We start from the raw sequence: 109,093 nt of genomic DNA, 5'->3' as shown, positions 1-109,093 counted from the left end.
TGTGCGGAATGGGTCTGCACCATCACAAACGCAGAGGGCGACGCAAAGGGCAGGCCCTTGACGCGGTCCAGCTCGCGCAGCACCACGTCACTGCCTACCATGCGGCCCAGCAGCACATGGAAGTGCGCGTTCAGCTCCACATAACGGCCAAAGCCCTCGTCATCCAGCGTAGGCGGGGACAGCGTGGCGTCGATATCCGCCAGACAGCAGTGCGCCTCTGCCATCACATCGGCGGGCACGCCCCGCTCGGCGGCCAGGCGGGCCGCCAGACCTTCCAGCGTGCCGCGCAGGGCAATGGCGTCGGACACATCGGTCTCGGAAAACGTCCGCACGGCGTAACCACCGCCGGCCAGGCGCTGCAGCAGCCCTTCTTGCTCCAACCGCTGGAGCGCCGCACGGATAGGCGTGCGTGACACCCCCAGCCGCTCGACCAGGGCCAGCTCGGCAATGCGCAGGCCGCCCGCCAGCTCGCCCGCCAGGATCATTTCGCGCAGCCGCAGCTGGGCCCGCACGGACTGCAGGGCGCCTGCCGCACCGTCATGGACGTCCGCTGCCGGAGCGTCGGCTGCCAGAGAAGAAGGGAAAGAAGGGGAAGAAGCACTCATACGCGAATGTATACAACAATAAATCTCAAAAGCCGCTGAATTGAATAAAAACAAGGGGTTACGAGGTATGCCAGAGTGAAATATCTGGTGTTCACACGTCACATGTATACATACTGAAGGTTCTTTCGCACAATCACGCCATAACCAGCGCTGGCCGCACGGCCCCCGACCCTGCACCCAGCTCCCACCACCCCACGGAGAGAGACAAGCACCATGTATCCCAAGAACGCCTGGTACGTCGCCTGCACCCCCAACGAGATCGCCGACAAACCGCTGGGCCGCACCATCTGCGGCGAGAAGATCGTCTTCTACCGCCCCGCGCCCGACCAGGTCGCCGCGCTGGATGACTTCTGTCCGCACCGGGGCGCGCCGCTGTCGCTGGGCACGGTGTGTGAAGGCCACCTGCAGTGCGGCTACCACGGCCTGCGCGTGGAGTGCACGGGCAAGTCGGTCTCCATGCCAGGCCAGCGGGTGCAAGGATTCCCCAAGACGCGCAGCTTTCCGGTGGTGGAGCGCTACGGCTTCATCTGGGTGTGGCCTGGCGATGCCGACAAGGCCGACCCCGCCACCATCCACCACCTGCCCTGGGCCGACAACCCCGAATGGGCCTACGGCGGCGGGCTGTACCACATTGCCTGCGACTACCGCCTGATGATCGACAACCTGATGGACCTGACGCACGAGACCTACGTGCACTCCACCAGCATCGGCCAGAAGGAAATCGACGAAGTGCCCTGCAAGACCCGCGTGGAGGGCGACGAAGTCATCACCAGCCGCTTCATGGAAGGCATTGAAGCCCCGCCCTTCTGGAAGATGGCGCTGCGCATGAACGGCCTGCCAGACGACCAGCCCGTGGACCGCTGGCAGATCTGCCACTTCACACCACCCAGCCATGTGCTGATCGAAGTGGGCGTGGCGCTGGCGGGCCATGGGGGCTACAACGCCCCCGCGGACAAGAAGGCATCGAGCATCGTGGTGGATTTCATCACGCCCGAGACGGAGACGTCCATCCACTACTTCTGGGGCATGGCGCGCAACTTCAAGCCGCAAGACCCGTCGCTCACCACGCAGATCCGAGAGGGCCAGGGCAACATCTTTGCCGAAGACCAGGACATGCTGGAACAGCAGCAGCAGAACCTGCTGCGCTACCCCGACCGCAAGCTGCTGATGCTGAACATCGACGCAGGTGGCGTGCAGTCGCGCAAGATCCTGGACCGCATCATCGCGGCCGAGCAAGCCGCAGCCGCTACGCCGGCCGCACCCCAGGCGGTGGCCGCATGACCGCGCAGGAGACGCTGCAGGTCCGCGTCGCCAAGAAGCAGGCCGAGGCCGAAGGTATCACCAGCTTTGAGCTGGCGCGTGTGGACGGTGCAGCGCTGCCGCCTTTCAGCGCGGGCTCGCACATCGACGTGCACCTGCCGGGGGGCCTGGTGCGCCAGTATTCGCTGTGCAATGCATCGCACGAATCGCACCGCTACCGCATCGCCGTGCTGCGCGACGCCGCCTCGCGCGGTGGCTCGGTGGCCATGCACGACAGCGTGCACGAGGGCGACGTGATCACCATCAGCACGCCGCGCAACCACTTTGCGCTGCACCCCGCGCAGCGCACCGTGCTGCTGGCGGGCGGCATTGGCGTGACGCCCCTGTTGTGCATGGCCGACCGGCTGGCCCGCACGGGTGCCGACTTTGCGATGCACTACTGCACGCGTTCGGTGGAGCGCACAGCGTTTGCTGCCGAGATCGCCGCGTCGGCCATGGCGCCGCACGTGCACTTCCACTTTGATGCGGGTGCGCCCGAGCAGAGGCTCAACCTGGCTGCCGTGCTGGCAGCGCCGGGCGCGGACAAGCGCCTGTACGTGTGTGGCCCGGCCGGCTTCATCGACCATGTGGTGACCACCGCCAAGGCCATGGGCTGGGCACAGGACCACATTCACCTGGAATACTTTGCCGCGCCGGCGCAGGACACCTCGGGCGACCAGGGCTTTGAAGTGCGCATTGCGAGCACCGGCAAGGTCTACCCGATTGCGGCCGACGTGTCGGTGGTGGAAGCGCTGCGTAAAGAGGGCATCGACATCCTCACATCCTGCGAGCAGGGCGTGTGCGGCACCTGCCTGACGCGTGTGCTGGAGGGCGAGGTGGACCACCGCGACATGTACCTGACCGATGAGGAAAAGGCGAGCAACGAGCAGTTCATGCCCTGCTGCTCACGCGCGCGCAGCCCTTTGCTGGTGCTGGATTTGTAGAGCCGTCCGGCGCGTCGACTGCTCTCTGAAGTGCATCCTCGCGGTGGATCCGACGAATGCGTCAATTACTCACAAATTGATAGCTGCCAGCGCTTATCCATCAAGCGCTAGCGGCTTATTTCATCAAAATTTTATTCCGCTGCGGCAGCGCGGATGGTGTCGCGGCCGTTGCGGTCCTTCACGCGGCCCAGGTCGGTGTCCAGCGCACGGGCGAGTTTTTCGGCTGCGCCGATGAAGGCATTGGCCATCTTGTCGGCCTCATCCGTCACCGTCACGGGCTGGCGCCCGGTCACCCGCGCTTCAATGCGGCAGCGCTTGTCCTTGGCGCCTGACTTGCCCGCGTCCAGGTCGCTCAAGAACACCTCCAGCCGCGTGACCTGGTCCTGAAAACGCGAGAGGCGGCTCTTGCTCTCTTCTGTGATCCATTGCGCGAGCGACTCGCCGCCGTGGATGTGGTCGTCGGTGTTGACTTGGACTTGCATGGGAGAGGTTCCTTCCTGGTGAAGTTGCGAGGCCCACCATGATGCCACCGGTGGTCATCTCCCCGGTAAATACATGTCAAAGGATGTGCAAAAGTCCTGCGAACCTACAGCTTGTCCAGCGCAACGGCCGGCTGCCACGGCGCGTCGGCTGACAGTGCTCGCGCCTCGGCCACGCGATCCAGCAGGCGGATGGCAGCCATGTCCCCCGGCATCCGCTGCAAAACGGCGTGCAGCTGCAACTGCGCCGTCGCCCAGTCGCGCGCATGAAAGGCCGCCAGCGCCGCATGGCTGGCCTCCCGCACGTCCGCGTCGTCGCACGGCGTGAACACGCGCACGGGCTCGGTCTTGCCTTTGACGATGACATCGTCCAGCGGACGCAGCCCCATGGAGGGCGGAAGCTGCGCGGCCGTGGCGGACGACAGCAGGATGCCAGTGCCAAAGGCCTTGTTGGCCCCCTCCAGCCGAGCGGCAAGATTCACCGCGTCGCCAATGGCGGTGTACGAGAACCGCTGCTCCGACCCCACGTTGCCCACCACCACCCGCCCTGTGTGCAGCCCGATGCGCATGTGGATCGGCGGCAGCCCGCGCGCTTGCAGGTCGGCCACCAGCGCCTGCATGGCCTGCTGCATGGCGATGGCCGCCGCCACCGCGTGCTCGGCATGCTGCGCATCGGGCACGGGCGCACCCCAGAAGGCCATCACCGCATCGCCGATGAACTTGTCCACCGTGCCGCCGGTGGCGTGGATGATGGGTGTCATCGCGTTGAAATAACCGGTGAGCACCTCCACCGTCTGCTCGGCGCTCAGCTGCTCGGACAGCGTGGTGAAGTTGGCGAGATCGGTGAACATGAGCGTGACCTCGCGCGCCTCGCCGCCCAGGCGCATCAGCTCAGGCTGGGCCACCAAGCGTGCCACCACGGCGGGCGGCACGTACTGCGCGAACATGGCGCGCGTCTGCCGCGCACGGCGGCGCAGCGCGGCGTAGCCCACGAGCGCAGCCGTGGCATACAGCGCCACCGTGCACGCTGCAGGCAGCAGCGGAGGCCACCACAGGCGGTGCTGCGCAAACAGCCACGCCGCCGCGCCAACAATGGCTACAAGCACCCCGCCCGCCAATGCTGCGGCACCCGCCGGATGCAGCCGCCGCTGTGCCCACAACAGCGTGGGCAACAACGCCAGCACCAGTGCCCAAGCCCAGGCGTCTGACACGCTGCGCAGGCCGCTGCCGGTGAGCAGGTTGTCCACCAGCGTGGCCTGCAGCTCCACGCCCGGGAACAGCCGGTCGCCCCCCGTGGCGCCAAACGGCGCATTGAACATGTCGGCCTGCGCACGCTCCAGCTCCGCCGCCGTGCGCGCCGCGCGGCCCACCAGCACGATCTTGTCTTGGAAGAACCCCTCGGGCAGCAGTCCCGGTTCCAGCGCCTGGTAGTACGAGCGGGTGTCGAACGTGCTGCGCGGGCCGCGGTAGCCGATCCATTCGGCGTACTGCAGCCCTGCGACGGGCGCGGCCCGGCCCCGCGCCTCGGCCGCGCGCTGGGCCAGGCGCTGCGCAAAAGTGTTGTGGCCACTGGGCGGCGCGCGGCGCACCACGAAGTCTTCATCGGGCGTCACCCCCGCATCGCCGGCCTCGGCGCCCGCATCCAGAAAGCGCTGCAGCGGCAGCACCTCGGTCCACAAGTCGGCGTTGGCGCTGCGGACCTGCTCGCGCAGCGAGGCCAGCACCACCGGCGGCCCGCTGTCGGCGATGGCCTGGGCCAGCGCCCCGTCCTCGGGCTCGGTGCTGGGCTCGGCAAACACCACGTCCAGCCCCACGGCGGTCGCGCCTTCCGCGTGCAGGCGGCGCAGCAGCTGTGCATGCACACTGCGCGGAAACGGCCAAGCCTGCTGCAGTTCCTGGAAGGTGGGCTCGTCAATCGCCAGGATCACCACCGGCAGCGGGCTGCGGTGTGGCGCCGTCCAGGCCGTCAGCACGTCAAAGGTCTTGAACTCCAGCGCATGCCAGGGCCGGGTGAAGGTGGCCGCCCCCACCAGCAGCAGCGCGAGCAGGCAGGCTGCCAGGGCCAGCAGACGCTCTCGCAGGCGGGACTGCCGGCGCCGTTCGGGCCTGCGTGGGGGGGATGGAGGCGCCACGGGGGTCAGAAGCGGTAGCGCGCGTCGAGCACGTAGCGGGGTTTGCGGCGGTCGGACTTGGGCGCCCACAGATTCAGCGCCGCCGCGCCGATCACCCAGTGCTTGTCCCGCGATTCCCAAAAACCCATCAGGTCCACGCCCCAGCCGGGTGCGATGCGCGTGAAGTTCTCCTTGTCTTCGAAACGCTCCGAGCGGTACACCGCACGGCCGCTGACGTAAAAGCGCTGCTCGCCGGCCCAGGTGGCCCCCACCACCGCCGTGTGGCGGGGGATGTACGGGATGCGGCCCACGGGTACGCCCGCATCGAAGCTACGGCTTTCGCTGCCCTGGTACAGGTACTTGGCGTAACCCGACCAGCTGCGACTGAACATGTGGTTGACGCCACCGGCCAGCGCCTTGAGCGTACCGGTGTCAAAGCTTGGCGTGTCTTCGAGCAGGTCGGTGGTGGACAGGTTCACCAGTTGTGCGTTGCGCATTTCTTCCAGGAACGGAAGGCTGGGGGTGCGCATGTCCACCCCCACGGTGCCTGGGTTGCGCACACGCAGATGGTCGGCGCGCAGGCTGAGGAAGGTGTTCTGTCCCAGCTCCAGTCCCACCTGCGCCACCAGTCGCTTGTGGCGCCCGCCCGCCTCCAGCAGACGGTCTTCCACCGGAATACCCGCCGTCTCCACACTGGTGAGGGTGGAGACGCTCAGCGGCCGCATCCAGTCCTGGTAGGCCATGCGCACCGTGGTGCCCTGCGCGGGCTGCCACACCAGGCCCACGCGCGGCGTGACCATGCGCTCGGTGTCCGCACGCGTGGCCTGCTCTTCGCTGAATTGTTCCAGGTTCACCAAGTAGCTCTGTGTCACGCCATCCACGCGGTGGCGAATCTGCTGCAGGCCCAGGGCGGCGTCCAGCGTCAAACCGGGGTCCAGCCGCTGCGTGGTGGCGAGGGTGAAGCCGGTGTAGCGCCGGTCCACGTTGTTGTAGCCCCCTACCACCAGGTAGTCGCGGTAGGTGCCGAGGAAGGGGATTTCGGCCTCCACGATGGCATCGCCACCGATCAGGTTGTTCTGCTGCTCGCGCACATGCTCCAGCGCCACGCTCCATCGGCTGCCCGGCGCAGTATCCAGCGTGTGGCGCAGCTGCACGTCGCTGAAGTGCTTCTTGGGCTCGCTGCCAACGCCCATCAGGCTTACAAACGGCGGGTCGATGTACAGCGTGGGGTAGCGCAGCAGCAAGGTGTTTTCCACACTGCGGCCCAGCTTCAGCCAGGTCTGCTCCGTCGGCCCCCAACGGTATGACATGCCGAGCGCGCCCTGGGTGCTTTTGTTGTCCAGCGAGGTCTCGAAAAGGTTGTCACTGCGCAGGCGCATGTCGAACTGGTTGAGGTAGGCAAACAGATTGATGCGTTCCGTCGCCTGCATGCCCAGCCCCACTGTCACCGCATTGGCGCGCACATCGCCAAAACCGGCGCGCACGGCCGGTGCATTGTTCACTTGCAGGTCAAAAGGAAAATTGGTGGCGCGGGCTGGCTGGAGCTTGACGAACCACGACACGGGCACGTGCGTGTTATTCATGCCGTTGAGCGTGACGGCGGGCGCCCGCATGCGATAGACGTCGCGGTCCACCGTCACCCCCACTGCGCCATGCACTCCCGGCGCCTGCAGCAGCGACGAATACCGCTGGCTGGCCCCAAACGCCATGGGGTCGGTGAGAAAGCCCTGGAACAGCGCCGAGTTCTTGTTGAACTCGCCCGCGTAGCGGTCGGCCAGGAACAAGTGGCTGCCGCCCCAGTACGGATAGAAGCTCTGCTGCGCCAGCTCCAGCGCCCAGTCCTCCATGCCAAAGAAGGCGAGCGATGCGCCCAGGTTGGCGCTGCCCTTCTGATCGTTGGCCACCTGGTTCAGTGACTTGAGATAGGGCATGCGCTGCACAGCGGCGCGGGCGGCCTCCACCGCGTCGCCGGGCTGGAAGAGGTCGGTGTGGATCTGCGCCAACAGCATGTGCGGCACCGGGTCCTTGTCGTCGAGCAGGATGGCCTGGCGCAGCGTGGCGAGCGCGTCGGCATGGCGGCCGATCTGGTAGTACGCCACCGCGGTCCAGGTCTTGGCGCGCGCGTAGCGCGGCTCCATGACCCCGGCGCGCAGGAAGGCGTCGAGCGCCGCATCGGGCCGGCCCTGCTTGAGGTGCAGCAGACCCTGGCCGGTCAGGGCCACATAGTCGGCCGGGTTGTCCCCCAGGGCCGTGGCAAAGGCTGCGCCGGCTTCGGTGAACTGGTTCACAAAGGTTTCGACCGTACCCAGCTCGCCATGGGCGCCAGGGGCCTGCGGGTCCAGCGCAACGGCGCGCTGCAGGGCGGCGCGGGCGGGGCGCGGGTCTTCGCGTTCGGTGTGGGCGCTGCCCAGGCCTTGCCAGGCGCGTGCGTCCTGCGGCGCCAGCGTGGTGGCCTGGGTGTAGGCGGCCAGCGTGGCTGGCGCATCGCCTCGGCGGCGGGCCAGCTCGGCGCGCACCAGGGAAAGCCCGGCGTGGGCCTGGCCGTCGGCCGGTGCCAGGGTGGCGGCCGCTTCATCGGCCCGGTCAGTCAGCATCTGCACCCGGGCCAGCTGGGCCAGCAGCGAGGGATGGGCGGGCCAGCGCTGCAGGGCGCCCCGCAGCGTCTGCACTGCGGCGGGACCCTCGCCGTCCATGAGCTGCACGTCGGACTGCATGAGCCACGCGGGCAGTGGCGCGGCGCCAGGATCAGTGGCGCTGGCCCGCATCGACTGCGCGAGCAGCTCGCGCGCAGCCAGCCACTCGCCCGCCTGCAGCGCGATGGCCGAATCCATCATGTCCGCCCAGGGTCCAGGAACTCCTTGCGCACGCGCCGCGGCCAGCGCCGTGCGGGCCGCAGCCAAGTTGCGCGCGCGCAAGGCGGCATGCGCGGGCGCCAGGGCCTCAGGGAGAGGGTCGGACTCCAGGTGGGGCAAGGGGTCGGCGCGCAGCGCGTTCACCCACTGGATGCGGTCGCGCGGCTGGCTCAGAACCAGCTTGATCGGGGCCTTGCCCACTTCGGCGTAGGCAGCCTCGTTGGCGCCCACCAGCACCTGGCCTTGGGCATTGCCGAACTCCACCGTGCCCGACAACACGGTGATCAGCGTGCGGCCGTCGCCCTCCACGCTGATGTCCCAGTCGGTGCCGCGGATGGCGGCCACGGCGGCGGGGGTTTCCAGGTTCAGGCGCGTGCCGTCGGGGCGGCGGGTCTGGGTCCAGGCCCGGCCGGCATTCAGCATCAGCGTGGTCACCGGCTGCGCGGGGGTGGCCACCCCCTTGACCTGCAGCACCGTGTTCTGGTGCAGACGCAGCTGCGTGTTGTCCGCAAACAGCAGCGCCATCTTGGCGGCTTCGCGGGTGCGCACAAAGTCGCCGGTGGCCAGGGCTTGTGCGGGTCGGGCGGGCTGCCAGTCGGCCGCCGCGGCCGCGCGCTGGTCGCCCCCGCCCTGCAGGCTGACGATCTCGGCCGCCGCGCCCGCAGGCACCACGGCGTGCGACAGCAGCGGCCACGCAAGGGCGACGGCAAGCGCGCAAGCACGAACAGCGGGCATGGGAACGGTGTGGCGGGGCATGGCGGGACTTTCGCTGTGGGGTTGGAGGCCGTCTATAAGCGCACAGACTGGCGCGCCTCCCTCGCACCGCCCGGCAGCCAAAAATTATCGCGAGGCCCGGCCTTGGCTGGCCCACCGCGAGCAGGTAGGCGGACTGCATTTCATGCAGAAAGCCACATTTTGTTGCTCCGCGTGACGTACCCCCGTGCTGTGGAGGGGCGCACGGCGCTTTCCTACAGCGCTCGAGAGTGTGGGGTGATACAACTGACAGCCTCTCATTCGCATTGCCCGGCCACCGGCCCGCGGGGGCCGGCCAGCCTGACTGGAAAGACGCTGCCCATGCCCGACAACCGCCGCCTGAAGATTGGCCTGTCCGCCTGTTTTCAACATGCCGACCCCACTCGGCCCCTGTTCACCAACAAGACACTGCAGTACGTGGAGCAGTCCATCGCCCACTGGATCATGTCTGCCGGTGCCATCGTGGTGATGGTGCCCTGCCCCACGGGCGAGACCGCGCGCGGCGACGTGACGCTGCAGCACTATGCCGAGTGGCTGGACGGCGTGGTCATGCACGGCGGCGCCGACGTGTGGCCCGGCAACTATGGCGAGGAGCCGTTGCGCGAGGAATGGGTCGGCGACCGCGTGCGCGACATCTATGACCTGGCCCTGGTCAAGGCGTTTGCCGAGGTGGGCAAGCCCATCTTCGGCGTGTGCCGGGGCCTGCAGCTCATCAATGTGGCTTTTGGGGGTGCGCTGTACCAGGACATCGAGACCCAACACCCCGGCGCGCTGCAGCACCGCAACGCCACGGCCTACGATCAACATTTCCACGACATCCAGATCGTGGAGGGCTCGCACCTGGCCAAGCTGTACCCCGACACGCCCCGGGCCCGGGTGAACAGCATCCACCACCAGGGCATCAAGCGCGTGGCGCCCGACTTTGTGGTGGAAGCCCTGAGCGAGCCAGATGGCGTGCCCGAAGCCATCCGCCTGCAACCCGGCCCGGGACGCGGCTACATCGCGGCCACGCAGTGGCACCCGGAGTTTCACAAGGTTGGCTCAGACACCTTTGACGACACCGCCATCCTGCAAGACTTTCTGGCCGCATGCGCCCAGGCCAAGGAACACCCCGTGCGCCACAACCAGCCCTCTGGCCTGCGCGACCGCGCCACGCGTCTGCTGCGGGGTGCGCTGCGCAGGAACCGGGCCCGCGACGAGGGGCAACCTGCTTAGTGGATCAACAATCCCCAGCGCAACTCTCGCCTGCCCGGTGCTTGCAGAGGGCGGACGGCACCACCGCCTCCAGCGCGCTCCGCAGCCACCGGTGCGCCGCATCCTGCTGATACCGCGCGTGCCAGATCAGATACATCGGCATGGCCGGACACACCACCGGTACGGGCGCGCTGGCCAGGCCTGACAGGGCTGTGCGGGCGAGCAATGAAGGCGCGGTGGTGAGCAGCGCCGTGCCGCGCACAAAGGCCGGTAGCGCCGCAAAGCCTGGTACGCGCACCGCAAAGCGGCGGCGAACGCCGCGCGCCAGCAGCTGTTGGTCCAGGTCAAGCCCCCGGTGCGCTTCGTAAGCCACGGTGGCATGGTCTGCCGCGAGGTAGTCGGCTTCGTAGGCCGGGGCGCTGCGCGCGCTGGCGTCGTAGAACACGCGGTACTGGTCTTCAAACAAGCGTTTTTGCACGATGTCCGTGCCATCGGGCGGGCGGGGGCTGATGACGAGCTGGCACGCGTCAGACCGCAGCAGCTCCGCGCTGGGCGCGCCGCTGGCCACGATGCGCAGCGTGATGCCCGGCGCGGCGTTGCGCAGGCGGGCTGCCAGTGCGGGCAACAGCAAATCACGCTGGAAATCGTTGGCCGCAATGGTCAACTCGGTCTGCCAGGCGGCAGGGTCAAACGCGGCCCCTTGGGCAAAGCGCTGCATCTGGCGCAGCAGCTCGCGCGCGGGCGGGGCCAGCGCCTCGGCCCGCGCGGTGGGCACGATGCCGCGCCCGCGTTTGACGAACAGCGGGTCGCCGGTGATGGCGCGCAGCTTGTCGAGCAGGTGGCTCACGGCCGACTGGGTGACGCCCAGGCGCTCGGCCGCTGCGGTGATGCTGCCGGTTTCCAACACGGCCAGCAGCAGCTTCAGCAGGTGGCCGTCCAGCGCTGATCCATCGAAATTGCTCATGCATTCGATGATGTTTTCAGGCTTCATCTTTGGCAATGGCGTCACGACACTCTGGGCTGACTTACATCAAGCCCCGGAGACTTCCATGCCTTCCAAACTGCCCCCGATCCCCGGCACCACGCCGTTCGACGGTGACCAGGCCCGCAAGGGCTATGCGCTGAACAAGATGTGCTTCTCGTTCAACGACGAGGCCAACCGCAAGGCCTTTCTGGCGGACGAAGAGGCGTACATGCGCAAGTACGGCCTGAACGAGCAGCAAGCTGCCGCCATCCGCGCCAAGAACGTGCTGCAGCTGATTGCCGCAGGCGGCAACGCCTACTACCTGGCCAAGTTCGCGGGCATCTTCAAGCTGGACATGCAGGACATCGGCGCGCAGCAAACGGGCATGACCAAAGACGAATTCAAGACCATGCTGGTCGCAGCAGGCAAATAGGGAGACACCCATGGCACAACTCATCGGCGGCCTCGGCACTTCGCACATTCCGGCCATTGGCAACGCCATCCACAAGGGCCTGCAAAACGACCCGTACTGGAAACCTTTCTTCGACGGCTTTCCCCCCATAAGCCAGTGGCTGGGCGAGAAGAAGCCCGACGTGGTGGTGATGTTCTACAACGACCACGGGCTGAACTTTTTCCTCGACAAGATGCCGACCTTCGCCGTGGGCGCAGCGGCCGAGTACCGCAATGCCGACGAAGGCTGGGGCATCCCCACATTGCCGCCGTTCCAAGGCGAGGTGGACTTGTCGTGGCACCTCATCAACACGCTGATCGAGCAGGAGTTTGACGTGACCACCTGCCAGGAGATGCTGGTGGACCATGCCTGCACGCTGCCGCTCAAGCTCTTCTGGCCTGAGGGCGATTGCCCGGTGTCGGTGGTGCCGGTGTGCATCAACACCGTGCAGTTTCCGCTGCCCTCGGCCAAGCGCTGCTACGCGCTGGGCAAGGCCGTGGGCCAGGCCATCCAGAGCTGGGACAGCGACAAGAAGGTGGCGGTGATCGCTTCTGGCGGCCTGTCGCACCAGCTCGACGGCGAGCGCGCAGGCTTCATCAACAAGGCGTTTGACCTGCAGTTCATCGAGAGCCTCGCCACCAACCCCGAATGGGCCACGCAGTTCAGCGTGCACGAACTGGTGGAAAAGACCGGCACCCAGGGCGTGGAGCTGCTGATGTGGCTGGCCATGCGCGGGGCGCTGGCCACCGCCAGCGCGGGCGTGCGGCGGGTGCACAGCAACTACCACATCCCCATCTCGAACACGGCCACGGCGGTGATGGCTCTAGAGGCCGTGTGACCTCGGCAATTTCAAGCGTTTTGGCCTCTAGCGCTTGTCCAGCAATCGCAGCAAGCTATCAAAACCGGAGTAGATCGGGTTAGCCCGGAGGGCGTAACCCGACGTGTTCCCGCGCAGGAGGCGATGTCGGGTTACGCTTCGCTAACCCGACCTACATCCAAGTCTTTTTCGGCTCTAGCGCTTAACCAGCAAGCGCTAAAAGCTATCAACCTAATAGCAAAGCCTCGCGCATGCGGACCACCACGCCTAGTCGAATTTCACGTTGTGCTCCCGCACCGTGGCGCCGAAGGCGTCGTACTGGGTGCGGAAGAACTCGGCGAACTTCGCGGGGCTCATGCCGTAGCCCTCAAAGCCCTGCTGTACCAGCTGGGCATGTACCTCAGGCCGCTTCAGGGTGTTCTGCAGTTCCTGCGACAGCTTGTCGGTGATGGCCTTGGGCAGCCCCGGCGGCCCGAAGAACCCCGCCCAGGGCGTGATGGTGAGCTTGCCCAGCCCCAGCTCGCTGCCGGTGGGCACATCCGGCAGCAATGCGCTGCGCTGGGGCTGCAGCGTGACCAGCGCCCGGATGCGCCCCTCTTTCACGAAGTTGGGGGCCAGGGTGCCGGTGGTGAACATCATGTGGATCTGCCCGCCCAGCAAATCGGTCATGGCCTGCATGTCGCCCTTGTAGCGCGCGTTGACCACCTTGCGCTGCTCGCCCAGCAGTTGCAGCATCGCCAACTCCGACGCGCTGTTGCTGGAGGCCGAGTTGTAGTCCCCGGGCTTGGCCGCGACCAGCGCCAGAAGTTCGTTCACGCTCTTGGCCGGCAGGCTGGACGGAACCACCAGGAACATCGAGAACTGGCCCGCCGAGCTGATGGGCGTGAAGGCCTTGAAGGGATCGTAGGGAGGCTTGGGCCGGAGGGTCGGTGCGGCCACCATCGCGGTGTTCGTGCCCATCAACAGGGTGTAGCCGTCCGGGTTGGCGGCCGATACCGCCTGCGCGGCCAGCACGCCGTCGGCGCCCGGGCGGTTTTCCACCACCACCTGCTGCCCCAGCTGTTTCGACAGGCCCTCCGCGATGATGCGGGTGAGCGCGTCCGCGCCGCCGCCGGGCGCAAAGCCCACGATCAGCCGCAACGGCTTGGAGGGAAAGGTGTCTGCGCTCCAGGCCGAGGTGCAGGGCGCCAGTGCCAGCGCCGCGCCCGCCACCAGGGCTGCCAGTTTTCTGCGTTGCATGGTTGCTCCTTTACTCAGAACGTGTGCCGCACACCCAGCTCCCAGCCCGACGAGCTGTGCCCGCCGACCGGTGCCGACCCGCCGCTGACGGTGTAGCGCGCCTCGCCGCGATTGGAGATGCGCGCATAGGTGCCATAGAGCGCCGTGCGCTTGGACAGGTTGTGCACATACCCCACGCCGAACTGGCGTGCATCGTCGCCGCTGCGTGGCTGGCCTCCCGCGGTGCGCAGTGCGCTGTCGCTGCTGTCGTCGAGGTAGGCATAGCTGAGCCGGATGCGCCCGACGTCGAAGACGGGAATGTGCGCGCCGACCTCGGCCGTGTTCTTGCGCACCGAGCCGGCGGCCAGCTTCACCGTGACACGGTTGTAGAGGGCAAAGAACTTGGCGAAGCCAGCGTCCCAGCTGCCACCGATGTTGGCGTGCGTGTAGTTGCCGATGGTGGCGGTGGAGCTGAACTGCGACCGCGTGACCGCCGCCGCGACATCGAATGCACCGGACGCATACCCCAGGCGTGCGCCAGCGAAGTTGCCGTCGTCGCTGTTGGCTGCATTGGAAAGGTTCTCGCCCGTGCCGGCCATGGCCATGCCATACACGCCGCCCAGTTGGCGCGGCAGCCAATAGCTCACCGTATTGCTGCCGGTAATGCCGGTCGGCAGGGGCGCCGTGCCCACACCTGAGAAGGTGAGGTTGCCAGCGCGCGCCACGCCGTTGGCGTTGAACGGGTCGAAGTAGATGCTGTTGTAGTGGGTGGGGATGAAGTCCCGTCCGAGCCGGACCTCGCCCCACTGCGTGTGCGAGAGGCTCACGAACGACATGCGGTCAAACACCAGCGGCCCGGCGGTGGTGGCGCCGCTGGGCTGGTTGTTGGTGTTGGTGGCGCGGCCCGTGCCGGAGTCCGGGTTCAGACTGCCCTCCAGCCAGAAGCCCGCGCGCAGGCCGCCGCCCAGGTCCTCGGTGCCGCGAAAGCCGATGCGGCTCGTCGAGAGTCCGCCATTGCCCAGCGCCGTGACCGAGCCCACGCCGCCCGCGCGGGTGTGCAGCACGCCCACGTCCACCACGCCAAACAGGGTGACGCTGGACTGCGCGTGCGCCGCCCCACACGCCAGGCCCAAGGCCGACCACATCCACAAGGTTCTCTGCTTCATGCTCTTTGTCTCCTGCTTTTTTCTCTGGTTGAAGAATCAAAAAAATTCGCGCGCAGGGCTCCGCCCACCGGGGCGGATCTGCGTCCGCTCCCGGAGGTGAAAGCCAGGAAATGAAGGGGATCAGCCCGCGGGTTCGGGTCGCTCGGTACGCACCAGCACCGCGCCCTTGGACAACGGGCTCACGTTGCGCCGGTACTGCTGCAGCCAGCCGGTATCGAACTGCGCCGCAGGGGCCTGCCAGCTGGCGCGGCGCTCTGCCAGCTCCGCACCGGTGAGGTCCACATCCAGGCGGCGCGCGTCCAGGTCGATGGTGATCACGTCGCCGTCGCGCACCAGGCCCAGCGGTCCGCCCAAGGCGGCCTCGGGCGACACTTCGGCCACCACCAGCCCCTTGCAGACCAGGCCCGAGAGGTGCCCGTCGGTCAGGATGGCCACCTGATCGCCCAGCCCCGCGCCGTCCACCGCAAAGACCACGCGCGACGCGCCGCCGCCCATGGCCGGGCCGCCGCAGGCACCGGCTCCGCGCATCACGATGACCTGCCCCGGCACGATGGCGCCGTTCTTGAGCGCGGCGATGGCCGCATCGGAGGTCCAGAAGCACACGGCCGGGCCGGTGAAGCGACGGACCTTGCGCTCCACAATCCCGGTCTTGATGAGGCCGGACTCGGGCGCCAGGTTGCCGCGCAACAGCACGATGGCCGGCAGCGGTGCGACCGGGCGGTCCAGCGGACGGATCACCTCGGCATCCTGCACCTGCACACCGCGCAGGTTGTCGGCCACGGTGCCGCCCGTCACGGTGAGCGCACCGGTATCCAGCAGCGGGGCCAGTTGCCGCATGAGCGCGCGCGCACCGCCTGCCGCTTCGAATTCCTCGATGGAATGACTCCCGATGGGCCGCACGCCCGCCAGCACCGGCGTGGTGGGTCCCAGGCTTTCGAACAGGCCGTAGACATCGACGCCTGTCTCACCCTCGGTGGCCACGGCCTGCAGGTGCTTGGCCGTGTTGAGCGAGCCGCCAATGGACAGCACCGCGCGCACCGCGTTGGCAAAGGCGCCGGGCGAGAGGATGTCGCGCGGCTTGAGGTCGTCGAGCACCATCTGCACGATGCGCGCACCGGCGGCGCGCACGTCCGCCATCATCTTGGGGCTGAGTGCCGCCACCGGCGCGCTGCCGGGCAGCGCCAGGCCCAGCGCTTCGCACACGATGTGCATGGAGTTGGCCGTGCCAAGGCCCGAGCACACGCCGGGGCCGCGGATGGCCTCGCGGCTCATGCCCACCAGCTCTTCCACAGGCAGGCCGCCCGTCACCGCGTGCATGGCGCCAATGAACACGTCCTCGATGTCCGTGTGCCGGCCCCGGTATTCGCCGCTGGGCTGGTAGCCGCAGGGCACGAGCAGCGTGGGGATGTTCAGCCGCGCCGCCGCCATGAGCTGGCCCGGCACGGTCTTGTCGCACGACGTGAGGCAGACCATGCCGTCGAGCTGCGCGCCTTCCACGGCCACCTCGATGTCGTTGGTCACCAGGTCGCGCGCACCCAGCATGTAGGCGCCGCGCGCCCCGGCGCCGGTGATGAAGTCGCTGGGCGCGGCGGTGCGGATCTCGAAGGGCACGCCACCTGCCGCGCGGATGGCGGCCTTGATCTCGGCAGCCACCTGGTCCAGGTGGCTGAAGCAGGCCGCCAGCTCCGAGGAGCTGTTGACGATGGCGATCTTGGGCTTCTCGCAATCCTCTTCGGGGATGCCCAGGGCACGCCAGTGTGCGTTGCGCACCGACCAGAGGTAGGAGCCGCGCGGAAAGTTGCTGCGCAGGGGGCGGGTCATGGGCGGTCTCCGAGGGTGGTTTTTTTCTTGGTGATCTCGACCACGCCACGGTCGGCGTCCACACGGACCCAGTCGCCCGTTTCGATGCAATCGAGCGGGTCGCGGTCAAAGCCGGTCATCGCGGGGGAATGCGTGACCACGGCCCCGAGCGCCATCTTGGTCGTCATTTCGTTGAACAGGAAGGCAGCGGGTGCCACGTTCATGAGCCGCGTCATGTGAAACATAGCAGACCAGCCCGAAGAGCCCTTGGCCCCCGGGAACACCAGCACCTTGCCCGCAAAGCTTTGGCCGCGCAGTTCGTGCCGGGTTTCGACGACGGTGCCGGTGCGCGGGTCGATACCGCCCCAGCCCGAGATGCGGTCGCGCGTGACCAGGGCTTCGCCCTCGGCTACACCGCCCACCACCTTGCGCCCGCGGATCACCAGGGTGCGTTCCATCACGATGCTGCTCATGCCTGGCCTCCGTTCCAGCGGCCGGTGCAGGCGGCGTCGATGCATTCCGCCGTGCTGCCGAACCAGGCCTGCACGCCCAGGATGGCGGGCAGGTAGTGCGCCTGCTTGGCCGAGTCCAGCGCCACGGTCTTTGTGCCCTTGGGCACAGCCCGGCTCATGGCCGAGCAGCTGTCCGTCATGAGGATGCCGCCCGCGTCCTCGATGATCCTGGTGTAGCCATTGCGGTCGGCCAGCGACTTGATGGCGCGCGGCGTGAAGATCCACAGCGCGCAGTCGGGGTGCACCTTGCGGCCTTCGAGGAGCTGCGCGGCCTCCCAGATCTGCTCGATGGTGTAGTGGGGGCAGCCGAGCATCACGTACTGCACCTCGGCGTCCTTGCCGGTGGCGTTGATCTTTTCGTAGGTGGCGCGGCGCTCGGCCTCGCCATAGCGCAGCACCTGCACGGGCTTGCGGCCGCCCAGGGCCTGCTCCAGCGTCAAGGCCTCGGGCGTGACGCCAGCGATGTGGTACATCTCCACACCGCCCGAGGACGACGCCGCCGCCCCGAAGTGCTTGAGCCGCGGCAGATTGGGCACGCGGCCGATGCCGCCCTTGCGGTACACCACCGGCACGCGCTCCTGCACGTGCTCGCCGATGTAGTAGCCGAGCAGGCCCCAGTCCTGTACCGATTCCACGTCGATGTCCAGCTCCACCACATGGGTGGCGTGGCGGTTCTCGTCCAGGTGGTAGCCCCAATACGGGATGCGGCCCGTGAGCATGGCGGCGCCGGTGCTCTCGCGGCCTTCGGTGTTGGTGCGTGCGCCCAGCACCGAATTGCAATACACCACCGCCGAGGACTCCATCCACGCGCAGTGCTCGCCGCGCGTGGGAATGTTGCCCACCTGGTAAGGCGTGCAGGTGTTCATGATCTGCGCGCCCAAGCCGGCCGCATGGCGCTCGCTCTGGTGGTAGAAGTTCACGATCTCCTCGGTCACGCCCATGCGCTCGGGCTGGCCGGGGTCGAAGCCCAGCTGCAGGTGGCTGGTGAAGACCTTGAACTTGGGGATCTTCACCGTCTCCTGGCTGTCCAGGCTGAATTCGGAGAACACGGCGTCCATGCCGCCACCCCGCGAAAACGCAAAGTCGCGCTGGAACGGCGTGGTGGAGGTGATGCTGGCGCAGACGTTGCGTGTCTCCACCAGGCGCTCGGCGCCCAGGGCTTCGCCGTAGCGCACCAGCAGGTCCATGGCCTTGTGCACGGCCGGCCCGTCGCGGCCGTCCAGCATGGCTTTTTCTTCATCGCTCAGGTACATGGCCTGTTGTCTCCGTTCTTTCTTCCGTTTCGGGGGGTGAACCCCGCCGAGCGCTAGCCCGGCGAGGGCGTCGGCACATGGCCGCCAATGTCGCGCGCAATGGATCGCGCGATGTGCTGCAGGCGCGGGGCCAGTTCGTTGCGCAGGCGCTCTTCGGTGAACACGAAGGCGGCGCCGCCGCCGTTCAAGGCCATCACCTCGCCATCGGGTCCGATCAGGGGCACCGACACCGAATTGATCTCGCGGTGGAACTCGCCCAGCGACAGGCAATAGCCCAGCCGGTGGGATTCGCCGATGGCGCGGAGCATGTTGGGCGCTATGGCATCCCATTCGGGGCCGCGCAGCAGGCGCATGGAATCGATGAGCTGGTTGCGCTGCGCCTCGGGCAATGCCGACAGGTAGGCGCGGCCCAGGGCCGAGTTGGCCAGGGGAGCACGCGAGCCCACGTCCAGCCGCGCGGACAGCATCGACGAGCGCGGCCGGCAGGCCTCGATCAGCACCATCTCCATGCCGTCGCGGATCGCCAGGTACACCGAGGCGCCGACTTCTTCGGCCATCGCCTGCATGCTGGGGCGCGCGGCCGCGCGCACGTCCAGGCTGCCCAGGAACACGCGCGACAGCGACACCACGCCCGGGCCGAGCATGAAGCGGTCGGCCACCTGCGCGGCCTTGAGCATGCCCAGGGAGAGCAGTGTGGCGACCAGCCGGTTCACCGTGGGCCGGGGGATGCCGGTCATGCGGGCGATGTCGGCATGGCCGAGCACCGGGCGGTCTTCGCTGAAGCAGCGCAGCACCGAAATGCCGCGCTCCAGCGCGCTCACGGTATCGGACCGGTCGCCGCGCGCGTCGGTAGCGTCGGCGGAGGACAGGGATGCGTCGTTCTTTTCAGTGGACATGGATGAACCCTTTGCAAGACCCTGCAATGTAGAGGCTTGCGAAAGAGTGCTGTGCAGGGACATCGTGGTTCCGCCGCCCGTTACGCCACAGCCTGCGCAGCGGCTGGCTCCACCGCCTTTCGGGCCGCGCCGGGGCGCAGGTACACGCCCTGTGCCAGCAAGGCGGACTGCAGCGCGGCCACGTCCACCGCGCGCGGCTGAATGCCGCCTTGCGAGGCCAGCGCCGCCGCCACCCCCGCCGCCTGGCCGGTGATCCAGCACTGCGGAATCTCGCGCATGAAGCCGTGCGAGTTGCGGTCGCACGAGATGTGGCGCCCGCAGGCGAGTAGGCCGTCCAGCTGCTGGGGCACCAGTGCGCCGTAGGGGATGGAGATGTTGGGGAACTTGGGCGACACGGCGGGCGTCACGCCAATCTCGTCGGACAGGGGCACACCGTCGGGCCACTGGCTGCGCAGCACGGCGCCCACGCCGGTCAGGCGCCGCGCATGGCGCACCCCGATCTGGGGGGCGCTGAGCATGAGGAAGGCGTCTTCGAAGCCCGGTGCATGCGCGCGGAAGTAGTCCAGGTGCGCGGCCATGGCGCGGTGCGAGCGCACCTCCACGGCGGTCAGGTCGTCCACGTCCAGCGCCGAGTAGCCCGACTGGCGGGGCCCCATGAAGAGCGCCACATCGTTGCGCCAGGAGACGAAGGGCCGCTCGAACAGGCCCAGCTCCTCGCGGCCCCGTGCCATGAAGGCCGAGAACGCCTCGGGATGGCCCGCCTTGAATTCGATCCAGCGGTTCATGTCCACGCCGCCGAACAGCCAGGAGGTGTTCATGCAGTGGTGCACGTCGGCCTCCTCAATGTCGTTCACGAACGCTGCGCCGGCCCGTGCGAACAGGTCGCCGTCGCCGGTGGCGTCCACCACCACGTCGGCCATGATGGCCATGCGGCCTTCCTTGCTCTCGAACACCACGCCCTTGACGGCGCCGTCCTGCACGACGGGGATGGCGGCCCACGAGTGGTAGATGAGCTTCACGTTGCGCTCGAGCACGATTTCCTGGCTCAGCAGCTTGAGCCGCTCGGGGTCCACCGTGGGCGACCAGGTGACCACGCCGTGGTAGGCGGCCGTGCGGTGCGACCAGTGGGCCGCCTTGTCCGTGTCTTGCGAGCCCCAGTCCTCCCGCGCCGGGCCGGCGATGGCATCGGCGGGCAGGCGGTCGAACAGCTCTTCGGCAAAGCCCCGGATCACGAGCTGGCCTTGCCAGTCGGTCATGCGGTCGATCCAGATCACCAGGCCACCCGTGGAAAGCCCCCCCAGGTGGTTGTAGCGCTCCAGCAGCGCCACGTCGGCACCCGCCCGCGCAGCGGCGGCGGCCGCCGCCGTGCCAGAGGGGCCGCCCCCCACCACCAGCACGCCGCAGCGGTGGTACACGGGAATGTTCTTGCCAGGCTCTGCCCAACTGCCGTGGTCGGGCCGCTTGGCGCGGCTGTCGCGGTCGAAGATGTCGGAGGTCAGGATGCGCTCGTCGGTGCGGACGACTGATTTCATGAAGCGGTCTCAGGAAGTTGTTGGTTGAATTATGATTTCAATGTCCATTTTGTCAATTCAATATCGCATAAATCACGGGTTTACCCGAAGTTGTATGGACTTTTTATGGATTGAAAGTTCAAAATAAGCAAAACAACCGCAAGGAGACAAGGATGAAAGATTTTTCCGGCACGCGCCGGGCGCTGGGCTTGGCGCTCGGCGCCGCTGCGTTGTGGGGCACCGCGCCTTCACTGGTTCAGGCGCAGGACTTTCCCGTTCGCGGCAAGTCCATCCGCATCGTGGTGGGGTTTACCGCCGGGGGTGGCACGGATGCGCAGGCGCGCATCGTGGCGCAGAAGCTGGGCGAGGTGCTGGGCACCAGCGTGATCGTGGACAACAAGCCGGGTGCCAGCACCATGATGGCGGCCTCCGAAGTCTCGCGCGCCCAGCCTGACGGATACACCATGCTGTATGCACCGTCCTCCACGATGGCGCAAAACCCGCACACCTTCAGCCAGGTGCCGTATGACCCGTTCAAGGATTTCACGCCCATCTCGATGGGCGGGCGCGGGCCGCTGGTGCTGTCGGTGAGCACCACGGTGCCCGCGAACAATGTGAAGGAACTGGTGGCCTTCGTGAAGGCGAATGCGGGCAAGGTCAGCTACGCATCGTTTGGCGCGGGCACCTCTTCGCATATCTATGGCGAAGCGTTCGTCAAGAAGACCGGCACCGATGCTGTGCACATCCCCTACAAGGGCGGCTCCGATGCGGCCAAGGACCTGATCGCCGGACGCGTGCAGTACATGTTCGATTCGGCCTCTTCGGCCATCATCACGGCCGGCACGGGTAAGGTGAAAGTGCTGGCCGTGGCGGCCCAGGCGCGCATCCCAGCGCTGCCAGACGTGCCCACTTTTGCCGAGCAGGGCTTCGACGGGCTGGACCTGCCCAGCTGGCTGGGCTTCTACGGGCCCGCCAACATGCCTGCCCCCGTGGTCGAGAAGCTGAACACCGCGCTGGCCAAGGTGCTGGCGATGCCCCAGGTCCAGGAGTTCTACCGCAACGGCGGCTACGAGGCGGGCAGCACCACGCCACAGGAGTTCACCAAGATCACCCGCACCACCTATGACCAATGGGGCGCGATGGTGCAGCAAGTGGGGCTGGCCAAGCAATGACCGACCAGACCGTCTTCACGCTGCCCCGCCGCCGGTTCAATGCGGGGCTGGCCCTGGCCGCTCTGGGCTCTGCGCTCACGCCATTGGGTGCGCGGGCCGCCGCGCCGTTTCCCGAGAAGGGCCGCACCATCCGCATCGTGCTGGGCCTGGCCGCTGGCGGCGCATCGGACGCGCAGGCGCGCTTCGTGGCCACCAAGCTCGGCGATGTGTTGCAGACGCCGGTGATCGTGGAAAACCGCCCGGGCGCCAGCTTCATCCTGGCCACGGAAGAGGTGATCCGCGCCGCGCCCGATGGGTACACCATCATGTACGCGCCCTCCTCCGTGGTGGCGCAGAACCCGCAGACGCTCGCCAATGTGCGCTACGACCCGTTCAAGGATCTCACGCCGCTGTCGCTGGGCGCGCGCGGGCCCCTGGTGCTGACGGTGCACACCAGCGTGCCAGCCCGCACCGTGCAGGAACTGGTCGCCTACATCAAGGCGAACCCGGGCAAGACGGGCTATGCGTCGTTTGGCACGGGCACTTCGTCGCACATTTACGGCGAAGCCTTTGTGCGCCAGGCCGGGCTGGACGCGGTGCATGTTCCCTACAAGGGCGGCGCCGACGCCGCCAAGGACTTCCTGGCCGGGCGCGTGCAGTTCTACTTTGACGCGGCGCCCAACGCCATCCAGAACACGGCCACGGGCAAAGTCCGCATGCTGGCCGTGGCCGCGCCGCAGCGAAGCCCGATGCTGCCCGACGTGCCCACCATGGGCGAGCAGGGCGTGAGCGGCATCGACATGCCCAGTTGGCTGGGTTTCTATGGCCCTGCCAACATGCCCGCTCCGGTGGTCGAAAAGCTCAACGCCGCGCTGGTGCAGGTGCTGGCCATGCCGGCCACGCGCGACTTCTTCCGGCAAGGGGCCTACGAGGCCGAATCCTCCAGCCCCGCCGCGCTGGCAGCGCTGACACGCTCCACCTATGAGCAGTGGGGCAGCACCATCCGCAAGCTCGGCCTCACGAAGCAGTAGCCCGCCTCGCTGGCCATAACCCCACGCCCCGGTCGGGTCCTGGGGATACTGTAAATTCATCCAGTGAATTTACAGTCCAAACTCGCCATCCTGGCCGACGCCGCCAAGTACGACGCCTCCTGCGCGTCCAGCGGCGCCGCGCCGCGCGATTCGGTGGGCGGGCGGGGCATGGGCTCGACCGAAGGCATGGGCATCTGCCACAGCTACGCGCCGGACGGGCGGTGCATCTCGCTGCTCAAGGTGTTGCTCACCAACTTTTGCCAGTACGACTGCCTGTACTGCGTGAACCGCGTGACCAGCAACGTGCCCCGCGCGCGCTTCACGGTGGATGAGGTGGTGCAGCTCACGCTCGATTTCTACCGCCGCAATTGCATTGAAGGGCTGTTCCTCTCCAGCGGCATCATCCAGAGCCCCGACTACACCATGGAGCAGGTGGTGGAGGTGGCCCGCGCGCTGCGCGAAGAGCACGACTTTCGCGGCTACATCCACCTCAAAACCATCCCCGACGCATCGCCCGAGCTGATGCAGCGCGCCGGCCGCTATGCCGACCGGCTGTCCATCAACATCGAACTGCCCACGGCCGAGGGCCTCACCGCCCTGGCGCCTGAGAAGGACAGCGCCGCCATCGACCGATCGATGGCCCGCATGGCCGTGCACATCGGCGAATCACGCGCCGCCCGCAAGGAGCAGGCAGCGCAGGCCATCGTGTCCATGCCGCAAGCGCGCACCACGCGCCGGGCCAGCGCGCCGCTGTTTGCGCCCGGCGGGCAGAGCACGCAGATGATTGTGGGAGCCGATGCGACGGACGACCGCACCATCCTCGCCACCAGCGCGCGGCTGTATGGCACGCACCGGCTGCGGCGGGTGTACTACTCGGCTTTCAGCCCCATTCCCGATGCGGCGCGCGCCCTGCCGCTGGCCTCGCCGCCCACCGTGCGCGAGCACCGGCTCTACCAGGCCGACTGGCTGATGCGCTTTTACGGATTTACCCACGACGAGATCGTGCCGCCCAGCCAAGGCAACCCAGGCAGCCAGGCCGGCATGCTGGCACTCGATGTGGACCCCAAGCTGGCCTGGGCGCTGGCGCACCGCGAGCGCTTCCCCGTCAACCTCAACACCGCCCCGCGCGAGCTGCTGCTGCGCGTGCCCGGCTTTGGCGTGCAGACGGTGGACCGCCTGCTGGCCGCCCGCCGCGTGCGCCGCCTGCGGCATGCGGACCTGGCGCGGCTGCATGTGCCTTTGAAAAAAGTGCTGCCCTTTGTGGAGGCGGCCGACTACCGGCCGGGCCGCGCGCTGGAGGCGGCGGACCTGGCTGCACAGCTGGCGCCGCCGCCGGTGCAGCGCAGTTTGTTTTGAAGCCATGCAGCGCCACACGGTCACGCTGGCCCATCCCACCGACTGGCATGGCTTTCGCACCGCCGCACGCGCCTTGGTGCAAGCCCATGTGCCGCCGCACGCCGTGGACTGGCGCTGCCAAGTGGATGCCGCTGAAGACCTGTTTGCACCCGAGCCTGCAGCCAGCAACACCCTGCCGCCGCCTGCCCCCGGTGCGCCTACGCTGCGCGTGCCGCCCGACTTTGTGCGCCTGTGCGAGCAGCAACTCATCCTGCACCGCGACCCGGCCCGCTTCGCGCTGATGTACCGCCTGCTCTGGCGCATGGCGCAGGGGGGCTCTGAAGCCGAAGCCGCGCGGCACGACCCACTGGACGCCGACCGCATGTTGGCCCACCACATGGCTCGCGCCGTGGCGCGCGACATGCACAAGATGCACGCCTTTGTGCGTTTTCGCCCGGTGGTCGAGCCCGATGGGCAAACCGTCCACATGGCCTGGTTCGAGCCCGACCACTACATCACCTTGGCCAACGCGGGCTTCTTCATCCGCCGCTTCACGCAGATGCACTGGGCCATCCTCACCCCCGACGCCAGCGTGCGCTGGGACGGCCAGCAGCTGCACACCGGGCCCGGCGCGCAGCGCAGCGATGCCCCGCCGCCCGACGCGGGCGAGGCGCTGTGGCTCACCTACTACCGCCACATCTTCAACCCCGCGCGGCTCAAGATGGGCATGATGAAAAAGGAGATGCCCACGCGCTACTGGCACAACCTGCCCGAGGCCGCGCTCATCACCGAGCTGGCCCAGACCGCGCACGAGCGCAGCGCGCAAATGGTGGCGGCCGGGCCCACCACGCCGCGCAAGGCGATTGCGCCGCTGCGCCCAGACCGGTCCAGGGATCGAGGTTGAGCCGGGCGCGAATGGGCCTGTACTGGCATACCCGGTCGGGCTGAGCCTGTCGAAGCCTTGCGTGGCGCTGCGGCAAGCCCCGCATGAGCGGTTCAAGCGGGCGGGTGCCGCCCCTCCACTCCCGCCGCCTGCCGCATCGCACTGAACTGCGGCGCAGGCTGCGCAGCCGTCCACCGCCAGGGCAGCGCCTGGGCGCGCCACACGCCAGAGAGCACCTGCAGCCGCAGCACACGCTGTGCGCCGGGCCAGGGCGCGCGGTCGGCCTCGTCCCAGAGCAGCTCTGCGCGCGCGGCCACGTGCAGCAAGCCGCCGTGGTCATAGTCCACCCACAGCAGCCCCGCCAGCGGGTGCAGCGCGAGGTTGCCCAGGGTGTTGAAGAACAGGTTGCCCGGGTAGTCGGGCAGCGACAGCACCAGGCCCTCCCGCGTGTGCTCCACACGCACAAAGCCGGGCTCGCCGCCCCGGTGCGACACGTCCACCCCATCGCTGCGCTCGGCGCCCGGGCGCGGCGCCGAGGCGCTGGCAATGAACAGGGTGTCGCTGCGCGCCACCAGCGCCAGCGCCGCCGCATCCAGCTGCGGACCCAGAACCTGCGCGGGGGCGGGCGGTGCCACCACGGCGTGCAGCCCGGGCTCGCGCGCCTGGATGTACTTGGGGCAGTTGCCAAAGCTTTGCACCACGTCCACCTCCAGCCCCGTCGCGCCGAACGCGGCCACGCGCCCGTTCATGCGGTTGCGGCGGCGGGTGTGCGGCTCCAGGCCCAGCACGCCCACCGGGGCGCCGGTGCCCTGCGCCGCCAGCGCGGCCAGCGCCGGGTCGGCCACCATGCACGCCCCGGGAGCCCCGGGTGCCACGGCAATCCGCATGCGACGGGCATCGGGCGTGTGCACAAAGCCGGGGGGCCCGGCCACCATGGTGGCCCAGGGCTGGCCGTGGGCGTCGAGCGCGCCCAGCAGCAGCGTGGGCAGCTTCTCGAACAGCTCGCGGTGCTGGTCGGGCATGTGGTCGCGCAGCACCTGGGGGCCGATGGCGGCCATGCGTTCGCGCACGCCCAGGCGCTCTTGCAGCGCCTGCTCGCCCGCGTGGAAAGCCAGGGCGGCCGTCGTCATGCGGCCTCCTGCGCGGGCGGCGCCAGCGTGTCGGCCAGCGGCACGTAGCCCGGCAGCGCCTGCAGCCGAGCCACCCAGGCGCCAATGCGCGGGTACTCCGCCATGGGCAGGCCCGCGATGTGGGCCTGCGAGGTGTAGCTGACCATGGCAATGTCGGCCAGGGTGGGCTCGGCGCCGCCCAGCAGCCAGGAGCGGCCCTGCAATTCGCCTTCCATGTAGTCGAGCAGGCGCTTGCCGGTGGCCAGGGCACCCTCGCGGTCGGGCACGGGCCGGCCGGCCAGCGTGGCATAGCGCGGTGTGGCCACGCCGGGCACCAGCAGGCCCGCGGCCAGGCTGAACCAGCGCTGCAGCCGGGCCTGGCCCACGGGGTCCTGCGGCATCCAGGCGCTGCCGGGGGCGTAGCGCTGCACCAGGTACACCAGGATGCCGTTGCTGTCGCTCAGCACCGTGTCACCATCCACCAGCACCGGCACCTGGCCCAGCGGGTTCAACGCCAGGAACGAGGGAGTGCGGTGCTCGCCCTTGCGCAGGTCCAGGTTGACCAGTTCGCAAGGCAGGCCCAGCAGGGACAGCATCAGTTCCACCCGATGGCAGTGGCCGGAAACGGGCATGCGGTACAGCGTGAAGGCGTGGGCAGGTGTGGGCATGGAAGGCTTTCTGCAAAAGAAGTGGACAGTGCCGCGACCTTATCTATTGCGCACCACGGCGTTAATAGCCATAGTCCGCCTTTCAAAATTGCACGGATTGCAACAATGGACCACCTGGACAACCTCCGCAGCTTTGTGGCCGTGGCCGACGCGGGCGGCTTTGCGGCGGCGGCGCGGCGCCTGGGCTGCTCGGCGGCGGCCGTGACGCGCGCCATTGCAGCGCTGGAGGCGCGCCTGGGTGTGCTGCTGTTCCAGCGCAGCACGCGCCTGGTGCGGCTGACCGAAGCGGGCGAGCGCTTTCTGGCCGACTGCCGCCGCATCCTGAACGACCTGGCCGAGGCCGAGCTGGCCGCCGGCGGCGCGCAGGCCGAGGCGCAGGGCCTGCTCTCCATCACCGCGCCACAGATGTTCGGCACCGTGCACGTGGCACCCATCGTGCAGGGCTTTGTGCAGGCCCAGCCGCGCGTGCAGGTGCGCACCCTCTTCGTCAACCGGCTGGTGCACCTGCTGGACGAGGGCATGGACGTGGCGATCCGCATCGCGCCACTGCCGGACTCGGGCCTCACTGCCGTGCAGGTGGGGGCGCTGCGGCGGCTGGTGGTGGCCTCGCCAGCGTACCTGGCGCAGCATGGCGAGCCCCGCCACCCTGGCGAGCTGACCGGACACCGCGCCATCGGCTTCGCGTTTGACGCGCGTGCGCCCTCGCCCTGGAAGTTCAAGGACGGGGCGCTGGGCCAGCCGCAGTTTGCATGGATCAGCAACAGCAACGAGGTCGACATCGCCGCCGCCGAAGCGGGCGTGGGCCTCACGCGCTGCCTGGCCTACCAGGCCGCCGCCAGCCTGCGCGCCGGGCGCCTGCGCGTGGTGCTGGCCGAGTACGAACTGCCGCCCGTGCCCGTGCACATCGTCTACCCGGCAGGGCGGCGTGCGCCCGCCAAGGTGCGGGCGTTTGTGGAGTTTGCGCGCGAGCGGCTGGGCGCCGAGCCGGTGCTGCGCGGGCGCGGGCTGGGCCGGGGCGGGGCGCGCTGACCTGGGACGAAGGACGCTCCCATCCAGAGCGCAAACCGACCCAAGGTGCCCGGCGGCCCGACCAGCGGCGGAGGGCCATCTTGCGGGTTCTGGAATACTTGCGCCCTGTTCAACCAGGAAAGTGCCGGCGCCCGCCAAACGCCCCTTCACAAGCATCAAGGCAGCACGTATGAGTATTTTTGACCGGCTTCTGGGCAGCGTTCGCAAGGTCACAGAACGCCCCGAAGCCACCCCGGCGCAGCCGACCGGCCCCGTGGAGCGCCGCCAGCGCAAGCGCGTGAACGCGCGCAAGGGCACGACCGTCCTGATCATCGACGACTCACCCACCGTGGTCACCGTGCTGCGCAAGGTGCTGCGCTCGGCGGGCTACGACACCCGCGAGGCGGGAGATGCCGAACAGGGCTTGGCGTTAATCGAACAGGACCCGCCCGAGCTGATCTTTCTGGACATCATCCTGCCGGGCATGAACGGCTTCAATGCCCTGCGCACCATCCGCAAGATGCCGGCGTCGCAGAACATTCCGGTGATCATGATCAGCGGCAACGAGCACGCCACCGAGCAGTTCTATGCCAACCGCATCGGCGCGGACGACTTCATGAAAAAACCGTTCTCGCGCCACGAAATTTTTGCGCGCATCGAGGCGCTGCTCGACGACGAGTTCATCCCTCGCCGCCGAGGGGACGCTGCCGCGGCAGCGGCGCCTGAGGCTTAAAGCCGCCGCCCCGGCCGCGACCAGGCCACATCAGCCCGCGTTGCCCGCGTTGCCCGCGTGCACCCGCAGGGCCGCCGCCGTGGCCTGCAGGATTTCGTCGGAGAGTGCGGGGTCGTCCACCGCGCGGGCCAGCACCATGGCGCCCACCAAGCTGGCGTAGTCGGCCAACGCGCGCTGGCGCCGGGCGGCCTTGGGGCGGCCGGGCACCAGGGCTGCCAACCCTTCCACCTGCGCGCGCACCCCTTCTGTCACGGCCTGGCGCACGGCGGGCCCCTGGCGCGCTGCGTCGCTGCCCAGCGCCGCCAACAGGCAGCCGTGGCCGGGCGCATCGCGGTGGCGGGGCGAGAGGTAGGCCGCCTCCAGCGTGGCCAGCGGATCCCGGCCTGCATCTTCGGCTTCCTGAGCCATCGCGGCCCACGCAGCCCGCAGGCGCTGCAGTGCGCGTTCCGTGGCTTGCGCCATGAGGTCGTCCTTGGACGCAAAGTGGCCGTAGAAGCCACCGTGCGTGAGGCCCGCGCTCTTCATCAGGTCGGCCACGCCGATGCCGTCAAACCCCTTTTCGCGGAACAACTGCGCGGCCACATCCAGGATGCGCTCGCGGTTTTCCGCCATCTGTTCCTTGCTGACTTTCATTGCAGGCCCTTGTGCGTGGTGTGCTCTGAGAATGTGTGCTTGACATTTTAAATGATGATCGTCATATAATTTAATCGCGACGACCATCATCTAAACCATCTCGCTTTTTCTTTCAGGAGCTGTCCATGATCCACACCCCCGCACCCGTCGCTTCCCGTCCCTCGCTGGGGGCCGCCCTTATCACCGGCGCCTCGTCCGGCATTGGCGCCGTGTATGCCGACCGGCTGGCGCGCCGCGGCTACGACCTGGTGCTGGTGGCGCGCGACGGCGCGCGCCTGGCGGCCCTGGCCGAGCGGCTGCAGCGCCATACCGGCGTGCAGGCCGAGGTGCTGCAGGCCGATCTGACCGTGCGCGCCGACCTGGCCCGGGTGGAGCAGCGCCTGCAGACCGACGCGCGCATTGCGCTGCTGGTAAACAACGCGGGCATGGCCGTGAGCGGCACGCTGGCCACGGCTGACCTGGAGGCAGTGGAGCAGATGATTGCCCTCAATGTGCTGGCGCCCACGCGCCTGGCCGCCGCTGCCGCCAAGGCGTTTGCGGCGCGCAAGGGAGGCACGCTGATCAACATCGCCTCGGTGCTGGCGCTGGTGCCCGAGATGTTCAGCGGCACCTACAGCGGCACCAAGGCCTATGTGCTGAACCTGACCAAGTCACTGCAACAAGAGTTGGGCCCGCTGGGCGTGCGGGTGCAGGCCGTGTTGCCCGGCGCCACCCGCACCGAGATCTGGGACCGCGCGGGCACGCCCATCCAACACCTGCCGGCGGACATGCTGATGGAAGTGGACGCGATGGTGGATGCGGCTCTGGCCGGGCTGGATCAGGGCGAAGCCGTGACGATTCCCTCGCTGGAAGCCGTGCACGAATGGAACGCGCTGGAGGATGCGCGCCGGGCACTGGGCCCTTACCTGTCGCTGCGCCAGCCGGCGACGCGCTACACCGCAGAAGCGGCGTGACGCAGCACGGTCGCTCCGGGGCGATGCAGGATCACGCCCCGCGCGGTGGCACGCTCAATGGTGGTGGCCGTGGGCACCATGCACATGGCGGTGCGCAATCTCTTCGGCGCTGGCGGCGCGCACGCCCGTGACCTTGCAGCTGAAGACCAGCGCCTGGCCGGCCAGCGGGTGGTTGCCGTCCAGGTGCACTTCGGGACCTTTGATCTTGACCACGTTGAAGACGGCAGGCTGGCCATCGTTGCCCACACCCTGCAACTGGCCGCCCACCTTCACGCCGGGCGGAAACTCGCTCTTGGGGATGGTGCGCACCAGGCTTTCGTCGCGCGCGCCGAAGGCGTCTTCCACTGCCAGCTGCAGCGTGGTGCTGTAGCCCGCGCCCTGGCCTTCCAGTGCGGCCTCGACCTTGGGAAAGATGTTTTCATATCCGCCGTGCAGGTAGGCCAGGGTGCCGGAATCCAGTGGCTTGCCCTGGGGCGTGGTGACCTTGTAGGTGAGGGTGACGGCGGTGTCTTTGGTGATGTTCATGGTGATTCGATCGGACGACGCAGGTCGGGACCGGCGATTGTCCACGACCCGCGTGCTCCGGGCGCGCTCGGGTTAAGCGGCAGCCTTGGCCGCATCTTCGGGCCGGTCTTCCTCGGCCTGGCCGGGGTAGCGTGCAAACCGGCGCGGCTCCGCGCCGTGCACCGGGTCCTGCTGGTCCCACGGCCAGCCGCCGAACTGGGTGCGGCGGTAGTCGTTCATGGCCTGCATGATCTCGGCCTGCGTGTTCATGACGAACGGGCCGTACTGCGCCACGGGCTCGGCAATGGGCCGGCCTTGCAGCATCAGGCATTCCACGGCGGTGGCTCCGGTGTTGGCCAATGTCCAGTCTTGCCCGGCCACCAACTCCAGTGCCGCATGCTGACCCACCTCCTGCGGACCGACGCGCAGGCGGTCGCCCACAAAGAAGTACAGCATGCGGCGCGTGCCCGCGCCCTGGGCCGCGGGCAGCGTCCACTCTGCGCCAGGGTCCATCCGCAAGGTCCAGATGGCGACATCGCCCTCGGGCTGCGAAGCCCAGGATTCGGGTGGCGGCGCCAGCGGTGCGGACGCACCGGGCAGCGCGCCGGCCACCACGGTCACAGTGGTGGCGCGGCCTGCGGCGTCGTGGTGCACCAAGCGGGGGATGCGCTCATTCCACAGCATGGTGAAGTGCGGCTCCACCATCTTGCTCTTCGCGGGCAGATTCAGCCAGATCTGGAAGAGTTCCAGCGGGTTGGGCTCGGTCGCGTTGAGCAGAGGGAACATCTCGGAATGCACGATGCCCTTGCCCGCAGTCACCCACTGCACGTCGCCACCTCCAAAACGCGCGGCAGCGCCCAGCGAGTCGGAATGGTCGATGAGCCCCTTGCGCACCAGCGTCACGGTTTCAAAGCCGCGGTGCGGGTGGCCCGGAAAGCCGGGCACGGTGTCGCCGTGGTACATGCTCCAGCCGTCCTTGCGGCTGAAGTCGCTGCCGATCTGGCGGTCGTCGACGGGAACGGCCGGGGCGAACGCGCCATTGCCGGCAGGGTAGGCGTCGTCGTGGTGGGCACAGAACAGGAAGGGGTCCATCGTGGGCCACAGCGGGCCCAGGGCCTGGGCTTGGACAATGGGCTGCGCGGCGGCGGGGGTGGTCGGTGTCGGCATCCAGGGGCTCCTTGTCTTTTAAGGCGCCGCCAGCCATCGGGCGGCGCACCTGTCAAAGATAAGGGCTGTGGCGCCGTGCAGAAGTGCGCTGGGCAGGACAGTGCGGTGCACTGCACAGGACGATGGAAAGTGCGCCGCACCCGCGCCGCTCCAAAATTTCAAGCCAAATCGGGCTCTAGCGCTTATCCATGAAGCGCTGACAGCTATCTAAACAGTAGCAGCTCACACGTCCAGGCGACCTAACCAGCCGTCTTCCTGCGGTAGGTGGCCTGCATGAACTGGTTCCAGCTGCCATCGGGCTGCTGGCCGAACGAAGTCAGCGTGCGCTCGTTCGGACCCACGATGGTGATCACGTCGCGGTAGCGCGCCATCTTGCCGTCGTTCTGGAAGCTGGGGCCTTCGGTTTCGAGCGTGAGCACTTTTTGGTCGGCGTCCAGCGTGCCGCGGTAGATCCACATGTGGGTCATCATCGATCCGATCCACGTGCCCAGAAACTCCTTTTTGTCGGGGTCGTAGCCCAGGGTCATCTGCATGCGGGCCTCGCCGCCGCCGGGCATGGTGCCCGTGCCTTCCAGGATCACCCACAGGTCGCCCAAGGCGCGGCCGTGCTCGGCGCCCAGGGACTGTTCGGCCGGCTGGCCGGGCGGCGCGTCGCATCCGGAGGTGCTGGTCCAGTCGCCCAGCAGTTGCTGCAGCCAGCGGTGCATGGCATGGGGTTCGGCATTCATCATGGGAGTCTCCTTGTAACGGAAGTGTTGAGGCGTTCGCCGTAACGTGTTAGTCGCGGTCGGGCGCGCCGAGGGGAAAGTAATGGCGATAGGGCCGGCCGCCCTCTACCGCGCGGGCAAACGACGGGCGGGCCAGCAACCGTGCGCGGTAGGCACGCAGCTGTGGGTAGTTGGCGGCGATGGGGTGCGTCCAGTCGGCATAGAACAGCGCGGGCGCAGCGGCACAGTCGGCCATCGTGAAAGCGTCGCCCGTGGCCCAGGTACGGCCGGTCAGCTCGCCTTCGAGCCAGGCGTAGGCGGCGTCCAGCTTCTCGGCTGCCCAGGCACCGGCCTCGGCCCGCTTGGTGGGGTCGCCCGTCAACGCGCCGTTGACGGCGTGCTGCATGGGCGCCATCACGTGCAGGTCGAAGAAGCGGTCCATGAACCGCACGGGCAGCGCGGCCACCGGGTCTGCCGGGATCAGCGGCACCGGCCCCGGGTGCGCGAGCTGCAGATGCTCGATCACGATGCTGCTTTCCACCACCGTGTGCTCGCCATCCACGAGCACCGGGAACTTGGCGAGCGGCCAGTGCCGCCGCCACTCGGCCGCATGGTGGGCGGGCTCGGCAGGGTCCAGGCTGCGCAGCTCGTACGGCGTGCCGTTTTCGTGCAGCGCTGTCAGCACCTTTTGCGTGTACGACGAGAAGGGGTGGCCATAGAGGGCGAGCACGGGTTTCACTCCGGTCCCACCACCATCCAGGGCACGCCAAAGCGGTCGGCCACCATGCCAAAGGCCTGCGAGAAGAAGGTCTTGGCCAGCGGCATCTGCACTTGGCCGCCCTCAGCCAGTGCGTCGAACAGGCGGCGCGCCTCGTCGGCGCTGTCCGGGCTGAGCGCGAGCGAGATGCCATCGAACTTTGCCTTGCCCGATCCCATCCCGTCCGAGGCCATCAGCGTGGTGCTGCCCACGGCGAACTCGGCGTGCATCACCATCTCGGGCATGGGTCCGGGGCCGCTGCCATCGGCGCAGCCGGGGGCGCCGGCAGGGTCAGGGTTGTCCTTGTAGCGCATGACCACCTTCACCTCGGCGCCGACGGCGCGGCGGTAGAAGTCCAGCGCTTCTTCGCAGCGGCCTTCGAACATCAGGTAGGGCTCGACTTTCATGGGTACTCCTCGAAAAGGTTGGCAAATCAGTTCGTCGGCGCTCATTGTGAACACCGTCCACAAACCTTAGCAGAGATAATGAACAGTGTCCACATCGAAGCCAAAATGAGCGTAACCACCCGCAACGCCCCCGAACCGGCCCGCGCCACAGTCCGCAGCACCTACCGCCACGGCGACCTGCGGCGCGCTCTGCTGGACGCCGGCATTGAGCTGGCCCGCCAGGGCGGGCCCGACGCCGTGGTGCTGCGCGAGGCCACGCGCCGCGCGGGCGTAGCGCCCAACGCGGCCTACCGCCACTTCGCCAACCGCGACGACCTGCTGGGCGCCGTGCGCGCCGCCGCCGTCGCCGAGGCGGCGCACTTCATGGAAGCTGAACTGGCCCGTGCCCCTGCCACCGGCAGCGCCGTCCAGCAGGCGCATGCCAGGGTGCGCGCCGTGGGCGCGGGCTACCTGCGGTATGCGCAGGCGGAGACAGGGCTGTTCCGTACAGCCTTCGGCGGACGCTTCGCCGTGCAGCAGAACCCCGACCCGGCCATGGGCGGCGCCACCGGGCTCAACCCCTTCCAGCACCTGAGCGCCGCGCTGGACGACCTGGTGGCCGCAGGCGCGCTGCCGGCCGAGCGCCGCGCAGGCGCCGAATACCTGGCCTGGTCCACGGTGCACGGCATGGCCATGCTGGCCATCGACGGCCCGCTGCGCGGCACGCCTGAGGCGTTGCTGGAAGGCTTGGGACAACGGTTGCTGGACATGGTGGAACGGGGCCTGTGAGCCTTTCTCCCGCCGTCGGCCTTCTGCTCTGGAGGCGGCCGTGGCGCAATGCCCGCGCGTTTATCACCAATCCAACGAGCCCGTTGTAAAGGGTGCGTCCACCCTGCGAATGCACGGGTTGTCGCCTTCGGCCTACACCGCATGGTTGCGGAGTGACTAACAATTCACATTTTGGAACATGAAGTAACTGAGGCCCTGCCGTTAGTTACTGACGCCCCAAATCTGAATACCCATTCCTCACTGCAGGTGTCTCTTACTGCACCTGCTCAGCCATTCCCGGACCCATGGACTTTCACCATAAAACCGTCACGCAAAAACTGACGATGGCCTTCTCTTTGCTCATCGCGATACTGATGGGCGTCTCCCTCCTGTCGCTGCGCAGCCTGGGCGACGCCCGGGACGACTTCCAGGGCTTTGTCGCCAATGAATTGCACCGGGGCAGCTTGGCGCGCGACATTCAGGCAGCCGCCAACGCCCGGGCGATCTCGGCGCGCAACCTGATCCTGCTCACCAGCCCGGCCGACATCCAGGCCGAGACCACCGCCGTGCGGGCCGCCCACGAGCGGGTGCAAAGCCGCATGGCAGAGCTGCAGCGCGCGCTGGCAGCGGCCACCCATGCAATACCGCAAGAGCGCGCCCTGTTGCAAAAACTCGAATCGATCGAGCGCCAATACGGCCCTGTGGCATTGGGCATTGTGGAGTTGGCCCTGGCCGGCAAAAAGGACGAAGCCATCGCCAAGATGAACGCCGAATGCCAGCCCCTGCTGCAGCAGCTGATCGGCACCACGGCGGAATACACGCAAGCCATCGCCACCTCTACCGAAAGCGAAATCAGCAGCGCGGCGGAGAAGTTCAACACCAAGCGCATCACGCTGATCGCAGCGGCGGTGGTGTCCATCCTGGTGGCCGTCGGACTGGCCACGCTGATCAACCGCAGCCTCATGCGATCGCTGGGCGCGGACCCGGTGCATCTGAGCGCCGCCGCGCGCCGCGTGGCCTCGGGCGACCTGGGCACCGTGCCGGGCAGCGCCACCGCGCCAGCCAACAGCGTTTTGGCCTCGCTGGGCGAAATGCAGGTGGCGCTGGCCGGCATTGTGGGCCGCGTGCGCTCGTCCGCCACGGCCATTGAATCGGGCTCGCACGAAATCGCCACAGGCAACACCGACCTTTCGCACCGTACCGAACGGCAATCCGCCAGCCTGCAGCAGAGCGCCGCGTCGATGGAGCAGATGACCGCCACCGTGCAGCAAAACTCCGACACCGCCCAGCAGGCCAGCCAGCTCGCATCGGCGGCACGCGCTGCGGCCGAACACGGCGGCGCTGTGGTGTCCCAGGTGGTCAGCACCATGGGGGACATCACCACCAGCTCGCGCCGCATCGGCGACATCATCAGCGTCATCGACGGCATCGCGTTCCAGACCAACATCCTGGCGCTCAACGCGGCCGTGGAAGCCGCCCGTGCAGGCGAGCAAGGCCGCGGTTTTGCCGTGGTGGCGAGCGAGGTGCGCAGCCTCGCCCAGCGCTCGGCCACCGCCGCCAAGGAGATCAAGGCGCTGATCGAGGCCAGCGTGGAAAAGGTGGAGACCGGCTCTGCCCTGGTGCACAGCGCGGGCTCGGCCATGACGGAAATCGTGGGCGAGGTCAATCGCGTGGCGGACCTGATCGGCGAGATCAGCGCCGCGACCCGCGAGCAAAGTGCGGGCATCGGGCAAATCGGTGGCGCTGTGGCGCAGCTGGACCACTCCACCCAGCAGAACGCCGCCCTGGTGGAGCAGATGGCCGCCGCCGCGCAAACCCTGAACCAGCAGGCCCACCAGCTGGTGGACTCGGTGGCCGTGTTCCGCGTCGAGGGCGGTCTGGCCCTGGCACACGGTGCCTGAGTGCAACATCCGGCCCCGCGCGGCACAGGCGGACCGGATGGTTTTCAAGTCAAATCGGCCTCCAGCGCTTTATAGACAAGCGCCACCAGCTATCTATTTGATAGCACGCCAAGCCCATACAGCGCGGCAGTGGCCTGCAGCCGCTGCATCAGCGCACGGCGCAGTGCCGCCGGTCGCAGCACCTCCACCTGGGGCGACAGCCGCATGAGCTGGCCGCAAGCGTGCTTTACGGACTCGATGGGAATGCGCACAGCCACGCGCCCGTCCTGGCGCCGCGACGGCGGCGCGGCGGCCACCGCGCGCGCCACGGCGCTGCCGAGCGCGCGCAGGCCCTTGAGGCCCGCTGCAGTGGCCAACACGGTGGCCTCGCCGGTGAAGATTTCGGACTCGAACCGCGCGATGGACGCGGCCCAGTAGCGCGGCAGGTCGAACCGCGCGGGGCGGCGCGCAGGCGTGGGCAGGACCTGCGAAGCGCGGATATTCGCCACGCGGTAGGTGCGCGGCCCGGCCGTTGCAGCGCCCGCGGCGGTTCTGCTGTGCTTGCTGTGTTGTGCCGTCTCGGCAGATTGGGCCACCAGGTACCACGCCCCGGCCTTGAGCACCAGTCCCAGCGGGATCACGGTGCGCTCCACCGTGCCGGTCCAGCTTTCATATTGCATGCGGATCTGGTGCCCGCTCCACACGGCGGCTGCCACAGTGGCGAGGTGGGGCGTGGGCTCGCTCTCGCGGTACCAGTCCACAGGGTCCAGGTGCAGACGGGCACTCACGCGCTGGGCATCGTCGCGCCAGGCGGCGGGCAGCGCCGCCAGCAGCTTGAGCTGCGCGCCCTCCACATCGCCACCCAGGCCCAGGTCGCGCGCGGGGCCGGGCAGGCCGGCCAGAAACACCGCCTGCGCCTCGCCGGGCGTGAGGCCGGTGAGCGTGGTCTTCCAGCCCGGCAGCAGCGCAAAGCCGCCGTTGCGACCGCGCTCCGCGTAGATGGGCACACCGGCTGCGCTCAATTGGTCCACATCTCTGTACAGGGTGCGCACCGAAACTTCCAGCGCCTCGGACAGCGCCTGCGCGCTCATGCGGCCGCGGGTCTCCAGCAACATCTGTAGTGAAAGCAGGCGGCTGGCGCGCATGGGTCGAAAGAAACAGGGATGGCAGCAGAGATCGCCAAAGATAGCGCAAATACCTGCCATGGGTTGGCAGGATTAGGTTTGCACACTGCGGGCTGTTCATTCCATCACCTAGAGGATCCCGCATGTCTGCACATCCAACCGACCCCAGCCCCATCGTCGAACTCCGCCAGTACACGCTGCACCCCGGCCAGCGGGACGTGCTCATCGACTTGTTCGACCGCGAATTTGTGGAGACGCAAGAGGCGCACGGCATGCGCGTGCTGGGCCAGTTCCGCGACCTCGACCAGCCCGACCACTTTGTGTGGCTGCGCGGCTTTGACGACATGGTTGCACGGCACCGCGCGCTCACAGGCTTTTATGGCGGCCGGGTGTGGGCAGCACACCGTGACGCGGCCAACGCCACCATGGTGGACTCCGACAACGTGCTGTTGCTGCGCCTCGCCTGGCCCGGCGCCACGGCCGCGCTGCCGCAGCGCGCCCGCCCGGCAGCCGGCGCAGCCGCTGCACAGCAGCCCGCTGCCGGTGTGGTGTGCGCCACCGTGTTCTACCTTCGCGAGCCCGCGACCCCGGCCCTGCTGGACTTCTGCCGCCACCGTATGGCGCCCGTGCTGCTGCGCGGCGGCGCGCTGCAGCAGGCCTGGTACTGCACGGAGGACAGCCCCAACACCTTTGCGCGCCTGCCCGTGCGCGAGGGCGCGCCTGTGCTGCTGGGCTTGGCCCTGTTCCACGACGCTGCGGCTGTGCGGGCGTTTTCGGACAGCGGGGCCTGGGCCCGGCAGGCGGCCGCAGACCTTGCGCCCTGGCTGTCGCCGCGCGCGCCCGACGTGCTGCGGCTGCAGCCCACTGGCCGCTCGGCGCTGCATGCGTGACTACGCCTCAACCACCTCTCCCTCACCCATTACTCTCCCACGGAGCTTCCATGCCCACACCCCACCTCATCACCATCCCCTCGCCCGCAGCGGCCACCGGCCCTGCGCATGACTTCGACTTCCTTATGGGCCCCTGGCACATCCGCAACACCCGCCTTGTACGGCGGCTGGCGGGCTGCAACGACTGGGAAGTGTTTGACGCCACCGGCTGCGCGCGCCCCCTGCCCGGCGGCATCGGCAACTGCGACGACTTCACGCCGCTGGCATGGAATGCAGGTTTTGTAGGCACGTCACTGCGCATCTACAGCCCTGCCACGCAGCGCTGGAGCATCTACTGGCTCGACAACGCCACCGGCGGCCTGGACGCCACGGGCTGCCTTCTGCCACCTGTGGTGGGCGGCTTTGCCGACGGCGTGGGCCGGTTCGAGGGCGAAGAGCTGTTTGAAGGCCGGCCCGTGCGCGTGCGTTTTGAATGGACGGGCATGCACACATCCACACCACGATGGCAGCAGGCGTTTTCGGACGATGCCGGCGCCACCTGGGAGGTCAACTGGGTGATGGAATTCACGCGGCCCTTGCGCGCCCCTTGACCCTTGCGGCTGCCAGGCGCACGCGGCGCTGTCCGACAGTCAGCGCAACGCGGGCATTCGAACAATGAACCCACAGCGCATCGGGTTCCGCCGGGCCTGCCGATCCCCACCCGGCCGCACGCGGCCCCCGGAGTGCCCATGATTCCAGACCCCGACGCCTTGCCAGCCCCGGCAGCAGCACCGCCCGCCATGCAGCGGCTCGCCATCCACCTGACCGTCAATGGCGCCGAGCACACGCTGCACATCGAGCCCTGGGTGAGCCTGCTGGACCTGCTGCGCGAACACCTGCACCTCACCGGTACCAAGAAAGGCTGCGACCATGGCCAGTGTGGCGCGTGCACCGTGCTGGTGGACGGCGAGCGCGTGCTCTCGTGCCTCACGCTGGGGGTGATGCGCGCGGGCTGTGCGGTCACCACGGTAGAGGGGCTGGCCGCCCTCGCGCCGCCAGCCGACAGTACGCCGCCGGCGCCAGGCACGCTTGCGCTGCACCCCATCCAGGCCGCCTTTGTGCAGCACGATGCGCTGCAGTGTGGATACTGCACGCCCGGCCAGCTGTGCTCTGCCGTGGGCTTGATGAACGAAGGCCAGGCCCGCTCTGCCGACGACGTGCGCGAGCTGATGAGCGGCAACCTGTGCCGCTGCGGCGCTTACCCGCAGATCGCCGCGGCCGTGTGCCAGGTGGCGTTGGGTGTTTCACCCACGCCCGCTCCCACACGGCCAGCCGCCACTGCGCGAACGGCGGCCGCATGAACCCGTTCCACTACGCCCCGGCCGACACGGTGGCCACGGCCCTGGCCGCCCTGCAGCAGCACCCCACCGCTGTGCCAATCGCCGGCGGCACGAATGTGCTGGACCTCATGAAGGAAAACGTCGCCCGGCCCCGCATGCTGGTGGACATCAACCGCCTGGACCTCTCGGCCATCGAGCCCACGCCCCAGGGCGGGCTGCGGCTGGGCGCGCTGGCGCGTAACGCCGCCACCGCCTATCACCCGCTGGTGCGCACGCACTACCCGCTGTTGTCGGCCGCCATCCTGGCTGGCGCATCGCCGCAGATCCGCAACATGGCCAGCAACGGCGGCAACCTGCTGCAGCGCACGCGCTGCGTGTACTTCTACGACACCGCCACCCCTTGCAACAAGCGCGAGCCGGGAGCAGGATGCTCGGCCGTGGGCCAGCTCGCGCGCCAGCACGCCATCCTTGGCGCCAGCGCGCACTGCATTGCCGTGCACCCCTCGGACATGTGCGTGGCCCTTGCGGCGCTGGAGGCCACAGTGCATGTGGAAGGGCCCGGCGGCCCGCGCGCCATTGCGTTCGCCGACTTCCACCGCCTGCCCGGTGACCGGCCCGACCAGGACACCGTGCTGCAGCCCGGCGAGCTCATCCTGTGCATCGAGCTTCCGCCGCCCAGCGGGTTCTTCGCGCATTCGGCCTATCTCAAGCTGCGCGAGCGGACCTCGTACGCGTTTGCGCTGGCGTCGGTGGCCGCAGCGCTCAAGTTCAACTCCGAAGGCCGCATTGCCCGCGCGCGCATTGCGCTGGGCGGTGTGGCGCACAAGCCCTGGCGCCGCACCGAAGCCGAAGACGTGCTGGTGGGCCAGGCGCCCGACCCGGCCGTCTTTGACCAAGCCGCCAGCGTGTTGCTGGAGGGCGCACAGCCGCAGGGCACGGGCCTGGGGCACAACGGTTTCAAGATTCCGCTCGCGCGCCGCGCCATCGTGCGTGCCCTGGCGCTGGCCACCGCCGGCACGCCCGGGCCCGAGCGCCCCAACGCCACCACACCAGGAATTCCGGCATGACCCAGACCGCGCCACACCATCCCACGGCGGGCCACGGCGCCCCCCCCCACGCCGTACACCAGCCCATAGCCCCTGCCGGCACGGGGGTGGTCGCGCTGGGCAGCAGCGTGCCGCGCATCGATGCCATGGCCAAGGTGACGGGCCTGGCGCGCTACGCTGCCGAATACGCGGCGCCCCACCTGGTGTGGGGCGTGGTGGTGAACAGCACCGTGGCGCGCGGCCGCATTGCGCAGATGGACCTGCGGGCTGCACTGGACGTGCCGGGCGTGCTGGACATCCTTACGCACGAAAACCGGCCGCGCATGCGGCGGCTTGACCTGTTCTACAAGGACATGACGGCGCCTGCCGGGTCGCCGTTCAAGCCGCTGGCAGGCGACGAGGTGCACTACAGCGGCCAGCCCGTGGCTCTGGTGCTGGCCGAGAGCTTTGAGGCGGCCCGGCATGCCGCCAGCCTGGTGGCCGTGCACTACACCCCCGTGCCGCACCAGACCGACCTGCTGGAGCACCTGGGTCGCGGGCGCGCGCCGTCGTCGTTCAAGGCGGGCTACTCGCCACCGCCCGACCCCCGGGGCGATGCCGACACTGCGTACGAGAACGCCGCAGCCCGCGTGAACGCCGAGTTCTACAGCGGGGTGGAGCACCACAACCCCATGGAGATGCATGCCAGCACGGTCATCCGCAGCGAGGACGGGCACCTGACCATCTACGACAAGACACAGGGGTCGCAAAACTGCCGCTGGCTGGTGTCGCGCGTGTTCGGCCTGGGCAAACGCAAGGTCACCGTGCGCAACCCGTTTGTGGGCGGCGCATTCGGATCGGGTCTGCGGCCGCAATACAACCTCATCCTGGCGGTGATGGCGTCGCTGCACCTCAAGCGCTCGGTGCGCGTGGTGCTCACGCGCCAGCAGATGTTCACCTTTGGTCACCGGCCCGAGACCTGGCAGCGCGTGAAGCTCGGCGCCGCCGCCGATGGCAGCCTGCAAAGCGTGATCCACGAGGCCATTGCCGAGACCTCGCGCAAGGAAGACTACTGCGAGGTGGTGGTCAACTGGTCGGGCCAGCTGTACCGCAGCGACACCGTGCGCCTGGGCTACCAGCTGGTGGAGCTGGACCACTACACCCCCATGGACATGCGCGCCCCGGGCGCCGCCCACGGCGTGCACGCGCTGGAGGTGGCCATGGACGAGCTGGCCAGCGCCCTGCGGATGGACCCGCTGGCCCTGCGGCTGAAGAACTACACCGATCGCGACGCCGCCAACGACCTGCCGTATTCCACCAAAGAACTGCGGGCCTGCTATCACCAGGGCGCCGAGCGCTTTGGCTGGGCCCACCGCAACCCCGAGCCCCGCAGCATGCGCGAGGGGCATGAGCTGATCGGCTGGGGCATGGCCACCGGCCAGTGGGACGCCATGCAGATGTTTGCGCGCGCGCATGCCGTGCTGGCGGCTGACGGGCACCTCACCGTGTCCAGCGCCGCCAGCGACATCGGCACCGGCACCTACACCGCGATGGCCATGATCGCTGCCGCCGCGCTGGGCCTGCCGCTGGAGCGTGTGGCGTTTCGCCTGGGGGATTCGGACCTGCCCCTGGCGCCTATTGAGGGCGGCTCGTCGCACGTGGCCAGCGTGGGCTCTGCGGTGCAGGGCGTGTGCGAGAAGCTGCAAAAGCGGCTGTGGAAGGGCGCGCGCGCCATGGCGGGCTCTCCCCTGGCCGGCACACGTTTTGCCGAGGTGGAGTTTGTGGACGGCGCCGTCCGCCGCCGGGGCGACCCCCACACCGCCGTCCCCCTGGGCGCGGTGGTGGCCGCGAGCGGCACGGACCGCATGGAAGACAAGTACCTGCTGATCCCCCGCCTGCTCAAGCAAAAGAAGTACGTGCGCGCCACACACTCAGCCGTGTTCTGCGAAGTGCGCGTGGACGAGGACTTTGGCACCGTGCGCGTGACGCGCGTCGTGAGCGCCGTGGCTGCGGGTCGCATCATGAACGCGTGCACGGCGCGCAGCCAGGTGGTGGGCGGCATTGTGTGGGGCATCAGCCAGGCGCTGCATGAGGAAACGCTGTGCGACCACGCGCAGGGCCGCTTCATGAACCACAACTTCGGCGAATACCACGTGCCGGTGAACGCGGACATCCATGACATCGACGTGATCTTTGTGCCCGAGGACGACCGCATCGTGAGCCGCCTGGGCGCCAAGGGCGTGGGCGAGATCGGCATCGTGGGTGTGGCCGCCGCCATCAGCAACGCGATTTACCACGCCACCGGCCGCAGGCTGCACAGTACGCCCATGACACCGGACAAGGTCATGGCGCCGGGCGAGGGCTGGGACGCGGGCGACAGCGCGGTGCTGCCAGCGCCGTTCAACATGGGGGGTGGGTAATAAGCCCCCTCACTGCATCGGGGCCAATGCCCCGTGCGGCCAGGGATTCTCTGCACCAATCGAGCAGGGAGTGTGCGCTGCGGATCGGGATGGGCTGCAAGGCGCAAAACGCAGCAATAGCCGTAGCTATTGCGAGTATTTGCAACGCAGCAGACCGCCCGAGGCCGCAGACGCACACTGCGCGGTGATTCGTGCGGAGGATCCTACCGTGCGGCGGGGCTCAGCACCACCTCGCGCTGCACAGCGGTGTCCAGGTCGGGGCGCGACGCACCACCCAGGTCTTCCAGCGCGGTGAACTGCCCGTCCAGGAACAGGAAGGTGGTGGTGCTGGCGATGTGGCCCAGCGCCTCCTCCGCCGAGGCCAGCGCGGCACCTGTGGACTGGTCGCCGTCCAGCCGGTAGGCCCAGCTGCCATCGCCCTCCTGGGCCAGATGTCCCAGGTCCACCAGCTTGCCGCGGACATTGCTCGCCAGCACCCGGCCGCGCAGCGCGTACAGCGTGAAGGGCACGCCCGCAGGGTCGGACGGCGCGGACGTGGATGGCGCGTTTCGATCAGATCGGTCGGTCAGGTCAGAGGCCAAGGTAAAACTCCTGCAAACAAAAAATGTCAGGTCGGCGCCGCTCAGGGGACAGCGTCCGCGCCCAGGATCTGGCGGGGCGCTGGCCTCGCCGCAGGTTGCTGCTGGCGCGCAGCCCACACACCCAGCACCAAGCCCACGGCCCCCAGCGCCGCAAGGCGGCCCAGGGCCTGGTTCGCGGCCTTGCTGCGCCCGCCGTCCACCGCCGTGCCGCGCGATGGGGCAAACAGGTTGCCATCCGTGGAGGGCGCCGGCCGGGCCAAGCCCAAGGCCTTGGCGGTCGCCCAGCGCATGAAGGCCCCAAGGGCATCCGGCGCCACGGTTTGCGCAAGCCGCCCCGGGCCCGCTGCAGCGCCCAGCCAGGTGACGGCACGTGGCTGCGGCGACTGCGCGAGGGCCACCACGGCATCGGCCACGCGGCGCGGGTTCAGCAGCGGCAGCGCGGGGTCGATGTTGCGGCCGGTGTAGTTGGCGGCGTGCGAAAGGCCGGGCGAATCGACAAATGTGGGGGCCACGTCGCACACGTGCACGTCCGGCAGGTCCGACACCTCGGCGCGCAGCGCGGCCGACAGCCCCCGCAGGCCAAACTTGCTGGCCGTATAGGCCGCAGCAAACGGCGAGGGGATCCAGCCACCGGCCGAGATCATGTTGATCAGCCGGCCCCGTCGCCGCTCGCGAAAGTGCCGCAGCGCCGCGTGGGCACCGTACAGGTGGCCCAGCAGGTTGGCCTCCACCACGCGGCGGTGCGCGGCCACGGGGGTGGCCTCAAACCCGCCCACTGCGCCCACCCCCACGCCGTTCACCCACACATCGATGTGGCCGTGGTGGCCCAGCGCGGTGCGCGCCAGGCGGTCTACCGCGTCGGCATCGGTCACATCGGTGGGCACGGCCAGAGCGGCGCTGGCGCCCTCGGCGCGGCAGGCCTTGGCGACGGGGGCCAGCGTCTCGGCATGGCGTGCCGCGAGCACCAGGCAGGCGCCCGTGCGGGCAAAGGCCAGCGCCGTGGCATGGCCGATGCCGCTGGACGCCCCGGTGATCACCACGACCTGTGGCGAAGCGGGCGATGGAGCTGGCGCAGGGTGTGCGGCCGTGGAAGGTTGCGGGCGGAGGGGGTCAAGCATGGACGACATGGCTCGTAAAACGCACAAGCGGAAAGTGCAAAAAGGAGAAGACGGGCCGTGGCGAGCAGTGCATGCGCCAACGCGGGCATGCGCTGCGGCGTTGCCACCATCGGCCTTGCGCAAACGCTTGTGCAGTTGTAATGCGCTGCCAGCGCGTGCGATGTAGGACAGCGTCCGCAACCCGCTGCAGATGGCTGTGCCCTGCTTGAAGCCTGTACTTACACCAGCAGCGACACCGCCAGCCCCACGGCCCCGCACGCCAGCGCAGACGCCAAAATCATCAGCACCCCGTCGCGCACCATCAGCGCCAACCCAAAGAGCGCAATGGCCCCCATGGGGGCGGAGCTGGCAAAGGGCAGCAGCTCCAGCGGCGGCACCAGCGCCGCCAGGCCCACACAAGCGACGGCCGCCACCCGCATCCAGGGCCCGCTGGTCAGCGCCTGCAGCCGGCCATAAAACCACTGGTCCAGCCGCCGCGCCACGGGCCGCATGGCCTTGACCACGCGCGTCAGATGGCGCGCCGCCAGCGTGCGTTGCGCCACCCAGCCGGGCACCCACAGTCGGCGGCGGCCCCACAGCATCTGCGCCGCAAAAAGCGCCACGATGGCGGCCAGCACCGTGGGCACGCCGGGTACGCCGCCCACCGGGGACAACTCAATCAGCGCGGGAATGATGAGAAACGGCCCATAGCTGCGCGTGCCAATCGCATCGATCAGGTCGCCCATGGCCACGCGGTCGTCCTTGCGCGCAAAGGCCTCAAAGCAGTCGAGCAGATCTCCGATGGATTCGGGGCGGGAGGGGACGGTGGTGGCAACAACAGCAGACATGGCACGGGCGTGGAGCGGGCAAACAACAAAAAGGCCGTGCCAGCAGGACCGGCACGGCACGGGCTTACCCAGAGTGCCGCGAGCAAAGGCGCCACCATGGCGGACGGCAGCGCGAGCCAGCGTGGGGCTGGCGCTGACACCAATGCCGGTGCGGACGTCGCAGCGGCGCTGGCGGAAGCCGCCCATGCCAGGCGGCCCATCCAACCGAAGGAGTTGCCAAAAATTCAAGCGTTTTTGGCCTCCAGCGCTTGCTGCAAAATCGCTAACAGCTATAAAAATAGTAGCTACTGATGGCAGCGCTCACGCAGCGTTTTCAAGCGCCTCGCGCGGAAAGTCGGTGGACGCGGCCAACGTGCGCCAATGCGCTGTCTCTTTCGCCACGAAGGCGTGCTTGTCGGCAATGGTTTGCAACGTGTCCGTGCCCAGCGGCAGGCGCAGCGGGGGCGTGGGGCTGGCCACCAGCTGCATCACGGCGCGGGCCAGGCGCACGGGGTCGCCGGGCTGGTTCAGGTTGATGCGGCGCGCAGCCTCGCGCACAGCGCCGGCGCTCTCGGAGTAGTCGTCCAGCACGCGCGGCGACACGGCCAGCGAGGCGCTGTCCAGAAACTCGGTGCGGAAGTACCCCGGCTCCACCACCGTGGCGTGGATGCCCAGCGGCGACAGCTCGGCATGCAGCGCCTCGGTGATGCCCTCGACCGCGAACTTGGTGGAGCAGTACAGCCCAAACCCCGCGCTGGATTGCACGCCGCCCAGCGACGAGATGTTGACCACATGCCCTGCGCGGCGCGCGCGCATGGCGGGCAGCACGGCGCGGGTTACGTGCAGCAGGCCGAACACATTGGTGTCGTACAGGCTGCGCACCTCGTCGGCGGTGGCCTCTTCCACCGCGCCCAGCAGGCCGTAACCCGCGTTGTTGACCAGCACGTCGATGCGGCCGAAGTGCGCCAGCGCGCGCTGCACGGCCGCCTGGGCCTGGTCTTCATCGGTCACGTCCAGTGCCAGAGGCAGCAGGGCATCGTGTGCGCCCAGGCGCTTTTCGACCGAGGCGGCGTTGCGCGACGTGGCGATGACGGCGTCGCCCTGGGCCAGCGCGGCCTCGGCAATGCGCGCGCCGATGCCGCGTGCGGCGCCGGTGATCAGCCAGACGCGGGGAAAGGCGGGTGCAGGGGATCCAGGGGACAGGGAGGTCGAAGAGTTGGTCATGGCAATTCCTGAAGCAATGGGGAATAAGGCAGGAGCGGGCGTGTTGCAGTGCCCACGGCTGCGAACTGTAGGCAGCGCATTGCCATGCGACTAGCCCATAATCTGCCGATTCATTCGCAAGCAAAAATTGCCAATTCATCCGCCACCATCTCCACCGCCCTTGCACCATGGCCATCAACGAACTGCGCGCCATCGCCAACTTTGCCAAGGCCGCCGAGCTGGGCAGCCTGCGCCAAGCCGCCGCCGCGCAGGGCATCACGCCCCAGGCCTCCAGCCAGCTGCTGGTGCAACTGGAGTCGCACCTGGGCGTGCGGCTGTTCCACCGCACCACGCGCAGCCTGAGCCTGACCGAAGAGGGCCAGCAGTTTTTGGCGACGGCCCAGCCCGGCCTGTCCACGCTGCAGCTGGCGGTGCAAAGCGCGCGGCGCGGGCGTGAAGAGATGGCCGGGCCGCTGCGCATCGTGGCGCCGCGCTCCATCCTGCTGGAGGTGGTCTGGCCGGTGCTCGACGTGTTCTGCCGCCGCCACCCGCTGGTGGAGCCCGATGTGCAGCTGGACGACCGCATCGGCAACTGGGTGGAAGACCGCGTGGACGTGGGGTTCCGATCGGGCTACCCGCCCGAGGGCGGCGTGGTGGCGAGGCGGCTGCTGACGCTACAGCTCATCGTGTGCGCCGCGCCCGCCTACATCGCACGGCACGGCGCGCCGGCCAGCATCGACGAGCTGGCCCACCACCGCTGCAGCGGCTTTCGCCACCCCGCCACCGGCAAGCCCATGCCCTGGGAGTTCCAGGTGGGCGACGACATCGTGGCGCGCACCATCCATCCCGCGTTCTGCACCAACGACATCGAGGCTGAGGCCCGCGCGGTGCTGGGCGGCCACGCGGTGGGCCAGTTGGTGGGCCCCACGGCTGCGCCGCTGGTGCGCAGCGGCCAGCTGGTGCCGCTGCTGCCCCAGCATGTGGCGCAGCACCTGGCGCTGTACGTGTACTACGGCAGCCGCACCGCGCTGCCCACGCGCGTGCGGGCCTTTATCGACCTGGCGGTGGAGATGGTGGCGGACAACCCGGCCTACGTGCTGGCGCCCCACGAGCTAATCCACTGAATTCGGAAGAATCGGCGGTGCGTGAGGGTCTGGCAGGGTCCCATCGAGCGCCGGACGCAGCCGGGTTGGGGGCTTTTGTTACTGTGCCTCGCCTTTGCGGCGCGGTGCCGGGGCGGCGCTGCGGATTTCTTCGCCGTTCGCGGCGCCAAAGTACGGCGCGCCCTGCACGGCCGTGGCGGGCAGGTTGAAGGTCTTGACGGGCACCAATGTCTGCACGCCGCGGGACTCGCCCGGGCCCCCGGTCGGCGCGGACTGGGCAGCATCCAGCACGGGGTTGATGCAGGTTTCGCGCACGTCTTTTTCGAGCTGCGGCGTGAGGGGTTTGCGCGGGCCGAAGCGGTCGCCTTCCAAGAACAGCGTGCCGTCCCTCAGCTGCGCGGCGGGGGTGAGCAAGGGCATGGCTTGCGCCGCGTTGAAGCCCACGCGCACCACGCGCGCAGCAGGGTCGGGGTTGCCATGCGCTTCGCCTGCTGCAGGCTCCAGGCGGTACTGCGTCACCTTCACGGGCTGCGCACGGCCACCGGCACCGGACGCATCAGCGGCATCGCCCAGGTAGAAGTAGCGTGCCGATGTGGCCGGCACCGCAGGCAGCGTGTAGCTGGCGGCCCAGCGGTTGTGCGAAGTCGGGAACAGCGGGCGCAACGTGGCGGGCGGGCGCTCGTCCTCGGCCATGGCAAATACCGGTGCCTGGGCCTGCGACAGCGCGTGGCCTTGGAAGTCGAACACCACGCTGCCCGCGGCCTGCTGCGCGCTGCCCGCACGCACCAGCACCGGGAACAGCGTTCTATCGGGCCGCACCTCCTGCAGGCGGATACCGCCGCCGGGCGCTGCCCGCCACAGGCCAGCCGATACTATGTCCATCGAGCCGCCCATGAAGGCAAAACAAAAGCGGTTGTCGTCCAGCAGCACCAACTGAGCCACCGAGTCCACGGTCTTGCTGTGGTAGTCGCCCACAAACGGCTGCTCGTCGATGCTGGCAGCGTGCGCAGCGGCGAGTACGACTGCGGCGAGAGCCGCCGCACAGGCCAGCGAGCGGGAGAAGATGAACAGGGCGCGCACGAAGGTCTCCGCAAAGAGATGAAAAAGCAATGGCAGTGCTGCAACAGGCACCAGCAGCAGCATGGGCTGCGGCAAGGACTATAGCCAGGGTGCCGCAGGCGCAGACGTTTCCAGCCCCCGTGATTGCGCGATGCCATCGGCCAGAAAGTCCACCGCCGCGCGCACCGAGGGCAGCTGTCCGCGCCGGTGCGCGATGAGCAGCGTGGTGGTCATGCCGCCCGCATGGTCAAAGGCCGGCAGCAGGCGCACCAGCCTGCCCGAGGCCAGGCTGGCCGCGCACAGCCCCCTGGGCAGACAGCCAACGCCCACGCCGGCAAGCGCGGCGTGCAGCAGCGTCCAGGGCTCGTCGGCAAAAAAGCGGGGGCGCGGGCGCACCGTGTGGGCCTTGCCGCCCTGCCACAGCGTCCAGGCCTGGGCCGACGCGGCGGCCGACAGCAACAGGCCGTCGTGCCCGGCCAGCGCCTGCCAGTCGGTCGGCGGGCCGCCGTGGCGCGCCAGGTAGGCCGGCGCGGCGACCAGGTAGAACGGCTCGAAGCCCACGCGCCGCTGCACCAGTTCCGAATCTGCCAGCGGCGCGGAATGGTCGCGCACGCCGATGTCAAAGCCCTCCTGCACCAAGTCCACGAAGCGGTCGGTGGCGTGCAGCATCACCTGCAGACGCGGGTGGCGCTCGGCCAGCACAGGCAGCAGTTCGGCAAGCACCAGCTGCGCGGTGGTCACCGACGCCGTGATGCGCACCAGCCCCGTGGGCTCGGCCTGCAGGCCCCGCACCACGTTTTCGGCCGCCTCGGCCTCGATCAACATGGCGGCGGCGTGGCGGTAGAAGGCCTTGCCGGTGTCCGTCATCACGAACACGCGCGAGCTACGCTGGATCAGGCGTACGCCCAGGGCGGTCTCCAGCGCCGCCACGCGCTTGCTGAGCGTGGACTTGGGGCACTCCAACGCCCGCGCGGCCGCGGCAAAGCCGCCGTGGTCCACCACGCGTACGAAAAGCTGCAGGTCGTTGAGGTTGAGCATGGGAATCGTCCGCGAGACGAAGACGGGGGACAAGCCTGGCGCGCCCCGGGCTTGGTGCCGCTCATCGTCCACGCATGTAAACGATGAGTCTACTTTGAGGTGGCTACACAGGATAAAGCCACACCCGTATCTTTTGAGCCGGGGCAAACGCGCGCCTTTTCTCCCTTCTTTTCCCCCTTTTCCTTCTTTTTTTCTACTTTGCTTTTTTCCAAGGAACCGCAATGACACCGACCCTTTTCTATGGCGTGCCCGAGGGCTGCTCGCTGGCCAGCATCGTGGCGCTGGAATGGCTGGGCGCGCCATATGCGCTGTCGCGCATCGTGATGATGGAACACCCCTGGCCGGCGGACTACACCCGCCACATCCACCCACTGAACCTCACGCCGGCTTACGTCACGTCAGAAGGCGCGGTTCTCACGCAGAGCCTGGCCATCCTGCTGCACCTGGCCGCGCGGCAGAGCCACCAGCTGGGCTACCCCGAGGGCACGCCCGGGCACGACCGGCTGACCGAGACGCTGGCCTACCTGAACACCGACTTCTTTGCCGCATTTGCACCGCTGTGGACAGCCTACGAGATGGAAGCTGACCCGCGGCGACAGCAGGTGCTGCGCGACCTGGGGCGCGCCCAGGCAGCAGCCGCCTGCCAGCATGTGGACGGCCTGCTGGTCACGCGCGAATGGATGGACGGCGGCCCCAAAAAGACCGTGGCCGACGCCTACCTGGCCGCCGTGGCCCGCTGGGCCGAATACCACGGCGTGCTGCAGGTCGAGGCCTATCCCCATCTGCATGCGCACCTGGCCAAGCTGCGCGCAGACCCCGCCGTGGCGTTTTCCCACGCCATCGAGCGTGGCGAGCCCGTCACCGGCGCCGGGGGGTTTCAGGGCCATGTGGCGCTGGCCAACGTGGTGGCGCAGCTTGGCGCGGGCTGACGCGCCATCGCACTGCTCTGGCCCGCGCTCCCAGCCTGTCAGCCTCTCAGGCCGCAAAGCCCCCGTCGATCAGCAGGCTGGCCCCGGTCACCATGCCCGACTCGGGTCCGGCCAGGTAGGCCACCATGGCCGCGATCTCGTCGGGGTGAGCATGGCGGTCCAGTGCCATCAGGTTGTGCATGTCACCCGCCATGGGACCGTCGGCGGGGTTCATGTCGGTGTTCACCGGGCCGGGCTGCACGTTGTTCACGGTGATGCCACGCGGGCCCAGGTCGCGGGCCAAGCCCTTGGTCAGGCCCACGATGGCGGCCTTGCTCATGCCATAGACGCTGAAACCGGGCCATGGCACACGGTCGGAGTTGGTGCTGCCAATGGTGATCACACGGCCATAGGCACCGCCCTGGCCCATGTGACGCACGGCGGCCTGGGTGGCCACGAACACGGCGCGCACGTTCACGTTGAAGGTGTGGTCGAAGTCGGCCAGTGCAAAGCCATCGATCTCGCCCATCACCGCCACGCCCGCGTTGTTCACGAGGATGTCGATGCGACCCAGCCGCTCAGCCGCGCTGTCGATGGCCTGCGTGAGCGCGGTGGCGTCGGCGCTGTCGGCCTGCAGGGCCAGGGCCTTGCCCCCGGCGGATTCGATGGCCGCCACCAGCGCCTGGGCCGGTGCGGCCGAGCGGGTGTAGGTGAGGGCCACGGCCGCGCCATCGCGCGCCAGGCGCCGCACGGTGGCCGCCCCAATGCCGCGCGTGCCGCCGGTGACAAACGCCACCTTTGCGGCCAAGGGCAGGTGCGCCGGGGATGTGGGCGATACAGAAGACATGGCGGTTTCTCCAAAAAATGAGGGATGAGAAAAGGTTCGGCAACGAACCAGAAGCCTCTGCAGTGTCAGAAAACCATTGCCTTGCCGGTAGCCCCCAATGGGATGGATGAATTTCAACCATGGGTTGAAAATGCGAGCCATGCAACCGCTCAGTCATCTCGAATGCTTTGTGCAATCCGCCGAGTCCGGCAGCTTCTCGGCCGCCGCGCGCTTGATGGGCCTCACCCCCGCGGCGGTGAGCAAGAACGTGGCGCGGCTTGAAGCCAACCTGGGGGTGCGGCTGTTCCAGCGCAGCACGCGGCGTCTGGCGCTGACGGAGGGCGGGCAGCGGCTGCTGGCGCAGATCCGCCCGCCGCTGACCGCGCTGGCCGACGCAGTGGACCATGCGGCCGAGGCCGAGCAGCAGCCCGCAGGCACGCTCAAGGTGAGCATGGGCCTGGCCTTTGGCCGCGCCTATCTGGTACCGCTGCTCACCGAGTTTTTGCAGCGCTACCCCGCCATTCAGCCCGACTGGCGATTTGACAACCGGCAGGTGGACCTGATCGGCGATGGTTTTGACGCGGGCATTGGCGGCGGCCTCAACCTCAACCCCGACATGGTGGCGCGCACGCTCGGGCCCATTCACCTGGTGGTGGTGGCGGCCCCCGCGCTGCTGCAACAGGGCCGCAAAGCGCCGCGCCACCCCGCCGACCTGGCAGCCTGGGACGGCATTGCGCGCCGGGCACTGCGCACCGGGCGCGTGCCGGTGATCACCCTGCGCAACAAGGCGGGTGCAGCCGCGCCGGTGGAGTTTCGCCCGCGCATTGTGTTTGACGACCCCGAGGCCATGTGCCAGGCCGCGCTGATGGGCCTGGGTGTGGCCGTGCTGCCCATGCCGTTTGCGCAGCCCTGGCTGGCACGCGGCGACCTGGTGCGCCTGCTGCCCGGCTGGTGGGCCGACGCCGGGCCCACCATGCTGTATTACCCCAGCAAGAAACTGCTGCCCGCGCGCACGCGGGTGTTTGTGGACTTTGTGCTGGAGCAGTTTAGCCAGCGCGGGTTTGCGCAACGGGTGCGGGCGGATTGAGGCGGGCCCTGCCGCTGCATCGATTCATCTCTTCATCACCTCCATCTTTGGCGGGCGCGAAGGTGGCTGCTTCTACACTGGCAGGCGCATCCCCGCGCCTCACCGAAGGAGTTCCGCATGTTCATCCGCTGGCCCCTCTGTTGTGCCTGGTTGTCGCTTTGCCTGCTGGTCGGCGGGGGTGGCCTGACGGCCGGCGCTGCTCACGCGCAAACCATCGCTGCATCCGCCTGGCGCGAAACGGCCACGGCAGAAGAACAGGCGCTGGACGCCGCCGCCTTTGAGCCCGTGGAGACCGCGCTGGCCACGCAGTACCCCGATGTACAAAGTGCGGTGGTCGTGCTGCGCGGCCGGGTGGTGTACCGCTTCTACCGCGACGACGAGCCGGAGAAGCTGCGCGACACGCAGTCCGCTTCCAAAAGCGCGCTCTCGGCCCTGCTGGGCACGGCCCTGGCCCAGGGGCGCATCGGCAGCGTGGACCAGCGTGTGGTGGAGCTGATGCCCGAATGGGCGCCCCTCAACCCCGACCCGCGCGCCGCCACCCTCACGCTGCGCCACCTGCTGACGCTGACGGCCGGCTTTGCGCTGGATGGCGGCCCGCGCACCCGCTCGGGCACTGCCGCCCCTTTGCCCGTGCGCGAGGCCTGGGCAAGGCCCCTGGCGGCCGACCCGGGGCAGGTGTTTGCCTACGACAATTCCGTCACGCCGCTGCTGGTCGCTGTGCTGGAAAAAGCAACCGGCATGTCCCTGGCCGACTACGCGCAGCAGCAGTTGGTGGCGCCCCTCGGCCTGGCAGCGCCGCGTTACCAGGGCAGCATCGTGCACCTGCGCACGCTCGACATGGCCAAGCTGGGCCAGTTGTACCTGCAGCGCGGCCAGTGGAACGGCCAGCCGCTGCTGCCCGAGGCGTTTGCCGATGCATCCGTGCAGGCACAAACCGCGGGCGGCCCGCCCGTGGGGTTGCCCTATGGCTACCTGTGGTGGGTGGTGCCCGGCAAGGCGGCGCGGCCCACCTTCATGGCCAGCGGGTTTGGCGGGCAGTTCATCTGGGTGTACCCGCCGCTGGACCTGGTGGTGGCGACCACGTCGACCGTGTCGCCCGAAAGCGGGCGGCGCGGGCAGGCGCTGCAGCTGATCCGCAACGCCGTGTTTGCGGCGGTGCAGCGGCGGGTGGCGGGCGAGCCCCGGTAGAGCACTGCATACCCCAAATTTGAAGCTTTTTCAGCCCATAGCGCGCGCCCATCAAGCGCTGATAGCTATCATTTTTAAACAAGCACCACGCAACACACCGTACCGGCTGGGCTAAGAACCTGTTCTAAGGCTTGCGCACAAACGCCACCTCCAGCCCCTTGGCCGTCACGGTGATGGGCCCCGGCTGCAACCCCAGGCCGTCAAACACCGCCGTGTCCTGCGGGCGCAGCTGGTGCAGCGTGACTTCGCGCAGCGACTGCTCGGCCAGCACCGGGCCATAGGCGTTGAGCAGGTCGGTCACGGCGGGCTTGAGGGTGGGGAAGTCCAGCCGCCCCAGCTTGATCTGGTGCGCACGCAGCGTGCGGTCGCTGGCTTCGTAGCGCAGCGCAAATTCCACGTCAAAGGTGCCGCCGTGCCCGCGCCGCAAGGCGGGGCCCGCCGCTTCCACCGCCATGGCCGCGCCCAGCCGGTTCACATCGGGCAGCAGGCGCAACTGGGGGGCTTGCAGGCTCAGGTCGAACAGGCCCTGCACGGGCACGCTGCGCGGAAACTTGGCGGTCACCATCTCCTGCAACTGCGCCAGCGGCACCGTGTAGCTGGGCTGAGCCAGCGCCCCGCACCCCATGAACAGGGCGATGCCCGCGAGGGCGATGCTGCGGTGGGCGGCGGCGGTCAGGAATTGGCGGCGGTGGGGCATGGGGGGTATGTCCGGAGGGGCGCAGTGCGGTGGGACACGCTCTGCAGAAAAAGGTGCCCTGCGACCTCGGCAGGCTGCAGGCAAGCCGTACCGCCCGCGCCTACCGCCGAGTGCACCGGCACTCCCTCTCCCCTCGCGATAGAGGGCCGGGGACAGGGGCCGTCCTGCTGACAGCCGCCTGCCACACGGTCAAAAAATCAAGCCAAAAGTGCCTCCAGCGCTTATCCATCAAGCGCTGGCAGCTATCTTTTTTGATCTGATCAACGCCCCACGACCGCCCAGCCTGCCTGCTGGTTGGTCTTGTCGTTCTCGTACTCCCACGCCGTGCCGCAGCGGTCGCAGACATAGCGGGTAAAGGTCACCGGCCCGTGGTCACGGTCTTCCTTGCGGCTGCCGCGCTGCACCAGTTCGGCGTGGCCGGGCGCCTTGCGCCAGTTGCGCTGGATGCCCTGGCAGGGCTCGCACAGCGCCATGGGTTGCAGTTCTCTTTGGCGGGCCAGGTCTTTGGTCATGGGGATGGGCGTGGTTGCGTCGTGGGGCCGCTACTGTAAGGCAAGGCGTTGGCGGACAGCACAAGTGCGCTCCCCGCCATAGCATCGGCCCATGCCACGCACCACTCCTGATCCCGCCCACCGGCACACGCCCCCGCTCGTGCCTGCCGCCATCGATTTCAGCGCGCCAGCGGACGTGGTGGCGCGCCGGCTGATCGGCGTGACGCTGCTGGTGGACGGCGTGGGCGGGGTGATCGTGGAAACGGAAGCCTACGACCAGACGGACCCGGCATCGCACACCTTCGGCGGCCCCACAGCGCGCAACGCGGCCATGTTCGGCCCGCCGGGCCGCGCGTACGTGTACCGGTCGTACGGCCTGCACTGGTGCATCAACACGGTGTGCCGCGAGGCGGGGCACGGCGCGGGCGTGCTGCTGCGCGCGCTGGAGCCGACCCACGGCATCGACATGCAGCAGGTGCGCCGCGGACTGCAGGACGTGCGCCTGCTGTGTGCGGGGCCGGGGCGGCTGGCGCAGGCGCTGGGCATCGACGCCAGCTTCAACGGGCTGCCGCTGGACCAGCCGCCGTTTGCGCTGCTGGAACCCGGTGCCGCCGCCACGGCAGCCGCGGGCGATGGGCCGCTGGAAGTGGTCGCGGGCCCGCGCATCGGCATCTCCAAGGCGGTGGACGTGCCCTGGCGCTTCGGGCTGCGGGGCTCGCGCTATCTGAGCCGGGCGTTTGCGGCGGGCAAGGTCTAGCCTCCTTCGCCCGCCAAGGCCTGGCGCAACGCCTGGTGCGCCTCGCCCATGCAGTCGGGCGGCAGCTGGTGCTTGGACTGCAGGTAGTGGTGGGTGAACACGTCGAGGTAGGCGTTCAGCACCTCCGCGGCCCGCGCCTCGCCCGCCAGATCCAGGCACAGCGCAGCGACTTCGGAGGTGCAGAAATGGTCGCCCCGGCGCGAGCGGCGCAGTTGGTAGCGCGAGATCTGCTCGGGCGCCAGGCTCAGCACCGGAAAGCGGTCGAGGTAGGGACTTTTGCGGAACATCTTGCGCGCCTCGGGCCAGGTGGCGTCGAGCAGGATGAACAGCGGGCGGGGGCGGCCCGATGCGTGTGCTGGCGCGACCTCCGTCACCACCCGCTCGGGCGCCACGAATTCGCCAGGGAAGACCACATACGGCTGCCACTGCGGGTCGGCCAGCAGCGCCAGCAGAGCGGGGGATACCTCGGTGCGCGCCCAGCCAAAGGCAAACGTGTCGGCCACCACATCGGCAATCAGCCAGCCCGTGTTGCTGGGTTTCAGGGGTTCGGTATCAGCCATCAGCAGGCACACACCCGCCCGCGTGGGAACCTGAGGGCGCAGCGCGCAGATGCAGTGGCTGGGCACCAGGCGGCAGCCCGCGCAGCGCTCGCCCTTGGGGCCGCCGCGCGCCAGAAAGGGCTTGGCGCTGCGGGCAAGGCGTTCGGTGCGCAGGCGCGAGACGGCGTGGGCAGGCGTGGCGGAAGACGGAACGGGGTGGAACGCGTGGGACATGGATTGATAGCGATCAGGTATTCAATTGTGACCACCTGAAACCGGGAAGAAATCTGCAAAGCCCCGCTCCTAAAATCGCGCCCATTTCAAGGAGGGAGCGACATGAGCGAGAACGAAAACATTGGCGCGGATACCCATGCAAGCACGAAAGCCACCGCAAAAACCGGCATTCAAAAACACTTCAACGAGGAAGGCAGCCAGTCCAAACCGGTGGTGCTGGTGGCCAGCTTGTTCATCGTGGCGCTGGGCCTGTTTTGCGCCTACATGTTGTTCCGGGGCCCAGACGAAAAGAACGTGTTTTTCTTCCTGCGCCACGGTGTGATTTTTTATCCCCTCATGGCCCTCGGCGTGTTCGTGAACGCGCGTGTGGCCCTCCTTGGCTTCAAGCGTCTCAGAACCATGTAGCCGCTGTGCGCGGTGCATTCACCCGCCCGCGTGCTCCAGCGCGAATGTGGGCACCTCGGCCTGGCGGCTCAGCCACACGCCGCCGCCCAGTTCCACAAAGCCTTCGCGCAGTCCGCGCCGGTACAGCTCGGCCCGGTGGCGGAACACGCGGTTGTCGGTCAGGTCCTCGTCGATGATGTCCTGCTCATAGTCCTCGCGCGCCACGGCTTCGACATACAGCGCGCCTTTGGACAGGCGGCCCAGGTTGTGCAGCGCGGCCTTCAGGTCGGGCGGGCTCAGGTAGGGCAGCACGCCCTGGCAGATCACCAAGTCAAACGGCTCGCTGGCCGCATAGTCCACCACCGAGCCCTGCTGCCAGCCGAACTTTTCGCACAGGTAGGGGCTGAACTCCACGCCCTTGTAACTGGCGCCGGGAAAGTGCTGCGCCACGATGTCCTTCCACAGCCCGATGCCGCAGCCCACGTCCAACACGCGCTGCACCGGCACCCGCAGGTACTTGAGGTAGCTGCACACAAAGGTGCCCAGGCGCTCCATGTGCTGCGGGTCCACCACGCTGGTCTTCTTGTCGAAGTAAAAGCGCTGGTAGTAGGCCTCGTCGAAGGTGGTGGCGCTGGCGGATTTCAATGCGGGTCCTTGGTTTTCACGAAAGCGCGAGAGTATCGCGCGGCGTGTAGGCTGTCGCCATGGATTCGATGATTGCCGCCGCCGCCCGCGCGCTGGCCGCGGGCGATGCCCTCACGGCGCTGCAGCGCGTAGCCTTGCGCAACGACCCGCCCGCGCTGGCCCTGCGCGGCATTGCCATGGCCCAGCTGGGCGAGCACCCGCGCGCCCGCGAGTTGCTGCGCCGCGCCGCCCGTGCCTTTGGCCCGCACGAGAGCGTGGCCTGCGCCCGCTGCGTGGTGGCCGAGGCCGAGGTGGCGCTGGCCCAGCGCGACCTGGGCGCTGGCAAGGGATCTGCACCGCTGCTGGCCGCCGCCCACACGCTGCTGGCCCATGGCGACATGGCCAATGCGCTGCAGGCCCGGCTGGTGGCCGCGCGCCGGCTGATCCTGCTGGGGCAGCTGGCCGAGGCGGCCAACGTGCTGGCTTCTGACCCCACCGAAAGCCCGCCCGCCGCTGGGCCCATGCGCTTGCCCCCGGCCCTGGCTGCGGTGGCCGCGCTCACCCGCGCCGAGCTGGCCCTGCGCGCGCTGCAGATCGACGCCGCACACGCCGCCCTGCAACAGGCCGGGCAGGCCGCGCAGCAATCCGGTGTGCCCGCGCTGCAGGCCGAGGTGGCCCACGCGCACGCGCTGCTGGGCCGGCCCGCCGCCCGCCTGCTGGGCCCGCGTGGCGAGCAGGCGCTGTTGCTGCAGGACGTGGCGGCGCTGCGCGCCTCGGCCGACACGCTGGTGGTGGATGCCTGCCGCCACGCCGTGCATGCGGGTCACGTGGCGCTGCCCCTGGCCCGCCGCCCCGTGATATTTGCGCTGGTGCGCGCGCTGGCGCAGGCCTGGCCGGGCGATGCGGACCGCGAGGCGCCGATTGCCACCGTGTTCCGAACGCGCCACCCCGACGAGACCCACCGCGCCCGGCTGCGCGTGGAGATGGGCCGCCTGCGCAAGCTCATCGCGCCGCTGGCGGGCGTGGAGGCCACGGCGCGCGGCTTTGCGCTGCGCCCACTGCACGGCCGCAGCGTGGCCCTGCTGGCGCCGCCGGTGGAGGGCGCGCAAGGCGCCCTGCAGGCGCTGCTGGCCGACGGCGCGGCCTGGTCCACGTCCGCCCTGGCGCTGGCGATGGGTGACAGCCAGCGCACCGTGCAGCGCGCGCTGGCGGATCTGGAAGCACAAGGTCAAGTCCGCGCCATCGGCCAGGCCCGCGCGCGCCGCTGGGTGGCGGCGCCCAGGGTGGGATTCACGACGATCTTGTTACTCCCGACTTCGCCGCCGAATCCCTAAAGTGGCCGCACCGCCCAACGCACCGGTTTCAGCAGTGCTCCGGGCACCCACCCCATCCGAGGAGTTTGAAAGATGACCACTGCCACCCCCCACACCGCCACCAAGACCAACCACGACACCGCCTGCGGCAGCGACCTGTCGGGCACCCCGCCCTCCAGCAAACACCTGCCGATTGCATCGCGCCAGAGTGCCGAAGTGGTGCGCGAATACGGCCCGTTTGGCGGCGCCAGCACCATCCACGGCGTCACGCACGACGGCCAGCGCGTGTGGGCAGCCACGGGCGAACACTTGGTGGGCTTTGACCCCGCCAGCGGCACCACCACCCGCACGCTGGATGTGGTGTGCGATGCGGGCACGGCGTTTGACGGCACGCACCTGTACCAGATCGCCGAGGCGCGTATCGACAAGATCGACCCGGCCACGGGCAAGGTGGTGGCCACCATTCCCGCACCGGGCGGTGGCAATGACTCGGGCCTGTCCTGGGCCGAGGGCAGCCTGTGGGTGGGCCAGTACCGCGACCGCAAGATTCACCAGATCGACCCCGCCACCGGCGCCATCCGCCGCACCATTGAATCCAACCGTTTTGTGACTGGCGTGACCTGGGTGGACGGCGAGCTGTGGCACGGCACCTGGGAGGGCGAGGAAAGCAGCCTGCGCCACATCGACCCTACCAGCGGTGCCGTGTTGCAACAGCTGGACATGCCGGCCGGTGTGGGCGTGAGCGGGCTGGAGTCCGATGGCGCCGGCCTGTTCTACTGCGGCGGCGGTCCCAGCGGAAAGGTGCGCGCCGTGCGCCGGCCCGGGGCGCGCAAAGCAGCTTGAAATGCGGTGGAGGAAAGGACGCGGCGGCCCTTGGGCCGCCACGGTCCGTCGAATCAGCCGGTGGTCTTATGCCGCTGGCTTGGGCGGGCGGTGCAGTGCGCAGATCTTGTTGCCGTCCGGGTCGCGCAGGTAAGCCAGGTACAGGTTGCCGGTCGGGCCTTCGCGCCAGCCCGGCGGGTCTTCACACGTGGTGCCACCGTTGGCCAGGCCGGCTGCGTGGAAGGCATCTGTCTGCTCGGGCGACTGCGTGACAAAGCCGATGGTGCCGCCATTGGCAAAGGTGGCGGGCTCGCCGTTGATGGGGGTGCTGATGCAGAAGGTGCCCGTGGGGCCGCGGTAGAAATACCGGTTCTTGTTGGCCACACCGGGCGGCACGCCAATCGTTCCGAGCAGCGCGTCGTAGAACTTCTTGGACATCTCCAGGTCGTTCACACCGACCATCACATGACTGAACATAGCTTCTTGTCTCCATAGGGCCCGCAGGAGGCGGGTGGGTTGAAATGCCAGGCGATGTTAGCGGCCCGTGCGCCGCCCGCCTGCACGCTGGCGACAGCGCCCCTGCCGCGCATCGCGCCTTTGCGGCTGGGTGCCGCATTGCAGCCGGGTTTGATTGAAAATGCCCTCAACCGCTTATCCAGCATGCGCCAGCAGCTATTGAATCATGAGCACCCATCACACAGACAACCCCCTGGATCCCCACGTCACCCCCGTCCCCCTCGACAAGGCCTACCGCCTGCTCAACCACGGCCCCACGGTGCTGGTCTCGGCCGCGCATGCGGGCCAACACAACGTGATGGCGGCTGCCTGGGCCTGCGCGCTGGACTTTTCGCCGCCCAAGGTGACGGTGGTGCTGGACAAGGCCACCCGCACGCGCGAACTGGTCGAGGCCAGCGGCCTGTTCGCGCTGCAGTTGCCCACCGTGCCGCAGGCCGCCATGACCGTGGCCATCGGCACCGACAGTGCCAAGTCCGTTCCCGACAAGCTGCAGCGCCATGGCGTGGTGCTGTTCGAAGCACCCGGCCACGCAGCCGTCCCCCTGGTGCAGGGCTGCGCCGCCTGGCTCGTATGCCGCGTGATCCCCGAGCCCCACAACCAGCAGGCCTACGACCTTTTCATCGGTGAAGTGACCGCCGCCTGGGCCGACGACCGCGTGTTCCGCAACGGGCACTGGGAGTTCGACACCGCGCCCGACGAACTGCGCACGCTGCACTACGTGGCGGGCGGGCAGTTTTATGCCACCGGGGCGTCGGTGAACGTGGCGTGAGCCCTGGCAAGCCACCGCGAGGTATGCACGCCACCTACATCAACCGCCAAAACGGCGAGGGCGGAGCCGGTCGGCCCTTGGGCATACGGGGCTTTCACACGCTCACCCCCAGCTTGCCCAACAAAGACTCCGCGCGGTAGTTCGGCTCTGCAACGCCATCCAGCAAAAACACCGTGGATTTCGCATGCTGCGTGCGCAACGGAATCAGCGCGGCATAGGTAGGCGAGTCATACCAGGCACGCGCCTGTTCCATGGACGGAAAGCGGATGATGATGCAGTCCCCGTCGAACACACCTTCCTTGACCTCCGCCCGGGTGCCGTGCACCAGGAAGGCCCCGTCAAAAGGCTCCAGGCTCGCGTCGATGCGCTGCAGGTAGGTGACGATGTCGGGACCCCACCGCAGATCGCTGAGTAAACCAACGGCGTAGGCAGACATGGCAAAGTCCTTTCGTTCTTTGTTTAGGCGTTTGTTGCGCAACGTGCTGTTGCGGACGCTGTGGGAGAAAGATTGCCCGGCCAGAGCCGAGGGAAAGCTGCATGGCAAAGGCGCAGATTCCGCCTTTCACTCCGCCTTCACCTGGGCATCCGGCGCCCATGGAGAGCACTGTAGAAGCCGAGAGTCAGCGCGGCAATTACCTTGGAGGTCAAGGTGAAGGCGGGTATGTGCCTCTTTGGCGAAGGCCCATATCTCGGATGACAGCAGCAGCCTGCGTGCCAGCAGCAGCGGCGCAGGGGGTTAGCCCCCCTTCCCACGGAGAGAGAAGACGTGAGAGCCATCCAAGATCGGCGCCAAATTACAGTCAAATCAGCCTCTAGCGCTTATCCATCATGCGCCAACAGCTATCAATTTGATATCAAGCTGCAAACAGCTCACTGCAGCGCTTGCAGAAACTCCGGGTCTTGCCAATAGCGCTCAAAGTCCTTGTCCGCCATGAACTGCGAAGCAGGTTTGCCCAGGCGCCGCGCCGCCATGGCGCTTTGCAGCAGGCGGGGCTTGTCGCCACCCACAGCGTAGTAGCAGGCCAGGTTGTACAGAAGCGTGCCGTTGGTCTGCAGTTGCGGGTCGAACGTGGGGCCGATCAGTGTGGCCATCACGGCGTCTGCCAGGTCGCGGTGCTGTGGCGCGTGAATGGCAAAGGCCAGCGTCTGGCTGGCGATGACGCCCTGGTTGTAGGCCACGCTGTTGTCGCGCGCGGAGTGGCTGCCGATGTGCGGGTGCACCTGCGCCAGGTAGTGCCGCACCAGCGCGGCAGACGAAGCAAAGTCGCCTGCACGGTTGTAGTGGTTGACCAGCTCGGCATAGGCCGCCGTCACGTGCGGCGCCAGGGCGCTGGCGAGGCCGGGCGTGTCTTGCGCCAGGGCCTGCGCCTGCTGCAAGAACGGGGGCAGCCCCGTGCGCGCGTTTTTGGTGGCCGCGGCGACTGCGGCTTGCAGTTGCTGGCGCTGCGGCTGTGTGGATGGAGTCGGCGGCGAGGTTGTTGTGGCGGGCGCAGCGCGGGCAGCGCGCTCCACGGGTTGCACCACGTAGGTCAGGCGGGCCTGCAGCAACGGCAGTTGGCGGCTGCCGCTGCGCAGCAGCACCTGGCCCTGGTCCAGCGGGGCTTTCAGGTCGGGCACGCGCAGCACCAGCTCCAGCGGATCTGCGGCAGATGCCTCTTTGCGGCCACGGTGTGTACGGGCGCGCGCGGCGTCGGCCAGCTTCATGGGTTCAGCGCCCGTACCCAGCAGACGGTTCATCACCCCCTGCGTTTCGGCGTTGTCCAGCCCGATGCGCAGCACCGTGTAGTCGTGCTCTTGGGATGGCAAGCCCCAGGCCACGGTCAACGCAGCAGGCAACTGGTGCAACGCAGGCCACAGAGCGTCCACCGGCACCGGGGGCGGTCCGTCGCCAACGTGTGGGCCAGGGGGCGGGCTGCGCAGCCACACCTGTGCGGCGGGCAGCGCGGCCGCTGGCTGCACGGCAGGGCTGCCACCCACCGCTGGCGGCTGCGCTGCCGCAAACTCCACCGTGCCCGTCACCGGGGCAGAGCGGGTCACCGGCCCTTCAAACACCGGGCGCCATGCGGGCGTGGTGCGCTGCGCGGCAGGCACATCGGCCACACCACGGGGCCGCACCACATACAGGCCGATGTCGTTTTCGTAAAGCTTGAACAGCGCCGCCTCGCCCTTGTGGCTCAAGTAGCCACGCGGGTGCACGCTGAACCAGGGGCTGGCGCCCGGCAGTCTTTCGGCGGGCTCCCACCAGCGCATGTTGTGCATGAATCGGTATTCCCCGTCCTCGCGCGGCACAAACGCCTTGAACTGCACCACCTCGCCGCCCAGGTGCAGCCGCGTGTGCGCATCGCCAAACCAGTAGCGCCCCGGCAGCGAGCCCGGCATGCCCATGGCCTTGAGCACCACGCCCGCCGTGGCCCCGAAGATTTGACCGCCCAGGCCCTCCTCCAGGTGGTACTTGCGCCGGTCAAACTTCACCACGTCCACCCGGGGCCGCACATCGCCATGGCCCGCAAAGCTCTCCGGTTCCACCTCGGCCCACGCGCGGCGCGCAGGCGGCAAGCCTTCAAAACAGGTGGCGTTCCAGCGCAGCGCCTCGGCCGCATGCGTACGCTGGTGGCACCAGGTGTCCACCTTGTCGATGTGGCGCGTGAGGTCCATCTTGTGGGCTTGGCCGTTGGCCCACACGTAGGCCCAGGCGGCGGTGTTGTCGGGCGTGTTGCCTTCCTTCTTGCCAAACTCCACCACCTCGGCCTTGGCCAGTGCCGTCACCACCTCGGCGTGCGACATCGCATTGCCATCCACCGGCGCGCCGTAGGCCTTGCGCTGCGGGCTGCCGGTAAACACCCAGTCCACAAAATGCTCGGGCGTAAACATCACACCCGATGTAAACAGTGAGCCCTGCACACGCAGCGTGTCTTGCAACACACCCTGGTCGCTGAACTTCCACAAATAGCCGCCGGCGGCCGCCACCACCTGCCGCGTGCGCAGCACCACGAACATGCCATCCACATGGCCATGCAACACCTTGCGCACCTCCAGCGTGGCCGAGCCCGCAGTGTTGTCGGACAGGCGAGGGAACGCATCCTGAGCGGGCGCACTGGCAAGCGCCGGGGGCGTCATGGTCATCATCGTCATGAGCAGGGCGAAGGCACAGAGTGCGCGGGGCAAGAATGCGGGCATGGTCGCGGCGGGCTCTGTATCACTCTCCATCCAACAGCCCCACCTGCTTCAACTCCGCAAACTTGGCCGCCATCGTCGGGTTACCGCGTGTCAGCTTCTTGATCGTGAGGTCTTCGGCCTTGTCGTTGGCCAGGCGCAGGTTGTTGGCCGACTTGTGCAGCGCCTCCTTGGTCTTCTCCAGGTCCTTGATGGCCTCGTCAATGCGTTTGACGGCCTCCTCGAATCCGTCGGACGCCAGCCGCCAGTTGCGGCCAAAAGCCGTCTTGAACTCATCCAGCTGCGACTCGAACTTGGTGATGTCCAGGTTCTGCGCCTTCACCAGCGCCAGCTCGGATTTGTATTGCAGCGACTTCATCGCCGCGTTGCGCAGCAGCGTGATGATGGGGATGAAAAACTGCGGCCGCACTACATACATCTTGGGGTAGCGGTAGAACATGTCCACGATGCCGGTGTTGTACAGCTCGCTCTCGGGCTCCAGCAGCGACACCAGCACCGCGTATTCGCAGCCCTTTTCAGTGCGGTCCTTGTCCAGCTCTTTCAAGAAGTCTTCGTTGCGCTTCTTGGTGGCCGTCTCGTCGCTCTCGTTCTTCATCTCGAACATGATCGAGACGATCTCGTTGCCCGCCTCGTCCGCGTCGCGAAAGATGTAGTCGCCCTTGCTGCCGCTGCGCGCGTCGTTGTCCTTCTCAAAGTAAGCGCGCGGAAACGCCGTGGCGCGTATGCGGTTGAACTCCGTCTCGCAGTGCTGCTCCAGCGTCTCGCCCACCATCTTGGTCGAGAGGCGCGCCTTCATATCCCTGAGGCGCGCAATCTCGCCGTCACGGTCGCGCAGTTGCAAGGCGTATTGCTCCTTGATGGCGGCTTCTTCCAGCTGCTTTTTCACCACCACCAGACTCAGGTCGTTCTTGAGTTCGTCGCGCTCGCGGGCCACCACCGTCACAGCCTCGGTCACCGCCAGCCTGCGAGCCACTTCGGCCGCCTCCAGCTGCGATTTCAGCTGCTGAATCTCGGCATCCTTCCTGGCGGCTACGCCTTGCAGCTCCTGCGCCAGCCGCGCGTGTGCCAACTGGTCTGCGGCCTGCTGCGCTTGCCTCGCGCGCTCTAGCTCATTGGCCAGCGCATCGCGCTGTTTCTCGACCGCGCTCAGGGCCTGCGCCACCGCCAGGTCACGCTCGACCGCACCCGCATCCAGTTGCGCCTTCAACGCTTGAATTTGCGCGTCCTTGGCAGCCGCCGCCTTCTGCAGCTCGTTGGCCACCTGCGCCTGTGCCAGCGCCACCGCGTTGCGCTTGTCCTGCTCGGCCAGTTCCAGCCGCTCGTGCAGCTGCGCGGAGAAATCCGCGTCGCGCACCTGCTTGAGGATGTCGGCGTAGCCGGACTCATCCACCTTGAAGGCTTTGTGGCAATGGGGGCAGATGATGTCGTGCATGGCGGGTACCGTGAGTCGTGTTTCGTTGGGTCGGAAGCATAGCGGCCACCAGGCAATGCAATGTGGTTGCGCTGCGCGCGCTGGCTCAGCCTGTGGATGCCATTTCGCCAGGCTCTCTGCGGCGACAGTTGTGTGGCGAAAAGCACGCCTGTCCCCCGCACTGTTTGCGGCGAATACCGCTGCACACCCAAGGCAGCCCACCGCTGGTCACCCCACACCTACCCCAGCGCATACCGCGCCAGCCGCTGCGCCAGCGTGCCGGTGTGCAGCTCAAACAGGTGGTTGTCAAAGTCGTAAAAGTACAGCGACTGCCCCTCGCCCTCTACCCGGGGGCGGGGCGGCTTCACCTCTGCCCCCAGCGCCCGCAGCCGCCCCTCGCAGGCGGGCAAGTCATCTTCAGCCACGGCAAAGGCAACGTGGCGGTAGCTGCGCTCTGCCGGTGGCTCCCCCTCCATGAACGCCAGCCACAGCCCACCCAGCAGCACAAACTTTTCGCGCGAGAGGGAGAAGTTGCGGCCCTGGCTGTCGTACACCTCTTGCGCGCCCAGGCCTTCGCGGAACAGGTGGGCGGTGCGGTCTACATCGCGCACGATGAAGGTGAGGTGGCTGAGGCCGAGGATGGGGGCGTGTGGCATGGCAGGGGCGGGCAAAGCGGTCACCCCGCAGGATAGCGACCAAACAACCTCTCCACGCTCCGCTCTCCAACTTCCCGCACCCGTGGAGTAAATTGCCCCGCATGCCTTCATCCCCCTCCCCCGCCTCCCTCATCGACTCCCGCCACGCCGCGTGGCGCCTACTCACCACCCTGGGTCTCGTGATCCTGGGCAACAGCAGCATGTATGTGGTGTCGGTAGTGCTGCCCGCCGTGCAGGCCGAGTTTGGCGTGGGCCGTGCGGATGCGTCGCTGCCTTACACGCTGATGATGGTGTGCCTAGGCCTGGGCGGGCTGTGGACGGGGCGCATGGCCGACCGGCATGGGCTGATGCCGGTGCTGTGCCTGGGGGCGGTGGCGGTGTGTGGCGGCTTTGTGTGGGCGGGGTTGTCGGGCAGCATCTTGATCTTTGGGCTGGCGCATGGGTTGATGGGGCTGATTGGTGCGTCGGCCACGTTTGCGCCGTTGATGGCCGACACGGCGCTGTGGTGGAACAAGCGGCGCGGCATTGCGGTGGCGATTTGCGCCAGCGGCAACTACATTGCGGGCGCGCTGTGGCCGCCCATCGTGCAGCACGGCATCGAAGCCATTGGCTGGCGCCACACCTATGTGCTGATGGGGTTGGTGTGTGGCGCGGGGATGCTGCTGTTGGCGCTGCGCATGCGGCAGCGGGCGCCGATGGTGCTGGTGGATGCGGCTGTTGCTGCTGCGGCAACCACCGCCACCGCAGCAGCATCGACAGCCCCATCTGCCGCCTCAACCACGTCGGCACCGCAGCCCGCAGCGGCTGCACTGGGTGTGGCAAGTGCCACGCCCGCGCCTTTGGCGGTGTTAGACCGCAACCGCCCGTTTGGCCTGCGCCCAGTACATGCGCAGTTGCTGCTGTGCGTGGCGGGCGTGGCGTGCTGTGTGGCCATGGCGATGCCGCAGGTGCACATCGTGGCCTATTGCACCGACCTGGGTTTTGGCGCGGCGCGGGGGGCCGAGATGCTGTCGCTGATGCTGGCGTGCGGCATTGTCAGCCGCTTGGTGTCGGGCGTGATCTGCGACCGCATTGGCGGCGTGCGCACGCTGCTGCTGGGGTCTGCGTTGCAGGGCGTGGGGCTGGCGCTGTTCTTGCCGTTTGACGGGCTGGTGCCGCTGTATGTGGTGTCGGCCATGTTTGGGCTGTTCCAGGGCGGCATCGTGCCTGCCTACGCGATCATCGTCCGCGAGTATTTCGCGCCGCAAGAGGCGGGCGCGCGGGTGGGCGCGGTGATCATGGCCACGCTGGTGGGCATGGCGCTGGGGGGCTGGATGTCGGGGTGGATTTTTGACGTGACGGGCAGCTACCACGCGGCGTTCATCAACGGCATGGGGTGGAATCTGCTGAACCTGTCGATCATGGGGTGGCTGTATTGGCGGGTGCGCCAACAGCAAACCCTGACAGCGCGGGCGCAGCACTGCCCGGGGTAAGAGGGTACCTGCTCTATCCGGTAGCAGGTTAAGGCGCCTGCAAATACCGCCCCGCCAGCTCCCGCTGCGCCGCAGCATCCACCCCCAGCACGTCCACCAGATACGCCTGCACGCCACCAAAGTCGTTGTCCACCATGTGCAGCGCGGCATCCAGAAACTCTTCTTGAACACGCCACAGCACGGCCAGCACTTCTTCGGGTGCGTGGCTGCCCATGCCTTCGGGGCGGCGGTAGAGGGTGTTGGTGAGCAAGTAGTCGTGCATGACCACATCGCGCGGCACGCCCAGGGCCAGCAGGATGAGGGCGGCGGCAAAACCCGTGCGGTCTTTGCCTGCGGTGCAGTGGAAGACGGTGGGGGCGTCGCTGGCGAGCAGCAGCTTGAACAGCTCGGCAAAGCGCGGTGCGTTGTCGTGCACAAAGCCCCTGTAGGTGTCTTGCATCAGCCCCACGGCGTCTTGCGCTGTGAGCTGGCGGCCGGTGCGCTGCAGCTCCAGCGCGCGCTGCACCACGGTGGGCTCGATGTGCAGCGGGTGGTAGGCCACGCCGGGCAGCGCGTAGGCATGGGCGGCGCTTTCTGCCTGGCCGCGAAAGTCCACCGCGCGGGCCACGCCCAGCTGGGCCAGCAGGGCCTGGTCTTGTGCGGTCAGGCCCGCCAGGTGGTCGGAGCGGAAGATGCGCCGCCACTTCACGGGCCGCCCGCCGTGGCCGGCGTAGCCGCCCAGGTCGCGGAAGTTGGTGGCGCCCGTCATGGGCAGGGATCGGGTGGGGGTTGGCTGCATGGTGCGGGGCGCGGGTGGGCGAAGCGCGAAGCATAGTCGGGGCGTGCGGCAGACGCATGTCGCGCGGGTGGCTGGCGCCTTTGTCAGTGACCGTGAAATGGGCCACCGCGCCTTGCGCGCAGGTGTGCAGAATCCAGGCATGCAGCGCTTGGTGCCCGTCCCCTCCGATTTGCAGCCCTGGCTGATGGCCGCCGTGGTGGTCGATGCTCCGGCGGCGCTGGCACAGTCGCATTTTCCGGCCATGGTGTCGAGCATGCTGGTGGTGCGGCTGGCAGGCCAGGTGGTGTGCCGGGGCGAGCCCGTGCCACCAGCGGCATGGATGAGCGCCAGCACCACCGCCACGGTGTACGAACACAGCGGGCCAGTGCAGGCCGTGGGGCTGGTGCTGCAGCCCGAGGCCGCAGCGGCGCTGTTTGCCAGCGCACGCGGGCTGGTGAACACGCTGCGGCCACTGGCAGAACTGGTGGGCCCGGCGTGGGCCGAGGTGGAACACGCAGTGCGCGCGGCGGCGGACGATGGTGCGCGGCTGCTGGTGCTGTGCCAGTTCATCCGCCAGTGGGTTGCGCCGCCATCGCCTTGTGAGGCGCGACGGCATCAGGCGCTGGCTTTGCTGCACGCGGCCAGCGACGATGCAACAGACGCGGGCCAGCGTCTGGGCCTGAGCCAGCGGCAGTTTGAGCGCCGCTTTGTGGCGCACTGGGGCATGGCGCCCAAGAAGTTCCAGGTGATTGCGCGGCTGAACAGCACGCTGGGCAACGCTCTGGCCGCGCCCGGCGATCCGGTGGTGGGCCTGGCGGTGGACCAGGGCTACTACGACCAGTCGCACATGGCGCGCGATGTGCGCAGGCTGGCGGGCCAGCCGCTGCAAGCCCTGGTGCAGGGCAGCCGCAGCCCGGTCACCGAACACTGGCCCCTGCAGGTGGGTGCGCTGGCGCAGCCGGGTCAGCCGCCCGAGCGGGCTGGGTCCATCCGCAATCGCTGAGCCAGGTACAGCGGCATCACAAACGCGAGCCCGATGCCAAAGCAGGCCGCGATGTAGGCCCAGCGCCACGCGCCCAGGCGGCGGTCGGCCGCCACCCAGGCCGAGAACGCCGCAGCGGCCAGGTACACATCGAAGGTGATGCCGGTGGTGAGCGCGTTGGCAAAGGCGTCACGCCAGAAGACATCGGGCATCACGCTGCCACCGGCCAGAAAGTACAGGGTATTGAAGTACCAGGGGATGGCCAGGCCCAGGGCGGCCAGCAGCAGAAGAAAACCGCGCAGAGGTTGGTGGTGGTGCATCGGTGCAAGCGGCCCTCCAGAATTGAGAAAGGCCTGGTGGAGTGAATCAAGGCACCGATTGAATCCGCGCGGCCCCCTCGCGGGCTAGGAAAAAAACGACATGCCCGCCACGGGCTCACACACCGCCACAGCTCGCCGCCAGCCGCTTACTGCGCAGGCGGCAGCGACGTGACTGCGCCATCCACCTGCAACTCCTGACTGCCCTTGGGGCAGGGCTGGTCGGTGTAGGTGGTGCGGCCGTCCCGCACACATTTGCGCGGCTGCGGGGCCACGGGCTGGGATGCGCCCGCCTGCACGGGGCGGGCCTGCGCAGCAGCGGGGCGCTTGTCGGGCGGCAGGGATTCGGGCCCGGGGCGGGTGATCTTTTTCCAGGCCTGTTCGGTCCAGGGCCCGGCCTGGGGCAGCCACTGGTCGGCAGTCCACCAGGCTGCGGCGGCAGCGGCCAGCAGCAGTGCGGCCAGAAGGGACCAGAGGGCTCGTTCGCGGGGGCTGCGCATGGGGTGGGCCTTTGGTGGGATGGAGAACCGCAGAGCTTAAAACATCACCGCGCCCCAACCCGCACCGTCACTGCTGCTTGCCTTTGGCCGCAGGGCGCCCGTAGCGCGCCGTGAGCGTGGCCTTGCCCAGGCTGTTGGCGTTGATCATGTACCCCGCCAACGCAGCAGTGGCGTCGGCAGGCAGGTCCAGGCGCGGCACCTTGAGCGCATGCACTGTGAAGATGTAGCGGTGCGGCGCATCGCCCTCGGGCGGGCAGGTGCCGCCCCAGGCAGCGACGCCATAGTCAATGCGCACATGGCTGGCGCCTGCGGGCAGCTTGGCGCCGCCCGCAGCACCCGCATCGGGCCGCAGCTCCGCGGTGCTGGCAGGGATGTTGACCACCGACCAATGCCACCAGCCCGAGCCCGTGGGGGCGTCGGGGTCGTAGGCGGTGATGGCAAAGCTCTGCGTGCCTGCGGGCGCGCCGCTCCAGCGCAGGGCGGGCGACTGGTTGTCGCCCGCACAGCCAAAGCCCTTGAACTCAAAGCGCTGGGGCAGCGTGCTGCCTTCGGCAAAGTCGGGGCTGGAGAGGGTGAAGGCCTGGGCCTGGGCCTGGGCCGGGGCAGCCAGTGCAAGGCCCAGGGTGGTGGCGGCGGTGAGGGCGCGGAGGGGGCGCGAAAGAGGAAAAGACATCCGAAAGGTTCCTTGCGATAGCGGGGTCAAACAAGGGATTGATGGTGCGGTGCGCCGCGCCATGGCGCTGGCCCGGCGGCGTCAAAGGTTGTGCGCGGCGCGTCAGCCGCAGCGTCAGGGGCGCAGCTGCGAGGGTGGAAAGCCAAAGCGTTCGCGGAATGCAGCACTGAAGCGGCTGTGCGATTCGTACCCACAGCGCGCCGCAATCTCGGACACCTGCAGGCTGGAGCTTTGCAGCAGCACCAGCCCCGTCTCCAGCCGCACATCGCGCAGGCACTGGCTCACGGTTTCGCCCTCTTGGGCCAGGCGGCGCTGCAGGGTGCTGGCGCTCATCGCAAACGCAGCGGCGATGCGCTCCACCGACCAATCGGCCTGCGGGCTGGGGCCGATGAGGCGGCGCACACGCTCCGCCCAGCCCAGCTCGCCGGGCGGGGCAAACACAATGCCCGCCTCGGCCAGCATCAGCAGCACTTCGAGCGCACGGTGCTCGCGCAGCGCCTGCGAGCTGGCTTCGCTCTCCAGCGCCGCCACGGCACGCAAGTAGCTGTCTTCAAACGCCGCATCCGCTGTCAGGCCCGCGCAGCCTTGCACTGCAGGCACGGCCGCAAATTGACCAAACTGGCGGTGAAACTGCTCCACCAGCTCGGATGCAAAACACAGGAGCCGCGCGATGTAGCGGCCTTGGGGCGCCGGGTCGTTGACCACCTCCCATTGCGCGCCACGCGGCAGCACAAACACCCGCCCGCTGGGGTAGCGGTGTCCACCGCCGGGCGTGATCAGGTGCTTGGTACCAGACACCACCCATCCCACCGAATCCATGCGCACCGTGACGGTGTGGATGCGGTGGTGGACCGTTGTAGCGATCTGCAAAGACAGTGCGGGTTCGGCCATCCATTGATTCCTTGCAGCGCATGCGCCACCCTCCGCCCGGCTTTGTGCGGGTGCTGGACGGGTCAGCGAGTGCGCTCGCGCGTCACGTTCACGTCGATGTCGCCAAACACGGTGACGCCGCTCGCGCCCTGAGGCTGCTGCTGGCTGGCCGGGTCGCTGGAGCGCGCCGAAGTGGCCGTACTGCTGCAACCGCCCAGTGCGCTGAGGGCCACCATGGTCACCAGCGCGGTGCGCCAGAGGCGCCGCGCGACGGATGCGGTGGATGGTGTGTCGAGCGCCCGCATCATTCGCCGCCCAGGTGGTTGCCCAGAATGCCGGCCAGCTCGAACATGCCTGCGCTGTCCTTTCCAAACACCGCGCGCAGCTTGTCGTCGGCGACGATGGTGCGCTTGTCCTTGGGGTCCTGCAGGTTGTGGGTCTTGATGTATTCCCACATCTTCTTGACGGCCTCGGGGCGCGCCACGGGTTCGTTACCGATCACGGCGGCCAAGGCGGCGCTGGGGGCCTTGCCTGCGGCGGCCTTGCGCGGGGCTTTGGCGGCGGCATTCTTGGCAGGAGGGGCCTTCTTGGCGGCAGGTTTTGCAGCTTTCTTGGCTGCAGCGCTTGTCCTTCCTGCGCCAGCAGCTCCTGTTTTTGCAGCAGCCCCAGGGCGTGGCGGGAACTTGGATGGCGCAAATTCAAAGTTGACCTTGCCCGCATCCTTGTCCCACGCCAGGTGGGCCTTGAAGTTGCGGCGCGTGCGCATGCTCACAAACTTGTCGAGCAGGTCGGTCTTGCCGGTCTCCAGCAGCTTGGTCATCTGCTCGCGCTCCACGGGCTGCTGCAGGATGATCTTTCCGCTCTTGAAGGTGCAGCTTGGCGTGGGCTGCGCGGCGGTGGGCACAGCCTTGCTGCACACGTAGTTGCTGCCATGCTCGTGCACTTCCGATCCGCAGATGGGGCAGGCACCCAGCGAGGCGTCTTCAAACTCGACGATCTCGCCGGACTCCTCGCCCTTCTTGTCATCGCCAAAGTCGAATTCGAGCTTGTAGTTGTGGGCCTCGTCGTCGTACTTGATGACGATCTCGGACGTGAACGGCCAACCCGCCTTGGAGCGGAAGCCTTCCAGCGGGCCAATCTTCTTGTCACGCAGCAAGGTGTTGGCCTCGGCGGTCTCGAAGGTGCGGCCTGCAGGCGACTTGCCGAAGCTGAAGCCGCAAGGCTCGGCACCGGGCTTGCCTACGCAGGCAAAGCGGCGGTAGTTCTCCTTCACCACGCCACCGCAGTTGGGGCACGGCGATTCGAGCGTGGCGTAGTCGCCCGGGATGGTGTCGCGGTCGTACTCCTTGGCCTTCTTGACCATGCGCTCGGTCATGGCGGCGATCTCGGCCATGAAGGCTTCGCGGCTGAGCAGACCTTTTTCCATCTGCGAGAGCTTGTACTCCCATTCACCGGTGAGGTCCGCGCGGCAGAGTTCTTCCACTTCCAGCCCGCGCAGCAGCGTCATGAGCTGGAACGCCTTGGCCGTGGGGATGATCTCGCGGCCTTCGCGCAGCATGTACTTTTCAGTCAGCAGGCCTTCAATGATGGCCGCGCGCGTGGCTGGGGTGCCCAGGCCTTTTTCCTGCATGGCCTCGCGCAGTTCGTCGTCGTCGATCTGCTTGCCCGCGCTTTCCATGGCGCCCAGCAGCGTGGCTTCGGAGTAGCGGGCGGGTGGCTTGGTCTTGAGGCCCTTGGGATCGACCTGCAGGGTGTTGACCATTTCGCCGGGCTTCACAGGCACCAGGTTCTGGCCCTTGTCGCCGTCCTTGCCGCCTTCCACTTCGTCGGCGGCTTCCTTGCCATAGATGGCCAACCAGCCCGGCTTGACCAGCACCTTGCCTTCGGTCTTGAAGCTGTGGGGCGCGACGGTGCTGATGCGGGTGGTGACGGTGTATTCGGCGCTGGGGAAGAACACGGCCATGAAGCGGCGCACGACCAGGTCGTACAGCTTTTGCTCGGCTTCAGAAAGGCCGCTCGGTGCCTGCAGCGTGGGGATGATGGCAAAGTGATCGCTCACCTTGCTGTTGTCGAAGATGCGCTTGGACGGGCGGATGTAGTTGTTGTTCAGCGCGGTGAGCGCGTGCGGCGCCAGGTGGCGCATGCCGCTGTCGGCCAGCATCTCGAAGGTCTGCTTGGCCACGGGCAAATAGTCCTCGGGCAGCGCGCGCGAGTCGGTACGCGGGTAGGTCAGCGCCTTGTGGCGCTCGTACAGGCTTTGCGCCAGGGCCAGCGTGGTCTTGGCGGAGAAGCCGAACTTGCCGTTGGCTTCGCGCTGCAGGCTGGTCAGGTCAAACAGCAGGGGCGATGCCTGCGTGGTGGGCTTGCTCTCTTCGGTGACCGTGGCTTGTTTGCCGCGCACCGCGTTGGCTATTGATTGGGCTTCTGCGGCCGACCAAACGCGGTCGGCCTTGGCTTCGGCGTCTTCGCCCTTCTTCCACTTGGGATCGAACCACTTGGCGGGGTACTCACCAGCCTGCGCACCAAAAGTGGCATGGATTTCCCAGTAGTCGCGGCTCACGAACTTGCGGATTTTTTCCTCGCGCTCCACCACCAGCGAGAGCGTGGGTGTCTGCACCCGGCCCACGGTGGTCAGGAAGAAGCCGCCGTCGCGCGAGTTGAAGGCCGTCATGGCGCGGGTGCCATTGATGCCCACCAGCCAGTCGGCTTCAGAGCGGCTGCGCGCCGCGCTGGCCAGGCCCGCCATCTGCTGCTCTGTGCGCAGCGCGTCAAAACCCTCGCGAATGGCCTGCGGCGTCATGGACTGCAGCCACAGGCGCTTGACGGGCTTGCCCAGGGGCTTGGCACCACCGGCGTACTGTTCGATCAGGCGAAAGATCAGCTCCCCTTCGCGGCCCGCGTCACAGGCGTTGATGAGTTCCGTCACGTCCTTGCGCTTGGCCTGCTTGACCACCGCGTTCAGGCGGCTCTTGGTCTTGTCCACAGGCTTCAGGTCGAAGAACGGCGGGATCACGGGCAGGTGCGCAAAGCTCCACTTGCCGCGCTTGACGTCAAACTGTTCGGGCGCCTGGATCTCCACCAGGTGGCCCACGGCGCTGGTGACCACATAGCGGTCGTTCTCGAAATGGTCCTCGTGCTTCTCGAACTTGCCCGCCACGGGCGTGAGGGCGCGCACGATGTCTTGTGCCACCGAGGGTTTTTCTGCAATTACCAGTGTCTTGGTCATTTTTCAGTTTCTCGCCAATCTGGCTATCCGGCATACGGCCGGCCGCTTCTACAATTCGTTGCCTCACGCGTACACGCGCACGCGCATGTGTGCATATTCAAGTTAACAGAGTTTTTGCAATGCCACGCACCGCACCGCCTGCAACCCCGACCCCCATGCCGGGACGCCGCATCCAGACCCGGCGTTCGGGCGTCCACGGCAAGGGCGTTTTTGCCGTGCAGGATATTGCAGAGGGCGAAGTCCTTGTCGAATACACGGGCGAAGTGATCGGCTGGCAGGAAGCGCAGGACAGGCACCCGCACGACCCTTCGCAGCCCAACCACACGTTCTACTTTCACGTGGATGAAGACCATGTGATCGACGCAAAGTTCGGCGGCAATTCGTCGCGCTGGATCAACCACAGCTGCAACCCCAACTGCTACGCGGACGAGCGGGACGGCCGCATCTTCATCACGGCGCTGCGCAACATCCAGGCGGGCGAAGAGCTGAACTACGACTACGGCCTGATCATCGAAGAGCGCTACACGCCCAAGCTCAAGGCCGAATACCCCTGCTGGTGCGGCAGTGCCAACTGCCGGGGCACGCTGCTGGCGCCCAAGCGCGGCTGGGCGCCGCCCGTGCCGCTGCGGCCGTCCTGGCCCTCTTCAGGCAAAGCCTCCAAGACGGCACAGATACCAAAGGCTGCCAAGAAGCCCCAACCCAAGGCCCGCCGCCCGTGAACACCGCCCCCATTCGCTGGCCCGCCGAGGCAATCTGGGAAGCTGTGTCACCGCTGTTACCCGGATTTACCGTCGAAGTTCTGCCCACCATCGACTCCACCAACACCGAGCTGATGCGCCGTGCGCGCAACTGCCAGTGCGAGCCCACCCTGTTGGTGGCTGAGCAGCAGACGGCAGGCCGCGGGCGGCTGGGGCGGGTGTGGCAAAGCGATGCCGGGGCTTCTCTCATGATGTCCTTGGGCTTGCCGCTGGCGCCCAAGGATTGGTCCGGCCTGTCACTGGCCGTGGGGGTGAGCGTGGCCGAGAGCCTGCAACCCGTGCCGCCGCCCCGGGGGGGCGGCCAGCCCGCGTGCGTGGGGCTCAAGTGGCCCAATGACCTGTGGCTGGGTGGGCCGGACGGCGACCGCAAGCTCGGCGGCATCCTGGTGGAGACGGCCAGCTTTGTGGTGCCGCAGGCAGCCGCCTCCCAAGGCAGCAGCCCCCCCAACAACAGCACAGCACGCTATGTCGTCGTGGGCATCGGCATCAACGTGCTGCCGCGCAGCGCCGAGGGCATGAGCATGCCGCCCGGCAGCCTGCAAGAGGTAGAGCCGGGCCTGGACGCGCCCGCTGCGCTGCTGCGCATCGTGCCGCCGCTGGTGACCATGCTGCAGGCGTTTGAGGGCTATGGCTTTGCGCCCATGCAGCCGCGTTTTGCCGCCCGCGACGTGCTGCAGGGCCGCGCCGTGACCCTGAGCGACGGCCACACCGGCACCGCGCACGGCGTCGGGGACGATGGCGCGCTGCTGGTGCACACGGCAGGCGGCATGCAGGCCATCACGAGCTCTGAGATCAGCGTACGGCCCAGCGCCGTGCCCCCCGTATGACGCCCCCGACGCATCGCCCACCGAAAGGCTGTATTCCATGCTCCGACTCGCCGTGATCGTGCTGCTGCTGGCCAACGCGGGCTACTACGCGTGGGCCCACGGGCATTTGCGCAGTTGGGGCCATGGGCCGGCAGAGCAGGCCGAGCCCCAGCGCATGAACCAGCAGATCCGCCCGGAAACCCTGCAGATCCTGCGCGTGAATCCCAGCCGCACGTCATCCTCTTCGGCCGCCCCGCCCGCGGCCACCTCCCCCTCCCCCGCACCCTCCAATCCCCCTCCCACCACCATCGCCGACGCATCGGCCCCCGCCGCCGAGCAGGCCGAGTGCCTGCAGGCCGGTGTGTTCGACGAGCGCCAGGCCGAAGCCCTGCGCACTGCCGCCGCGGGCCTGCCCGCGGGCAGCTGGGTGCTGGAGCCCTCGCCCGTGTCGGGCCGCTGGATGGTGTACATGGGCCGCTTTGACGACCTGGAGACCCTGGACAAGAAGCGTGCCGAACTCCGTGCGCGCAGCGTGGCATTTGACCGCGCGGGAGGCACCTGGGAATACGGCCTATCGCTGGGCCGCTTCACTTCGGAAGAGGCCGCCAAGCGCGAGCTGGCCAACCTGAGCAACAAGGGCGTGCGCACCGCCCGCGTGGTGCAGGAGCGCGCGGATGCCCCCGGTTTCATGCTGCGGCTGCCCGCCGTGACCGACGCGCTGCGCCCCCAGCTGGACAGCCTGCGCACCGCCATGGCGGGCAAGACGCTGCGCAGTTGCGGTTGACGCCTGCGGCCTGCCCTGTCGCGCCGATTCCCTTACCTTACCCCGAGGCCTATCCATGGCGGATGACGACACCGACGACAACGCCCCCGTGCACTGCGACCGCCACGGCGAGGCCACGGCCACCTATGTGTGCGGCCACCTGTTTCGGCTGCCGCGCCAGCAGTGGTTTGGTGAAGCGCCTGCGCCAGACTTCCCGTTTCCGGACGCGTGGTGCGCCGACTGCAATGCCGAATTCCTGCGCGCCGGGGGCGAATGGACCGAGGAAGCCGAAGAATGCCTGGACCTGAAGATCCTGTGCCACCACTGCTACCAGGACGCCATGGCGCAGAGCGTGGACACACTGGAGGGCCCCGTACTGCACGCCTGGCAGGAGGCGCTGGAGGCCGCCAGCGAGGCGCTGCAGGTCCGGCAGCAGGCGCTGGAGCAGGACTGGGGCATCAGCCGTTTCGAACGCTGGGACTATGACCAGGGCCAGGGCACACTGACCTTTTCCAACGCGGGCACGCCCTGCCTGGTGGCGGACATCGAGTTCATCGGCACACTGTCGCGAACCACCGGCACCTGGCTGTGGGCCTGGGGCAACTTCCATCATCAGGCACCGGTGGTGGGCCGCATCGGCGCGGTGCGCGGTTGGGGCGAGGAGCGCGGCTTCACGCCGCTCACGGTGCCTCTGTGGCCGGCCGAGCTGGTGGATGCCTGGGAGGTGGCGGGCGTGGCCGCCCAGGTGCTGGGCGCGCAGGGCGTGTACCGCGCGCCCACACAGAACGGTTTTCTCTTCATGGCGCTGATGGCGCTGCGCCGGGTGCAGTAGCCCCGGGGGCGGGCGCGGCGGATCAGGCTGGCGGGGAATACGCGGCCGTGGCGCCCTCAGCGGCGTCCGTGTCCCGCGCGCCAAATCGCACGGTGAACAGCGCACCGGGCGGCTGGTGGCCGGGGCGGGCATCTTCCAGCGTCACCTGCGCTCCGTGCTTGCCCGCGATCTCCAGCACGATGGGCAGGCCCAGGCCGGATCCGTCGGCCTCGCTGCCCAGGGCGCGGTAGAAGGGCTGGAAGACCAGCTCGCGCTCGGCCTCGGGCACGCCAGGGCCGGAGTCTTCGACCTGCAGCAGCAGTACATGGCCGAAGGTGTCGGCCAGCACACGGGCGGTGACCACGCCGGGCTTGTCGGGGGTGGAGGGCGTGTAGTTGATGGCGTTGTCCACCAGGTTGCGCACCAGCTCCTTGAGCAGCGTGGGGTTGCCGTCCAGCAGCACGCCGGGCGATCCGGGCTCGGCGCCGTCATACCCCAGGTCGATGTGTTTTTCCAGCGCGCGGGGCACGGAGTCGCGCACCACCTCGATGGTCAGCCGCGCCAGGTCGCAGGGCTGGCGGGCAATGCCCACGCCGCTGCCCTCGGCCCGCGCCAGGGCCAGCAGCTGGTTGACGGTGTGCGTGGCGCGGATGCTGGAGCGGCCGATCTGCTGCAGCGAGCGCTTGAGCTCCTCCGTGCTGGTGCCTTCGCGCTGCGCCAGGTCGGCCTGCATGCGCAGGCCAGCCAACGGGGTTTTGAGTTGGTGGGCCGCGTCGGCCAGAAAGCGCTTTTGCGTGGCCAGCGAGTCGTTCAGGCGCGTGAGCAGGTCGTTGACGGAGGCCACCAGCGGCGCCACCTCCAGCGGCACGGTGCGGTCGTCCAGCGGGGAGAGGTCGTCGGGGTTGCGCGCGCGGATGCGCTGCTCCAGCTGGTTCAGCGGCTGGATGCCGCGCGCCAGCGCCAGCCACACCAGCAGCACGGCCAGCGGCAGGATGACGAACTGCGGCAGCATCACGCCCTTGATGATTTCGGTGGCCAGCACGCTGCGCTTCTCGCGCGTTTCGGCCACCTGCACCAGCGCGGCGGGCGTGCCGGGCAGCGGCAGGCGCACCCAGATGTAGGCCACGCGGATCTCGATGCCGCGCATCTCGGCGTCGCGCAGGCGCACCTCGCTGGACATGGGCACCTCGTCGGCGGACGGCGGTGGCAGCTCGCGCTCGCCCGAGAGGAATTCGCCACCCGGGCCCACCACCTGGTAGTAGACGATGTCGGAGTCATCGGCGCGCAGGATCTCGCTGGCGGGCTGGGGCAGGTTGAACTGCACGTCGTCGCCCACCACAGTCACGAGCTGCGCGAGGGCGTGGGCGTTGTATTCGAGCGCGCGGTCAAACGGCTTGTTGGCCAGGCCCTGGGCCACCAGCCAGGTCAGCGCGAGGCTTACGGGCCACAGCAGCAGTAGCGGCGTGAGCATCCAGTCCAGGATCTCGCCGAACAGGGAGCGCTGCTCTCGCTGGAAGATTTTCAAGACGCGCGCCGTGGTGGTTTTTGAAAGAAAATGGCCTCTAGCGCTTATCCATCAAGCGCGGGCAGCTATCATTTTTGATTATCCAGGGATCTTCTCCAGACAGTAGCCCAGGCCGCGCACGGTGGCGATGCGGATGGGCCCGCCCTCGATCTTCTTGCGCAGGCGGTGGATGTAGACCTCGATGGCGTTGTTGCTCACCTCTTCGCCCCATTCGCACAGGCGCTCCACCAGCTGCTCCTTGCTGACCAGGCGCCCGGCGCGCTGCAGCAGCACTTCGAGCAGGCCCAGTTCGCGCGCCGAGAGTTCGATCATCTTGCCATCGATGGTGGCCACGCGGCCGGCCTGGTCGTACACCAGGGGGCCGTGCTTGATGGCGCTGCTGGTGCCGCCCATACCCCTGCGCGTGAGGGCGCGCACACGGGCTTCCAGCTCCTGCAGGCTGAAGGGCTTGGCCATGTAGTCGTCCGCGCCGTAGTCCAGGCCCTTCACGCGCTCGTCCACGCTGTCGGCCGCGGTGAGGATGAGCACCGGAAGCGTGGCGCCTCGGCTGCGCAGGCGCTTGAGCACCTCCAGCCCGTGCATGCGCGGCAGACCCAGGTCCAGGATGAGCAGGTCGAATTCGTTGTTGGTCATCAGCGCGGCATCGGCCTCGGTGCCGCTGGCCACGTGGTCCACCACGGCCCCGGACGCGCGCAGCGTGCGCAACAGGCCATCGGCCAGCACCTGGTCGTCTTCGGCAATGAGGATGCGCATGGGGAGTCTCCTGGTGGGTGGCGGCGGTCTGCTGCCGCGCCTGGGCAGGATTTTAGGGGCCGCTGAACGGCCCCTGCGCACAGCTTGGCGAGTGCGCGCGGACACGGATGGTCTGCATAACTCCCTCCGGTCGGTGATAGCGCGGACTCGCGAGGGTGATGCAGACGCCCCCTATCGCGGGTCCGTGGCCAGCAGCTTGGCCACCAGCGTTTTCAGGTCGGCCTGCAGCCGCGCCATGCCTTCGGGGTGCTGCGCGAGCGTTTGCTCGTCCATGTACAGCTTGCGGTTGATCTCGACCTGGATGCTGTGGCGGTTTTGGTCAGGCTTGCCGTAGCGGCGTACCAGCTCTACGCCCTTGTAAGGGTGGTTGTATTCGACGCTGTAGCCGCACGCGCGCAGGTGGTCGCAGATCAGCGCGGAAAGCGCGGGGCTGGCCGTGGTGCCGTCACGGTCGCCCACCACGAAGTCGGCATGTGCCAGCCCCGGAAACTCGGTGGCAAAGCGGCCGGCCACGGCGGGCATGGAGTGGCAGTTGATGTGGATGCTGTAGCCGTGGCGGGCGTGGGCGGCGTCGATGGCCTGCTGCACGGCCGCGTGGTAGGGGCGCCAGCAGCGGTCGATGCGCGCGCGCACCTCCGCCACGGTGAGCTGGCGGTTGTAGATGGGCTCGCCCTCGTCGGTGAACTTCCAGATCAGCCCCTTGCCCAGGCGCACCTTGCTGAGCACCTTGGGGTCGGTGGAGATGGGGTCGGTCCATTCGCCGTCGAGCAGGCTGGTGTCAAGCTCGGTCGTGTCGCGGTTGGCGTCGAGGTAGATGCGGGGGAAATGGGCTTCGACCCAAGCCACGCCCAGGGCCGGGGCAAAGGCGTAGATTTTTTCGACGTGGGTGTCTTCTGCGCGACGCAGCGTGGGCAGGTCGCAGACCGAGCCGAAGTCCGCCGGGTACTGGGTGCCGCTGTGGGGCGAGTCAAGCACCAGCGGGGTGCTGCCGGCGATGGCTGTGACCGTGGGAGAGGATGCAAGCCCGGGCGAGCCGGTCACGCCGGGCTGGGCTTGCTGGAATCGGTGATGGATCAGTTTCAAGGCTGCATGCATAGGCAGAGTGTGCGCAAAGTGGGGCGGCTGGCCTAGCCGCCCAGACCAGATGAAGACCATGGTTATCCCTGAGCTGCAGAGAAACCAGGTCCACACCGGCTGTGGCCGCCGGGTCCGGGCCCGGCCTGTCTTGTCTTGTCTTGTCGAGTTGCTTAATTAATCCAGCGCGATCTTGGCGTATGCCGCCACGCCCTTCATCTTGTCGGTTTCGCGGGCGATCTGCGTGCTGAACTCCTTGGACGTGGTGCCCGAGGGGTACAGGCCCTGGCCCGCCAGGCGCTCGCGCACGGCGGGCTCCTTCAGGGCCTGCGCCACGGCCTGCTGCACGCGGTCCACGGCCGCCTGCGGCGTGGCGGCCGGTGCCACCAGGCCAAACCAGGACGGTTCATTGGCCTGCGGGTAGCCCAGCGCGGCATAGGTGGGCACGTCGGGCAGCACATCCAGGCGCACGGGCCAGGACACCGCCAGGGCCTTGAGCTTACCGGCCTTGATGTGCGGCAGCGAGGACGCCACCTGATCGAAGTACACGCCCACTTGGCCGGCCAGCACGTCGTTGATGGCCGGGCCAGCGCCGCGGTAGGGAATGTGCACCATGGAGGTGCCCGTGCTGCGCTTGAACAGCTCGCCCCACATGTGGCCGATGGTGCCGTTGCCCGGCGTGGCGTACGACACCTTGCCTGGGTGGGCCTTGAGGTGCTGCACCAGCTCGGCAAAGTCCTTGACGGGCAGCACGGCGGGATTGACCACGACCACGCCGGGCGCTTTCACAATTTCGGTGACGCCGATGAAGTCCTTGAGCGGGTCGTACGGCAGTTTGCTGTACACGGCGGGGTTTACGCCGTGGGTGGACAGCGTGGCCACGCCCAGCGTGAGGCCGTCGGCCGGGGCACGCGCCACTTCGGACATGCCGATGGAGCCCCCTGCGCCGCTGCGGTTTTCCAGAACCACGGGTTGCTTCAAGATGCGGGCCAGCGACTCCTGGAGGCTGCGCGCCGTGATGTCGGTCGCGCCCCCGGGCGGGAAGGGCACGATGATTCGCAGGGGCTTGCCCTCTTGCGCCAATGACATTCCAGGAACGAAAGATACGGCTGCCAGAGCGGAAAGCAGATGACGGCGTTGCATGGGCGTTTCTCCTATGAAGTACCTGCAGATTAAGTGAATCAGTGCGCCCTACCAAGCGACGTATCTGCCTGATAACATTCCGTTCTGGAATGATTTGATTGCTTACTATCCAGGCCGCGCTGATGTCATCCCTTCGCCGACTCGCACCGCCCCTGCACCTGCTGCGGGCGTTTTCTACGGTGACCCGGTTCGGCGGCGTGTCGCGCGCGGCGGAGGCGCTGCACCTCACCCAAAGCGCGGTAAGCAAGCAGATCAAGGAGCTGGAAGGCTGGGTAGGCGTGCCGCTATTCGAACGCAGCCGCAAGCGTCTGGCGCTGACCCCGGCGGGCGAGCGCTACGAAAAGGCCGTGCGCGCCGTGCTGGCCCAGCTGGAGGCCGCCACACTGGAGCTGATCACCAGCGACGACGGCGGCGGCGCGCTGCACCTGTCCAGCCTGCCCACGTTTGCGGCCAAGTGGCTCATCCCACGCCTGCCGCAGTTCCAGCAGCAGCACCCGCAGGTCACGCTGCACTTCGTGCCCTATGTGCACAGCTACAACTTCGACCGGCCGGAGCTGGACTGCGCCATCCTCTTCGGCGACGGCCATTGGCCGGGCGCCCACGCGCACTACATCACGGGCAATGATGTGGCGCTGATCGCGCCGCGCACCAAGGTGGCTGACTGGCCCATCCATTCCGCGCTCGACGTGGCGCGCTACACCCTGCTGCGCCACGTCACCGTCCCCGAGGCTTGGCTGCGCTGGAGTGAAACCCATGGCGTGCTGGGCCAGCTGGACCCGCTGGCCGGGCCGCAGTTTGACCAGTTCCAGACCATGATCCGCGCGGTGATGGCAGGCATGGGCCTGGCGCTGGTGCCGCGCTGTCTGGTGCAGGACGAAATCACGGCCGGCCTGGTGCGCGAGCCGCTGCCCGGCGCGGCGCTGCGGGGCGGCTATCAGAGTGAGGTAGGCTACTGGCTGTGCTACCCCGAAGGCCGCACGCAGTTGCACGCGCTGCAGAGCTTTCGGCAGTGGCTGCTGGGCTGCGCGCAGCCGGTGGCGCCCCCGGCAGCACCGGTGTTGAACGCCAGCGACAGCCCCTGATTGAAAGGGGCAGGATCAGTGCTGGGAGGCGAGGCCGCGCCCCCTCCGGGCCCAGAGCGCGGCGCACTTCGTCAACCAAGGTTGACAAATTTTTCATCCGTCAACTATAGTTGACGGATGCAAGCGCCACCCCCCTCCCCGCTTCCCTCGCCCGACGACCCCGAGGCCGCATTGGCGGCCGTGGTGGCTTTGCGCCTCATGGCCGACCGGCTGGAATCCAGTGCCGTGGCCGCTGCGCTGGAGCAGGGCTGGTCATGGGCGCAGATCGCCCAGGCGCTGGGCGTGAGCAAACAGGCGGCCCATAAGCGCCTGGCCGCCCAGGTCGCGCGCCCCACCCACCCTTGATCGCATTGAAGGAGCTTCTCCATGCTGCAACGCATCCGCCAACGCCTGCAGGACATGCACACCCTGCGCCAGCTGTTCACACGCGCCGAGCACCACGCCCGGGCCCAGGGGCAGCCACGGCCGGGCGCTGAGCACTTTTTGCTGGCCGCCATCGAACTGCCCGATGGCACCGCACGCCGCGCCTTCGAGCGCATCGGCGCCAATCCCGATGCCATCCCCGCCGCGATCGAGCAGCAATACCGCGACGCATTGGCCCAGGCGGGCATTCACGCCGATATGCCGCCCGCCAACCCCTTTACGGCACCACAGACCCGGGCCTTCCACGCCCAGCCCTCTGGCCAGAACCTGGTGCAGGCACTGGCCCACGCACGCAAGGGCCAGCCGGGCCCCTTGCTGGGTGCGCATGTGGTGGCGCTGGTCGCAGCCGCGCCACAAGGCGTGGCCACACGCACGCTGAAGGCGCTGCGCCTGGACCCAGCAGCACTGGTACAGGCCGCGCAGCGCGAAAGCGCCTACCCCCCCGCATAGGCCTCCAGCCCGATGCTGACCACGGTGGCCACCTCGTTGCCGACCTCGGCGCGGAACTCGGCTTCGGCCTGCGCCACTGCATCGCGGAAGGCCTGCAGCCAGGCCAGCCCCACGGGTGTGAAGCACACGCGGCGCGCACGGGCGTCCAGCGGGTCGGCTTCGCGCGTGACCAGGCCCCAGGCCTCGCACTGGTCCACCAGGTTGGCCATGGCCTGCTTGGTCATGCCCGCGCGCTGGGCCAGATCGGTCAGCCGGTCGCCCGAGAGCGCCAAATGGCGCGTGATGTGCACATGGGCTGCCGTCACCTGGTCGCGCGCGGCCAGGTTGGACAGGGCCAGCGGCACCTCCACGTTGTGCGCCATGAGCTGCAGCACCCGCGCGTCGAAACGTCGCATGGCGTGGCCCAGCAGGCGGCCCAGGTGGGTCTGGCGCCAGCCGTCCTCGGCGGGTGATGAAGGGGGCGAATCAGGCATTCCCAATTGTCAGGCAAACTGACCAAATTAACCTCGAACAACAAAAGACGACTCGCATAAACTACTGTTCAAGCATCCAGCCTGTAATTAACTGCAGAGCAGTGCAAGCATCCAACCTGTTGTTTCTCAAGGAGTTTTTCATGGACGTCGCAGTCAAAGGCACCCACCCCGCATTGCCAGCCAACACCGAAAAAGCCAAGGCCCTGGCTGCCGCGCTCGCCCAGATCGAGAAGCAATTCGGCAAGGGCACCATCATGCGCCTGGGTGAAGGCGAGGTGATCGAGGACATCCAGGTCGTCTCCACCGGCTCGCTGGGCTTGGACATTGCGCTGGGCGTGGGTGGCCTGCCCCGGGGCCGTGTGGTTGAAATCTATGGCCCGGAATCGTCGGGCAAGACCACGCTCACGCTGCAGGTCATTGCCGAGATGCAAAAGCAGGGCGGCACCTGCGCGTTTGTGGACGCTGAACACGCCCTGGATGTGCAGTACGCCCAGAAGCTGGGCGTGCAGCTGTCCGACCTGCTGATCAGCCAACCCGACACCGGCGAGCAGGCGCTCGAAATCGTGGACAGCCTCGTGCGCTCCGGCGCTGTGGATCTGATCGTGGTGGACTCGGTTGCCGCGCTCACGCCCAAGGCCGAAATCGAAGGCGAAATGGGCGATGCGCTGCCTGGCCTGCAGGCCCGCCTGATGAGCCAAGCGCTGCGCAAGCTCACCGCCACGATCAAGAAGACCAACTGCATGGTCATCTTCATCAACCAGATCCGCATGAAGATCGGCGTGATGTTCGGCAGCCCCGAAACGACCACCGGCGGCAATGCGCTCAAGTTCTACGCCTCGGTGCGCCTCGATATCCGCCGCACCGGCACCATCAAGAAGGGCGACGAAGCCATTGGCAACGAGACCAAGGTCAAGGTGGTCAAGAACAAGGTGAGCCCGCCCTTCAAGACGGCCGAGTTCGACATCCTGTTCGGCGAAGGCATCAGCCGCGAGGGCGAGATCATCGACATGGGCGTGAACGCCAAGGTGGTGGAAAAGGCCGGCGCCTGGTATGCGTACAACGGCGAGAAGATCGGCCAGGGCCGCGACAACGCGCGCGAGTTCCTGCGCGAAAACCCCGATCTGGCCCGTGAGATCGAGAACAAGGTGCGCGAAGGCCTGGGCATTGCGCTGCTGCCTGCGGCGCTGGAGTCCGCAGTCCCTGGTGGCAAACCTGCCAAGGGAGACAAAGGCGACAAGGCGGAGTGAAAGCCACAGGACCGGAGGCGCAAAGGCGCGCCGGCCTGTGAATTTTGAATAAAAATTGCCTCTAGCGCTTATCTGGCAAGCGCTAACAGCTATTATTTCAATAGCAATCCTAATACTGTGGTGTGCAGCGTCAGGCCTTGCCGCCCTTCACCAAGTCTCAAAAATCCTGCGTCATGGCATTCGGCACCCTCTCGCTCAAAGGCCGCGCGCTGCGGCTGCTGAGCCAGCGCGAGCACTCGCGTGCCGAGTTGCAGCGCAAGCTGGCGCCGCATGTGCAGGAGGGCGACAACCTGGCTGCCGTGCTGGACGATCTGCAAGCGCAGGACTTCATCAGCGAGGCCCGCGTGGTGGAGTCAGTGCTGCACCGGCGCGCCGGCCGGCTGGGTGCTTCGCGCATCCGGCAGGAGTTGCAGGCCAAAGGGCTGGGAGCCGAGGCTGTCCAGCAGGCCGTCGCGCAGTTGCAGGGCAGCGAACTGGAGCGCGCCCGCGAGGTCTGGCGGCGCAAGTTTGGCGAGCCCGCCACCGACCCGCAAACCCGCGCAAAGCAGATGCGCTTTTTGCTGGCGCGGGGGTTTTCAGGGGACGTCGTGCGGCGCGCCGTGAAAGGCGCTGACGAGTCCGATCCCAAGTGATGGCGTGCGTCGAATGAAAAAGAGGCAGGTGTTGGGCCCTGCCTCCAGATCCCGTCGGCGCGTGTACGGGTTACACGCCCAGCATCAGCTGCAGGTTCTGCACGGCGGCGCCGCTGGCACCCTTGCCCAGGTTGTCCAGGCGCGCAATGACCACGGCCTGTCGGTATTGCTCGTTGGCAAACACGCGCAGTTCCAGCTTGTTGGTGTCGGTGAGCGTGTCGGCAGCCAGCTTCAGGTCGTCGGTGGGCGGCAGCACGCTCACCCACTGCTCGGGCGTGTTGGTGCTGCGGTAGTGGCTGGCCAGCGCGTCATGCAGGTCGGCAGCCTTGGGGGCGCCGGGCAGCAGGTCCAGATGCAGGGGCAGTTGCACCAGCATGCCCTGGCGGAAGTTGCCCACGGCGGGGATGAACACCGGGCGGCGTGTGAGGCCGGTGTAGCGCAGGATCTCGGGAATGTGCTTGTGCGACAGGCCGAGCGCATAGGCTTCGTAAGGCGCTGCAGTGCCTGCCTCGTACGCTTCGATCATCGTGCGGCCGCCGCCGGAGTAGCCCGACACCGAGGGCAGGCTCAGCGGGTAATCCGCTGGGATCAGGCCCGCGTCCACCAGGGGGCGGAGGATGGCAATCGCTCCCGTGGCATAGCAGCCGGGGTTGGAGACGCGGCTGGCGGCGCGCACCGCCTGCGCCTGCGACGCAGCAAGTTCTGGAAACCCGTACACCCAGCCGTCCGCCGTGCGGTGAGCCGTGCTCGCGTCGATTACCTTGACCTTGCGGCCCGACGTGCGCTCGATCTCGTCCACCATCGCCACGGTCTCGCGCGCCGCGTCGTCGTGCAGGCACAGCACCACCAGATCCACGCCCGCGATCAGGTCGCGCTTGGCGGCGGGGTCCTTGCGTAGCTCGGGCGCAATGCTCACGAGTTGAATCTGCGGCATGGCCTGCAGGCGCTCACGGATCTGCAGGCCCGTGGTGCCGGCTTCGCCATCGATAAAGACTTTGGACATGGAGTGACTCCTGCAAAAGCGGCAAACATTGCCGGGATGGATAGGAATGAAATGGCCGCAGCGCCTGCTGGCGGCGTCAGGGATGCACAAGGATGGTGCGTTGCAGCATGATACAGTCGCGGGTTGCCATGTCCCAAGCCCGCGGCCAGACAACTGTTCATGGTAAACGGGTAACTACCACCCTTCCCTGAGAGAGACCTCATGAAGATTCACGAATACCAAGGCAAGGAAATCTTGCGCAATTTTGGTGTGCCCGTTCCGCGTGGCATTCCCGCATTCACGGTGCAAGAAGCCGTGGAAGCAGCCCAGAAGCTCGGCGGCCCCGTGTGGGTGGTCAAGGCCCAGATCCACGCCGGTGGCCGTGGCAAGGGCGGCGGCGTGAAGGTTGCCAAGACCATTGATGACGTGAAGGCCCGCGCCAGCGAAATTCTGGGCATGCAACTGGTCACGCACCAGACCGGCCCTGAAGGCCAGAAAGTCCGCCGCCTGTACATCGAGGACGGCGCCGACATCAAGAACGAACTGTACGTATCGCTGGTCACCGACCGCGCCACGCAGAAGGTCGCCCTGATCGCTTCGAGCGAAGGCGGCATGGACATCGAGGAAGTGGCCCACTCCACGCCCGAGAAGATCGTCACCGAGATGATCGATCCCCTGGTCGGCATCACCGAAGCGCAGTCCCGCAAGGTTGCGGCCGCCATCGGCCTGGCCGGCGCTTCCATTGACCAGGCCGTAGACATCTTCGCCAAGATCTACAAGTGCTACATGGACACCGACGCGTCGCTGGTGGAAATCAACCCACTGAACTGCGACTCCAAGGGCAACCTGATGGCCCTGGACGCGAAGTTCAACTTTGACGCCAACGCCCTGTTCCGCCACCCAGAAATCGTCGCCTTCCGCGATCTGGACGAAGAAGATCCCGCCGAAGTGGAAGCCTCCAAGTTCGACCTGGCTTATATCAGCCTCGATGGCAACATCGGCTGCCTGGTGAACGGCGCTGGCCTGGCCATGGCCACCATGGACACCATCAAGCTGTTCGGCGGCGAGCCCGCCAACTTCCTGGACGTGGGCGGCGGTGCTACCCCCGAGAAGGTCACCGAAGCCTTCAAGATCATGCTCAAGAACCCCAAGGTCGAGGGCATTCTGGTCAACATCTTCGGCGGCATCATGAAGTGCGACACCATCGCCACCGGCGTGATCACCGCTTGCAAGGCCGTGAACCTGAACGTGCCGCTGGTCGTGCGCATGAAGGGCACAAACGAAGAGCTGGGCAAGAAGATGCTGGCCGAGTCCGGCCTGCCCATCATCGCTGCAGACACCATGGCCGAAGCTGCGACCAAGATCGTTGCTGCCGTCAAGTAAGCCCGGAGAACACACATGTCGATCTACATCAACAAAGACACCAAGGTCATCACCCAGGGCATCACGGGCAAGACCGGCCAGTTCCACACCGAAAAGTGCCAGGAATACGCGAACGGCAAGAACTGCTTCGTGGCGGGCGTGAACCCCAAGAAGGCCGGCGAATCGATCTTCAACATCCCGATCTATGCCTCCGTCAAGGAAGCCGCCCAGCAGACCGGCGCCACCGTGTCGGTGATCTATGTGCCTCCAGCAGGCGCGGCGGATGCCATCTGGGAAGCCGTGGAAGCCGACCTGGACATGGCTATTTGCATCACAGAAGGCATTCCCGTCAAGGACATGCTGATGGTGCGCAACAAGATGAAGGCCAAGGAAGCTGCCGGCGGCAAGAAGACCCTGCTGCTGGGCCCCAACTGCCCCGGCCTGATCACGCCTGACGAAATCAAGATCGGCATCATGCCCGGTCACATCCACCGCAAGGGCCGTATCGGCGTGGTGTCCCGCTCGGGCACGCTGACGTACGAAGCTGTGGCCATGCTGACCGAAGTCGGCTTGGGCCAGTCGAGCGCTGTGGGCATTGGTGGCGACCCCATCAACGGCCTCAAGCACATCGACGTGATGAAGGCTTTCAACGACGATCCAGACACCGACGCCGTGATCATGATCGGCGAAATCGGCGGTCCTGACGAAGCCGAAGCCGCCCAATGGTGCAAGGCCAATATGAAGAAGCCCGTGGTGGGCTTCATCGCTGGCGTGACGGCTCCTCCCGGCAAGCGCATGGGCCACGCAGGCGCGCTGATCTCCGGTGGTGCCGACACGGCCGATGCCAAGCTCGCCATCATGGAAGAGTCGGGCTTTGTCATCACCCGCAACCCGTCGGAACTGGGCAAGCTGCTCAAAGCCCAGCTGAAGTAATTCAGCCAGCAACACGCAGCCTAACGCTTTACGCGCGCTCCCTAAGCACTAGTATGGACGCAGCTGCCAGGCCAGCCCGATAGGCTGGCCGCTCCCATAAAAAGAGAAGCGCTCGAAACCCTGGTTTCGGGCGCTTCTTGCATTCATAACAGTGGAGTTCAGCATGGAGTTTGTGTAAAGCGCCGATTTCTGAATCGGCCTGATGAAGATAGTCTGGATCAACATCGTTCTTTCGGGCGACAACCCCGTGGTCATCGCACTGGCCGCCCGCTCGCTTCCTCCCCACCAGCAGAAAAAAGCCGCTTTCCTGGGCTCTGGCGCCGCCGTGGTGCTGCGCATCGCACTGACCGTGGTGGCAGCCAACCTGCTGCAGTTGTCGTTTCTGCAGATCGTCGGGGGCTGCCTGCTGCTTTGGATCGGACTGCAGCTACTGCAGGGCGACGATGAAGACGAAGGCGAATCCAAGGCCTACGGCAGCCTGATGGCCGCCGTGCGCACCATCCTGATTGCACACCTGGTGATGAGCCGGGACAACGTGATTGCCGTGGCCGCCGCAGCCCATGGCAACGCGCTGCTGTTGGTGCTGGGTCTGGCGATCAGCATCCCGCTCGTGATCTTCGGCAGCACGCTCATGATCAAGCTCGTGGAGCGCTATCCCTTCATCGTCATGGGCGCGGCCCTGATCGGCTGGGTGGGCGGCGAAACCATTGCCAGCGATGCCGCATTGCACGACTACGCCGCAAGCCACCCCGCACTGCACCACCCATGTGACAAAAATGGCACGGCTGTGACAAGGGGCGGCGCCAAGTAGGCCGCGCAGACCTGCGGCGCGGCCTGCATACCCCTCGCTAAACAGCCCGCACGCCGCGGAGGTCTGCCCAAACCCATGGGCGTAAATATTGCTTTGACTTCCGCTCATACTGATTGGAACAACAGCAAGTGGGACGAAAAACCGCGGCACGGCGGCAAGGTGGATGGGGCACCGATGGTTTGTGGGGAGCGGCGGCCGTTGTGCTTGCCGTGGCGCTGTGCATGGTGTCTGGCTGGACGGACAGGTTGGACCTCCGCCTGTATGACGCGGCCACACCCGTCTCGGCGCCGGCGCCGCTTGCAGAAATCACCATTGTTGGCATCGACAGCGCCAGCCTGAGCGCACTGGGGCCGCAGCCCTGGGCGCGTGACATCCATGCCCAGATGCTGGACCGTCTGTCTGCGGCGGATGCCAAGACCATCGTCTACACACCACTCTTTGTGCAGACCGAATCAGCGGCGGGGCTGGCGCAAGTCCGCAAGATCAAATCCGCTCTGGCGGGTGCAGGAGACGCCTCACCGCTCACCGCGGAACTCTCCCGCCTGACGGCAGAGGCAGAGGCGGCGCTGGACTGGGACGCCCGGCTGGCAGCCAGCATCCAGAAAGCGGGCAACGTGCTGCTGGCGTCCTACTACGGCACGTCGGGCAAAACCGGCCCGCTTCCCTCTTATGTGCTCCGCAGCGCCCTGGCGGACCCGGGCGAACATGCCCTGCCTGCCAACGCCGCACAGCACCCTCTGGCTGCCCTTGGCGCCGCGGCCGTCGGTGTAGGGCACTGGGTGGCGCACGCCGACGCGGACGGCACAGTGCGGCAGGTACCACTGGTACTGCGCGACGATGGTGCGGGCATCCCTTCGCTCGCCCTGCTGGCGGCGCGGCACAGCCTGCATCTGGGCGCCGACGACGTGCGCGTGCAGGCCACGCCTTCGGCGGTGCGCCTGGGCGGGCTGGAGATTCCCACTGACAGCCAGAGCATCATGCGTCCGCGCACGCATGCGCTTGCAGACGGAGCCGCATCGGCCTTTGCCAACGTGTCATTTGCGGCGGTGCTGAACGGTCAAGTGCCCGCCTCAGCACTCAAGGACAAGATCGTGCTCGTGGGGATGACCGCCGATGCGGCGCTCGCCTCATCATTCGCTGCGCCGCCCTTGGCGCAGCCGATGCCTTCTGTGGAATGGATGGCACACACCGTATCGGCCATCCGGCAGGGTCTGGCAGTCAGGGTGCCGGGCTGGTCCGACGCGGTCTCCTGGGCGTCTGTGCTGCTGGGCGTGCTGTTTTTTGGTCTGCTGGCGCCCCGGCTGGCGTTGTCAACCGGAGCTGGCTTGGGGGTCGCACTGGCACTGGTCCTGGCGGCCACCGAGTGGGTGTTGCTGCGTTACGCGAGCCAGTGGGTGCCCCTGCTGGCTGCCAGCGCGGGCGCCTTGGCTGGCACGGCCGCGCTGGGGGTGCTGCGCATGCTGCGCCCGTCTGCCAGAGACGCTGCTGCGTCTGCCGAAGCGGCAGAAACTGACCGCATGATGGGACTCGCGCTGCATGGGCAGGGCCAGCTGGACATGGCCTTTGACCGGCTGCGCAAGGTTCCGCCCAGTGATGCGCTGATGGAAAACCTGTACCACCTGGCGCAGGACTTTGAACGCAAGCGCAACTTCGCCCAAGCCAAGGCCGCCTACGGCCACATCCTGCGGCACGACCGCGACTACAAGGACGCCAAGAGCCGCTACAAGCGCGTCCGCGCACACCTCCAGCAAGGTGCTGACAGCCGCCTCGGCGGCACACCCTCATCGCTCCCGCCCCCTCACAGCGTCAGCCCCCGCCTGCCCGGCGATGCGTCGGTGGGCATTCCCATGCTGGGGCGCTACCAGATCGACAAGGAACTGGGCAAGGGGGCCATGGGGGTGGTTTACCAAGGGCGGGACCCTAAGATCGGGCGGGTGGTCGCCATCAAGACGCTGGCCCTGAGCCAGGAGTTTGAGGGCAATGCACTGGTCGATGCCCGCAGCCGCTTTTTCCGCGAAGCGGAAACCGCCGGCCGGCTGCAGCACCCGCACATCGTGACCATCTTCGACGCTGGCGAAGAGCACGACCTGGCTTACATCGCCATGGAATTCCTCAAGGGTGCCGACCTGGCGCCCGCGTGCCGCAAGGACCACCTTCTGCCAGTGGCCACGGTGCTGTCCATCGCTGCGCGGGTTGCCGATGCGCTTGACTACGCTCACGCCCACAATGTGGTGCACCGTGACATCAAGCCGGCCAACATCATGTTCGACAGCGGCTCCGACACGGTCAAAGTGACGGACTTCGGCATCGCGCGAATCACCGATTCCAGCAAGACCCGCACGGGCCTGGTGCTGGGCACACCCAGCTTCATGTCACCGGAACAACTGGCCGGGAAAAAGGTGGACGGACGCTCGGATCTGTATGCCCTGGGGGTGACGCTGTTCCAGTTGCTCACAGGAATGCTGCCACTGCGCGGCGAGTCCATGACCGAGCTCATGCACAAGATTGCGACGGTCGAGCCGCCAGACATCCGCCAGCTCCGTCCGGAGCTTTCGGAGTCCATCGCCAAGGTAGTGGCATTGGCGCTGATGAAGCGCCCCGAGGCGCGCTACCAGACCGGACGGCAGTTTGCGGCGGATTTGCGGCAGGCCGCAGGAAGCGCACCCGCAGAACTGGAAGCCCCCAGGGCAGTCGTCTATGATGCGGACCGCGATGCGACAGGGCATGAAATGGCGGATTTCCAGGAAACCGTGATGGATCCACCCGCTGTGCGGGGCACGGCACCTCCACCCCCGCCAGTGGCCCGATGACGTTCGCCGCAACATCCATGACCTATGAATTTTTCGCGCGCACCGACAAAGGCCGGGTGCGCACCAACAACGAGGACGCGGTGGCCGTGGACCATGACGCCCAGGTCGCCATCCTGGCCGACGGCATGGGCGGCTACAACGCTGGGGAAGTGGCCAGCGGCATGGCCACCACCTTCATCCGGACCGAAATGGGGCGCTGGCTGGCCCAGGCCGGCACCACGCCCCAATCCACCGATGTCCGGCGCGCGCTGGAGATCTGCGTGGAAAACGCCAATCACGCGATCCTGGGGGCCTCGCTGTCCAACCCCCAATATGCCGGCATGGGAACCACGCTGGTGGTCGGTGTTTTCCACGGCAGCCGACTCATCCTGGGCCACATCGGCGATTCCCGGTGCTACCGCCTGCGCGATGGCGCCCTGCAGCAGATTACGCGGGATCATTCCTGGCTGCAGGAGCAGGTCGACGCCGGCTTGCTCACCGCACAACAGGCTTCCCTGTCGGCCAACCGCAACCTGGTGACACGCGCCCTGGGCGTAGAGCCGAACGTCATGATGGAAGTGAACGAATTCCAGGTAGCGCCCAACGATCTGTTCCTGATGTGTTCCGACGGACTCACCGACATGGTTTCAGACGCCGACCTGGCCGACATGGTGCGCAAGCCTCTGCCTTTGGAGGAAAAAGCCACACAGCTCATCGACACCGCCAACGCGAACGGCGGTCGTGATAACGTCAGCGTGCTGTTGGTGCAGGCCGCCGCGGGAGGCAAGAAGCGCGGCCTCATGTCCCGATTATTGGGCGCCGCCTGAGCGGCCCCAGCTACAACAATTCATCATATTCAGGAGTGGATCATGCCGAAAATGATCGTTTCTATCGACGGGGTTGTCATCAAGGAAGTGCAGTTGACCAAGGAGCGGACAACGCTGGGTCGGCGCCCCTACAACGACATCGTGATCGACAACCTGGCCGTGAGCGGCGAACACGCCGTGATCCATATGACGGGCCAGGACGTGGAGATTGAAGACCTGGGGAGCACCAACGGCACATACGTCAACGCCAAGGCGGTCAAGCGCCAGGAGCTGCGCAATGGCGACACGGTGGAAGTCGGCAAGTACAAGATCCGTTTCCTGCACGAAGCCGACGGCCAGAACTTCGAGAAGACCATGATCTTCAAGCCGGGCATGGTTCCGCCGCTGGGCACGGCCTCCAGGCCTGCTCCGCTCGCTGCAGCGGCACCTGCGCCCGCGCCGATTTCCGCCGTGATCCGTGTGATGTCTGGCGCTGCAGCAGGGCGCGAAGTGTCGTTGCAGAAGGTGGTAACCACGATTGGCAAACCTGGAGTGGCCGTAGCCTCCATCACGAAGCGGCACCAGGGTTTTGTGCTGGCCCATGTCGAGGGGCCCGGCATGCCGGTCCTGAATGGATCGGCAATCGGTGCATCGCCTGTGCAACTCAAGCACGGCGACCGGCTGGAGTTGGCCGGCACGGAAATGCAGTTCGAGCAGAGCTGACGCTGCGCTCGCACCCAAGCACGCCTCGGCGCTGAGCACTTTGTAGCCATTGCCTGCTGTGGGCTATGTTGCCGGGTGCTCTTTCCAGCGCGGCCGCCACATCAGTCCACAAGGAGCCTGATCCATGCGGCGGCTGTTCACCTCACTGTTTCGCCACCGCTGGCGCCGGATCGGCATCACGCTGCTTCCGCTGCTGTTCGCGCTGCTGCACATCTCTGGAGTGCTCCACCTGCAGGTGCTGGAGCGCCTGGACCACATCATCTACGATACGCGGCTGCGGGCCACCATGCCCGGCACGCTGGACGAGCGGATCACCATTGTCGATATCGACGAAAAAAGCCTGGAGCGCCTGGGCCAGTGGCCATGGGGCCGCGACAAGATGGCGGCCCTGTCGCGTGAGTTGTTCGAGCGGCAACAGGTGGCCGTCGTCGGCTTCGACGTCATCTTTGCGGAGGCGGATGGCAGCTCAGGCCTGGCCAGCCTGCAGCAGCTGGCACAAGGACCGCTGAAGTCACAACCCGGATTTTCGGAACAACTGCAACGGCTGGTGCCGTCGCTGGACTATGACGGCCTCTTCGCGCAATCGCTGGCGGGCAAGCCCGCCGTTCTGGGTTTTTACTTCACCAGCGACAGGGACGCGCGCGCGCGCGGCAACCTGCCCGCCCCTGTGCTGCGACCCGCAGACCTGCGCGGCCTACCCCTGAAGGCGACGTCTTGGAACGGGCATGGCGGCAACATCGAGGTGCTGGCGCAGGCCGTCCCGGCTGCCGGGTTCTTCAATTCCATCACCGACGAGGATGGTGTCGTGCGCTCACTCCCCTTGCTCGCCGAGTACCAGGGGCAGTATTACGAATCGCTCGCGCTGGCGGTCTTCCGTGCCATGCTGGGAGCGTCTCAGGTGTCGCCCGGCTATGCCTTCCCGGCTCCCGCAGGCACACACGATACTTTGGAGAGCATCATCGTGCACCAGGAAGGCCGGCCGCTTGCGATCCCTGTGGATGACCGCCTGGCAACGCTGGTTCCGTTCCGCGGCCCGGGCGATGTTTCCGGGGGATCATTCCGCTACGTGTCCGCTTCGGATGTGCTGGAGGGGAGTCTGCCCGCCGGAAATCTGCGTGACCAGCTTGTGCTGGTGGGCTCCACCGCGCCGGGGCTGCTGGATCTGCGCGTTACTCCGGTGGGGCGCACATACCCTGGCGTTGAAACCCATGCCAACGTTCTGTCGGCCCTGCTGGATGGCAAGAACATTGTTCGCCCGGACTACGCGGTCGGGTTTGACGCGCTGCAACTGCTCTTCACGGGACTTTTGCTGGCGGTCACCTTGCCCCTGCTCACCGCTGGAGCTGCCGTGGCTTTGAGCGCCGGCGTGATCGCAGCGCTCACGGGCCTCAACCTCTGGCTCTACGTGTCACATGGACTGGCCCTGCCACTAGCCACCGCCGTGGTGATGTCGGTTCTGGCGTTTGCGCTGAACATGGTCTACGGCTACTTTGTCGAGAGCAAATCCAAGCGCGAATTGGCGGCACTGTTTGGCACCTATGTGCCTCCCGAGCTCGTCGATGAAATGGTGAAAGAGCCCGAGAACTACAGCATGGAGGCCGCCAACCGGGAGCTGACGGTCATGTTCTGCGACATGCGCGGATTCACGGCCATGTCCGAGCGCATGGAGCCGTTGCAACTGCAGGCGTTGCTGAACGAGGTGTTCAGCAAACTGACGCACATCATCAGAAGCCACCGGGGAACCATCGACAAATACATGGGTGACTGCGTCATGGCGTTCTGGGGCGCGCCGGTCGCCACACCAGACCATGCACGCTTGGCGGTGTCTGCGGCCATGGGCATGGCCGCGGCCATTGACGAGATCAACCAGGACCACCGGCGGCGCGGCCTGCCCGAGATCGGTGTAGGTATCGGGTTGAACACCGGGATGATGTGCGTGGGCGATATGGGCTCGGACATCCGGCGCAGCTACACGGTGATTGGCGACGCCGTGAATTTGGGGTCCCGGCTGGAGGGGCTGTCCAAACACTACGGCACTTCCATCGTCGTGAGCGAAACCACCAAAGCCCTGGCACCCGAGTTCGCCTGGAAGCAACTCGACCTGGTCCGCGTCAAGGGCAAAGCGCAGGCGGTCGCCATTTTCTGGCCGGTGGGTGCGCAGAAGGAGATATCGGAAGCCAAAGCCGCGGAGCTCCAGGAATGGGGGCAATTCCTCACGGCCTACTACGCTCAGGACTGGGCAGAATGCGAGGCTAACCTGACCCGCCTGAAAAGCATCCAGCCCGACAGTGTTTTGTACGCGCTCTACGAAGCGCGCATTGCACAATGCATAGCTGAACCGTTTAAGTCCCAGTGGGACGGTGCCACCAATTTCGACAGTAAGTAGTGTGGGCAGGTAGACAGCATGTCATCCCCTGCGCTACGAATCCATTACACCTACAAGGCCCTCTTCCATGAAGGTTCGCGTCCTCGGATGCTCCGGCGCCATCGCCAAGGACTGCCGCACGACATCGTTCTTGATCGATGACAACATCCTGATCGACGCAGGGACGGGTGTGGGAGACCTCACGCTGGACGAGATGCGGAAAATCGACCATGTGTTCCTCACGCATTCGCATCTGGACCACATTGCGGCTTTGCCGCTGATGCTCGACGCCGTGGCATCACTGCGCCAGACACCCGTGCAAATTCATGCATTGCCCCATACCCTGGAAGCGCTGAGCCAACACGTCTTCAACAACATCATCTGGCCCGACTTCTCGTCCATCCCGTCGGCCGCCAATCCTTTCATGCGGTTTCACCCCCTGCATGTAGGCGAGCAACGTGCAACGGCTGGGGTGATCGTCGAGGCGCTGCCAGCGGTCCACACGGTACCCGCTGTGGGGTATGCCGTTCGGGGGAAAGATCGCAAAGAATGGTGGGTGTTCAGCGGCGACACCGAGCGTAACCCGGCCTTCTGGGAGCGTGTGAACGAATTGCCCGTGGCCATGCTCGTCATGGAGACCGCCTTCAGCGAACGTGAAAGCGCCCTGGCCCGCCGTAGCCTGCACTTATCACCACAGAGCCTGCTGGCTGAACTGCACCTGTTCCGGCAGCGAGGTTGCCCTGTCTATATCACGCACACCAAGCCGGCGGAGACGGACGTCATCATGGGCGAGATCGGTGAGTTTCTTGCGGCCGAAGAGGCCAACTTTGCAGGCGCCACCCCGCCATTCATTATTCAGTGGTTGCGAGCAGGTCAACAGTTCGCTCTATGAGTTGCTTGTTTCTGTCGGAGCTATTGAGCCAGCGGCGTTCAAATGGGTCGATGACAAATTCGAACAGATTGCAACAAGGTAAGGACTTAGTGACAGTTGTGACAGGACAAAAATGTCATTCCTTGGTTGCTCCGGCCGTAACATGCATATTACGAAGGGCGGCGCCCATAGTGGGGACCAGAAGAGGCTGGCATAAGAAATGCTACACCAACGGCAGACCTGGGGAATTCATCTGCAGGTTGTTAATTGCAATCGACCTCCAAGGAGTTTCATATGAAGCGTTTCATGCAAAAGGGTTTCACCCTGATTGAACTGATGATCGTTGTGGCGATCATCGGTATCTTGGCCGCCGTGGCGCTGCCCGCGTACCAGGACTACACCATCCGCGCGAAGATCTCTGAAGCTGTTATCGCTGCCAGTTCGCCTAAAAGTGCACTGTCCGAAGCTTTCCAAACAGATTCCGTTGCGGGACTGAATGCCGCCGCCGCCGCTATTAATTCTGCCGCGCCATCCACAAAGTCTTCGAAGTATGTGCAGGGGTATACGGTGGGCGCGTCACCTAACTGGCATATCACTGTATCCGTAGCAGCGAACTCAGGCAACGGTATTCCAACGGCACTCAATGGTAATACTCTGGTTTTTTCTCCTAACGTTAACAGTGCTGCGCCGACGGCATCCGCCCAAGGAGCGATTGATTGGGCATGCGGCTCCAACACCGTAGCAACAGCAACAGCACGTGGATTGGCGAATCGTAGCACGGGCACTTTGCCTGCTAAATACGCTCCATCTGAGTGCCGTTAATTCGGGCCTTGGTGTAATCAAAAGCGAGGCGCTGCCTCGCTTTTTTTCTTTCTGTTTTGACTGAACGTGCGCATTTCCTCCCGCCCCCTGTTCGTCTGGTGGCCCTACAGCCTGCTGCTTGTGGTGGTCGCTGGCCTTTACGGCCAGAGCCTGGGCTTTGGCTATGTATGGGATGACCGTGCTTTGTTTCTGGACAATACCCTGCTGCGGGAAGGCTCGTGGAGCTGGGCCGCTGTGGCGCGCCCGATTCTGCCCGACACCCCATATTTTCGCCCCTTGGTGCTCAGCACCTGGATGGTGGAAATGCAGCTCTTTCAACTGACGCCGCTGTATTCGCACGCAGTCAATGTTGTACTCCACGGGATCAGCACCTGTCTTCTCTTTGCCATTGCTTGTCGCGTTTTTGAGCGGTACGAGGGCGCTCGCACAGCGGCGTTGTGTGCTGCTCTGCTGTACACCGTCCACCCCTGCTTGGCAGAGGGCGTGGCCTGGATTTCGGGACGCTTCGATTTGCTGGCTACCGCGTTGTTGCTGGCAGGTTGTTCTGTTGCCTTGGCACCAGCCACTGTGGTGCGGTGCGCATTGGTGGCAGTGTTCGCGCTGGGCGCCATGCTGTCCAAGGAAACGGGAGTGCTGTTGGCCCCGCTTCTGGTGCTGTTGACCCTGGCGCGATACCCGGCTGCATCAATCGCTGCTGTTTTTCGTGGCCTGTGGCCATATCTGCTGGCCTGCGCTGTGGCTACGGCGGTTTATTTTGTGTTGCGCAGCCAGGGGCTGGGCTTTGCTTCCTATGCAGAATTCGGCTTGGCACAAGTTGTGGACGCGATGATGCGCTATGAAGTGTGGCTGCGCACGCTCTCTTTCTACACCTTCATGGCCTTTGTGCCGTTTAGCGACATCAGCCCCCGGCATGATCTGCTGGTGGAGATGGCGTCGTTCCGCCAGCATGCGGCAGCATTGGGCGTTGCGCTGTTGCTGTTAGTCGCCGTGGTTGGCTTTGCCCTCAAGCGACGTGCTTGGGCGGTGCTCTGGCTGGGGTTTTATGTGGGCATCTTTCCTGTGCTCGGTATTTTTGTCATCAATACCGGAGAAACCATTGGTTCCGAGCGTTTCCTTTACTTGCCTTTGACAATGCTTGCGCTGGCCCTCGCGGCCTTGTGTCTTGACATCCGCCAGCGGTCTCCGCAGCGCCGCGACATTGTGATGCTAACCGGTACTTTAGGCGCGGGCTGGCTGGCTATGTCGTTGTTCGTGACTTACACCGTCACGTCAATGTGGGAAAGTGACCTGCGCCTTTGGAGTTGGCAATACCGCACCAACGCTGGTAACACCCTGGTACGAACGGCATATCTCGCCGCCTTGTCCAAGACCCAGGGTGCTGCTGCAGAAAAGCAGTTCAAGGAAGAAATCGAGCGCATTCGCACCGTCCATGGCGGCCAGTTGCCGCTGAATGTGCAGATTGTCTATTCAGGCTATCTGCTGGAAAAAAACGACCCCGAATCATTGCTCTACTTGCAGGGCATGGTTGAGAACGCTCCCAATATGTGGCGTGGCTTGCAGCGTGGCGAGACCAGTCAAAGCGACAGAGTCACATTCTCCGGTGTCCTGGCCAATTATTCGCAAGCATTGATGGTTTTTGAGGGTGACCTGGTCAATGCCCGCAAATACCTCTTGCAAGCACAAAACCTGGCGCCGCGCGGCGCTGAGTACCAGGTGGTCCATCAGCTGATTGCTCTCGAATACCTCGAAGGCAACAAGGCTACGGCGCTGGCCCTGTATCGCAATCATGCAGGCATGCTGCAGGCCTACAACCTTCGTAAAATGCACGGTGCCATGGGCACCTTGGTCGCCTATACCTGCCTGCGCAAGCAGAGACCGCATTGCGAAGCGTATGCGCAGGAATTCCTCGACTACTTGCGAGAAGATGTCGGCCAGCCCTCGCGCTAGCAAACATTGTCGCTAACGCTCGTTGGTTTACGTCATGAGCACTGTCGCATTCGCACTGTTTCCTCGACTTCGATCCTCTGCACCCTGGGCCTTGCGCCACTTGGTGTTCTCCATGGTCCTCGCGGCCCTGGTGGCATTTCTGGTCATAGGCGCCTGGTTCCCTCCTCCCTTTGTGGACATTTCAGGTGGCCTGTCACTTTTTTTCCTGATTGCGGCGGTGGATGTGGTGTGCGGCCCGGCGCTCACACTGCTGTTGCTTCACCCCGGAAAAACGCGCACGGCGTTAAGTGTGGACATCGGTCTGATTTCTGTGGTCCAGCTTTCGGCATTGATGTATGGGGTGCACACGCTCAGCTCGGCGCGTCCCATCGCTTTGGTGTATGAGGTGGATCGCTTCCGAGTGGTGAGCTATGCAGATCTGGATGTTTCACGACCTGAAACCGTCCCCGACTGGGTTCAGCCCTGGGGCTTTGAGGCCCCCCGCGTGTTGGGGGTGCGAAGCGCCCGGACTGCCGAAGAAAAATGGGAAAGTGTGGACGCTTCATTGCAAGGCATCGAGCCGAGCCAGCGCCCACATTGGTGGCAGGACTACGGCTCAAGTATCCCTCAGGTCAAAGAGCGCGCGAAGCCCCTCGAAGTGTTGCTATCCATGCATCCCCAGGATCGGCAGCGTGTTCAGGCTGCTGCATCACAGGCGGCCGTTGAGCCGAAAGAGCATGAAACCTCACGGTATGAAGAGCTTCTTTGGTTGCCCGTCGTAAGTCGCCAAACCATGGGCTGGGTGGCCTTCATTGATCCGCACACCGCACGCATTCGCGGGTATGTGAAAGCCGACGGATTTGGCGTCTGACGTTTGCGTGCATAGTGCAACGCATTTTTGGGCTGCCCATATGCTGGAGCGATTTTTGCTTGGCGATGCTACTGCACGCAGTAAAAACTGGAGCAGCTCATGAGGCAAAGACAGTCATGCCGCGGTTTTACCTTGATCGAATTAATGATCGTGGTGGCCATTATTGGCATCTTGGCAGCGATCGCCTTGCCTGCATATCAAAACTACACCATCCGAGCGAAAGTGACTGAAGCGGTTGTCGCTGGAAGTCCTGCTAAAGAACTGTTGAGCGAGGCGTTTCAAACGAATGGAGTCAGTGGCATGGATGCTGCAGCGGCTGCGTTCAACGCTGTTCCTTCAAGCCAGCGCGCCAGCAAATATGTCAGCAGCGTTTTCATTACCGGATCGGCCAGCCCTTGGCCGGTTGTACTTACGATTGTCGCCAATTCCGGCAATGGGATCCCGTCAGACCTCGACGGAAACACCATCATCATGTCGCCCAACGTGAACAGCAGCACCCCGACGTCTGCATCAATAGGCAGCATGGATTGGGCTTGCACCAGCGCAAGCGGCCACACGGCCCAAGCGCGTGGATTGGCCAACCGCACACTGGGCACGTTGCCTGCGCGATACGCCCCACTTGAATGCCGCTGAGCGGTCCCCGGTGGGTTGCGTTGACGACCGATTTCATGTGATGTGCACCCTTAAGCAGCAAGCTGAAGTAGGTGTTAAATAAACATCATCAAGGGCTGCAAAGTCAGTGCCTCTGTGAAGATACGCGCCATGTACAGGTGGCAAGCGCACTTGGTATCAGGCCATATGCCGGTCTGCTGGAGGGGGATTCCCAGTCCCGGGCGGCAAGGCCGCCGACAGCAGTGCTTGCCAAAGACGCACCGCGAGCAGGCACAGGATCAACCAGAACAAGCCCTGCGACACCCACGACAACACCTGCCCCAACCAAGGCCGCTGCCACGCAAACGGCTTGCGTGCCACAAAATTTTCTGCCGCCTGGCGCTGCGCAGGGTCGTCCATGCGGAAGCCATCGCCGGGCTGGCAGGCGTTCTCGGCGGGGTGTACTAGGCAGGCGGGGTTGAAGATCATGCTTTGCCCCGCTGCATCCAAGGCGAGCGCCGGCCCGGGGCGCAGGCGCCCGGGTTGCGGGAAGGCTTCGAGCCTGTAGCCATACAAGGGGTTGTAGCAATAAGCCTGCGAGGCGCCGTCGAGCATGGCGTCATTGCGGGCCAGGCCACGCTCGGGCGTGATTTCGATGCGCTCGAGCGGCATGGCGCCCGCGCGCAGCGACTGCGAATGGGCCCGCAGCACCGGCTTGGGGTCGTAGGCCTGGATGTGCGGGTCGAGGTAGTAGCTGTTGGGTGCTAGCGCCTGCCCCAGCCAGATGACCGCGCCAGCGCCCAGCGCGTACCACCAGGCGTGCTGCTGCACAGGCAGGCGGGCCAGCACCTGTTGCACCGGCCACGCCAGCAGCCATTGCACCAAGGGCACATAAATCACGATCCAGCGCATGGGCCAGGCGGCACTGTTGAGGATGGGAATCTGCTTGAGCATTTCGCGCACCGCGCCCTGGTTCCACAGCAGCAGCGGCGGCAGCACCAGCAGCAGCAGCACCCCCGCCCACAGCAGCCAGCGTAAGGCACCGAAGGGTGCGGGGGCCAACAGGTGGGCTTCCGCCGTAGCGGTGCGGATACCTTGGCGGCGCTGCTGCAGCACCCAGGCCCCCGCCACCAGCGCCACCGCCAGGGCGCCCAAACCGAACTCGAGGGCCCATTCGTGCGGCAGCACCGAAAACTGCACGCCTGAAAGGCGGCGCATGCCGAAAAAGGTGGTCCATTGCGAGGGCAGCAACAGCGCCATCACCGGCGCAACCAGCGCATCCTGCAGCGCAGCAAAGCCGGGCATGCCATAAAAGTCGCGCGGAAAGTTGCGCATCAGGCTGGCGGCTTCGTACAGTTTGGAGCCGTTGAGCGCAATTGCCAGCACGCCCCCCAGCGCAGCGCGCGCCAGCAGCAAATCAAACCGCGCGCGCCCTGTCAGCACCAGCACCAGGCCCAGCAACATGACGCCCAGGAAGCTGGGCACCATCATCCCGGCAAAGCCGAAATGCAGCCAGGCGGTCAACGCCAGCGTGACGCCCAGTACCGGGCCAACCAGTTTGCCACGCCAGCCCGCTTGCGCCGGCCAGCACAGCGCCAGCAACAGCCAGGGCCACACATAGAGCGGCTGGTAGCCCGATTCACCCACGGCCGAGCGCAGGGGCATAAAGGCATGTGCCATTCCCAAGATGGCAAACACCAGGGCGCCAGGCGCCTGCCACCCCAGCAGGCGACGTGCCACCAGATAGCCCCCCCAGAACGCCAGCGCCGCGAAGAACAGCGTACCCACTTCGATCGCCTGAAACGGGTCCAGAGCCAGTGCCAGCCATTGCACGGGCGAGAAAAAACCCGCCTGCGGATCGGTGAAAAACGCCGCGCCCGCGCACCAGGCGGGCGTGAACCACGGGGGGTTGAACAGCCCGGCGATCAGGCCATTGCTTTGCAGCCAGAAGCGGCCCTCCAGCAGGCCCGTGGCCGACAGGGCGAAGTCGTGCCCGACATGCTCCAAGCTCGCATAGAAAGGCCGCGCCAGAACGCGATAAAAAATGGCAAGACTGGCGAGAAAAGCCAGCCACACCACACCGGTGCCGCGCAGGGCAGCGGCTATTCGCATGCCCAGCCACTGGAGCCGGAACGGTTCTGCACTGAAGGTGAACGATCGGCCCAGCAGGAAGCCGCTGGCCGCTTGGGTGGCCATGACCAGCACCTGCCCGGCCAACGGGTGCACACCCTGGGCATGCAGGGCTTCGAGCATGAACATGCCGATGCCCAGCAGACCCAGGAAAACACCCTGAAAGCGCAGATATTGCGCGGCCAGTGGGTCAGACTCTGCCTTGAACACCCAGCGCCGTTGCACCCAAAACGCTTGCGTAGTGGCCACCCCATGGGCGATGGCTACCAGGGTCCACAAAGGGGCGAAGGATTCGCCGATGTTCCAGATCAGTGCAAAGGCCAGCCATGCGAAAAAGGTGTTCCACACCCCGAAGGCAAGATAGCGCAAGGCTTGAGATTGGCCAAACAGCATAGAAATCAGATTTTCACGACGAATGCTTGCCCTGTTTGCAAGACAAACAGGGATTCCGGCCGATTGAAAAAGAATTCGTCGATTGCTTTTCTCGCGCCAGGGGTCGATGGGAATCCGTAATCGTCAAAAAGCATCATCCCACCTTTTACCAATCTTGGGTAAATGAAACGGATGGTATCAGCGATGGGTGCGTAGAGATCCAGGTCGATATGCGCGAAAGCAATTTTGTCGTCATTGAGGCCCACGAATGTTTCAGGGACCCAGCCTTGCCGGTAATCAATCCAGTCAGCTTCGCCAACGAACGCTTTGACTTCTGTCAATGAGGTTTCCGAGAAATCTCCGGCGCGGTGGCGATCGCCTTGCTCGTCATTCGTCACTTTCATGCCTTCAAAGGTGTCGAAAAGACGCAACATGCGCCTCCCCTCTGCGGTTTGAATGGCATCTCGAATAATTCTGGCGGAACCACCTTTATAAACGCCTAGTTCATAAACTGCACCTTCAAAATTCAGCGCTTGGTGCAGGGAGTTTTCAAGATGGTAGAGAGCCTCTGGTCGTAATAGTGTTTTCTTTTGAACGAGCTGATACATGCCTGCTCTTATTGGTGTCAGCCACGGTTGGAATACCATGCCATAACATTCAGCATCCGGAATATTGCGAATAACCAGTTTGCCGTACAGGAATTGCCAGATGGCGGGCGGAGTCCACTTTTTTCCCAGATCAATAAAACCATTGCCACCGACTTCGAGTAAGGCGATATTTTTCATGTCAATCAGTAGGATGTGAACCATTCAACGCGGCGCCGATGAATCAAAATTCACCCTGCGCAACTCCACCACATGCGGAAAGTTTTGCGCCCGCAGGTGCAGTGATGCCACATATTCGCCAATGAGCCCGGCAATCAGAATCTGCACAGAGCCAAACAAAAAGATGCCGATCAACAGCGGTGCCTGCCCCAGCGGAAACTCATACCAGAAGAGCAGTTTGGCCACCAGGTAGCCCAGCGCAATCAAGAAGCCGAGCGCAGACAGGCCAGCGCCCAGCAAGGTTGCCAAGCGTATGGGCGCGCGCGACATGCTGGTGAGGCCCAGGATGGACAGGTCCAGCAGCGTGAGGATGTTGTTCTTGGTGATACCCGACTGGCGCCGGGCTTTGGCAAATGCAATCGTCTCCAGCGGCAGGCCGAATTCGGCAATCAGGCCGCGCACATAGGGGTAGGGGCCGGCCGTGCTGCGCAGCAGTTCGACCACGCGCCGGTCATACAGGCCAAAGCCGGTGAAGGCGGCAATGGGCTGCGCCTCGGCCAGGGCGGCCAGGGCACGGTAATACGCCTTGCGGCACAGGCCCAGCAGGCCTTTTTGCGCCTCGCCCTCATACACCCCGGCGACCACGCAAGCGCCGCGCTCCCAGGCTTCGATGAAGCGTGGAATCAGCTCGGGCGGGTCTTCCAGGTCTGAAGCCAGGCAGATGACCGCCGCGCCGCTAGCTTGCAGCAGGGCATGGAAGGGCGAGCGCACATGGCCGAAATTGCGCGCGTTGACGATCAGCTTGACCCTGCGGTCTTGCGCGCAAAGCGTGGTGATACGTTCGACCGTGGCGTCTGCGGACTGGTTGTCGATAAAAATCAGCTCGAAGCGGTAACGCGATTCCAGCGGCTGGAGTGCCGCCAGGATGCGGTCGTACAAGGACTGGACATTGTCCTGCTCGTTGTAGCAACCCGTGACGATGCTCAGCAGCTGCAGGTCTTGCGGTGGTGGGGGTGGGGGTGGGGCAGTCATAAGCCGCGCTGGTAGATGAGTTGGCGCAGGCTTTCGTTCTCGGCGTGCGGACCATCGATGTCGTCGATGCGCAGCGGGGCGTCGGCGCCTACGGACTGGCGCAGCACCTGCCCATTCATCAATTCACGGCACGAAAGCTGGCCCTTTTGCAGCGGAATGGCGAGGTAGAAATCGTCTGGCTGCAAAACATGGCCCGCGGGCAGGTCGCTCTTGACATACACCCCGCGCACCAGACCGTCGAGGTAAGCGATTTCTTTGGGCGGCGGTATGCGCTTTTGCGTGCCGGGGGAGCCGCACATTTCGATGGCTTTTGTGTAGCTCTTGAACCAGGTGTCGGCCTGCGCGGGCAGGGTGCAGTATCTGGAGACGGGGATGCCGTCAGCCTCGATGTCGATGTGGCGCTCGAAGGTGCGTGCGCCCTTGGCGTACGCCATCAGGATGGAGCTGCTCCAGTCCGTCATTTCATGGGTGGAGAAGCCGATGACGTTTTCGGGGTAGCGGTCGCGCAGAAAATCGATCTGGTTGAGTTCCAGCTCGGAGTCTTCCGACGGATAGATGGACACGCAGTGGTTGACGGCCAACGGAATGTTGCGATTGCGGAAGAACTTGACCAGATCGTCCACGTCCTTGAGCGAGGAGCCTCCGGTGGACACGATGACCGGTTTGCGCGTGCTGGCGATTTTTTCGATCAGGATCCAGTCGTTGAGGTCGGAACTGGCGATCTTGATGATCTCCACGCCCAGTTCTTCGCACAGGTCCACCGAGGCCTCATCGAAGGGGGTGGACATGCGCACGCAGCCCGAGCTGCGCACATGTTCGATCAGGCTTTTGTAGTCGGCCTTGGTCAGCTGCGTGTCGATGGTTTTCTTGATGTAGCGGATGTCTTCGCGCGCACGAAAATCTTTGTGGATGAACCGGTCCACATCGCGGAACTGGAGCTTGATGGCGGCCCGGACGCCGTTGAAGCGCACGATGCGGGCAAAGTCATTCACGATGCGCTGTCCGCGCTCGAGGCTGCCCCAGTGGTTGTTGGCCAGTTCCAGCACGAACAGGCCATCAAAGAGGCGTTTTCCTTCTTCGTAGTAATTCATCAATACTTCTCCTTGAATGATCTGCATGAAATGGGGTGGGACTCAGTCCGCCAGCGCGTCCAGCGCCAGCACCTGCCGATCCGGATGGCTGCCCGCCAACACGCGCCGAATGGACGCCGACGCGGCGCGTGCCGCGAGGATGGCGACCGGGGCCTGCGGGGCCAGGGCCAGGCCCTGGTCGGGCGCCATGATGGGAATGCCCGCCAGCCGCCGGCCTTGCTTGGAGGTATCGGAATCCACCAAGGCAAGCACCTCGCATGCGTCGAGCAAACCCTCTGCCAGCACGCGCTGTGCCTGGCTGCCCGTTCCCCAGATGATGATGGCAGAGCCGGCTGCCGCAATGACCTGGTAGGCCGAAGCCAGCCAGTGCCGGAGCCGGTCCTCCTGTTCAAGCAGGTAGCGCTCCACACGGTGCGAGTCTGTGGGTGACCCATCGGTTTCGGCTGCAGTTGGACTGCGCCGCAGCAAGGCCCAGCACGCAGGGTAGGTGACGCCGCCGGCCAGCGTCAGCGTGCTGCGGCCCTGGGCCTGCATG

At 66.8% G+C, this 109,093-nt stretch carries 107 protein-coding genes (2 of these 107 running past the window's edge); 52 read left to right on the top strand and 55 right to left on the bottom strand.

Annotated features, from left to right (window positions below; translation table 11 throughout):
• A protein-coding gene (locus ACK4HJ_RS03940; RefSeq protein WP_409827899.1) for a GntR family transcriptional regulator crosses the window boundary here: on the bottom strand, nt 1-605 show its 5' portion. Its footprint begins 202 nt before the window's first position; only the first 605 of its 807 coding nucleotides appear in the window; the start codon lies at nt 603-605; the stop codon falls past the left edge of the window.
• A 213-nt stretch (nt 606-818) separates the two neighbouring features.
• Here ACK4HJ_RS03940 and ACK4HJ_RS03935 point away from each other — a divergent pair, with 213 nt between their 5' ends.
• Together ACK4HJ_RS03935 and ACK4HJ_RS03930 are read left to right on the top strand one after the other, a co-directional pair.
• Complete coding sequence (locus ACK4HJ_RS03935; RefSeq protein WP_409827897.1) at nt 819-1,886, top strand: Rieske 2Fe-2S domain-containing protein; 1,068 nt, start codon at nt 819-821, stop codon at nt 1,884-1,886.
• A complete protein-coding gene (locus ACK4HJ_RS03930) occupies nt 1,883-2,848 on the top strand; it encodes a PDR/VanB family oxidoreductase (RefSeq protein ID WP_409827895.1) in 966 nt (321 codons plus the stop codon). The genes ACK4HJ_RS03935 and ACK4HJ_RS03930 overlap by 4 nt, the downstream gene beginning before the upstream one ends.
• A gap of 131 nt (nt 2,849-2,979) precedes the next feature.
• On the opposite strand, the gene ACK4HJ_RS03925 is transcribed toward ACK4HJ_RS03930, so the two are convergent.
• From ACK4HJ_RS03925 to ACK4HJ_RS03915, 3 genes are all read right to left on the bottom strand, one after another.
• Entirely contained in the window at nt 2,980-3,330 is a 351-nt protein-coding gene (locus ACK4HJ_RS03925; protein WP_409827893.1) for an HPF/RaiA family ribosome-associated protein, read from the bottom strand.
• A 104-nt stretch (nt 3,331-3,434) separates the two neighbouring features.
• Entirely contained in the window at nt 3,435-5,459 is a 2,025-nt protein-coding gene (locus ACK4HJ_RS03920; RefSeq protein WP_409827891.1) for a CHASE2 domain-containing protein, read from the bottom strand.
• Between the two features lie 5 nt (nt 5,460-5,464).
• Nucleotides 5,465-9,025: a tetratricopeptide repeat protein gene (locus ACK4HJ_RS03915; protein ID WP_409827889.1), complete on the bottom strand. Its 3,561-nt coding sequence runs from the start codon at nt 9,023-9,025 to the stop codon at nt 5,465-5,467.
• Nucleotides 9,026-9,364: 339 nt separating this feature from the next.
• Between ACK4HJ_RS03915 and ACK4HJ_RS03910 the strand changes: the two genes are divergently transcribed.
• Nucleotides 9,365-10,258 (top strand): gamma-glutamyl-gamma-aminobutyrate hydrolase family protein, encoded by an 894-nt coding sequence (locus ACK4HJ_RS03910; RefSeq protein ID WP_409827887.1) that lies wholly within the window; start codon nt 9,365-9,367, stop codon nt 10,256-10,258.
• Between the two features lie 4 nt (nt 10,259-10,262).
• Here ACK4HJ_RS03910 and ACK4HJ_RS03905 read toward each other — a convergent pair whose 3' ends face one another.
• Complete coding sequence (locus ACK4HJ_RS03905; RefSeq protein ID WP_409827885.1) at nt 10,263-11,228, bottom strand: LysR family transcriptional regulator; 966 nt, start codon at nt 11,226-11,228, stop codon at nt 10,263-10,265.
• Nucleotides 11,229-11,286: 58 nt separating this feature from the next.
• Here ACK4HJ_RS03905 and ACK4HJ_RS03900 point away from each other — a divergent pair, with 58 nt between their 5' ends.
• A complete protein-coding gene (locus ACK4HJ_RS03900) occupies nt 11,287-11,634 on the top strand; it encodes a protocatechuate 4,5-dioxygenase subunit alpha (protein WP_409827884.1) in 348 nt (115 codons plus the stop codon).
• A gap of 10 nt (nt 11,635-11,644) precedes the next feature.
• Nucleotides 11,645-12,490 carry a class III extradiol dioxygenase family protein gene (locus tag ACK4HJ_RS03895; protein ID WP_409827882.1) on the top strand — a complete coding sequence of 282 codons (846 nt, stop codon included), beginning with the start codon at nt 11,645-11,647 and terminating at the stop codon, nt 12,488-12,490.
• A gap of 246 nt (nt 12,491-12,736) precedes the next feature.
• Here the strand turns inward: ACK4HJ_RS03895 and ACK4HJ_RS03890 are convergent, their stop codons facing one another.
• From ACK4HJ_RS03890 to ACK4HJ_RS03860, 7 genes are all read right to left on the bottom strand, one after another.
• Nucleotides 12,737-13,708 carry a Bug family tripartite tricarboxylate transporter substrate binding protein gene (locus tag ACK4HJ_RS03890; protein WP_409827880.1) on the bottom strand — a complete coding sequence of 324 codons (972 nt, stop codon included), beginning with the start codon at nt 13,706-13,708 and terminating at the stop codon, nt 12,737-12,739.
• Between the two features lie 14 nt (nt 13,709-13,722).
• Nucleotides 13,723-14,853 carry a porin gene (locus ACK4HJ_RS03885; RefSeq protein WP_409827879.1) on the bottom strand — a complete coding sequence of 377 codons (1,131 nt, stop codon included), beginning with the start codon at nt 14,851-14,853 and terminating at the stop codon, nt 13,723-13,725.
• Nucleotides 14,854-14,973: 120 nt separating this feature from the next.
• Nucleotides 14,974-16,674, bottom strand: coding sequence for a dihydroxy-acid dehydratase (locus tag ACK4HJ_RS03880; protein WP_409827877.1), 1,701 nt, complete (start codon nt 16,672-16,674; stop codon nt 14,974-14,976).
• A complete protein-coding gene (locus ACK4HJ_RS03875) occupies nt 16,671-17,126 on the bottom strand; it encodes an aconitase X swivel domain-containing protein (protein ID WP_409827875.1) in 456 nt (151 codons plus the stop codon). The genes ACK4HJ_RS03880 and ACK4HJ_RS03875 overlap by 4 nt, the downstream gene beginning before the upstream one ends.
• Nucleotides 17,123-18,418, bottom strand: a complete 1,296-nt coding sequence (locus tag ACK4HJ_RS03870) for an aconitase X (protein WP_409827873.1) — start codon at nt 18,416-18,418, stop codon at nt 17,123-17,125. Before ACK4HJ_RS03870 ends, ACK4HJ_RS03875 begins: the two co-directional genes overlap by 4 nt.
• A 53-nt stretch (nt 18,419-18,471) precedes the next feature.
• Nucleotides 18,472-19,314, bottom strand: coding sequence for an IclR family transcriptional regulator (locus tag ACK4HJ_RS03865; protein WP_409827871.1), 843 nt, complete (start codon nt 19,312-19,314; stop codon nt 18,472-18,474).
• Between the two features lie 80 nt (nt 19,315-19,394).
• Complete coding sequence (locus tag ACK4HJ_RS03860) at nt 19,395-20,846, bottom strand: FAD-dependent oxidoreductase (protein WP_409827869.1); 1,452 nt, start codon at nt 20,844-20,846, stop codon at nt 19,395-19,397.
• Between the two features lie 152 nt (nt 20,847-20,998).
• Here ACK4HJ_RS03860 and ACK4HJ_RS03855 point away from each other — a divergent pair, with 152 nt between their 5' ends.
• From ACK4HJ_RS03855 to ACK4HJ_RS03840, 4 genes are all read left to right on the top strand, one after another.
• Nucleotides 20,999-21,997, top strand: coding sequence for a Bug family tripartite tricarboxylate transporter substrate binding protein (locus ACK4HJ_RS03855; RefSeq protein WP_409827867.1), 999 nt, complete (start codon nt 20,999-21,001; stop codon nt 21,995-21,997).
• A complete protein-coding gene (locus ACK4HJ_RS03850) occupies nt 21,994-23,007 on the top strand; it encodes a Bug family tripartite tricarboxylate transporter substrate binding protein (protein WP_409827866.1) in 1,014 nt (337 codons plus the stop codon). The genes ACK4HJ_RS03855 and ACK4HJ_RS03850 overlap by 4 nt, the downstream gene beginning before the upstream one ends.
• 63 nt (nt 23,008-23,070) lie before the next feature.
• Nucleotides 23,071-24,363, top strand: a complete 1,293-nt coding sequence (locus ACK4HJ_RS03845) for a putative DNA modification/repair radical SAM protein (protein ID WP_409827864.1) — start codon at nt 23,071-23,073, stop codon at nt 24,361-24,363.
• A 4-nt stretch (nt 24,364-24,367) separates the two neighbouring features.
• Nucleotides 24,368-25,246 carry a TIGR03915 family putative DNA repair protein gene (locus ACK4HJ_RS03840; RefSeq protein WP_409827862.1) on the top strand — a complete coding sequence of 293 codons (879 nt, stop codon included), beginning with the start codon at nt 24,368-24,370 and terminating at the stop codon, nt 25,244-25,246.
• 92 nt (nt 25,247-25,338) lie between these two features.
• Here ACK4HJ_RS03840 and ACK4HJ_RS03835 read toward each other — a convergent pair whose 3' ends face one another.
• The gene (locus ACK4HJ_RS03835) at nt 25,339-26,355 is read right to left on the bottom strand and encodes a pyridoxamine 5'-phosphate oxidase family protein (RefSeq protein ID WP_409827861.1); all 1,017 of its coding nucleotides are present in this window, start codon (nt 26,353-26,355) and stop codon (nt 25,339-25,341) included.
• The gene (locus tag ACK4HJ_RS03830; protein ID WP_409827859.1) at nt 26,352-27,002 is read right to left on the bottom strand and encodes a glutathione S-transferase family protein; all 651 of its coding nucleotides are present in this window, start codon (nt 27,000-27,002) and stop codon (nt 26,352-26,354) included. Before ACK4HJ_RS03830 ends, ACK4HJ_RS03835 begins: the two co-directional genes overlap by 4 nt.
• Nucleotides 27,003-27,107: 105 nt before the next feature.
• On the opposite strand from ACK4HJ_RS03830, the gene ACK4HJ_RS03825 reads away from it, so the two are divergent.
• A complete protein-coding gene (locus ACK4HJ_RS03825) occupies nt 27,108-28,031 on the top strand; it encodes a LysR substrate-binding domain-containing protein (RefSeq protein WP_409827858.1) in 924 nt (307 codons plus the stop codon).
• A gap of 169 nt (nt 28,032-28,200) precedes the next feature.
• The gene (locus ACK4HJ_RS03820) at nt 28,201-28,743 is read left to right on the top strand and encodes a PleD family two-component system response regulator (RefSeq protein ID WP_409827856.1); all 543 of its coding nucleotides are present in this window, start codon (nt 28,201-28,203) and stop codon (nt 28,741-28,743) included.
• A gap of 30 nt (nt 28,744-28,773) precedes the next feature.
• Here ACK4HJ_RS03820 and ACK4HJ_RS03815 read toward each other — a convergent pair whose 3' ends face one another.
• Nucleotides 28,774-29,376 carry a TetR/AcrR family transcriptional regulator gene (locus tag ACK4HJ_RS03815; protein ID WP_409827854.1) on the bottom strand — a complete coding sequence of 201 codons (603 nt, stop codon included), beginning with the start codon at nt 29,374-29,376 and terminating at the stop codon, nt 28,774-28,776.
• A gap of 125 nt (nt 29,377-29,501) precedes the next feature.
• Between ACK4HJ_RS03815 and ACK4HJ_RS03810 the strand changes: the two genes are divergently transcribed.
• Nucleotides 29,502-30,329 (top strand): SDR family NAD(P)-dependent oxidoreductase, encoded by an 828-nt coding sequence (locus ACK4HJ_RS03810; RefSeq protein ID WP_409827852.1) that lies wholly within the window; start codon nt 29,502-29,504, stop codon nt 30,327-30,329.
• Between the two features lie 54 nt (nt 30,330-30,383).
• Here the strand turns inward: ACK4HJ_RS03810 and ACK4HJ_RS03805 are convergent, their stop codons facing one another.
• The 5 genes from ACK4HJ_RS03805 to ACK4HJ_RS03785 all read right to left on the bottom strand — a co-directional run bounded on the left by ACK4HJ_RS03805 (nt 30,384) and on the right by ACK4HJ_RS03785 (nt 33,871).
• Nucleotides 30,384-30,854 (bottom strand): peptidylprolyl isomerase, encoded by a 471-nt coding sequence (locus ACK4HJ_RS03805; protein ID WP_409827850.1) that lies wholly within the window; start codon nt 30,852-30,854, stop codon nt 30,384-30,386.
• Nucleotides 30,855-30,926: 72 nt separating this feature from the next.
• On the bottom strand, nt 30,927-32,000 hold the full coding sequence (locus ACK4HJ_RS03800) for a pirin family protein (protein ID WP_409827849.1): 1,074 nt from the start codon (nt 31,998-32,000) through the stop codon (nt 30,927-30,929).
• Nucleotides 32,001-32,239: 239 nt separating this feature from the next.
• Nucleotides 32,240-32,731, bottom strand: a complete 492-nt coding sequence (locus ACK4HJ_RS03795; protein ID WP_409827847.1) for a DUF1579 domain-containing protein — start codon at nt 32,729-32,731, stop codon at nt 32,240-32,242.
• A 46-nt stretch (nt 32,732-32,777) separates the two neighbouring features.
• Nucleotides 32,778-33,437, bottom strand: coding sequence for a glutathione S-transferase family protein (locus ACK4HJ_RS03790; protein ID WP_409827846.1), 660 nt, complete (start codon nt 33,435-33,437; stop codon nt 32,778-32,780).
• Between the two features lie 5 nt (nt 33,438-33,442).
• The gene (locus tag ACK4HJ_RS03785) at nt 33,443-33,871 is read right to left on the bottom strand and encodes a VOC family protein (RefSeq protein WP_409827844.1); all 429 of its coding nucleotides are present in this window, start codon (nt 33,869-33,871) and stop codon (nt 33,443-33,445) included.
• 105 nt (nt 33,872-33,976) lie between these two features.
• On the opposite strand from ACK4HJ_RS03785, the gene ACK4HJ_RS03780 reads away from it, so the two are divergent.
• Complete coding sequence (locus ACK4HJ_RS03780; RefSeq protein WP_409827842.1) at nt 33,977-34,639, top strand: TetR/AcrR family transcriptional regulator; 663 nt, start codon at nt 33,977-33,979, stop codon at nt 34,637-34,639.
• A gap of 284 nt (nt 34,640-34,923) precedes the next feature.
• The gene (locus ACK4HJ_RS03775) at nt 34,924-36,519 is read left to right on the top strand and encodes a methyl-accepting chemotaxis protein (protein ID WP_409827840.1); all 1,596 of its coding nucleotides are present in this window, start codon (nt 34,924-34,926) and stop codon (nt 36,517-36,519) included.
• Between the two features lie 89 nt (nt 36,520-36,608).
• Here the strand turns inward: ACK4HJ_RS03775 and ACK4HJ_RS03770 are convergent, their stop codons facing one another.
• Nucleotides 36,609-37,643 carry a helix-turn-helix transcriptional regulator gene (locus tag ACK4HJ_RS03770; protein ID WP_409827838.1) on the bottom strand — a complete coding sequence of 345 codons (1,035 nt, stop codon included), beginning with the start codon at nt 37,641-37,643 and terminating at the stop codon, nt 36,609-36,611.
• 122 nt (nt 37,644-37,765) lie between these two features.
• Here ACK4HJ_RS03770 and ACK4HJ_RS03765 point away from each other — a divergent pair, with 122 nt between their 5' ends.
• From ACK4HJ_RS03765 to ACK4HJ_RS03745, 5 genes are all read left to right on the top strand, one after another.
• Complete coding sequence (locus ACK4HJ_RS03765) at nt 37,766-38,512, top strand: NIPSNAP family protein (protein ID WP_409827836.1); 747 nt, start codon at nt 37,766-37,768, stop codon at nt 38,510-38,512.
• A 50-nt stretch (nt 38,513-38,562) separates the two neighbouring features.
• The gene (locus ACK4HJ_RS03760; RefSeq protein ID WP_409827834.1) at nt 38,563-39,102 is read left to right on the top strand and encodes a hypothetical protein; all 540 of its coding nucleotides are present in this window, start codon (nt 38,563-38,565) and stop codon (nt 39,100-39,102) included.
• Between the two features lie 138 nt (nt 39,103-39,240).
• Nucleotides 39,241-39,852, top strand: coding sequence for a (2Fe-2S)-binding protein (locus ACK4HJ_RS03755; protein WP_409827833.1), 612 nt, complete (start codon nt 39,241-39,243; stop codon nt 39,850-39,852).
• Nucleotides 39,849-40,898 (top strand): FAD binding domain-containing protein, encoded by a 1,050-nt coding sequence (locus ACK4HJ_RS03750; RefSeq protein WP_409827831.1) that lies wholly within the window; start codon nt 39,849-39,851, stop codon nt 40,896-40,898. The genes ACK4HJ_RS03755 and ACK4HJ_RS03750 overlap by 4 nt, the downstream gene beginning before the upstream one ends.
• Nucleotides 40,895-43,276, top strand: coding sequence for a xanthine dehydrogenase family protein molybdopterin-binding subunit (locus ACK4HJ_RS03745; protein ID WP_409827829.1), 2,382 nt, complete (start codon nt 40,895-40,897; stop codon nt 43,274-43,276). The genes ACK4HJ_RS03750 and ACK4HJ_RS03745 overlap by 4 nt, the downstream gene beginning before the upstream one ends.
• A gap of 203 nt (nt 43,277-43,479) precedes the next feature.
• Here the strand turns inward: ACK4HJ_RS03745 and ACK4HJ_RS03740 are convergent, their stop codons facing one another.
• The 3 genes from ACK4HJ_RS03740 to ACK4HJ_RS03730 form a co-directional block, all read right to left on the bottom strand.
• Nucleotides 43,480-43,857 carry a hypothetical protein gene (locus ACK4HJ_RS03740; protein WP_409827827.1) on the bottom strand — a complete coding sequence of 126 codons (378 nt, stop codon included), beginning with the start codon at nt 43,855-43,857 and terminating at the stop codon, nt 43,480-43,482.
• A gap of 41 nt (nt 43,858-43,898) precedes the next feature.
• Nucleotides 43,899-44,975 (bottom strand): SDR family oxidoreductase, encoded by a 1,077-nt coding sequence (locus tag ACK4HJ_RS03735; protein WP_409827826.1) that lies wholly within the window; start codon nt 44,973-44,975, stop codon nt 43,899-43,901.
• Between the two features lie 218 nt (nt 44,976-45,193).
• Nucleotides 45,194-45,802, bottom strand: a complete 609-nt coding sequence (locus ACK4HJ_RS03730; RefSeq protein ID WP_409827824.1) for an exopolysaccharide biosynthesis protein — start codon at nt 45,800-45,802, stop codon at nt 45,194-45,196.
• A 96-nt stretch (nt 45,803-45,898) separates the two neighbouring features.
• On the opposite strand from ACK4HJ_RS03730, the gene ACK4HJ_RS03725 reads away from it, so the two are divergent.
• On the top strand, nt 45,899-46,093 hold the full coding sequence (locus ACK4HJ_RS03725; RefSeq protein ID WP_409827822.1) for a hypothetical protein: 195 nt from the start codon (nt 45,899-45,901) through the stop codon (nt 46,091-46,093).
• Nucleotides 46,094-46,102: 9 nt separating this feature from the next.
• On the opposite strand, the gene ACK4HJ_RS03720 is transcribed toward ACK4HJ_RS03725, so the two are convergent.
• Nucleotides 46,103-47,005 carry an oxidoreductase gene (locus ACK4HJ_RS03720; RefSeq protein WP_409827821.1) on the bottom strand — a complete coding sequence of 301 codons (903 nt, stop codon included), beginning with the start codon at nt 47,003-47,005 and terminating at the stop codon, nt 46,103-46,105.
• Between the two features lie 167 nt (nt 47,006-47,172).
• Between ACK4HJ_RS03720 and ACK4HJ_RS03715 the strand changes: the two genes are divergently transcribed.
• Nucleotides 47,173-48,108 carry a LysR family transcriptional regulator gene (locus ACK4HJ_RS03715; RefSeq protein ID WP_409827820.1) on the top strand — a complete coding sequence of 312 codons (936 nt, stop codon included), beginning with the start codon at nt 47,173-47,175 and terminating at the stop codon, nt 48,106-48,108.
• A 78-nt stretch (nt 48,109-48,186) separates the two neighbouring features.
• Here ACK4HJ_RS03715 and ACK4HJ_RS03710 read toward each other — a convergent pair whose 3' ends face one another.
• Together ACK4HJ_RS03710 and ACK4HJ_RS03705 are read right to left on the bottom strand one after the other, a co-directional pair.
• Nucleotides 48,187-49,167: a hypothetical protein gene (locus ACK4HJ_RS03710; RefSeq protein ID WP_409827818.1), complete on the bottom strand. Its 981-nt coding sequence runs from the start codon at nt 49,165-49,167 to the stop codon at nt 48,187-48,189.
• A 78-nt stretch (nt 49,168-49,245) separates the two neighbouring features.
• Complete coding sequence (locus ACK4HJ_RS03705; protein ID WP_409827817.1) at nt 49,246-50,184, bottom strand: LysR substrate-binding domain-containing protein; 939 nt, start codon at nt 50,182-50,184, stop codon at nt 49,246-49,248.
• 221 nt (nt 50,185-50,405) lie between these two features.
• Here ACK4HJ_RS03705 and ACK4HJ_RS03700 point away from each other — a divergent pair, with 221 nt between their 5' ends.
• Nucleotides 50,406-51,113, top strand: coding sequence for a glutathione S-transferase family protein (locus ACK4HJ_RS03700; RefSeq protein ID WP_409827816.1), 708 nt, complete (start codon nt 50,406-50,408; stop codon nt 51,111-51,113).
• A 46-nt stretch (nt 51,114-51,159) separates the two neighbouring features.
• On the opposite strand, the gene ACK4HJ_RS03695 is transcribed toward ACK4HJ_RS03700, so the two are convergent.
• Nucleotides 51,160-51,939, bottom strand: a complete 780-nt coding sequence (locus ACK4HJ_RS03695) for an SDR family oxidoreductase (protein WP_409827814.1) — start codon at nt 51,937-51,939, stop codon at nt 51,160-51,162.
• Between the two features lie 139 nt (nt 51,940-52,078).
• On the opposite strand from ACK4HJ_RS03695, the gene ACK4HJ_RS03690 reads away from it, so the two are divergent.
• Both ACK4HJ_RS03690 and ACK4HJ_RS03685 read left to right on the top strand, forming a co-directional pair.
• On the top strand, nt 52,079-53,005 hold the full coding sequence (locus ACK4HJ_RS03690; protein ID WP_409827812.1) for a LysR family transcriptional regulator: 927 nt from the start codon (nt 52,079-52,081) through the stop codon (nt 53,003-53,005).
• 117 nt (nt 53,006-53,122) lie between these two features.
• Nucleotides 53,123-54,193 carry a serine hydrolase domain-containing protein gene (locus tag ACK4HJ_RS03685; RefSeq protein ID WP_409827810.1) on the top strand — a complete coding sequence of 357 codons (1,071 nt, stop codon included), beginning with the start codon at nt 53,123-53,125 and terminating at the stop codon, nt 54,191-54,193.
• Between the two features lie 124 nt (nt 54,194-54,317).
• On the opposite strand, the gene ACK4HJ_RS03680 is transcribed toward ACK4HJ_RS03685, so the two are convergent.
• A complete protein-coding gene (locus ACK4HJ_RS03680) occupies nt 54,318-54,890 on the bottom strand; it encodes a DUF1439 domain-containing protein (protein ID WP_409827809.1) in 573 nt (190 codons plus the stop codon).
• 260 nt (nt 54,891-55,150) lie between these two features.
• Nucleotides 55,151-55,402 (bottom strand): hypothetical protein, encoded by a 252-nt coding sequence (locus tag ACK4HJ_RS03675; RefSeq protein ID WP_409827808.1) that lies wholly within the window; start codon nt 55,400-55,402, stop codon nt 55,151-55,153.
• Nucleotides 55,403-55,493: 91 nt separating this feature from the next.
• Between ACK4HJ_RS03675 and ACK4HJ_RS03670 the strand changes: the two genes are divergently transcribed.
• A complete protein-coding gene (locus ACK4HJ_RS03670; protein WP_409827807.1) occupies nt 55,494-56,138 on the top strand; it encodes a DNA-3-methyladenine glycosylase in 645 nt (214 codons plus the stop codon).
• Here the strand turns inward: ACK4HJ_RS03670 and ACK4HJ_RS03665 are convergent.
• Nucleotides 56,135-56,911 (bottom strand): tRNA-uridine aminocarboxypropyltransferase, encoded by a 777-nt coding sequence (locus tag ACK4HJ_RS03665; RefSeq protein ID WP_409827805.1) that lies wholly within the window; start codon nt 56,909-56,911, stop codon nt 56,135-56,137. The two genes, ACK4HJ_RS03670 and ACK4HJ_RS03665, sit on opposite strands and share 4 nt — an antisense overlap.
• 102 nt (nt 56,912-57,013) lie before the next feature.
• Here ACK4HJ_RS03665 and ACK4HJ_RS03660 point away from each other — a divergent pair, with 102 nt between their 5' ends.
• Nucleotides 57,014-57,316 carry a hypothetical protein gene (locus ACK4HJ_RS03660; RefSeq protein ID WP_409827803.1) on the top strand — a complete coding sequence of 101 codons (303 nt, stop codon included), beginning with the start codon at nt 57,014-57,016 and terminating at the stop codon, nt 57,314-57,316.
• Between the two features lie 18 nt (nt 57,317-57,334).
• Here ACK4HJ_RS03660 and ACK4HJ_RS03655 read toward each other — a convergent pair whose 3' ends face one another.
• On the bottom strand, nt 57,335-57,940 hold the full coding sequence (locus ACK4HJ_RS03655; protein WP_409827802.1) for a class I SAM-dependent methyltransferase: 606 nt from the start codon (nt 57,938-57,940) through the stop codon (nt 57,335-57,337).
• 59 nt (nt 57,941-57,999) lie between these two features.
• Here ACK4HJ_RS03655 and ACK4HJ_RS03650 point away from each other — a divergent pair, with 59 nt between their 5' ends.
• Both ACK4HJ_RS03650 and ACK4HJ_RS03645 read left to right on the top strand, forming a co-directional pair.
• A complete protein-coding gene (locus tag ACK4HJ_RS03650; protein ID WP_409827801.1) occupies nt 58,000-59,253 on the top strand; it encodes a helix-turn-helix domain-containing protein in 1,254 nt (417 codons plus the stop codon).
• A gap of 72 nt (nt 59,254-59,325) precedes the next feature.
• A complete protein-coding gene (locus tag ACK4HJ_RS03645) occupies nt 59,326-60,075 on the top strand; it encodes a hypothetical protein (protein ID WP_409827799.1) in 750 nt (249 codons plus the stop codon).
• A 66-nt stretch (nt 60,076-60,141) separates the two neighbouring features.
• Here the strand turns inward: ACK4HJ_RS03645 and ACK4HJ_RS03640 are convergent, their stop codons facing one another.
• The gene (locus ACK4HJ_RS03640) at nt 60,142-60,531 is read right to left on the bottom strand and encodes a VOC family protein (RefSeq protein WP_409827798.1); all 390 of its coding nucleotides are present in this window, start codon (nt 60,529-60,531) and stop codon (nt 60,142-60,144) included.
• 205 nt (nt 60,532-60,736) lie between these two features.
• Here ACK4HJ_RS03640 and ACK4HJ_RS03635 point away from each other — a divergent pair, with 205 nt between their 5' ends.
• Nucleotides 60,737-61,339: a flavin reductase family protein gene (locus tag ACK4HJ_RS03635; RefSeq protein WP_409827796.1), complete on the top strand. Its 603-nt coding sequence runs from the start codon at nt 60,737-60,739 to the stop codon at nt 61,337-61,339.
• Between the two features lie 94 nt (nt 61,340-61,433).
• Here the strand turns inward: ACK4HJ_RS03635 and ACK4HJ_RS03630 are convergent, their stop codons facing one another.
• The 4 genes from ACK4HJ_RS03630 to fosX form a co-directional block, all read right to left on the bottom strand.
• Complete coding sequence (locus tag ACK4HJ_RS03630) at nt 61,434-61,775, bottom strand: DUF1330 domain-containing protein (protein WP_409827795.1); 342 nt, start codon at nt 61,773-61,775, stop codon at nt 61,434-61,436.
• A gap of 434 nt (nt 61,776-62,209) precedes the next feature.
• Nucleotides 62,210-64,516 carry a TPR end-of-group domain-containing protein gene (locus ACK4HJ_RS03625; protein WP_409827794.1) on the bottom strand — a complete coding sequence of 769 codons (2,307 nt, stop codon included), beginning with the start codon at nt 64,514-64,516 and terminating at the stop codon, nt 62,210-62,212.
• 19 nt (nt 64,517-64,535) lie between these two features.
• Nucleotides 64,536-65,945 carry a DUF2130 domain-containing protein gene (locus ACK4HJ_RS03620; protein ID WP_409827792.1) on the bottom strand — a complete coding sequence of 470 codons (1,410 nt, stop codon included), beginning with the start codon at nt 65,943-65,945 and terminating at the stop codon, nt 64,536-64,538.
• A 218-nt stretch (nt 65,946-66,163) separates the two neighbouring features.
• The gene (gene fosX, locus ACK4HJ_RS03615; protein ID WP_409827790.1) at nt 66,164-66,580 is read right to left on the bottom strand and encodes a FosX/FosE/FosI family fosfomycin resistance hydrolase; all 417 of its coding nucleotides are present in this window, start codon (nt 66,578-66,580) and stop codon (nt 66,164-66,166) included.
• Nucleotides 66,581-66,681: 101 nt separating this feature from the next.
• Here fosX and ACK4HJ_RS03610 point away from each other — a divergent pair, with 101 nt between their 5' ends.
• The gene (locus ACK4HJ_RS03610) at nt 66,682-68,052 is read left to right on the top strand and encodes an MFS transporter (RefSeq protein ID WP_409827788.1); all 1,371 of its coding nucleotides are present in this window, start codon (nt 66,682-66,684) and stop codon (nt 68,050-68,052) included.
• 28 nt (nt 68,053-68,080) lie between these two features.
• Here ACK4HJ_RS03610 and ACK4HJ_RS03605 read toward each other — a convergent pair whose 3' ends face one another.
• Nucleotides 68,081-68,830, bottom strand: a complete 750-nt coding sequence (locus ACK4HJ_RS03605; RefSeq protein ID WP_409827786.1) for a tyrosine-protein phosphatase — start codon at nt 68,828-68,830, stop codon at nt 68,081-68,083.
• Between the two features lie 139 nt (nt 68,831-68,969).
• Between ACK4HJ_RS03605 and ACK4HJ_RS03600 the strand changes: the two genes are divergently transcribed.
• Nucleotides 68,970-69,812: a helix-turn-helix domain-containing protein gene (locus ACK4HJ_RS03600; RefSeq protein ID WP_409827784.1), complete on the top strand. Its 843-nt coding sequence runs from the start codon at nt 68,970-68,972 to the stop codon at nt 69,810-69,812.
• Here ACK4HJ_RS03600 and ACK4HJ_RS03595 read toward each other — a convergent pair.
• From ACK4HJ_RS03595 to ACK4HJ_RS03570, 6 genes are all read right to left on the bottom strand, one after another.
• Nucleotides 69,773-70,111, bottom strand: coding sequence for a DUF2834 domain-containing protein (locus ACK4HJ_RS03595; RefSeq protein WP_409827782.1), 339 nt, complete (start codon nt 70,109-70,111; stop codon nt 69,773-69,775). The genes ACK4HJ_RS03600 and ACK4HJ_RS03595 overlap by 40 nt on opposite strands.
• A 146-nt stretch (nt 70,112-70,257) precedes the next feature.
• Nucleotides 70,258-70,608, bottom strand: a complete 351-nt coding sequence (locus tag ACK4HJ_RS03590; protein ID WP_409827781.1) for a DUF4124 domain-containing protein — start codon at nt 70,606-70,608, stop codon at nt 70,258-70,260.
• A 67-nt stretch (nt 70,609-70,675) separates the two neighbouring features.
• Nucleotides 70,676-71,281 (bottom strand): YbhB/YbcL family Raf kinase inhibitor-like protein, encoded by a 606-nt coding sequence (locus ACK4HJ_RS03585; protein ID WP_409827779.1) that lies wholly within the window; start codon nt 71,279-71,281, stop codon nt 70,676-70,678.
• 114 nt (nt 71,282-71,395) lie between these two features.
• Nucleotides 71,396-72,172 (bottom strand): helix-turn-helix transcriptional regulator, encoded by a 777-nt coding sequence (locus tag ACK4HJ_RS03580; protein WP_409827777.1) that lies wholly within the window; start codon nt 72,170-72,172, stop codon nt 71,396-71,398.
• A 62-nt stretch (nt 72,173-72,234) separates the two neighbouring features.
• On the bottom strand, nt 72,235-72,459 hold the full coding sequence (locus ACK4HJ_RS03575; protein ID WP_409827775.1) for a hypothetical protein: 225 nt from the start codon (nt 72,457-72,459) through the stop codon (nt 72,235-72,237).
• Nucleotides 72,456-75,377, bottom strand: coding sequence for a DNA topoisomerase III (locus tag ACK4HJ_RS03570; protein WP_409827774.1), 2,922 nt, complete (start codon nt 75,375-75,377; stop codon nt 72,456-72,458). Before ACK4HJ_RS03570 ends, ACK4HJ_RS03575 begins: the two co-directional genes overlap by 4 nt.
• Before the next feature lie 119 nt (nt 75,378-75,496).
• On the opposite strand from ACK4HJ_RS03570, the gene ACK4HJ_RS03565 reads away from it, so the two are divergent.
• The 4 genes from ACK4HJ_RS03565 to ACK4HJ_RS03550 are packed head-to-tail and all read left to right on the top strand — an operon-like array spanning nt 75,497 to nt 78,536.
• Nucleotides 75,497-76,096, top strand: coding sequence for an SET domain-containing protein (locus ACK4HJ_RS03565; protein WP_409827773.1), 600 nt, complete (start codon nt 75,497-75,499; stop codon nt 76,094-76,096).
• Nucleotides 76,093-76,962: a biotin--[acetyl-CoA-carboxylase] ligase gene (locus ACK4HJ_RS03560; RefSeq protein WP_409827771.1), complete on the top strand. Its 870-nt coding sequence runs from the start codon at nt 76,093-76,095 to the stop codon at nt 76,960-76,962. The genes ACK4HJ_RS03565 and ACK4HJ_RS03560 overlap by 4 nt, the downstream gene beginning before the upstream one ends.
• Nucleotides 76,963-76,999: 37 nt before the next feature.
• On the top strand, nt 77,000-77,725 hold the full coding sequence (locus tag ACK4HJ_RS03555; RefSeq protein WP_409827769.1) for an SPOR domain-containing protein: 726 nt from the start codon (nt 77,000-77,002) through the stop codon (nt 77,723-77,725).
• 55 nt (nt 77,726-77,780) lie between these two features.
• Nucleotides 77,781-78,536, top strand: coding sequence for a DUF6882 domain-containing protein (locus ACK4HJ_RS03550; protein WP_409827768.1), 756 nt, complete (start codon nt 77,781-77,783; stop codon nt 78,534-78,536).
• Nucleotides 78,537-78,558: 22 nt separating this feature from the next.
• On the opposite strand, the gene ACK4HJ_RS03545 is transcribed toward ACK4HJ_RS03550, so the two are convergent.
• The 4 genes from ACK4HJ_RS03545 to ACK4HJ_RS03530 all read right to left on the bottom strand — a co-directional run bounded on the left by ACK4HJ_RS03545 (nt 78,559) and on the right by ACK4HJ_RS03530 (nt 83,010).
• Nucleotides 78,559-80,040, bottom strand: a complete 1,482-nt coding sequence (locus tag ACK4HJ_RS03545) for a sensor histidine kinase N-terminal domain-containing protein (protein WP_409827766.1) — start codon at nt 80,038-80,040, stop codon at nt 78,559-78,561.
• A gap of 78 nt (nt 80,041-80,118) precedes the next feature.
• Nucleotides 80,119-80,793: a response regulator gene (locus tag ACK4HJ_RS03540; protein ID WP_409827764.1), complete on the bottom strand. Its 675-nt coding sequence runs from the start codon at nt 80,791-80,793 to the stop codon at nt 80,119-80,121.
• 171 nt (nt 80,794-80,964) lie between these two features.
• Nucleotides 80,965-81,888 (bottom strand): N-formylglutamate amidohydrolase, encoded by a 924-nt coding sequence (locus ACK4HJ_RS03535; protein WP_409827763.1) that lies wholly within the window; start codon nt 81,886-81,888, stop codon nt 80,965-80,967.
• Nucleotides 81,889-82,044: 156 nt separating this feature from the next.
• Nucleotides 82,045-83,010: a Bug family tripartite tricarboxylate transporter substrate binding protein gene (locus ACK4HJ_RS03530; RefSeq protein ID WP_409827761.1), complete on the bottom strand. Its 966-nt coding sequence runs from the start codon at nt 83,008-83,010 to the stop codon at nt 82,045-82,047.
• A gap of 122 nt (nt 83,011-83,132) precedes the next feature.
• Between ACK4HJ_RS03530 and ACK4HJ_RS03525 the strand changes: the two genes are divergently transcribed.
• The 3 genes from ACK4HJ_RS03525 to ACK4HJ_RS03515 all read left to right on the top strand — a co-directional run bounded on the left by ACK4HJ_RS03525 (nt 83,133) and on the right by ACK4HJ_RS03515 (nt 84,965).
• Nucleotides 83,133-84,092 carry a LysR substrate-binding domain-containing protein gene (locus ACK4HJ_RS03525; RefSeq protein ID WP_409828090.1) on the top strand — a complete coding sequence of 320 codons (960 nt, stop codon included), beginning with the start codon at nt 83,133-83,135 and terminating at the stop codon, nt 84,090-84,092.
• A 117-nt stretch (nt 84,093-84,209) separates the two neighbouring features.
• Nucleotides 84,210-84,437, top strand: a complete 228-nt coding sequence (locus ACK4HJ_RS03520; RefSeq protein ID WP_409827760.1) for a helix-turn-helix domain-containing protein — start codon at nt 84,210-84,212, stop codon at nt 84,435-84,437.
• Nucleotides 84,438-84,458: 21 nt separating this feature from the next.
• The gene (locus tag ACK4HJ_RS03515; protein ID WP_409827758.1) at nt 84,459-84,965 is read left to right on the top strand and encodes a Clp protease N-terminal domain-containing protein; all 507 of its coding nucleotides are present in this window, start codon (nt 84,459-84,461) and stop codon (nt 84,963-84,965) included.
• Here the strand turns inward: ACK4HJ_RS03515 and ACK4HJ_RS03510 are convergent.
• Entirely contained in the window at nt 84,950-85,438 is a 489-nt protein-coding gene (locus ACK4HJ_RS03510) for a MarR family winged helix-turn-helix transcriptional regulator (RefSeq protein ID WP_409827756.1), read from the bottom strand. The two genes, ACK4HJ_RS03515 and ACK4HJ_RS03510, sit on opposite strands and share 16 nt — an antisense overlap.
• 140 nt (nt 85,439-85,578) lie before the next feature.
• On the opposite strand from ACK4HJ_RS03510, the gene recA reads away from it, so the two are divergent.
• Nucleotides 85,579-86,685: a recombinase RecA gene (recA, locus tag ACK4HJ_RS03505; RefSeq protein ID WP_409827754.1), complete on the top strand. Its 1,107-nt coding sequence runs from the start codon at nt 85,579-85,581 to the stop codon at nt 86,683-86,685.
• 173 nt (nt 86,686-86,858) lie between these two features.
• Nucleotides 86,859-87,317 carry a recombination regulator RecX gene (gene recX, locus ACK4HJ_RS03500; RefSeq protein ID WP_409827752.1) on the top strand — a complete coding sequence of 153 codons (459 nt, stop codon included), beginning with the start codon at nt 86,859-86,861 and terminating at the stop codon, nt 87,315-87,317.
• Nucleotides 87,318-87,387: 70 nt separating this feature from the next.
• Here the strand turns inward: recX and argC are convergent, their stop codons facing one another.
• A complete protein-coding gene (argC, locus tag ACK4HJ_RS03495) occupies nt 87,388-88,320 on the bottom strand; it encodes an N-acetyl-gamma-glutamyl-phosphate reductase (protein ID WP_409827751.1) in 933 nt (310 codons plus the stop codon).
• 201 nt (nt 88,321-88,521) lie between these two features.
• Here argC and sucC point away from each other — a divergent pair, with 201 nt between their 5' ends.
• From sucC to ACK4HJ_RS03435, 12 genes are all read left to right on the top strand, one after another.
• Nucleotides 88,522-89,682: an ADP-forming succinate--CoA ligase subunit beta gene (sucC, locus tag ACK4HJ_RS03490; RefSeq protein WP_409827749.1), complete on the top strand. Its 1,161-nt coding sequence runs from the start codon at nt 88,522-88,524 to the stop codon at nt 89,680-89,682.
• Nucleotides 89,683-89,697: 15 nt separating this feature from the next.
• On the top strand, nt 89,698-90,594 hold the full coding sequence (gene sucD / locus ACK4HJ_RS03485; RefSeq protein ID WP_044395070.1) for a succinate--CoA ligase subunit alpha: 897 nt from the start codon (nt 89,698-89,700) through the stop codon (nt 90,592-90,594).
• A 202-nt stretch (nt 90,595-90,796) separates the two neighbouring features.
• On the top strand, nt 90,797-91,405 hold the full coding sequence (locus ACK4HJ_RS03480) for a TerC family protein (protein WP_409827748.1): 609 nt from the start codon (nt 90,797-90,799) through the stop codon (nt 91,403-91,405).
• 128 nt (nt 91,406-91,533) lie between these two features.
• Nucleotides 91,534-94,215, top strand: a complete 2,682-nt coding sequence (locus tag ACK4HJ_RS03475) for a CHASE2 domain-containing serine/threonine-protein kinase (protein ID WP_409827746.1) — start codon at nt 91,534-91,536, stop codon at nt 94,213-94,215.
• Nucleotides 94,216-94,232: 17 nt separating this feature from the next.
• Nucleotides 94,233-95,021, top strand: coding sequence for a Stp1/IreP family PP2C-type Ser/Thr phosphatase (locus ACK4HJ_RS03470; RefSeq protein ID WP_409827744.1), 789 nt, complete (start codon nt 94,233-94,235; stop codon nt 95,019-95,021).
• A gap of 42 nt (nt 95,022-95,063) precedes the next feature.
• A complete protein-coding gene (locus ACK4HJ_RS03465; RefSeq protein ID WP_409827743.1) occupies nt 95,064-95,723 on the top strand; it encodes an FHA domain-containing protein in 660 nt (219 codons plus the stop codon).
• A gap of 124 nt (nt 95,724-95,847) precedes the next feature.
• Nucleotides 95,848-98,109, top strand: coding sequence for a CHASE2 domain-containing protein (locus tag ACK4HJ_RS03460; RefSeq protein ID WP_409827741.1), 2,262 nt, complete (start codon nt 95,848-95,850; stop codon nt 98,107-98,109).
• A 67-nt stretch (nt 98,110-98,176) separates the two neighbouring features.
• Complete coding sequence (locus ACK4HJ_RS03455; protein ID WP_409827740.1) at nt 98,177-98,980, top strand: 3',5'-cyclic-nucleotide phosphodiesterase; 804 nt, start codon at nt 98,177-98,179, stop codon at nt 98,978-98,980.
• Nucleotides 98,981-99,253: 273 nt separating this feature from the next.
• Entirely contained in the window at nt 99,254-99,781 is a 528-nt protein-coding gene (locus tag ACK4HJ_RS03450) for a pilin (protein ID WP_409827738.1), read from the top strand.
• Between the two features lie 66 nt (nt 99,782-99,847).
• Nucleotides 99,848-101,728 carry a hypothetical protein gene (locus tag ACK4HJ_RS03445; RefSeq protein ID WP_409827736.1) on the top strand — a complete coding sequence of 627 codons (1,881 nt, stop codon included), beginning with the start codon at nt 99,848-99,850 and terminating at the stop codon, nt 101,726-101,728.
• Nucleotides 101,729-101,762: 34 nt separating this feature from the next.
• Entirely contained in the window at nt 101,763-102,578 is an 816-nt protein-coding gene (locus ACK4HJ_RS03440; protein WP_409827734.1) for a hypothetical protein, read from the top strand.
• A gap of 99 nt (nt 102,579-102,677) precedes the next feature.
• Nucleotides 102,678-103,211: a pilin gene (locus ACK4HJ_RS03435; protein ID WP_409827732.1), complete on the top strand. Its 534-nt coding sequence runs from the start codon at nt 102,678-102,680 to the stop codon at nt 103,209-103,211.
• 156 nt (nt 103,212-103,367) lie between these two features.
• Here the strand turns inward: ACK4HJ_RS03435 and ACK4HJ_RS03430 are convergent, their stop codons facing one another.
• The 5 genes in view from ACK4HJ_RS03430 to ACK4HJ_RS03410 are tightly spaced (at most 42 nt apart) and all read right to left on the bottom strand, a layout consistent with a single transcriptional unit that may run on beyond the window.
• Nucleotides 103,368-105,668 (bottom strand): GtrA family protein, encoded by a 2,301-nt coding sequence (locus ACK4HJ_RS03430; protein WP_409827730.1) that lies wholly within the window; start codon nt 105,666-105,668, stop codon nt 103,368-103,370.
• Between the two features lie 29 nt (nt 105,669-105,697).
• The gene (locus tag ACK4HJ_RS03425) at nt 105,698-106,456 is read right to left on the bottom strand and encodes a TylF/MycF/NovP-related O-methyltransferase (RefSeq protein ID WP_409827728.1); all 759 of its coding nucleotides are present in this window, start codon (nt 106,454-106,456) and stop codon (nt 105,698-105,700) included.
• A 24-nt stretch (nt 106,457-106,480) separates the two neighbouring features.
• Nucleotides 106,481-107,467 (bottom strand): glycosyltransferase family 2 protein, encoded by a 987-nt coding sequence (locus ACK4HJ_RS03420; protein WP_409827726.1) that lies wholly within the window; start codon nt 107,465-107,467, stop codon nt 106,481-106,483.
• Nucleotides 107,464-108,558: an N-acetylneuraminate synthase family protein gene (locus tag ACK4HJ_RS03415; protein WP_409827724.1), complete on the bottom strand. Its 1,095-nt coding sequence runs from the start codon at nt 108,556-108,558 to the stop codon at nt 107,464-107,466. The genes ACK4HJ_RS03420 and ACK4HJ_RS03415 overlap by 4 nt, the downstream gene beginning before the upstream one ends.
• Nucleotides 108,559-108,600: 42 nt before the next feature.
• On the bottom strand, nt 108,601-109,093 hold the 3' portion of the coding sequence (locus ACK4HJ_RS03410) for a class I SAM-dependent methyltransferase (protein WP_409827722.1). It continues 704 nt past the right edge of the window; 493 of the gene's 1,197 nt are visible here — the last part of the coding sequence; its start codon lies beyond the right edge, outside the window; the stop codon is at nt 108,601-108,603.

It is taken from the genome of Acidovorax sp., from assembly GCF_046294525.1.
Lineage (GTDB): Bacteria > Pseudomonadota > Gammaproteobacteria > Burkholderiales > Burkholderiaceae_C > Acidovorax.
The sequence above is the reverse complement of the archived record's forward strand: the minus strand, read 5'-3'. Positions and strand labels throughout refer to the sequence as shown.

Excerpts from the sequence above, each read along its gene's own strand:
- ACK4HJ_RS03935 (WP_409827897.1), top strand. The coding sequence starts at position 819 with ATGTATCCCAAGAACGCCTGGTACGTCGCCTGCACCCCCAACGAGATC.
- ACK4HJ_RS03930 (WP_409827895.1), top strand. The coding sequence starts at position 1,883 with ATGACCGCGCAGGAGACGCTGCAGGTCCGCGTCGCCAAGAAGCAGGCC.
- ACK4HJ_RS03925 (WP_409827893.1), bottom strand. The coding sequence starts at position 3,330 with ATGCAAGTCCAAGTCAACACCGACGACCACATCCACGGCGGCGAGTCG.
- ACK4HJ_RS03915 (WP_409827889.1), bottom strand. The coding sequence starts at position 9,025 with ATGCCCGCTGTTCGTGCTTGCGCGCTTGCCGTCGCCCTTGCGTGGCCG.
- ACK4HJ_RS03910 (WP_409827887.1), top strand. The coding sequence starts at position 9,365 with ATGCCCGACAACCGCCGCCTGAAGATTGGCCTGTCCGCCTGTTTTCAA.
- ACK4HJ_RS03905 (WP_409827885.1), bottom strand. The coding sequence starts at position 11,228 with ATGAAGCCTGAAAACATCATCGAATGCATGAGCAATTTCGATGGATCA.
- ACK4HJ_RS03900 (WP_409827884.1), top strand. The coding sequence starts at position 11,287 with ATGCCTTCCAAACTGCCCCCGATCCCCGGCACCACGCCGTTCGACGGT.
- ACK4HJ_RS03895 (WP_409827882.1), top strand. The coding sequence starts at position 11,645 with ATGGCACAACTCATCGGCGGCCTCGGCACTTCGCACATTCCGGCCATT.
- ACK4HJ_RS03890 (WP_409827880.1), bottom strand. The coding sequence starts at position 13,708 with ATGCAACGCAGAAAACTGGCAGCCCTGGTGGCGGGCGCGGCGCTGGCA.
- ACK4HJ_RS03885 (WP_409827879.1), bottom strand. The coding sequence starts at position 14,853 with ATGAAGCAGAGAACCTTGTGGATGTGGTCGGCCTTGGGCCTGGCGTGT.
- ACK4HJ_RS03880 (WP_409827877.1), bottom strand. The coding sequence starts at position 16,674 with ATGACCCGCCCCCTGCGCAGCAACTTTCCGCGCGGCTCCTACCTCTGG.
- ACK4HJ_RS03875 (WP_409827875.1), bottom strand. The coding sequence starts at position 17,126 with ATGAGCAGCATCGTGATGGAACGCACCCTGGTGATCCGCGGGCGCAAG.
- ACK4HJ_RS03870 (WP_409827873.1), bottom strand. The coding sequence starts at position 18,418 with ATGTACCTGAGCGATGAAGAAAAAGCCATGCTGGACGGCCGCGACGGG.
- ACK4HJ_RS03865 (WP_409827871.1), bottom strand. The coding sequence starts at position 19,314 with ATGTCCACTGAAAAGAACGACGCATCCCTGTCCTCCGCCGACGCTACC.
- ACK4HJ_RS03860 (WP_409827869.1), bottom strand. The coding sequence starts at position 20,846 with ATGAAATCAGTCGTCCGCACCGACGAGCGCATCCTGACCTCCGACATC.
- ACK4HJ_RS03855 (WP_409827867.1), top strand. The coding sequence starts at position 20,999 with ATGAAAGATTTTTCCGGCACGCGCCGGGCGCTGGGCTTGGCGCTCGGC.
- ACK4HJ_RS03850 (WP_409827866.1), top strand. The coding sequence starts at position 21,994 with ATGACCGACCAGACCGTCTTCACGCTGCCCCGCCGCCGGTTCAATGCG.
- ACK4HJ_RS03840 (WP_409827862.1), top strand. The coding sequence starts at position 24,368 with ATGCAGCGCCACACGGTCACGCTGGCCCATCCCACCGACTGGCATGGC.
- ACK4HJ_RS03835 (WP_409827861.1), bottom strand. The coding sequence starts at position 26,355 with ATGACGACGGCCGCCCTGGCTTTCCACGCGGGCGAGCAGGCGCTGCAA.
- ACK4HJ_RS03830 (WP_409827859.1), bottom strand. The coding sequence starts at position 27,002 with ATGCCCACACCTGCCCACGCCTTCACGCTGTACCGCATGCCCGTTTCC.
- ACK4HJ_RS03825 (WP_409827858.1), top strand. The coding sequence starts at position 27,108 with ATGGACCACCTGGACAACCTCCGCAGCTTTGTGGCCGTGGCCGACGCG.
- ACK4HJ_RS03820 (WP_409827856.1), top strand. The coding sequence starts at position 28,201 with ATGAGTATTTTTGACCGGCTTCTGGGCAGCGTTCGCAAGGTCACAGAA.
- ACK4HJ_RS03815 (WP_409827854.1), bottom strand. The coding sequence starts at position 29,376 with ATGAAAGTCAGCAAGGAACAGATGGCGGAAAACCGCGAGCGCATCCTG.
- ACK4HJ_RS03810 (WP_409827852.1), top strand. The coding sequence starts at position 29,502 with ATGATCCACACCCCCGCACCCGTCGCTTCCCGTCCCTCGCTGGGGGCC.
- ACK4HJ_RS03805 (WP_409827850.1), bottom strand. The coding sequence starts at position 30,854 with ATGAACATCACCAAAGACACCGCCGTCACCCTCACCTACAAGGTCACC.
- ACK4HJ_RS03800 (WP_409827849.1), bottom strand. The coding sequence starts at position 32,000 with ATGCCGACACCGACCACCCCCGCCGCCGCGCAGCCCATTGTCCAAGCC.
- ACK4HJ_RS03795 (WP_409827847.1), bottom strand. The coding sequence starts at position 32,731 with ATGATGAATGCCGAACCCCATGCCATGCACCGCTGGCTGCAGCAACTG.
- ACK4HJ_RS03785 (WP_409827844.1), bottom strand. The coding sequence starts at position 33,871 with ATGAAAGTCGAGCCCTACCTGATGTTCGAAGGCCGCTGCGAAGAAGCG.
- ACK4HJ_RS03780 (WP_409827842.1), top strand. The coding sequence starts at position 33,977 with ATGAGCGTAACCACCCGCAACGCCCCCGAACCGGCCCGCGCCACAGTC.
- ACK4HJ_RS03775 (WP_409827840.1), top strand. The coding sequence starts at position 34,924 with ATGGACTTTCACCATAAAACCGTCACGCAAAAACTGACGATGGCCTTC.
- ACK4HJ_RS03770 (WP_409827838.1), bottom strand. The coding sequence starts at position 37,643 with ATGCGCGCCAGCCGCCTGCTTTCACTACAGATGTTGCTGGAGACCCGC.
- ACK4HJ_RS03765 (WP_409827836.1), top strand. The coding sequence starts at position 37,766 with ATGTCTGCACATCCAACCGACCCCAGCCCCATCGTCGAACTCCGCCAG.
- ACK4HJ_RS03760 (WP_409827834.1), top strand. The coding sequence starts at position 38,563 with ATGCCCACACCCCACCTCATCACCATCCCCTCGCCCGCAGCGGCCACC.
- ACK4HJ_RS03755 (WP_409827833.1), top strand. The coding sequence starts at position 39,241 with ATGATTCCAGACCCCGACGCCTTGCCAGCCCCGGCAGCAGCACCGCCC.
- ACK4HJ_RS03750 (WP_409827831.1), top strand. The coding sequence starts at position 39,849 with ATGAACCCGTTCCACTACGCCCCGGCCGACACGGTGGCCACGGCCCTG.
- ACK4HJ_RS03745 (WP_409827829.1), top strand. The coding sequence starts at position 40,895 with ATGACCCAGACCGCGCCACACCATCCCACGGCGGGCCACGGCGCCCCC.
- ACK4HJ_RS03735 (WP_409827826.1), bottom strand. The coding sequence starts at position 44,975 with ATGCTTGACCCCCTCCGCCCGCAACCTTCCACGGCCGCACACCCTGCG.
- ACK4HJ_RS03730 (WP_409827824.1), bottom strand. The coding sequence starts at position 45,802 with ATGTCTGCTGTTGTTGCCACCACCGTCCCCTCCCGCCCCGAATCCATC.
- ACK4HJ_RS03725 (WP_409827822.1), top strand. The coding sequence starts at position 45,899 with ATGGCGGACGGCAGCGCGAGCCAGCGTGGGGCTGGCGCTGACACCAAT.
- ACK4HJ_RS03720 (WP_409827821.1), bottom strand. The coding sequence starts at position 47,005 with ATGACCAACTCTTCGACCTCCCTGTCCCCTGGATCCCCTGCACCCGCC.
- ACK4HJ_RS03715 (WP_409827820.1), top strand. The coding sequence starts at position 47,173 with ATGGCCATCAACGAACTGCGCGCCATCGCCAACTTTGCCAAGGCCGCC.
- ACK4HJ_RS03705 (WP_409827817.1), bottom strand. The coding sequence starts at position 50,184 with ATGCTCAACCTCAACGACCTGCAGCTTTTCGTACGCGTGGTGGACCAC.
- ACK4HJ_RS03700 (WP_409827816.1), top strand. The coding sequence starts at position 50,406 with ATGACACCGACCCTTTTCTATGGCGTGCCCGAGGGCTGCTCGCTGGCC.
- ACK4HJ_RS03695 (WP_409827814.1), bottom strand. The coding sequence starts at position 51,939 with ATGTCTTCTGTATCGCCCACATCCCCGGCGCACCTGCCCTTGGCCGCA.
- ACK4HJ_RS03690 (WP_409827812.1), top strand. The coding sequence starts at position 52,079 with ATGCAACCGCTCAGTCATCTCGAATGCTTTGTGCAATCCGCCGAGTCC.
- ACK4HJ_RS03685 (WP_409827810.1), top strand. The coding sequence starts at position 53,123 with ATGTTCATCCGCTGGCCCCTCTGTTGTGCCTGGTTGTCGCTTTGCCTG.
- ACK4HJ_RS03680 (WP_409827809.1), bottom strand. The coding sequence starts at position 54,890 with ATGCCCCACCGCCGCCAATTCCTGACCGCCGCCGCCCACCGCAGCATC.
- ACK4HJ_RS03675 (WP_409827808.1), bottom strand. The coding sequence starts at position 55,402 with ATGACCAAAGACCTGGCCCGCCAAAGAGAACTGCAACCCATGGCGCTG.
- ACK4HJ_RS03670 (WP_409827807.1), top strand. The coding sequence starts at position 55,494 with ATGCCACGCACCACTCCTGATCCCGCCCACCGGCACACGCCCCCGCTC.
- ACK4HJ_RS03665 (WP_409827805.1), bottom strand. The coding sequence starts at position 56,911 with ATGTCCCACGCGTTCCACCCCGTTCCGTCTTCCGCCACGCCTGCCCAC.
- ACK4HJ_RS03660 (WP_409827803.1), top strand. The coding sequence starts at position 57,014 with ATGAGCGAGAACGAAAACATTGGCGCGGATACCCATGCAAGCACGAAA.
- ACK4HJ_RS03650 (WP_409827801.1), top strand. The coding sequence starts at position 58,000 with ATGGATTCGATGATTGCCGCCGCCGCCCGCGCGCTGGCCGCGGGCGAT.
- ACK4HJ_RS03645 (WP_409827799.1), top strand. The coding sequence starts at position 59,326 with ATGACCACTGCCACCCCCCACACCGCCACCAAGACCAACCACGACACC.
- ACK4HJ_RS03640 (WP_409827798.1), bottom strand. The coding sequence starts at position 60,531 with ATGTTCAGTCATGTGATGGTCGGTGTGAACGACCTGGAGATGTCCAAG.
- ACK4HJ_RS03635 (WP_409827796.1), top strand. The coding sequence starts at position 60,737 with ATGAGCACCCATCACACAGACAACCCCCTGGATCCCCACGTCACCCCC.
- ACK4HJ_RS03630 (WP_409827795.1), bottom strand. The coding sequence starts at position 61,775 with ATGTCTGCCTACGCCGTTGGTTTACTCAGCGATCTGCGGTGGGGTCCC.
- ACK4HJ_RS03625 (WP_409827794.1), bottom strand. The coding sequence starts at position 64,516 with ATGCCCGCATTCTTGCCCCGCGCACTCTGTGCCTTCGCCCTGCTCATG.
- ACK4HJ_RS03620 (WP_409827792.1), bottom strand. The coding sequence starts at position 65,945 with ATGCACGACATCATCTGCCCCCATTGCCACAAAGCCTTCAAGGTGGAT.
- fosX (WP_409827790.1), bottom strand. The coding sequence starts at position 66,580 with ATGCCACACGCCCCCATCCTCGGCCTCAGCCACCTCACCTTCATCGTG.
- ACK4HJ_RS03610 (WP_409827788.1), top strand. The coding sequence starts at position 66,682 with ATGCCTTCATCCCCCTCCCCCGCCTCCCTCATCGACTCCCGCCACGCC.
- ACK4HJ_RS03605 (WP_409827786.1), bottom strand. The coding sequence starts at position 68,830 with ATGCAGCCAACCCCCACCCGATCCCTGCCCATGACGGGCGCCACCAAC.
- ACK4HJ_RS03600 (WP_409827784.1), top strand. The coding sequence starts at position 68,970 with ATGCAGCGCTTGGTGCCCGTCCCCTCCGATTTGCAGCCCTGGCTGATG.
- ACK4HJ_RS03595 (WP_409827782.1), bottom strand. The coding sequence starts at position 70,111 with ATGCACCACCACCAACCTCTGCGCGGTTTTCTTCTGCTGCTGGCCGCC.
- ACK4HJ_RS03590 (WP_409827781.1), bottom strand. The coding sequence starts at position 70,608 with ATGCGCAGCCCCCGCGAACGAGCCCTCTGGTCCCTTCTGGCCGCACTG.
- ACK4HJ_RS03585 (WP_409827779.1), bottom strand. The coding sequence starts at position 71,281 with ATGTCTTTTCCTCTTTCGCGCCCCCTCCGCGCCCTCACCGCCGCCACC.
- ACK4HJ_RS03580 (WP_409827777.1), bottom strand. The coding sequence starts at position 72,172 with ATGGCCGAACCCGCACTGTCTTTGCAGATCGCTACAACGGTCCACCAC.
- ACK4HJ_RS03575 (WP_409827775.1), bottom strand. The coding sequence starts at position 72,459 with ATGATGCGGGCGCTCGACACACCATCCACCGCATCCGTCGCGCGGCGC.
- ACK4HJ_RS03570 (WP_409827774.1), bottom strand. The coding sequence starts at position 75,377 with ATGACCAAGACACTGGTAATTGCAGAAAAACCCTCGGTGGCACAAGAC.
- ACK4HJ_RS03565 (WP_409827773.1), top strand. The coding sequence starts at position 75,497 with ATGCCACGCACCGCACCGCCTGCAACCCCGACCCCCATGCCGGGACGC.
- ACK4HJ_RS03555 (WP_409827769.1), top strand. The coding sequence starts at position 77,000 with ATGCTCCGACTCGCCGTGATCGTGCTGCTGCTGGCCAACGCGGGCTAC.
- ACK4HJ_RS03550 (WP_409827768.1), top strand. The coding sequence starts at position 77,781 with ATGGCGGATGACGACACCGACGACAACGCCCCCGTGCACTGCGACCGC.
- ACK4HJ_RS03540 (WP_409827764.1), bottom strand. The coding sequence starts at position 80,793 with ATGCGCATCCTCATTGCCGAAGACGACCAGGTGCTGGCCGATGGCCTG.
- ACK4HJ_RS03535 (WP_409827763.1), bottom strand. The coding sequence starts at position 81,888 with ATGCATGCAGCCTTGAAACTGATCCATCACCGATTCCAGCAAGCCCAG.
- ACK4HJ_RS03530 (WP_409827761.1), bottom strand. The coding sequence starts at position 83,010 with ATGCAACGCCGTCATCTGCTTTCCGCTCTGGCAGCCGTATCTTTCGTT.
- ACK4HJ_RS03525 (WP_409828090.1), top strand. The coding sequence starts at position 83,133 with ATGTCATCCCTTCGCCGACTCGCACCGCCCCTGCACCTGCTGCGGGCG.
- ACK4HJ_RS03520 (WP_409827760.1), top strand. The coding sequence starts at position 84,210 with ATGCAAGCGCCACCCCCCTCCCCGCTTCCCTCGCCCGACGACCCCGAG.
- ACK4HJ_RS03515 (WP_409827758.1), top strand. The coding sequence starts at position 84,459 with ATGCTGCAACGCATCCGCCAACGCCTGCAGGACATGCACACCCTGCGC.
- ACK4HJ_RS03510 (WP_409827756.1), bottom strand. The coding sequence starts at position 85,438 with ATGCCTGATTCGCCCCCTTCATCACCCGCCGAGGACGGCTGGCGCCAG.
- recA (WP_409827754.1), top strand. The coding sequence starts at position 85,579 with ATGGACGTCGCAGTCAAAGGCACCCACCCCGCATTGCCAGCCAACACC.
- recX (WP_409827752.1), top strand. The coding sequence starts at position 86,859 with ATGGCATTCGGCACCCTCTCGCTCAAAGGCCGCGCGCTGCGGCTGCTG.
- argC (WP_409827751.1), bottom strand. The coding sequence starts at position 88,320 with ATGTCCAAAGTCTTTATCGATGGCGAAGCCGGCACCACGGGCCTGCAG.
- sucC (WP_409827749.1), top strand. The coding sequence starts at position 88,522 with ATGAAGATTCACGAATACCAAGGCAAGGAAATCTTGCGCAATTTTGGT.
- sucD (WP_044395070.1), top strand. The coding sequence starts at position 89,698 with ATGTCGATCTACATCAACAAAGACACCAAGGTCATCACCCAGGGCATC.
- ACK4HJ_RS03480 (WP_409827748.1), top strand. The coding sequence starts at position 90,797 with ATGAAGATAGTCTGGATCAACATCGTTCTTTCGGGCGACAACCCCGTG.
- ACK4HJ_RS03470 (WP_409827744.1), top strand. The coding sequence starts at position 94,233 with ATGACCTATGAATTTTTCGCGCGCACCGACAAAGGCCGGGTGCGCACC.
- ACK4HJ_RS03465 (WP_409827743.1), top strand. The coding sequence starts at position 95,064 with ATGCCGAAAATGATCGTTTCTATCGACGGGGTTGTCATCAAGGAAGTG.
- ACK4HJ_RS03460 (WP_409827741.1), top strand. The coding sequence starts at position 95,848 with ATGCGGCGGCTGTTCACCTCACTGTTTCGCCACCGCTGGCGCCGGATC.
- ACK4HJ_RS03455 (WP_409827740.1), top strand. The coding sequence starts at position 98,177 with ATGAAGGTTCGCGTCCTCGGATGCTCCGGCGCCATCGCCAAGGACTGC.
- ACK4HJ_RS03450 (WP_409827738.1), top strand. The coding sequence starts at position 99,254 with ATGAAGCGTTTCATGCAAAAGGGTTTCACCCTGATTGAACTGATGATC.
- ACK4HJ_RS03440 (WP_409827734.1), top strand. The coding sequence starts at position 101,763 with ATGAGCACTGTCGCATTCGCACTGTTTCCTCGACTTCGATCCTCTGCA.
- ACK4HJ_RS03435 (WP_409827732.1), top strand. The coding sequence starts at position 102,678 with ATGAGGCAAAGACAGTCATGCCGCGGTTTTACCTTGATCGAATTAATG.
- ACK4HJ_RS03425 (WP_409827728.1), bottom strand. The coding sequence starts at position 106,456 with ATGAAAAATATCGCCTTACTCGAAGTCGGTGGCAATGGTTTTATTGAT.
- ACK4HJ_RS03420 (WP_409827726.1), bottom strand. The coding sequence starts at position 107,467 with ATGACTGCCCCACCCCCACCCCCACCACCGCAAGACCTGCAGCTGCTG.
- ACK4HJ_RS03415 (WP_409827724.1), bottom strand. The coding sequence starts at position 108,558 with ATGAATTACTACGAAGAAGGAAAACGCCTCTTTGATGGCCTGTTCGTG.